The sequence below is a fragment of the Cupriavidus alkaliphilus genome, assembly GCF_014191175.1.
Lineage (GTDB): Bacteria > Pseudomonadota > Gammaproteobacteria > Burkholderiales > Burkholderiaceae > Cupriavidus > Cupriavidus alkaliphilus.
Map to the genome: position 1 here is coordinate 1 of NZ_JACHWE010000006.1, position 111983 is coordinate 111983.

Annotated in this window: 104 protein-coding genes and 1 pseudogene (1 of these 105 running past the window's edge); 48 read left to right on the forward strand and 57 right to left on the reverse strand. The window is 68.6% G+C overall.

Going from position 1 to position 111983, the window contains the following annotated elements:
• From FHX60_RS27785 to FHX60_RS20155, 4 genes and pseudogenes are all read right to left on the reverse strand, one after another.
• Positions 1-125: pseudogene (locus FHX60_RS27785) on the reverse strand (allantoinase); the annotation flags it as partial.
• A 38-nt stretch (positions 126-163) separates the two neighbouring features.
• Positions 164-898 carry an aspartate/glutamate racemase family protein gene (locus FHX60_RS20145; protein ID WP_018005616.1) on the reverse strand — a complete coding sequence of 245 codons (735 nt, stop codon included), beginning with the start codon at positions 896-898 and terminating at the stop codon, positions 164-166.
• A gap of 57 nt (positions 899-955) precedes the next feature.
• Positions 956-2479, reverse strand: coding sequence for an NCS1 family nucleobase:cation symporter-1 (locus FHX60_RS20150; protein ID WP_112775731.1), 1524 nt, complete (start codon positions 2477-2479; stop codon positions 956-958).
• Between the two features lie 412 nt (positions 2480-2891).
• On the reverse strand, positions 2892-5054 hold the full coding sequence (locus FHX60_RS20155) for a TonB-dependent siderophore receptor (protein WP_183284389.1): 2163 nt from the start codon (positions 5052-5054) through the stop codon (positions 2892-2894).
• A gap of 380 nt (positions 5055-5434) precedes the next feature.
• On the opposite strand from FHX60_RS20155, the gene FHX60_RS20160 reads away from it, so the two are divergent.
• Complete coding sequence (locus FHX60_RS20160) at positions 5435-5989, forward strand: cupin domain-containing protein (RefSeq protein WP_183284390.1); 555 nt, start codon at positions 5435-5437, stop codon at positions 5987-5989.
• Positions 5990-6114: 125 nt separating this feature from the next.
• Positions 6115-7035, forward strand: coding sequence for a dioxygenase family protein (locus tag FHX60_RS20165; RefSeq protein ID WP_112775734.1), 921 nt, complete (start codon positions 6115-6117; stop codon positions 7033-7035).
• A 66-nt stretch (positions 7036-7101) separates the two neighbouring features.
• Here FHX60_RS20165 and FHX60_RS20170 read toward each other — a convergent pair whose 3' ends face one another.
• From FHX60_RS20170 to FHX60_RS20195, 6 genes are all read right to left on the reverse strand, one after another.
• A complete protein-coding gene (locus FHX60_RS20170; protein WP_183284391.1) occupies positions 7102-8283 on the reverse strand; it encodes an alpha/beta hydrolase in 1182 nt (393 codons plus the stop codon).
• A gap of 176 nt (positions 8284-8459) precedes the next feature.
• Positions 8460-9032, reverse strand: coding sequence for a VOC family protein (locus FHX60_RS20175; protein WP_183284392.1), 573 nt, complete (start codon positions 9030-9032; stop codon positions 8460-8462).
• A gap of 15 nt (positions 9033-9047) precedes the next feature.
• Positions 9048-9554, reverse strand: coding sequence for a ribonuclease E activity regulator RraA (rraA, locus tag FHX60_RS20180; protein ID WP_260164258.1), 507 nt, complete (start codon positions 9552-9554; stop codon positions 9048-9050).
• 62 nt (positions 9555-9616) lie between these two features.
• Complete coding sequence (locus tag FHX60_RS20185; protein WP_183284393.1) at positions 9617-10600, reverse strand: Bug family tripartite tricarboxylate transporter substrate binding protein; 984 nt, start codon at positions 10598-10600, stop codon at positions 9617-9619.
• Between the two features lie 172 nt (positions 10601-10772).
• A complete protein-coding gene (locus tag FHX60_RS20190) occupies positions 10773-11807 on the reverse strand; it encodes a porin (protein WP_183284394.1) in 1035 nt (344 codons plus the stop codon).
• Between the two features lie 97 nt (positions 11808-11904).
• The gene (locus FHX60_RS20195; RefSeq protein WP_183284395.1) at positions 11905-12843 is read right to left on the reverse strand and encodes a fumarylacetoacetate hydrolase family protein; all 939 of its coding nucleotides are present in this window, start codon (positions 12841-12843) and stop codon (positions 11905-11907) included.
• Between the two features lie 291 nt (positions 12844-13134).
• On the opposite strand from FHX60_RS20195, the gene FHX60_RS27790 reads away from it, so the two are divergent.
• From FHX60_RS27790 to FHX60_RS20220, 5 genes are all read left to right on the forward strand, one after another.
• Positions 13135-13680: a cupin domain-containing protein gene (locus FHX60_RS27790; protein WP_260164260.1), complete on the forward strand. Its 546-nt coding sequence runs from the start codon at positions 13135-13137 to the stop codon at positions 13678-13680.
• 108 nt (positions 13681-13788) lie between these two features.
• Entirely contained in the window at positions 13789-15054 is a 1266-nt protein-coding gene (locus tag FHX60_RS20205; RefSeq protein WP_311730085.1) for an acetamidase/formamidase family protein, read from the forward strand.
• A gap of 82 nt (positions 15055-15136) precedes the next feature.
• A complete protein-coding gene (locus FHX60_RS20210) occupies positions 15137-16411 on the forward strand; it encodes an MFS transporter (RefSeq protein WP_183284396.1) in 1275 nt (424 codons plus the stop codon).
• A 39-nt stretch (positions 16412-16450) separates the two neighbouring features.
• Positions 16451-16912 carry a GlcG/HbpS family heme-binding protein gene (locus FHX60_RS20215; RefSeq protein ID WP_183284397.1) on the forward strand — a complete coding sequence of 154 codons (462 nt, stop codon included), beginning with the start codon at positions 16451-16453 and terminating at the stop codon, positions 16910-16912.
• A 50-nt stretch (positions 16913-16962) separates the two neighbouring features.
• Complete coding sequence (locus FHX60_RS20220; RefSeq protein WP_183284398.1) at positions 16963-17583, forward strand: glutathione S-transferase family protein; 621 nt, start codon at positions 16963-16965, stop codon at positions 17581-17583.
• 87 nt (positions 17584-17670) lie between these two features.
• Here FHX60_RS20220 and FHX60_RS20225 read toward each other — a convergent pair whose 3' ends face one another.
• The 5 genes from FHX60_RS20225 to FHX60_RS20245 all read right to left on the reverse strand — a co-directional run bounded on the left by FHX60_RS20225 (position 17671) and on the right by FHX60_RS20245 (position 22631).
• Positions 17671-18522, reverse strand: coding sequence for an AraC family transcriptional regulator (locus FHX60_RS20225; RefSeq protein WP_183284399.1), 852 nt, complete (start codon positions 18520-18522; stop codon positions 17671-17673).
• A gap of 184 nt (positions 18523-18706) precedes the next feature.
• Positions 18707-19198, reverse strand: a complete 492-nt coding sequence (locus tag FHX60_RS20230; protein WP_183284400.1) for an Lrp/AsnC family transcriptional regulator — start codon at positions 19196-19198, stop codon at positions 18707-18709.
• A gap of 7 nt (positions 19199-19205) precedes the next feature.
• Complete coding sequence (locus tag FHX60_RS20235; RefSeq protein ID WP_183284401.1) at positions 19206-20432, reverse strand: CaiB/BaiF CoA transferase family protein; 1227 nt, start codon at positions 20430-20432, stop codon at positions 19206-19208.
• Positions 20429-21232: a citryl-CoA lyase gene (locus tag FHX60_RS20240; RefSeq protein WP_183284402.1), complete on the reverse strand. Its 804-nt coding sequence runs from the start codon at positions 21230-21232 to the stop codon at positions 20429-20431. Before FHX60_RS20240 ends, FHX60_RS20235 begins: the two co-directional genes overlap by 4 nt.
• A 49-nt stretch (positions 21233-21281) precedes the next feature.
• On the reverse strand, positions 21282-22631 hold the full coding sequence (locus tag FHX60_RS20245; protein WP_183284403.1) for an MFS transporter: 1350 nt from the start codon (positions 22629-22631) through the stop codon (positions 21282-21284).
• 319 nt (positions 22632-22950) lie between these two features.
• Between FHX60_RS20245 and FHX60_RS20250 the strand changes: the two genes are divergently transcribed.
• Positions 22951-23622, forward strand: coding sequence for a GntR family transcriptional regulator (locus FHX60_RS20250; RefSeq protein ID WP_183284404.1), 672 nt, complete (start codon positions 22951-22953; stop codon positions 23620-23622).
• Between the two features lie 218 nt (positions 23623-23840).
• Positions 23841-26537 (forward strand): alpha-ketoglutarate dehydrogenase, encoded by a 2697-nt coding sequence (mdeB, locus tag FHX60_RS20255; protein ID WP_183284405.1) that lies wholly within the window; start codon positions 23841-23843, stop codon positions 26535-26537.
• A gap of 41 nt (positions 26538-26578) precedes the next feature.
• Here the strand turns inward: mdeB and FHX60_RS20260 are convergent, their stop codons facing one another.
• Positions 26579-27256, reverse strand: coding sequence for a hydrolase (locus tag FHX60_RS20260; protein WP_062803856.1), 678 nt, complete (start codon positions 27254-27256; stop codon positions 26579-26581).
• Between the two features lie 478 nt (positions 27257-27734).
• Here FHX60_RS20260 and FHX60_RS20265 point away from each other — a divergent pair, with 478 nt between their 5' ends.
• On the forward strand, positions 27735-28703 hold the full coding sequence (locus tag FHX60_RS20265; protein WP_183284406.1) for a tripartite tricarboxylate transporter substrate-binding protein: 969 nt from the start codon (positions 27735-27737) through the stop codon (positions 28701-28703).
• 25 nt (positions 28704-28728) lie between these two features.
• Here FHX60_RS20265 and FHX60_RS20270 read toward each other — a convergent pair whose 3' ends face one another.
• Complete coding sequence (locus tag FHX60_RS20270; RefSeq protein WP_183284407.1) at positions 28729-30129, reverse strand: alginate export family protein; 1401 nt, start codon at positions 30127-30129, stop codon at positions 28729-28731.
• A 337-nt stretch (positions 30130-30466) separates the two neighbouring features.
• Here FHX60_RS20270 and FHX60_RS20275 point away from each other — a divergent pair, with 337 nt between their 5' ends.
• Both FHX60_RS20275 and FHX60_RS20280 read left to right on the forward strand, forming a co-directional pair.
• Positions 30467-31294, forward strand: coding sequence for an AraC family transcriptional regulator (locus FHX60_RS20275; protein WP_183284408.1), 828 nt, complete (start codon positions 30467-30469; stop codon positions 31292-31294).
• Between the two features lie 78 nt (positions 31295-31372).
• A complete protein-coding gene (locus FHX60_RS20280) occupies positions 31373-31798 on the forward strand; it encodes a cupin domain-containing protein (protein ID WP_183284409.1) in 426 nt (141 codons plus the stop codon).
• Between the two features lie 598 nt (positions 31799-32396).
• Here the strand turns inward: FHX60_RS20280 and FHX60_RS20285 are convergent.
• A complete protein-coding gene (locus tag FHX60_RS20285) occupies positions 32397-34073 on the reverse strand; it encodes an amidohydrolase (RefSeq protein ID WP_112775739.1) in 1677 nt (558 codons plus the stop codon).
• A gap of 68 nt (positions 34074-34141) precedes the next feature.
• The gene (locus FHX60_RS20290; protein ID WP_112775740.1) at positions 34142-35674 is read right to left on the reverse strand and encodes an amino acid permease; all 1533 of its coding nucleotides are present in this window, start codon (positions 35672-35674) and stop codon (positions 34142-34144) included.
• A gap of 444 nt (positions 35675-36118) precedes the next feature.
• Here FHX60_RS20290 and FHX60_RS20295 point away from each other — a divergent pair, with 444 nt between their 5' ends.
• Entirely contained in the window at positions 36119-37795 is a 1677-nt protein-coding gene (locus FHX60_RS20295; protein WP_183284410.1) for a phospholipase D family protein, read from the forward strand.
• 89 nt (positions 37796-37884) lie between these two features.
• Positions 37885-38970: a Zn-dependent alcohol dehydrogenase gene (locus tag FHX60_RS20300; RefSeq protein WP_183284411.1), complete on the forward strand. Its 1086-nt coding sequence runs from the start codon at positions 37885-37887 to the stop codon at positions 38968-38970.
• A gap of 52 nt (positions 38971-39022) precedes the next feature.
• On the opposite strand, the gene FHX60_RS20305 is transcribed toward FHX60_RS20300, so the two are convergent.
• From FHX60_RS20305 to FHX60_RS20315, 3 genes are read right to left on the reverse strand one after another with little or no spacing between them, the layout of a single operon-like run.
• The gene (locus FHX60_RS20305) at positions 39023-39529 is read right to left on the reverse strand and encodes a DUF6630 family protein (protein WP_112775743.1); all 507 of its coding nucleotides are present in this window, start codon (positions 39527-39529) and stop codon (positions 39023-39025) included.
• A 26-nt stretch (positions 39530-39555) separates the two neighbouring features.
• Positions 39556-40245 carry an ArsR/SmtB family transcription factor gene (locus tag FHX60_RS20310; protein WP_112775744.1) on the reverse strand — a complete coding sequence of 230 codons (690 nt, stop codon included), beginning with the start codon at positions 40243-40245 and terminating at the stop codon, positions 39556-39558.
• Between the two features lie 42 nt (positions 40246-40287).
• Positions 40288-41445, reverse strand: a complete 1158-nt coding sequence (locus tag FHX60_RS20315; RefSeq protein ID WP_183284412.1) for a glycosyltransferase family 9 protein — start codon at positions 41443-41445, stop codon at positions 40288-40290.
• 379 nt (positions 41446-41824) lie between these two features.
• Here FHX60_RS20315 and FHX60_RS20320 point away from each other — a divergent pair, with 379 nt between their 5' ends.
• The 4 genes from FHX60_RS20320 (at position 41825) to FHX60_RS20335 (ending at position 45097) form a co-directional block, all read left to right on the forward strand.
• Positions 41825-42499: an alpha/beta hydrolase gene (locus FHX60_RS20320; RefSeq protein ID WP_183284413.1), complete on the forward strand. Its 675-nt coding sequence runs from the start codon at positions 41825-41827 to the stop codon at positions 42497-42499.
• Between the two features lie 52 nt (positions 42500-42551).
• Positions 42552-44174, forward strand: a complete 1623-nt coding sequence (locus FHX60_RS20325; protein WP_183284414.1) for an ATP-binding protein — start codon at positions 42552-42554, stop codon at positions 44172-44174.
• Positions 44175-44247: 73 nt separating this feature from the next.
• Positions 44248-44841, forward strand: coding sequence for a sigma-70 family RNA polymerase sigma factor (locus tag FHX60_RS20330; RefSeq protein ID WP_183284415.1), 594 nt, complete (start codon positions 44248-44250; stop codon positions 44839-44841).
• Between the two features lie 40 nt (positions 44842-44881).
• Positions 44882-45097, forward strand: a complete 216-nt coding sequence (locus tag FHX60_RS20335) for a zf-HC2 domain-containing protein (RefSeq protein ID WP_112775749.1) — start codon at positions 44882-44884, stop codon at positions 45095-45097.
• A gap of 64 nt (positions 45098-45161) precedes the next feature.
• Here the strand turns inward: FHX60_RS20335 and FHX60_RS20340 are convergent, their stop codons facing one another.
• Positions 45162-45506 (reverse strand): hypothetical protein, encoded by a 345-nt coding sequence (locus FHX60_RS20340; RefSeq protein WP_183284416.1) that lies wholly within the window; start codon positions 45504-45506, stop codon positions 45162-45164.
• A 118-nt stretch (positions 45507-45624) separates the two neighbouring features.
• Positions 45625-45786, reverse strand: a complete 162-nt coding sequence (locus FHX60_RS20345; RefSeq protein ID WP_183284417.1) for a hypothetical protein — start codon at positions 45784-45786, stop codon at positions 45625-45627.
• Between FHX60_RS20345 and czcI the strand changes: the two genes are divergently transcribed.
• From czcI to FHX60_RS20365, 4 genes are all read left to right on the forward strand, one after another.
• The gene (gene czcI / locus FHX60_RS20350) at positions 45785-46159 is read left to right on the forward strand and encodes a cation efflux protein, CzcI family (protein WP_112775751.1); all 375 of its coding nucleotides are present in this window, start codon (positions 45785-45787) and stop codon (positions 46157-46159) included. The genes FHX60_RS20345 and czcI overlap by 2 nt on opposite strands.
• Positions 46160-46274: 115 nt before the next feature.
• A complete protein-coding gene (locus FHX60_RS20355; RefSeq protein ID WP_112775752.1) occupies positions 46275-47558 on the forward strand; it encodes a TolC family protein in 1284 nt (427 codons plus the stop codon).
• Between the two features lie 15 nt (positions 47559-47573).
• On the forward strand, positions 47574-48845 hold the full coding sequence (locus FHX60_RS20360) for an efflux RND transporter periplasmic adaptor subunit (protein ID WP_112775753.1): 1272 nt from the start codon (positions 47574-47576) through the stop codon (positions 48843-48845).
• A gap of 13 nt (positions 48846-48858) precedes the next feature.
• The gene (locus FHX60_RS20365) at positions 48859-52023 is read left to right on the forward strand and encodes a CusA/CzcA family heavy metal efflux RND transporter (protein ID WP_183284418.1); all 3165 of its coding nucleotides are present in this window, start codon (positions 48859-48861) and stop codon (positions 52021-52023) included.
• A 29-nt stretch (positions 52024-52052) separates the two neighbouring features.
• On the opposite strand, the gene FHX60_RS20370 is transcribed toward FHX60_RS20365, so the two are convergent.
• Positions 52053-52484 carry a hypothetical protein gene (locus FHX60_RS20370; protein WP_183284419.1) on the reverse strand — a complete coding sequence of 144 codons (432 nt, stop codon included), beginning with the start codon at positions 52482-52484 and terminating at the stop codon, positions 52053-52055.
• Between the two features lie 241 nt (positions 52485-52725).
• Between FHX60_RS20370 and FHX60_RS20375 the strand changes: the two genes are divergently transcribed.
• Genes FHX60_RS20375 through FHX60_RS20385 form a run of 3 tightly spaced genes read left to right on the forward strand, consistent with a single transcriptional unit; the run spans position 52726 to position 55028 of the window.
• Positions 52726-53889, forward strand: a complete 1164-nt coding sequence (locus FHX60_RS20375; protein ID WP_183284420.1) for a cytochrome P450 family protein — start codon at positions 52726-52728, stop codon at positions 53887-53889.
• A 16-nt stretch (positions 53890-53905) separates the two neighbouring features.
• Entirely contained in the window at positions 53906-54262 is a 357-nt protein-coding gene (locus FHX60_RS20380) for an antibiotic biosynthesis monooxygenase family protein (RefSeq protein ID WP_092314573.1), read from the forward strand.
• Positions 54263-54272: 10 nt separating this feature from the next.
• Positions 54273-55028: a sulfite exporter TauE/SafE family protein gene (locus FHX60_RS20385; protein ID WP_183284421.1), complete on the forward strand. Its 756-nt coding sequence runs from the start codon at positions 54273-54275 to the stop codon at positions 55026-55028.
• Positions 55029-55104: 76 nt separating this feature from the next.
• Here the strand turns inward: FHX60_RS20385 and FHX60_RS20390 are convergent, their stop codons facing one another.
• Entirely contained in the window at positions 55105-55854 is a 750-nt protein-coding gene (locus FHX60_RS20390; protein WP_183284422.1) for a carbonic anhydrase, read from the reverse strand.
• A 287-nt stretch (positions 55855-56141) separates the two neighbouring features.
• Between FHX60_RS20390 and FHX60_RS20395 the strand changes: the two genes are divergently transcribed.
• A complete protein-coding gene (locus tag FHX60_RS20395; RefSeq protein ID WP_183284423.1) occupies positions 56142-58655 on the forward strand; it encodes an esterase-like activity of phytase family protein in 2514 nt (837 codons plus the stop codon).
• 54 nt (positions 58656-58709) lie between these two features.
• Here the strand turns inward: FHX60_RS20395 and FHX60_RS20400 are convergent, their stop codons facing one another.
• Positions 58710-58910 (reverse strand): DUF3606 domain-containing protein, encoded by a 201-nt coding sequence (locus FHX60_RS20400; RefSeq protein ID WP_183284424.1) that lies wholly within the window; start codon positions 58908-58910, stop codon positions 58710-58712.
• Positions 58911-59042: 132 nt separating this feature from the next.
• Between FHX60_RS20400 and FHX60_RS20405 the strand changes: the two genes are divergently transcribed.
• The 3 genes from FHX60_RS20405 to FHX60_RS20415 all read left to right on the forward strand — a co-directional run bounded on the left by FHX60_RS20405 (position 59043) and on the right by FHX60_RS20415 (position 60837).
• A complete protein-coding gene (locus FHX60_RS20405) occupies positions 59043-60140 on the forward strand; it encodes an extracellular catalytic domain type 1 short-chain-length polyhydroxyalkanoate depolymerase (RefSeq protein WP_092314563.1) in 1098 nt (365 codons plus the stop codon).
• Between the two features lie 68 nt (positions 60141-60208).
• Positions 60209-60454, forward strand: coding sequence for a type II toxin-antitoxin system Phd/YefM family antitoxin (locus tag FHX60_RS20410; protein WP_183284425.1), 246 nt, complete (start codon positions 60209-60211; stop codon positions 60452-60454).
• On the forward strand, positions 60451-60837 hold the full coding sequence (locus FHX60_RS20415) for a type II toxin-antitoxin system VapC family toxin (RefSeq protein WP_183284426.1): 387 nt from the start codon (positions 60451-60453) through the stop codon (positions 60835-60837). The genes FHX60_RS20410 and FHX60_RS20415 overlap by 4 nt, the downstream gene beginning before the upstream one ends.
• A 6-nt stretch (positions 60838-60843) precedes the next feature.
• Here FHX60_RS20415 and FHX60_RS20420 read toward each other — a convergent pair whose 3' ends face one another.
• Both FHX60_RS20420 and FHX60_RS20425 read right to left on the reverse strand, forming a co-directional pair.
• Positions 60844-61152, reverse strand: coding sequence for a 2Fe-2S iron-sulfur cluster-binding protein (locus FHX60_RS20420; protein WP_183284427.1), 309 nt, complete (start codon positions 61150-61152; stop codon positions 60844-60846).
• On the reverse strand, positions 61145-61762 hold the full coding sequence (locus FHX60_RS20425; protein ID WP_183284428.1) for an IMPACT family protein: 618 nt from the start codon (positions 61760-61762) through the stop codon (positions 61145-61147). The genes FHX60_RS20420 and FHX60_RS20425 overlap by 8 nt, the downstream gene beginning before the upstream one ends.
• A gap of 268 nt (positions 61763-62030) precedes the next feature.
• Here FHX60_RS20425 and FHX60_RS20430 point away from each other — a divergent pair, with 268 nt between their 5' ends.
• The 3 genes from FHX60_RS20430 to FHX60_RS20440 all read left to right on the forward strand — a co-directional run bounded on the left by FHX60_RS20430 (position 62031) and on the right by FHX60_RS20440 (position 66509).
• Entirely contained in the window at positions 62031-64025 is a 1995-nt protein-coding gene (locus FHX60_RS20430; protein ID WP_183284429.1) for a PhoX family protein, read from the forward strand.
• 279 nt (positions 64026-64304) lie between these two features.
• On the forward strand, positions 64305-65765 hold the full coding sequence (locus FHX60_RS20435) for an alpha/beta hydrolase family protein (protein ID WP_092314556.1): 1461 nt from the start codon (positions 64305-64307) through the stop codon (positions 65763-65765).
• Positions 65766-65891: 126 nt separating this feature from the next.
• A complete protein-coding gene (locus tag FHX60_RS20440) occupies positions 65892-66509 on the forward strand; it encodes a DUF938 domain-containing protein (RefSeq protein ID WP_112775766.1) in 618 nt (205 codons plus the stop codon).
• A 34-nt stretch (positions 66510-66543) separates the two neighbouring features.
• On the opposite strand, the gene FHX60_RS20445 is transcribed toward FHX60_RS20440, so the two are convergent.
• Positions 66544-67308: a sulfite exporter TauE/SafE family protein gene (locus FHX60_RS20445; RefSeq protein ID WP_183284430.1), complete on the reverse strand. Its 765-nt coding sequence runs from the start codon at positions 67306-67308 to the stop codon at positions 66544-66546.
• Between the two features lie 187 nt (positions 67309-67495).
• Between FHX60_RS20445 and cysK the strand changes: the two genes are divergently transcribed.
• Positions 67496-68413: a cysteine synthase A gene (gene cysK, locus FHX60_RS20450; protein ID WP_183284431.1), complete on the forward strand. Its 918-nt coding sequence runs from the start codon at positions 67496-67498 to the stop codon at positions 68411-68413.
• A 116-nt stretch (positions 68414-68529) separates the two neighbouring features.
• On the opposite strand, the gene FHX60_RS20455 is transcribed toward cysK, so the two are convergent.
• The 9 genes from FHX60_RS20455 to fliF form a co-directional block, all read right to left on the reverse strand.
• Positions 68530-69018, reverse strand: coding sequence for a GFA family protein (locus tag FHX60_RS20455; protein WP_183284432.1), 489 nt, complete (start codon positions 69016-69018; stop codon positions 68530-68532).
• Positions 69019-69102: 84 nt separating this feature from the next.
• Positions 69103-69765: a DNA oxidative demethylase AlkB gene (gene alkB / locus FHX60_RS20460; RefSeq protein ID WP_183284433.1), complete on the reverse strand. Its 663-nt coding sequence runs from the start codon at positions 69763-69765 to the stop codon at positions 69103-69105.
• A gap of 32 nt (positions 69766-69797) precedes the next feature.
• Complete coding sequence (locus tag FHX60_RS20465) at positions 69798-70214, reverse strand: type II toxin-antitoxin system HicB family antitoxin (RefSeq protein ID WP_092314545.1); 417 nt, start codon at positions 70212-70214, stop codon at positions 69798-69800.
• Between the two features lie 420 nt (positions 70215-70634).
• Positions 70635-72074, reverse strand: a complete 1440-nt coding sequence (locus FHX60_RS20475) for a flagellar hook-length control protein FliK (protein WP_183284434.1) — start codon at positions 72072-72074, stop codon at positions 70635-70637.
• 50 nt (positions 72075-72124) lie between these two features.
• Complete coding sequence (gene fliJ / locus FHX60_RS20480; protein ID WP_112775771.1) at positions 72125-72583, reverse strand: flagellar export protein FliJ; 459 nt, start codon at positions 72581-72583, stop codon at positions 72125-72127.
• Positions 72549-74045 (reverse strand): flagellar protein export ATPase FliI, encoded by a 1497-nt coding sequence (fliI, locus tag FHX60_RS20485; protein WP_092314537.1) that lies wholly within the window; start codon positions 74043-74045, stop codon positions 72549-72551. The genes fliJ and fliI overlap by 35 nt, the downstream gene beginning before the upstream one ends.
• A complete protein-coding gene (gene fliH / locus FHX60_RS20490) occupies positions 74038-74850 on the reverse strand; it encodes a flagellar assembly protein FliH (protein WP_112775772.1) in 813 nt (270 codons plus the stop codon). Before fliH ends, fliI begins: the two co-directional genes overlap by 8 nt.
• Complete coding sequence (gene fliG, locus FHX60_RS20495; protein ID WP_018005565.1) at positions 74837-75847, reverse strand: flagellar motor switch protein FliG; 1011 nt, start codon at positions 75845-75847, stop codon at positions 74837-74839. The genes fliH and fliG overlap by 14 nt, the downstream gene beginning before the upstream one ends.
• On the reverse strand, positions 75834-77546 hold the full coding sequence (fliF, locus tag FHX60_RS20500) for a flagellar basal-body MS-ring/collar protein FliF (RefSeq protein WP_183284435.1): 1713 nt from the start codon (positions 77544-77546) through the stop codon (positions 75834-75836). Before fliF ends, fliG begins: the two co-directional genes overlap by 14 nt.
• A 413-nt stretch (positions 77547-77959) precedes the next feature.
• Between fliF and fliE the strand changes: the two genes are divergently transcribed.
• Positions 77960-78283 (forward strand): flagellar hook-basal body complex protein FliE, encoded by a 324-nt coding sequence (fliE, locus tag FHX60_RS20505; RefSeq protein ID WP_092314531.1) that lies wholly within the window; start codon positions 77960-77962, stop codon positions 78281-78283.
• A gap of 75 nt (positions 78284-78358) precedes the next feature.
• Here the strand turns inward: fliE and FHX60_RS20510 are convergent, their stop codons facing one another.
• From FHX60_RS20510 to FHX60_RS20550, 9 genes are all read right to left on the reverse strand, one after another.
• Complete coding sequence (locus FHX60_RS20510; protein ID WP_116602117.1) at positions 78359-78652, reverse strand: EscU/YscU/HrcU family type III secretion system export apparatus switch protein; 294 nt, start codon at positions 78650-78652, stop codon at positions 78359-78361.
• Positions 78649-79968 (reverse strand): flagellar hook-length control protein FliK, encoded by a 1320-nt coding sequence (gene fliK, locus FHX60_RS20515; protein WP_183284436.1) that lies wholly within the window; start codon positions 79966-79968, stop codon positions 78649-78651. Before fliK ends, FHX60_RS20510 begins: the two co-directional genes overlap by 4 nt.
• 73 nt (positions 79969-80041) lie before the next feature.
• Positions 80042-80407, reverse strand: a complete 366-nt coding sequence (locus tag FHX60_RS20520) for a flagellar protein FliT (RefSeq protein ID WP_112775776.1) — start codon at positions 80405-80407, stop codon at positions 80042-80044.
• Between the two features lies 1 nt (position 80408).
• On the reverse strand, positions 80409-80834 hold the full coding sequence (gene fliS, locus FHX60_RS20525; RefSeq protein WP_183284437.1) for a flagellar export chaperone FliS: 426 nt from the start codon (positions 80832-80834) through the stop codon (positions 80409-80411).
• 34 nt (positions 80835-80868) lie between these two features.
• Positions 80869-82275: a flagellar filament capping protein FliD gene (fliD, locus tag FHX60_RS20530; protein ID WP_183284438.1), complete on the reverse strand. Its 1407-nt coding sequence runs from the start codon at positions 82273-82275 to the stop codon at positions 80869-80871.
• Positions 82276-82308: 33 nt separating this feature from the next.
• Positions 82309-82686 carry a flagellar protein FlaG gene (locus FHX60_RS20535; protein WP_183284439.1) on the reverse strand — a complete coding sequence of 126 codons (378 nt, stop codon included), beginning with the start codon at positions 82684-82686 and terminating at the stop codon, positions 82309-82311.
• Between the two features lie 137 nt (positions 82687-82823).
• Positions 82824-84131: a FliC/FljB family flagellin gene (locus FHX60_RS20540; RefSeq protein WP_183284440.1), complete on the reverse strand. Its 1308-nt coding sequence runs from the start codon at positions 84129-84131 to the stop codon at positions 82824-82826.
• 225 nt (positions 84132-84356) lie between these two features.
• On the reverse strand, positions 84357-84683 hold the full coding sequence (locus FHX60_RS20545; protein ID WP_112775780.1) for an RNA chaperone Hfq: 327 nt from the start codon (positions 84681-84683) through the stop codon (positions 84357-84359).
• 855 nt (positions 84684-85538) lie between these two features.
• A complete protein-coding gene (locus FHX60_RS20550; RefSeq protein WP_183284441.1) occupies positions 85539-86495 on the reverse strand; it encodes an oxygenase MpaB family protein in 957 nt (318 codons plus the stop codon).
• Positions 86496-86740: 245 nt separating this feature from the next.
• Between FHX60_RS20550 and FHX60_RS20555 the strand changes: the two genes are divergently transcribed.
• Positions 86741-87001, forward strand: a complete 261-nt coding sequence (locus FHX60_RS20555; protein WP_181487021.1) for a hypothetical protein — start codon at positions 86741-86743, stop codon at positions 86999-87001.
• A 281-nt stretch (positions 87002-87282) separates the two neighbouring features.
• A complete protein-coding gene (locus FHX60_RS20560) occupies positions 87283-87720 on the forward strand; it encodes a BON domain-containing protein (protein ID WP_183284442.1) in 438 nt (145 codons plus the stop codon).
• A gap of 297 nt (positions 87721-88017) precedes the next feature.
• On the opposite strand, the gene ku is transcribed toward FHX60_RS20560, so the two are convergent.
• The 4 genes from ku to ligD all read right to left on the reverse strand — a co-directional run bounded on the left by ku (position 88018) and on the right by ligD (position 94982).
• Complete coding sequence (gene ku, locus FHX60_RS20565) at positions 88018-89064, reverse strand: non-homologous end joining protein Ku (protein WP_183284443.1); 1047 nt, start codon at positions 89062-89064, stop codon at positions 88018-88020.
• Positions 89065-89280: 216 nt separating this feature from the next.
• Positions 89281-91335, reverse strand: a complete 2055-nt coding sequence (locus FHX60_RS20570) for a hybrid sensor histidine kinase/response regulator (protein WP_183284444.1) — start codon at positions 91333-91335, stop codon at positions 89281-89283.
• A 298-nt stretch (positions 91336-91633) separates the two neighbouring features.
• Entirely contained in the window at positions 91634-92035 is a 402-nt protein-coding gene (locus FHX60_RS20575; RefSeq protein WP_092314505.1) for a hypothetical protein, read from the reverse strand.
• A gap of 148 nt (positions 92036-92183) precedes the next feature.
• On the reverse strand, positions 92184-94982 hold the full coding sequence (gene ligD / locus FHX60_RS20580; RefSeq protein ID WP_183284445.1) for a DNA ligase D: 2799 nt from the start codon (positions 94980-94982) through the stop codon (positions 92184-92186).
• Positions 94983-95268: 286 nt separating this feature from the next.
• Between ligD and FHX60_RS20585 the strand changes: the two genes are divergently transcribed.
• Entirely contained in the window at positions 95269-96273 is a 1005-nt protein-coding gene (locus FHX60_RS20585) for an SDR family oxidoreductase (protein WP_092314501.1), read from the forward strand.
• Between the two features lie 250 nt (positions 96274-96523).
• Positions 96524-98542 carry a hybrid sensor histidine kinase/response regulator gene (locus FHX60_RS20590; protein ID WP_183284446.1) on the forward strand — a complete coding sequence of 673 codons (2019 nt, stop codon included), beginning with the start codon at positions 96524-96526 and terminating at the stop codon, positions 98540-98542.
• Here FHX60_RS20590 and FHX60_RS20595 read toward each other — a convergent pair.
• Positions 98527-99585 (reverse strand): sigma-54 interaction domain-containing protein, encoded by a 1059-nt coding sequence (locus FHX60_RS20595; protein ID WP_092314497.1) that lies wholly within the window; start codon positions 99583-99585, stop codon positions 98527-98529. The two genes, FHX60_RS20590 and FHX60_RS20595, sit on opposite strands and share 16 nt — an antisense overlap.
• Before the next feature lie 385 nt (positions 99586-99970).
• Here FHX60_RS20595 and FHX60_RS20600 point away from each other — a divergent pair, with 385 nt between their 5' ends.
• The 5 genes from FHX60_RS20600 to FHX60_RS20620 all read left to right on the forward strand — a co-directional run bounded on the left by FHX60_RS20600 (position 99971) and on the right by FHX60_RS20620 (position 104651).
• Positions 99971-101371, forward strand: a complete 1401-nt coding sequence (locus tag FHX60_RS20600; RefSeq protein ID WP_092314495.1) for a sigma-54-dependent transcriptional regulator — start codon at positions 99971-99973, stop codon at positions 101369-101371.
• 159 nt (positions 101372-101530) lie between these two features.
• Entirely contained in the window at positions 101531-102445 is a 915-nt protein-coding gene (locus FHX60_RS20605; RefSeq protein WP_183284447.1) for a sensor histidine kinase, read from the forward strand.
• Between the two features lie 219 nt (positions 102446-102664).
• A complete protein-coding gene (locus FHX60_RS20610; RefSeq protein ID WP_183284448.1) occupies positions 102665-103432 on the forward strand; it encodes a hypothetical protein in 768 nt (255 codons plus the stop codon).
• 107 nt (positions 103433-103539) lie between these two features.
• On the forward strand, positions 103540-104130 hold the full coding sequence (locus FHX60_RS20615; RefSeq protein WP_092314489.1) for a DUF6861 domain-containing protein: 591 nt from the start codon (positions 103540-103542) through the stop codon (positions 104128-104130).
• Between the two features lie 59 nt (positions 104131-104189).
• Positions 104190-104651: a PRC-barrel domain-containing protein gene (locus FHX60_RS20620; RefSeq protein ID WP_112775788.1), complete on the forward strand. Its 462-nt coding sequence runs from the start codon at positions 104190-104192 to the stop codon at positions 104649-104651.
• An 83-nt stretch (positions 104652-104734) separates the two neighbouring features.
• Here FHX60_RS20620 and FHX60_RS20625 read toward each other — a convergent pair whose 3' ends face one another.
• Positions 104735-105061: a BON domain-containing protein gene (locus FHX60_RS20625; RefSeq protein ID WP_112775789.1), complete on the reverse strand. Its 327-nt coding sequence runs from the start codon at positions 105059-105061 to the stop codon at positions 104735-104737.
• 23 nt (positions 105062-105084) lie between these two features.
• Positions 105085-105552, reverse strand: a complete 468-nt coding sequence (locus FHX60_RS20630; RefSeq protein WP_092314485.1) for a CBS domain-containing protein — start codon at positions 105550-105552, stop codon at positions 105085-105087.
• Between the two features lie 352 nt (positions 105553-105904).
• Here FHX60_RS20630 and FHX60_RS20635 point away from each other — a divergent pair, with 352 nt between their 5' ends.
• The 4 genes from FHX60_RS20635 (at position 105905) to FHX60_RS20650 (ending at position 109690) form a co-directional block, all read left to right on the forward strand.
• Positions 105905-106474 (forward strand): low affinity iron permease family protein, encoded by a 570-nt coding sequence (locus FHX60_RS20635; protein ID WP_183284449.1) that lies wholly within the window; start codon positions 105905-105907, stop codon positions 106472-106474.
• A 62-nt stretch (positions 106475-106536) separates the two neighbouring features.
• Positions 106537-107742, forward strand: coding sequence for a DUF3182 family protein (locus tag FHX60_RS20640; RefSeq protein ID WP_311730141.1), 1206 nt, complete (start codon positions 106537-106539; stop codon positions 107740-107742).
• Complete coding sequence (locus tag FHX60_RS20645; RefSeq protein WP_112775792.1) at positions 107729-108595, forward strand: alpha/beta hydrolase family protein; 867 nt, start codon at positions 107729-107731, stop codon at positions 108593-108595. Before FHX60_RS20640 ends, FHX60_RS20645 begins: the two co-directional genes overlap by 14 nt.
• Before the next feature lie 12 nt (positions 108596-108607).
• The gene (locus FHX60_RS20650) at positions 108608-109690 is read left to right on the forward strand and encodes a DNA topoisomerase IB (protein ID WP_183284450.1); all 1083 of its coding nucleotides are present in this window, start codon (positions 108608-108610) and stop codon (positions 109688-109690) included.
• Between the two features lie 18 nt (positions 109691-109708).
• Here the strand turns inward: FHX60_RS20650 and FHX60_RS20655 are convergent, their stop codons facing one another.
• Entirely contained in the window at positions 109709-110383 is a 675-nt protein-coding gene (locus tag FHX60_RS20655; RefSeq protein WP_183284451.1) for a ParB-like protein, read from the reverse strand.
• Between the two features lie 3 nt (positions 110384-110386).
• Complete coding sequence (locus tag FHX60_RS20660; RefSeq protein WP_183284452.1) at positions 110387-111604, reverse strand: BON domain-containing protein; 1218 nt, start codon at positions 111602-111604, stop codon at positions 110387-110389.
• Between the two features lie 347 nt (positions 111605-111951).
• Here FHX60_RS20660 and FHX60_RS20665 point away from each other — a divergent pair, with 347 nt between their 5' ends.
• Positions 111952-111983: the start of an SDR family oxidoreductase gene (locus FHX60_RS20665; RefSeq protein ID WP_183284453.1), read on the forward strand. Its footprint extends 826 nt past the window's final position; only the first 32 of its 858 coding nucleotides appear in the window; the start codon lies at positions 111952-111954; its stop codon lies beyond the right edge, outside the window.

Below are 111983 nucleotides of genomic sequence, written 5' to 3' on the forward strand. Positions count from 1 at the left end.
TTCTCGCCGCCTTCTTCGTAGTTGAGCACGAACTGCAGCGCCACGCGCGCGCCGCCCGGCCAGCGGGCGTGCGGCGGACGGGCGCCGTAACCGATCAGATCGCGGGGATAGCGGGACTGGAGCATGGTGGTGGAAGCGGACAAAGTGCGGGAAGACATAGGATTCAGTTCAGGGCATAGGGGGCCAGCATGCCGGCATAGGCCTTGGGCAGCGGCCGTGCCCAGTCGCCGCGCTTGCTGGTGCCCAGGCGCACCGAGACCAGCGCCTCGGCCAGCTTGACCGCGCACGACACGCCGTCGATCACCGGCGCGCCGATGGCGTCGGCGATCTCGTCGCACAGGTCGGTCATGCCGGCGCAGCCCAGCACGATGCATTCGCTGCGGTCTTCGGCCAGGGCCACCCGGCAGGCCTCGGTGATGATGCGGCGCGCATCGGACCCGGGGCGCTCCAGCTCCAGCACCGGCAGGTCGCAGGCGCGCACGTTGTTGCAGAAGCGCTTCATGCCGTAGCGCTCGGCCAGGTGCCAGGCGATATTGCAGGTGCGCGCCAGCGTGGTGACCACGCTGAAGCTGCTGCCGACCACGCTGGCCATGTGCATGGCGGCCTCGGCGATGCCGATCACCGGCCCGCGCGCTACTTCGCGCGCGGCGTACAGGCCCGGGTCGCCGAAGCAGGCGATGACGTAGCCGTCCACGCCTTCCTGTTCGCCGGCCAGGATCTCGTCGAGGATGCCCGGCACCGACAGGGCTTCGTCATAGTGGCTTTCGATCGAAGCCGGGCCCATGCGCGGGCTGACCGCGCTGATGCGCGTGCCGGGCGCCGCCACGGCGGCGGCGCACTGCCCGATCTTGTCGGTCATGCTCTGGGTGGTATTGGGGTTGATGATCTTCAGCTTCATGGACACGGCTCGGTTCGGTGCGGTCGTAATCGTGGGTCGGTTCAAGGATGGGCGGCGTCACGCCTGGGTGGCGGCGCGGCTGCCCAGGTGCCCGGGCATCATGCGGGGCGCCAGCTGCCGGTACAGCACCAGCGCAATGCCCATGCCGATGAACCAGCTGTAGTTGGCGGCCGCCTGCCAGGCCGGCACCACCACGCACAGGATCGGGATGATGGCCGCGGGAATCATGGTGGCCACCGCCGCCGGGTTGAAGCCGTTGCGGTACCAGTAGCGGCCGCGCGGGTTCAGCGTGTACAGGTCATCCACCTCGACATGCTGGCGCCGCACCAGGTAGTAGTCGGCAATCAGGATGCCGAACAGCGGGCCGATGAAGGCGCCCAGCACGTCCAGCGTGTAGTGGATCACCTGCGGGTTGTTGTACAGGTTCCAGGGCGTGATGAAGATCGAAGCCACCGCGGCGATCATGCCGCCGGTGCGCCAGCTGATGTGCTTGGGCGACACGTTGGAGAAGTCGAACGCCGGCGAGACGAAGTTGGCGACGATATTGATGCCGATGGTTGCGGTCATGAAGGTGAACGCGCCCAGCAGCATGGCGAAGGTGCTGTCGATATGGCTGACGGTCTCCACCGGGTCGGTGATCAGCTTGCCGAACACTGGCAGCGTGGCCGAGGTGGTGATCACGGTCAGCAGCGAGAAGCCCAGGAAGTTGACCGGCAGCCCCCAGAAGTTGCCGCGCTTCACCGACTTGAAATCCTTGGCATAGCGCGAGAAGTCGCCGAAGTTGAGCATCGGGCCGGAGAAGTACGACACCACCAGCGCGATCGCGCTCAGCATCACCGGCACCGCTTCCCAGCCGGTGTACTTGACGAAGCTCAGCGTGAAGTTGACGTTCTCCCAGCCGGCCTTGTTCACCAGCCAGACCGCCAGCGCGATCATTACCACGTACACCGCCGGGCCGGCCCAGTCGATGAACTTGCGGATGGTCTCCATGCCGGTCCAGAACACCAGTGCCTGCAGCACCCACAACACCATGAACGACGCCCAGCCCAGCGTCGACAGCCCGGCGAAGCCATGCAGCTTGACGTCGGCATACGGCGCCAGCGCCGGGAAGAAGTGCAGCGCCAGCACCAGGAAGGCACTCGACGCCAGGTAGGTCTGGATCCCGTACCACGCCACCGCGATCAGCCCGCGGATGATGGCCGGGATATTGGCGCCGAGCACGCCGAACGAGGCCCGGCAGATCACCGGGTAAGGCGTGCCGGTCACCTGGCTGGGCTTGGCCACCAGGTTGCAGAAATACTGCACGATCACGATGCCCACCAGCAGCGACACCAGCACCTGCCAGCTGGTCAGGCCCAGCGCGAACAGGCTGCCGGCGGTGATATAGCCGCCGACGCTGTGCACGTCGGACATCCAGAACGCGAAGATGTTGTAGGTGCCCCAGGTCTGCTTGCGCAACGGGGCCAGGTCCTCATTGGTGAGGCGTTCGTCATAGCTGGGCTTGATCAGGGCATTGCCGTGTGCGGCATGCCCGCCCTGCGCCTGCGCTGCGTCGGCGGGTGTGGCGGTGGTTTGCATCATCTGAGTCTCCTGGCAGATGTGTGTCTTGACGATAGGCGACGCGCGGCCCTTCGGGGCTCTTTGCGGTGCGCCAGGGGTGGGTGTTTATGTGTCTACTAAATTGTCTACAAAATCGATTGAGTGTGTAGACGATGTTGTAGATCACAGATTCGTGATTGTCAACATTCGTTTTCCCTGAAGGCGGAAGCGGGCCGCCGTGGGGCAAAAGTCACGCCGCGCCGAACGGAATAATTCTGCGAATGCGGTCCGGTTGTCCCTCTCCCGCAAGCGGGAGAGGGGCCGAGGGTGAGGGCCCGCGCATCCACGAAGTCAACCGCATCAATCGCGCACCTGCGTCATTCCCCGCGAAATCGGCGACGAAAAAAAAAACCCGCTCCGGAGAGCGGGTGCTGGTGCAGGCGGGCGATGGCCTTCAATACGCGATCTTCGCCGTCAGGCTGATGCTGCGCGGGTCCGCCGGCTGGATGTAGTTCTCGTACTGGAAGCCCCAGTAGCGCTTGTTGGTCACGTTGTTCAGCGCCGCGCGCAGCGTCAGGTCCTTGCCGGCGACGCGGGTGCTGTAGCTGGCGCCGAGGTTGAACACCGTGTAGCCGCCGGCGTCCAGCGTATTGCCCGCATTGAGCTTGGTGCTGCCGGTGTATTTGCCATCGACCCCGAGGCGCAGGCCCGGCACGAACGGCACGCGGTAGCTGACGCGGCCGGCCATGATGAAGCCGGGCGCACCCGCCACGCGGTTGCCGCTGTTGGCCACGCCCTTGTCGTAATACGAATCGAGATACATCGCGCTGGCGCCGAACTCCCACTGCGAACCCAGGCGGTACACGCCCGCCAGTTCCAGGCCCTGGTAGATCGAGGTGCCCTCCTGCTGGCGCGTCGGCACGCCGCCGCTGATGCTGTCGTACTCGGCCCCGCGCTCGATGCGGAAGGCGGCCGCGGTCGCGCTCCACGCGGCCTGGTCGGCCTTGACGCCGATTTCATACTGCTTGCTGCGGATCGGGCTGAGCAGCTGGCGCGCGTTGGTGTAGCCGTCCGGCACGATCGAGCCGGGCTCCAGCGCCTCGACATAGCTGGCATAGACCGTGGCGGCGGGCACCGGCTTGAACATCAGCGCCAGCGTCGGCGTGACCACGCCGTTCTTGCTGTAGCTGGAGGTGACCGGCACATAGCCGTTCTGTTCGAAGTTGGTCACGCGCAGGCCGGCCAGCACTGACCAGCGCTCGCTCAGCTGCACGGTATCGCTGGCGAACACGGACTTCTGCGTGATGTCGCTGTTGCGCACCTTGTTGAAGGCGGTCGAGCTGTAATACGTGTTGGTATTGGGCGCGAAGATGTTGCCGGTGCCGATGACCGCGCCGAAGCCGTTGTTGTCATAGCGGTCGATCTGCTTCTGCCACGACAGGCCCGCCACCAGCTGGTGCCCGAACGGGCCGGTGCGGAACTTGCCTTCCAGCATCGCCTGCCATTGCCCCACCTGCTGGTTCTGCGCGGTGTCGTAGCGCTGGTCGATGTAATCGCCGGCCTGGTTCAGCAGGTTGTAGGTGCTTTCATTGCGGCTGCGGTTGACCTTGGTGAAGCTGTAGCTGGTGCTGACCGCCCAGTCCGGATTGATCTGGTAGCGCAGGCCGGTGCTGTACAGCTGCAGGTTGGTGTTCAGGTGCTGGTCGGCGCCGGCGAAGTTGCGGATGCGCCCGGACACGGCGCCCGGCAGCGCCGTATCGCCATAGCTCCACAGGCTGAACGAGGGCATCTGGCCGGTGGCGCGACGGTCCTGGTAGATCGAATCGAAGGTCCAGGTCAGGTCCTTGGTCAGGCGCGCGTCCAGGCCCAGCGACACGCTGTCGCGCCGGATGTTGCGCGCGTTGTAGGGGGTGCCTTCTTCATGCGTCGCGTTCAGGCGGTAACCGAACATATTGCCGGGGCCGGCGCGGCCGCCCAGGTCGATGTGCTCGCTCCACACATTGGCGGCGCGGTAGCCCAGCTCGAACGACGCTGTGAAGGTGTCGGTCGGCTTCTTGGTGACGTAGTTGACGATGCCGCCCGGCGTGGCGAAGCCGTACATGAAGCCCGGCAGGCCCTTGAGCAGCTCCACCTGCTCCATGTGCTCGTACGGCAGCGTGATGCCGTAGGCCACGAACGGCAGGCCGTTGATCTTGAAGCCGTTCTGCCAGTCGATCTGCAGGCCGCGCACGCTCAGGTAGCTGGACCAGCTGTTGTAGCCGTTGCCGTTGTCGCTGACCGACGCATCCATGGTGAACACGTCGCCGAGCTTGGCCACCTGGCGCTCGGCCAGGTCTTCGCCGGTGACGATGGTGGTCGAGTAGGGCGTGTCCAGCTGCGTGCGCGAACCCAGCGCGCCGGTGCTGGCCTTTTTCTCAAGCTGCAGGCCGGAATCGTCCACCGCCGACGCGCTCACGGTCACCGCCGGCAGCGACGCCGCATCGGCCGGCGCCGCCGCTTGCTGCGCCAGCGCGGCCGTTGCCGGAAAGCCGGCGAGCACGGCAAGTTGCGCCAGCACGGCGAGATGGCGGGGTTGGGGTGCGCGCGCACGTGCGGCGCGGGGGACTTGGCGGCTCATGATGGAACAGCAGAAGACAGGCAGGCCTGTAGGTGAATGTCAATACAAATGCGAATAATTCGCATTTCGGAAAAGACCGAATGATGCCTATCCCGTGGCTGCGGCGTCAAGGCGCAAGGTTGGGCTTTGTGGTGAAAGCAACGGCGGATTGGGGATGGCGCCAGGCGCCGCACCGCCCGGTTGCTGCGCGCGTACCGCACGTCTGGCAACCGGCTCCCGGTCCGGCACACGCAGTCTGCCGGCGCAAAACCCGATACCGGATAGTTATGGCGCCCGGCAAAAAATGATGTTGGACGTGCCTGTTGGCGGTTCATAAAGTTGCACGAACAGAGGCGAACGCCCTCTCGTTTTTCCCAACTTCATGACACCGAGGAAGCAATATGGATCCGACCCCGCAGGAAATGGAAGCTACCCGCATCGCGCGCTGGGGCAAGGTCAAGCCTTACGGCGAGACCTTCATCGAAAGCCGCCTGCCCGGGATGAAGAAGAACATCTACAAGATCATGAATCGCGGCGTGCTCGAGAACAAAGGCGTCGAGCCCGCAATCCCCGGCAACCACCGCTTCGGCGTGACCTTCATCGAAATCCCGGTCGGACAAGGCGCCAGCCTGCATGCGCACAAGACCGAGGAAGTGTTCTGCCCGCTGAATGGCCAGATGGAAGTCATCTGGGGCGAGAAGGGACAGTACTCGCTGATGCTGAACCAGTGGGATGTGATCTCCTGCCCGATCGGCGTGATGCGCGGCTTCCGCAACCCCAACGACCACGCGCTGGTAGTCTACTCTGTGGTGGGCGGCACTGACGAGGAATGCGGCCGCATCGCCTGGCACCCGGACGTGGTCAAGGCGGCCGAGTCCACCGGCCTGGTCTACGGCGACGACGGCTATATCAAGGAAAGCGGGGCGGACACGGCGCAGCCGCGCACAGAAGGCTGACGACATTCGCGGCGACCCGGACGCGTGGTCAACGCGCAGGCGCCTGCGGCATCGGGCGGGGCGTCATTTCGACGCCCCGCTGCGCGCCAGATTCCATCCCCACTTCCACAAGAGCTGACCACACTATGACTTCTGCTTCCGTAGCCCGCGCCAGCGCCGCTTCCGCGGCGGCCCCGCAATCGATTCCCGCCACCCCCGAGGCGCTGCTGGAAGCCGTGCTCAAGGCCAACGCCGGCACCGCCGACGCGCGTACCCGCACCGTTCTCGATGCCCTGATCCGGCATGCGCATGCGTTCGCGTCCGAGGTGCAGCTGACCTATGAGGAACTCCACGCCGGCCTGGATTTCATGGTCCGCATCGGCCAGGCCACCGGGCCGAAGAAGCATGAGGGCATCCTGCTGGCCGATATCCTCGGGCTGGCCACGCTGGTGCTGCTGATGGACGCCAAGGCAGTGCTGGCCGCCGGCGGCACCGAGCCCGCGTTGATCGGCCCGTTCTGGCGCGCCAACCAGCCGGTCCGCCCCAACGGCGCGCACATCGCCACCCCTGACACCACCGGCGACCCGCTGTTCGTGCAGGGGCGCGTCGTGTCGATCGACGGCACACCCATCGCCGGCGCGCGCATCGAAACCTGGCAGGCCGCGCCGAGCGGCCTGTACGAGAACCAGGACGAACACCAGGAAGACATGAACCTGCGCGCGGTGTTCGAGACCGACGCCGACGGGCGCTTCTGGTTCGACAGCGTGCGGCCGTCGGGCTATGGCGTGCCGATCGACGGCCCCTGCGGCGAACTGCTGAAGCTGCAGAACCGCGACCACATGCGTCCGGCGCACCTGCACTTCATCGCCATCGCACCGGGCCACAAGGTGCTGACCACGCAGATCTTCGACGCGCTCGATCCCTATGCCTTCAGCGACGCGGCGTTCGGCGCGGTCGGGTCGCTGCTGCGCGATTTCGAACCCGACGGCAAGGGCGGCTTCCGCCTCGATGTGGAACTGAAACTGGAGCCGGGCGAGACGCGCCTGCCCAAGCCGCCGCTGCCGTGATCGCCACTGGCTTGCGCGGATAAAGCAGACGGCGGTCTTGTGCCGCCGTCTTGGCGTCTTGCCAGCTTATGCCGCAACCTTGCGCTCGGCCCAGCGGGCGACGATCTCCAGGCACTGCTGCATTTGCCGGGGCTGTCCGAGGTAGTAGTGCGTGGCGCCTTCGATGCGCACGAATTCCTTGTCGGCAGTCGCCAGCGCCTCGAACACCTGGGGATTATGCGTGGCGGGCACCGCGTCGTCGGCGCCGTTCTCGATCTGCAGCACCGGCGTATGCCGTATGCGTGCCGCATTCACCGGGCCCTTGATGTTGGAATGGTCATACGACCATTGCGAGAGCCAGCTGCGCAGGGTCGAATAGCGTGCCAGGCCGACCGGTCCCGAGTTGACCACGCGCGGATCGCCCAGATAGCACCAGTCCGCCCTCCGCCCGTTCGGGTCGATGGTGGTATCGCGCCAGCGCACATCGCACATGGTGCGATGCACGACGAAGCCCCGTTCCAGTTCCGTGCCGCCGCCCCTGAGCCGGGCCAGCATGTCGATGGCCCAGTCGCTGATGCGGCGGTTGCGTGCCCGTTGCGCCTGGCGGAAGCGGGTGACGAATTCCGCGGGGTACGGCGGCTGATAGGGACAGCGGGGGTCGTAGATATCCAGCTCCAGGTTGCGGCGGTCGGGATCGAGCTCGTCGGTCACGGACGGGTCCAGCCACTCGGTCAGGGTCTCGGGCCGGCTCAGGTGCGCGGCCACGAATATCAGGGCGTCCGCCGGTATCAGGCGCGCCTGCGTCAGGTCGTACGGATCGCCGGCCGGCGTATGCGTGATGGTCGCGCACTCCGCCTGGGCCTGGTAGAACAGCGACAGCGCGCCCCCGCCCGACCAGCCCACCAGCACCACCTTCTCGTAGCCGAGCACCTCGCGCGCATGGCGGATGTAGGCGCCGAGGTCGAATGCCACTTTCTCCATGATCAGGGCGGTATCGTTTTTGGCGTACCGGCTGGCGGCGCACAGCACGTGCATGCCCGCCTCTGCCAGCGCGACCGGCATCGGCATCAGTTGCAGCGTGGACGACGGATGCATGAAGAGGTAGACCACGCTGGAGGGCGCGCCACGCGGTACCAGCCGCTGCCCCTCCAGGAAGGTGTAGCCCTGGCTGCCGGCAAAGCCGTAGGTCTCGGCCATGCCGGCCGGCTCCTGGAACTGGATAATGACCGGCACCCGGTCGAACTCGTGCTTGCGTGAAAGGTCAGGCATTGCGCATCCCTTGGGTAAGGTCCTGGATGGGTAAAGGGGCACAACCGCGTGCGGATGTGCCCGCAAAGGTGTGAGCGTCGGCAGGGCGCGGCCGGAAACAGGCGCCCATCGTGAATGGGCGCCACCGGCCGGCCGGGGCTGTGCCGTTGATCTGGGGTTGTTAGCCGCGGTGTGCGTCAGCCGGGTTCTGGCCCGGGGCGCTGCTGCCGCGCCCTGGCTTTCTCCGCCACCCATTCCGCGCATTGGCGATGGGCGCTCTCGCGCGCCGCGCGGGCGTGCTCGGGGTCGCCGGTCGGCGTGGTCAGCTCGAGGCGAATGCCGTTGGGATCGAAGAAGTAGATCGATTCCAGGAAATGATGGTCGGTCACGCCCAGCACGTCGACGCCGGCGGCTTTCAGGCGATGGCAGGCCTGCAGCAGGTCTTCGCGCGACGCCACGCGCAGCGCCAGGTGATTGACCCAGGGCGGGGTGTTCGGCGAAGGCGCGGCGGCCTGGTCATCCCCCAGGTCGAAAAAGGCGATGCAGGAACCGTCCTGCATTTCGAAGAACAAGTGCACATACGGGCAGCGTTCGCCGGTGCTGGGCACCACGTCGGCGCGGACCATGTGGACCAGCGGCAGACCCAGCAGGTCTTCATAGAAGTGACGGGTCTCTTCGGCATCGCGGCAGCGCCACGCGAAGTGGTGCAGCCCGTGTACCGGCACGCCGATGCTGGGCGACGGGCGGTCAGGTTCATGTGGCACGGACATTCGGTGTCTCCACGCTCAGTAGTCTTGCGGCGCGGCCGCGCCGATGGGCTCCGGGCTGATCAGCACGGCATCCGCGTCGCAATACACCCACTCGCCCGGGCGGAACGTCACGTTGCCGAAGCGCAGCGGGATATTGTCTTCGGCGCCGGGCTGCTCGGCGGCATTGCGCAGCGCCGTGGTCCCCAGCGCCTTGACGCCGATATCGATGCCATTGACCGCCTTGCTGTCGCGGATGACGCCATGGATCACCAGGCCGGCCCAGCCGTTGCTTGCCGCCAGGGTTGCCAGCCGGTCGCCGAAGACGCCGATGCGCAGGGAGCCGCCCACGTCGACCACCAGCACACGGCCGGCACCGGGCGTGGATAGCTGGCGCAGCACGGGACGGTGGTCCTCCTGCACGCGCAGGGTCGCGCACGGACCGGAGAATTGCTCGCGCAGGCCGAAGCTGCGGAACTGCAGCTGGCAGACCGAAGTGGTGTCGGGGTGCGCATCGGAAAGGTCGCTGGTAGAAAACATGATCATCAGGATGGGGTTGGAAGCGCGCTGGCTGCGATGCGGCAACGGTGTTGCCGGACTGCCCGCGCCTAGTTGAGCGTGATACCGGCTTTCTTTACCACTTCACCGTACCTGGCATAGTCGCGGCGGATCTGCTGGCCGAATTCGTCCGGCGTGTTGCCGACCGCAGTGATGCCGAGGTCGAGCATCTTGCTGCGTGTATCCGGCTGGTCCAGCACCTTGCGGATTTCCCGCTGCAGGCTGGCCACCACGGCGGCCGGCGTGCCCGCGGGCGCGAGGATGCCCACCCAGGAATCGACGCTGAAGTCCTTCACGCCCGACTCCATCAAGGTCGGCACGTCAGGCAGCGCGGCGACGCGGTGGCTGCCGGTCACGGCAATGGCGCGAACCTGGCCGTTCTTCACATACTGCGACACGCTGGCGACCGCCGTGCACAGCACCGGCAGCGAGCCGCCGAGCAAGTCGGTCAGCGCTTGCGAGCCGCCCTTGTAGGCGATGTGCTGCAGCGGGATCCCTGCCTGGTCGCGCAACAGTTCCCCGGCCAGATGACAGGTGGTGCCGGTGCCGGAACTGCCGAACGACAGGCCGCCGCCTTTGCCGGCGCGCGCGTACGCCACCAGCTCGCTGAAGGTCTTCGCTGGTACCGACGGGCTGGACACGAAGATCAGGGTGGCATCGCCGACTTTGGTCACGGGCGCGAAGTCCGTCAGCACGTTGAAGCGCGGCCGGGTGATGTGCGTGCCGGTGACGAGCGCGCCGTCAAAGCCCAGCAGCAGCGTGTAGCCGTCGGCACCGGAGCGGGCCACGATCTCGGCGCCGATGTTGCCGGAGGCTCCGGGACGGTTGTCGACGATCACGTTCTGGCCCAGGGACTGCCCCAGCTTGTTGGCCAGCAGCCGCGCGGTGGCGTCGGTGACGCCCCCGGGCACGAACGGCACCACCAGGCGGATGGGGCGGGCCGGGTAATCTTGTGCGGCGGCCACGCCAGGCACGGCAGCGAGAATCGTTGCAGTGATCCCCAGCAGCGCAAGGACGATCTTCGGATAGCGCATGCGGTCTCCTGTCGAATTATCGTTCTGATGGTGGCGATACCACGTTGCGATCCATTCTAAGGACCGCCGCGCGGCAGGATGTGCCGTTTCCACCAGCGATGCGCCGGACAAACCGCGGCTTGTTTCGCCTTGCCCGGTCCTGGCCGGCACGATCTGCTGCGCGGCTGCCGGCTCAGAACTTGTGGCGAAGGCCCACGCCAAAGGTGTTGCCGGTGCCGGCGGTCGTCAGCTTGTCGTAGAGATAGTTGGCATAGACGTCGGTGCGCTTGGACAGGTCGTAGCTATAGCCGATCGCTGCCGTGGTGCGGTTGAAGTCATCCAGGGTGCGGCGGTCGTTCCGGGTCCACGCGTAGCTGGCATTGAGCCGGCCGGGTCCGAGCGGCGCCGAGACCCCGGCCTGGTAGGTATAGGTGCGTACTTCGGAGCGCCCGTTCTTCGTCATGTTGAACGTGCCGAACAGCTTCAGCACCTTGAAGTCGTACGAGGCACCGGTGAACAGCACCTTCTGGCTCGGCTCCAGCGCCGTGATGGCGGCGCCGGTCTTGGTGTGGTTGCCGCCCACGGCCAGGTCCAGCGGGCCGTTCTGGTAGCGGATCATGGCGCCCATGTTGTTGGTGCCATTGTTGGTGGCCGCCTCGCCCAGCCCATATATGAGCTGGAAGCTCAGCCCGCCAAAGTTGGGAGATAGGTAGCGCACCGCGTTGCTCCAGCCGGTATCGCCACGGATCAGCCGCCCGAACGTGGGAATCCAGTTCTGCACGTTCAGCGGCGAGAAGCGCGTCGAGCCGGCAAAGGGGTTGAACTGTCCGGTCAGATAGAGCATGGGCGTGGAATTCCGGCCGATGCGCAGCTCGCCGAACTTGTTCGAAGACAGGCCGACATAGGCGTTGCGGGCAAACATCGCGTCGACCGGGCTGCGGCCCATCTCGCCGGTGTCGGGGCGGAAGAAGCTCTCGATGGCAAACACGGTGCTGAGGCCGCCGCCCAGGTCTTCTTCGCCGCCCATGCCCCAGAACGGCGTGGTCTCGCCACCGTTGTCGAGCTGCCAGGAACTGCGTGGCGCGCCGCTCGGCTTGATGCTGCCGACATAGGTGTCGATCAGGCCGTAGAGCCGCACCCCGTCGGCATGGGCCGTGGCCGAGGCGGCCAGCCCCGCGAGCAAGGCAAGGGTCAGGCTGTGCTTCAGGCAATGACGTGCTTCCAACATCTTCTCCTCCAATCTCTCTTGTTATGAACTCGAAAAGGGGACACGACAGGCGCACCGGCCCACGGCGCCGCTGGCGGCAGGCGCAAGGATGTCTCGTCTACCTTGCTGTTCCCGGATGGGTGTCGTCACGAACGACCGGATTGCGCAGGGTCCCGAGACCGTCGATTTCCACCTCCACCTCGTCGCCGGGGCGCATGTGAACCAGCCCCGGCACCTTGAACAGGCCGTACTGGCGCGACAGGTCCAGGCCTGCGACGTCATCCGGTTGAGGCTTCAGAGCGCCCGGCGTGCCCATCGCGATCAGGTCGCCGGGCCGCAGGTTGTAGCCCTGGCTCAGGTAACTGACCACCTTGGCCACGTCGCACAGCATGTCGTCCAGCGGCGCGCGCTGGCGCACCACGCCGTTGATGCGGGTCAGCACCGTATGCGTGGCGGGATCGCCGAATTCGTCGCGGGTCATCAGCCATGGCCCGTAGGATCCCGAGGCTTCGAAGTTCTTCCCCAGGCCGAACTGGCGGTTGTGCACTTGGTACTCGCGCACGGAGCCTTCGTTGAGGCAGGTGTATCCCGCCACATGCTCCATCGCGTGCTGCTCCGGGATGTAGCGCCCGGGCTTGCCGATGATGACCCCCAGCTCCCCTTCGTAATCGAACGCGCGCGCCACTGCTTCGGGCGGGGCCACGAGCGGCTCGCCCGCCCCGACGTAGGAGGCCGGCATCCGCATGAAGAGATGCGGATAGTCGCCGTTGGTCTGCAGCCCGGTCTCGGCGAGGTGGCTCTTGAAGTTCAGCGCCAGCGCCCACATGGCATTGGGGCGGTCCAGGAATGGCTTGAGCCTGACCGAGGCCAGGGCGAGATTGCCCGTCACACCCTCCACGGCTCTGCGCAGCCGCGCGAGTCCGTCCTCGAGTTCCAGCAGCGCGACCATGCTGGAAGGCAGATCCGGTGCGATCTCCGCGACCGCGACGAAATGCGTGGGGCTGGTGACGACGCCAAGCGCGGTCGCGTTGCCGTTGGCATAAGCAATGATCTTCATGTTCAGAACGGGTGCATGGGGGACGAAGAAAGGCGGGACAGGTGGACTGGCCGATGTCGCTTGCCCGGTGCTGCCCACCGCCTGTGAGGACGCAGCGTAATCGCGCACCGGTGGATCCTCGTGACCGGAGAGCCCGCAGGCTTAACCCACAGTCCGAATATCTCGTCGCCACGGGTCAGGCATGGCGGAGCCCGCCCTAGACTGCGCAGCGTTGCGTACGGGCTGCCGATGCCGGGATGGGTCGCCGCCAGTCCGGCGTGTCAACAGTGAAGACTCCCGGGAGGCGATCCAATGAAAAAGATCAGGCGCGTGGTGACAGGTCTGCAGCATGGCAAGGCGGTGATCGCCTCTGACGTAGCGGTGCGAGAACGCGCGCCAGCCCTGGCGGGCGGCGTGACCACGGTGCCGCTGTGGGGCGCGGCGTCAGCGCCCGCGGTCCCGAACGCAGGCGATTCGACTGCCGCGCCGAAGTTCTCGCCGCCGCCGGGCGGCTATCACTTCTCGGTCTTCAGCGTGCCGCCGCTGGGGGAAGTGCTGCGTGCCCAGCCTCCGGCCGACCTCGGGCGGGCCAGGGAAGAGATGGAGCGGGACATTCCGGGGCTGCTGGAACTGATGGATCCGGAAGTGCCCGGCATGCATGCGACCACGTCGATCGACTTTGTCGTGGTGCTCAGTGGCGCGATCACGCTCGAGCTCGACGGTGGCGTCGCGACCGCCTTGCAGGCGGGCGATACGGTAGTCCAGAACGGGGTGCGCCATCGCTGGCTGAACCACGGGGCGGAACGCGCCTGGCTCGCCGCCGTGGTGCTCGGCGCAAGCCGCGCGGCGCCGCGCTGAAAATCAGACGATCTGATAAGCGAGCCGACGCGCCGAGCAAGGGCTGCCGCACCACCGCAGGTATCGTCGGACCGATCGCCACGTGCGACAGAAGCGCCGGGACCGGCAGTGTTCGACCGGACAAAACTTGGGGGGAAGCAAATGACCACAAAGACAACCAACCTCGGCCAGGCGAATGCCTGCGATGACGCCGACGCATCGAACCTTGACGCTATCCGCCGGCTTGTAGCCGAGGTCGGCACCGGGCTCGGCCGGCGTGGCATGCTGAAGCTGGCGGGCATCGGCGGCGCGTCGATGATCCTCGGCTCGCGGGCGCAGGCCGCCTCCGGTGGCGACGGCGAGCGCAGCCAGGTCCGCGTGTTCGACCCGAACCAGCACGGCAAGGTGCACACGTTGCGCTCGACGCCGCAGACGGTGCGCGTCGGCGAGCTGGATCCGGCCGCGCCCCCGGTGCTGGAGATCGAATCGGGTGATGTCGTGCATTACCCCGACACGTGGGTGCATTGGGGCAATGAAGCCAGGTACGGCATGTCCTTTGCCGAGCGCAACGTGGTGCGCAAGCGCTATCCGCAGGGCCCGCAATCGCTGGTCGGGCCGGTGAGCATCAAGGGTGCCATGCCAGGAGACGTGATCGAGTGCAGGATGCTGCGTCTGCGGCCGATCGACTGGGGCTGGAATTCGACCGTAAAGGGCATGGGCGCGCTACCCGGGGATTTCCAGGAACCGTACCTGCATTACTTCCGCTTCGACGCCGAGCGCCGCTTTGCCGAGTTCGCCGGCGGCGTGCGCATCCCGCTGGCGCCGGTGCAGGGCGCGCTTGCCGCGCAGCCGGCCGGCGACAAGCCGACCAGTGCGCTGCTGCTTGGCGCGAACGGGGGCAATCTGTCGCTGCCGGCGCTGGTCGAAGGCACTTCGCTGTTTGTGGCGGTGCAGGTGCCCGGCGCCAGGATGTGGACCGGCGACTCGAACGCCGCGCAGGGCGACGGCGCGGTCAACCAGACCGGCATCGAAACCGCGATGGAAGACCTGCGCATTCAGTACGTGCTGCACAAGCGCATTGCGCTGAGCGCGCCGGTGGCTGAAACGCCGACGCACTGGATCGTGCTCGGCTCGGGATCCAGCCTCGAAGAGGCACTCACGGCCGCACTGAGGCAGATGATCGGCTGGATCAGCGGCGCGACGGCGCTGTCCTGGCACGACGTGTATGCGCTTTGCAGTATCGAGGGCAGCTTCCGGGTGACGCAGTACGCGAACCAGACCAACAGCAACTACCGCTTCCAGTCCCCGAAAGTCATGCAGGCCATGTTGCCCAAGCGCATCTTCAGCCCGGAGCGCCAGGCGCAGATATCGCGCTCGCTGCGCACCGAGGCGTAGGTCTCCCCGGCGTGCCCGGTAGGCACGCCTTCCTGCATTCTTCGATCCCGCATTCCTTAATCCCGCCTCGCGGGCTGCTGACATGGTCTCTCTTCAACAAGATATCGGGGCAACGCAGACGGATGCCCCGCCCTCGGCGCCAGACGGCGCGCAGCGCCTGCCCTGGCGCGTCTACGTGCTGTGCGGGCTGGTGGCCTTCCTGGATGGCTTCGACACCCAGTCCGTCGGTCCCGCCGCCGATGCCATGGCGGCGTCGATCGGCATCGGTATCCAGGACTTCGGGTTTCTATTCAGCGCCTCGCAGGTCGGCTTCCTGATCGGCGCCGTGACCTTCAGCGCGCTGGGTGACCGCTTTGGCCGAAAACGCTTGCTGGTGGCGGGAACATTGCTGATCGCGCTCAGTTCGCTAGGCACCGCGCTGGCCGGCTCGTACGGCCAGCTGCTGGCGATCCGCATCCTGGCCGGCATCGGCCTGGGCGGCGTCGCCCCGAACTTCATCAGCCTGGCCTCCGAATTCACGCCGCCTGCGCTGCGCGCCCGGGTCGTCACCCTGCTGTGGGCGGCGGTTCCGATCGGCGGCATGGTGGGCTCGTTTGCGAGTGCCTTCACCCTGCCGCGGTTCGGCTGGCAGGCCATCTTCCTGCTTGGCGGCGGCGCACCGCTTCTGCTGGTGCCGCTGCTGGCGTACCTGCTGCCGGAATCCCGCGAGGTGCAACGCCACCCCCATGGCAAGGCCGGCCGCGCGCCAGGCGTTGCGCCGCTTCGGACATTGTTCGGCGAAGGCCGCGGCATGGCCACGGCGTGGTTGTGGCTGGCCTGCTGGATGACCTGGACGGTGCTGGTCGTGGTGGGCGTCTGGACGCCGTCATTGCTGCGGCAGGCCGGCTGGACCATTGCCATGGCGGCATCGATGCTGGGCCTGCTTAACGCCGGCGGCGTCGCGGGAACGGTGCTGATCAGCGCCGCGCTCCGCTATGTCTCTCCGCAACGGGCGCTGATACTGGCGCTGATGGCGGCGGCCATCTCGATCGTGTGCCTGGGCGCCTTTGCGCAGCACTTCGCCGTGGTTGCGATCGCGGCCTGCCTCGCCGGCTTGTTCTCGTCGGCAGCGGGCGGGTCCCTGCTGGCACTCGCGGCAAGCCTCTATCCGGAACGCGTCCGCGCCACCGGTGTGGGCTGGTCCCTCGGCGCTGCGCGCATCGGCGCCGTGCTGGGTCCGGTCAGTGTCGGATGGCTGGTGGGCTGGCAGTGGTCTACGGCCAGCATCTATGCCGCGATTGCATTGCCAGGCTTCCTGGCAGCGGCTTCGGTATTTCTGTTGAGCCGCACGGCCACCTTCCGCGCCGCCATCCGATAGGCGCGGGACGCATTCCTATCTCTGAAAAGCGAAACTCCAATGACTACTACGGAAACTTCGAAGACCAATTGCCTCACGCTGATCGGCTACCAGCAAGCCAGCCAGGTATTGGAAGCCGCCATGCGGCTGGCGCAGGCCCATGGCACCGCGCTCAGCTTTGTCGTGGTCGACAGCGCGGGGCATCTGGTCGCGGCCGCGCGCATGGACGGCGCCCCCTTTGTCACGATCGAAGTGGCGCGCGGAAAAGCGTTTGCCTGCGTGGCCACCGGCGGGCAATCGGGGCGGGCACTGCGCCAGCGCTATGTCGACCATCCCATGGTCTGGGGCAATATCGCGTCATTGGGATACGGCGCGCCGCTGCTGCCTGCCATCGGCTCGCTGCCGATCTGGATCGACGGGGCGCTGGTCGGGGCCGTGGCAGCCAGCGGCGGCCAGGCCGAGGTCGAGGAGGATACCCTGACCAGGGCGATCGCGTCGATCGGCGGCGCCGTGACGCCGTGACGGGTGCCGGCGCCCGCGCCTGTCTCAATCCCTGTTCGAAAGGATCATCGATGCTCACCGTCTGGGGCCACCGTGGCTCGCCCAATGTGCAGAAGGTCCTGTGGGCCTGCGAGGAGCTGGGCCTCCCCTACGTGCTGAAGGAGACCGGCGGCGCTGCCGGGGGAACCGACACGCCCGACTACCTGGCCAGGAATCCGAACGGCCGCGTTCCCACCATCGAAGACGGCGACCACGCGCTGTGGGAATCCCACGCCATTCTTCGCTACCTGGCTGCAAACGACCCGGCGCGCCGGCTGACGTCGGACGACCTGCGCAGTCGCGCCGTCATCGACCAATGGCTGGACTGGCAGTGCGCGCATCTGGCGCCGGCCATCCGCGCGCTTGCGGTCCTTGTCGTCAAGCCCCGCAGCACGATGCCGACGGCGCAGGAGATCGAAGCTGCGCGGTCAGAAATCCTGCCGCTGCTGAGGCTGGCGGAGCGCGAGCTCGGCACGCGCGACTATGTCGCGGGCCCCCGCTTCACCATCGCGGATATCCCCGTGGCGATCAGCTACAACCTCTGGAAGATCATGGAGCCGGCGTGCGCGGAGTTTCCGGCGCTCGACGCCTGGTATGCCCGGATCGGGCAGCGCAGCGCCTTCAAGCCGATGAGCGGACAGCGACGCGTCTAGCGGTTGCCAGGCCCCAGCACAAGCCTGCGCCGCCTGCAATTTGGCGTTGCGTCCTGTCCGGGGCCGCCGCGGGCCCGGGAGACTTCACTACCCATCAAGCTGAGCCAACGGCGTCGCGCGCCGGCGGAATTCGCTTGGCGACAGCGCCATGTGCCGGGTGAAGAAGCGCGTGAAGTTGCTATGCGTGCCGAAGCCGAGTTCATCGGCCAGGTCGGTCAGCGGGCGGTCCGTGCTGGCCAGCCAGCGCGTGGCAATGCCCAGGCGCAGGCTATCGATATAGTGCCGGGGCGAGACCCCGACGCAGCGGCTGAACTGCGTGAAGAAATGCGAGCGCGAAATGCCTGCCGACCGGGTGATGTCGCCGACCTTGGGGTTCTCGGTGGCATGTTCGTGGATATAGGCGATCGCCTTCCTGATGCGGCGATCCGTCGGGCGCGTGTTCCGGAGCGCCACGCTATCCCCGTCCAGCTTTGCATAGTGCCTCACCACCGTGGCCACCATGGCTTTCAGGCGTGCTTCGCAGATTTCCGGCGAATCCAGGGACCGCGTCGACATGGCGGCGACCAGCAGGTTCACCTTTTCGCGAAGCTCGTCGACCCGCGCAACCCTGGGATCGGGAAACAGGTGATCCAGGTGCAGCGCCGTCTCCGCGAACTCATCCGCCAGCCAGGATGGGTTCAGGAACAGCGACAGGATCGTCGTCGGGCCGTTGTCGCCGGGATGCTTGGCGTGCACCACCCACGGATTGAGCAATATCACCGAGTCATCGTCGACCCTGAGCGAAACGGCGCCTGACTGCAGGCTCGTATCCGCGCCGCTGAGCTTGATGATCACATTGAATTCACGATGGGCGTGCTCGACGATCGCCTGCTCGGTCGTATTGATCGTCGCCCGCCCGAAGTCGCCCTGCAGGATCTGCGCCGGAAACCGCTCCGCCATCTTCTACTCCTGTTCGTTCATGCCATCCGGCGCGCCCGCTGATTTCGTCCACGCCGCGGATGGCCGCGTGCATCGGCAAGCGATGCCGACGTGAATGTACCGAGCCAGCCTGGCGAACAACAATTGGGGTTGCTGCGGAGTGCGCCGATGGTTCGTCCGCGGTGCCGGAAACGGCTAACCGCGGTTATCGTCCCTGTTTCTTGTGCACGGGCTCCGGCAGCGGCAATGCGGTCTGGTACTTCACCTGCTTGAGCGCGAAGCTCGAACGGATGCTGGCGACGCCGGCCAGCCGCGTCAGCTTGTCGACGATGAAATGTTCGAGCGCCTGCACTTCCGGTACCAGCACGCGGATCAGGTAATCGGAATCGCCGCTCATCAGGTAGCACTCCATCACCTGGGGCAACGCCAGCACGGCGCGCTCGAACGATTCCAGGCCGGCGCGGGTCTGCTTTTCCAGGCTGACCTGGATGAAGACGTTCACGTTCAGGCCAAGCTTGCGCGGGTCCAGCAGCGTGACATGCTTGCTGATCAGTCCGGACTGCTTCATCACGCGCACGCGCGCCAGGCACGGCGACGGCGAGAGATTGACGCGCGCGGCCAGCTCCACGTTGGTCAGGCTGGCATCGCGCTGAAGCTCGGCCAGTATCCTCAGGTCGGTCTTGTCGAGTTCGATCATGGGCAAATCATCTTTGACTGCAAGGGCCGCCACCCGGCGTGCCGGCCGCCGGCTGCCGCTGGTGGTCGACGACGATGCCCGCGGCGATGAGCTGCTCGATGCGTGCCGCGTCAAAGCCGGCTTCGCGCAGCAGTTCGACCGAATGCTCGCCGAATGCCGGCGGCACGCGGAAGCCGCTGGCGTTGTCGCCATCGTAGCGGATGGCGCGATTGGCCGCGCGCACGGGCCCGTAGTCGGGGTGCTCCATCTGGTAGAAGACGCCGAGGTGGCGCACCTGGGCATCGCCGTCGAGCTCGTCGAGCCGCAGTTCCGGCGCCGCCGGCACGTCGTGCTGCTGCAGGCGCGCCATCCACGTATCGCGGTCAGCGGTGGCAAAGACCGCGCCGAGTTCGGCCGCGATGGCGTCATAGCCCTGCACGCGGCTCATGCGGTCCGGATAGGCCTGTGCCAGGTCAGGGCGCTCGATCGCGCCGAGCAGGCTTTGCCAGAATTTCTCCGGCGAAGACAAGTGGATGCCGATGCGGCGCCCGCACCGGCAGGTGACCAGGTATGACTGGGATTTCGAGGCACGGCTGAAGAATTCCGGCGCGTTGCCATAGGCCGACAACTGCCCGAGCGGCTCGGTGGCCAGCGCGATCATCGCTTCCAGCATCGACACCTCCACTTTCCTGCCGCGGCCGGTGGTGGCGCGCTCCACCAGCGCACCCAGGATGCCGATGCAGGCGTAGATGCCGGAGATGGTATCGGACACCGGCGGTCCAGGCACGCGCGCGTCGGTGCCGCGATGGAACATCGACATCCAGCCGGACAGGGCCTGGCCGACATTGTCGAAGGCGGGGCGGTGCGCGTAGGGACCGTCGGCGCCGAAGCCGGTGATCGAGCAATGCACCAGCCGCGGATTGAGCTGGTGCAGGTGGGCGGCGTCCAGCCCCAGCCTGGCCTCGCTGCCGGGGCGCATGTTCAGCAGCAGCACGTCGGCATCGCCCAGCAGGTCCTGCAGCACCTTGCGCCCGTCGGGCGTGGCGAAGTTGAGCGCCAGCGAGCGCTTGTTGCGGTTATGGGACTGGAAATGTCCCGCGTACATGCCGCCGTCGAAGGTCCGGAACGGATCGACCACCTTGGGCGATTCGATCTTGATCACCTCCGCGCCCAACTCTCCCAGCAGCTGCGCGGCCAATGGCGCGGTGATGAAGCGGCCAATCTCGATGACGCGGATGTTCTGCAGGATCTTCATTGCGGCTCCTTCGGTACCAGGTGCGACGACGATTCGTGCTCGGTGCGCACCCACAGCGTATTGGCGATGGGATGTTCGATTTCCTCGGCGAGATGGCCGAGCAGGCCGACGGCGCGGCTCACCACCGCCAGGCCGCGGCACAGCTTCCAGGACAAGCCAAGTTCGGAGGCGATGGCGCCGATGGCTCCAGTCGCGTTGACGGGCAGGCGGCCCGGCTTGCCGAAGGCGCGCTCGGCCTCTTGCGAGATCGCCTGCATCAGTGCGACGTATGGCCCGGCCAGGCCGTTTTCCTGCGCGATGGCGAACAGCCTGACGGCGCGCGGGTCGACCGGCTTGTGCACGGGATGGCCGATGCCTGGTACCGGCAGGCGTTGCTCGCGGTGCTCGCGCACGATGCGCGCGGCCGCGTCGGCGGCCTCCGCGGGGTCGTATGGCATGCTCGTGCCCAGTGGTCGCACTGCCTGCAACACGCGCGCGGCCCCCTCGGCGGTGCCGGCAAAGGTCGTGCCCATGCCGCACAGTCCTGCCGCAATCGCGGCCTGCATCGACTCCGGTGCGCCCAGGTAGGTCAGCCGCGCCACCATGGCCGAGGGCGTCATGCCGTGTTCCACCAGCACCGCGAGCACGGCGTTGAAGACCGTCGATTCCGCCGCGCTGGGCATTCGGCCGGTGATTTCGAGGAAGGCAAAATCGCCCAGCGCGAGCTTGCCCAGCACGTCCTGGCACAGGTCCATTCCGCGCACGGTGATGCGATCGGCCGTGCTCCAGCCCATCTCCGATCGCAGCGATGGTTTATCCATGGTCTCTCCTTGTCTTGGCCCGCGTTGGTCGGGGTGCAGGCATTGGCGCTCAGGGGCGCGGCGCGTCGGCCGACACGATGGCCCGCGGCAGCAGCAGGATCAGCACGCCACACAGCAGCAGGCAGGCGCCCAGCACGTAGGTGCCGCTGTGGACGCTGCCGGTGATGTTCTTGGCGACATTGGAAATCATGGCCCCGGTGATGCCGGCCAGGCTACCCACGGAGTTGATCATGGCCAGTCCCGCCGCGGCCGCGGCGCCGGTCAGGGCACGGCCAGAGAAGATCCAGAAGAGCGGCGCCACGCCCAGGATGCCGGCCGCGGCCACGGAGATCAGCAGCAGCGACAGTTCAAGGTGGCTGGCAAAGGCGGCGCTCAGGATCAGGCAGATGCCGGCGCAGCCTGCCGGAATCGCGGCATGCAGGCGTCGCTCGCCGGTGTGATGCGCGTGCATGGCATTGGCCACGATGAATGCGCCCGCCGCCACGTACGGCAGCGCGGACAGCAGGCCGACGTGGTAGACGTTCTGGATGCCGCTTGCCTGGATGATCGACGGCAGCCAGAACGAGAGGCCGTAGAAGCCGGTGTTCATCGCCAGCAGAATCGCGCACAGCAGCCAGATCACCGGGCTTTTCAGCGCCGCGCCGAAGTTGTGCGGCTTATGCGCGTTCTCGGTGGCGAGGTTGCGCTTGACCAGCGCCTTTTCTTCGGCGCTCAGCCAGTGCGCCTGGTCCACCGAATCGGTCAGCCGGGCGAGCACCACGATGCCCAGGATGACCGCGGGCAGGCCTTCGATCAGCAGCATCCATTGCCAGCCGCGATGGCCCAGGGTGTCCTGCATGTTCTGCAGGATCCAGCCCGATACCGGACCGCCGATGCACAGGCTCAGCGGCAGCGCGAACATAAAGCCGGCCAGCACGCGGTTCTGCTTGTGCGAGGGGAACCACTGGTTGAGGTACAGCACCACGCCGGGGAAGAAGCCCGCCTCGCATACGCCCAGCAGGAAGCGCAGGATGTAGAACACGTTCGCCGGGGTGGTGTGGAACAGCGTGGCCAGTGGCCCGATATACATCATCGAGATCGAAACGATGCCCCAGCTGATCATGATCCGCGAGATCCAGCGGCGCGCGCCGACGCGGTGCAGGATCAGGTTGCTCGGCATTTCGAACAGCACATAGCCCCAGAACAGCATGCTGGCCGCCAGCGCGTAGACGTTGTCGGTCAGGTCCAGGTCGCCGAGCATCTGCAGCTTGGCGAAACCGATGTTGACGCGGTCGAGGTAAGACACCACGTAGCAGACAAAGAACAGGGGCACGGTCCGCCAGAACACCTTGTCATAGGCGGTCTTCTCGAGATCGGGCAACACGGCCTCGATCGGGCTTTGCTGGATGCTTGCGGCCATCAATGTCTCCGTATTGATTTCGTGACGGACGGATGTTCCGTCCGGTCGCACCACCTGGCAGGTGGCGCCGTGTCGATGCCGCCGATTTGGTCGACGTGATTGTAGGACAATAATTGACGTTTCATGCCGCTCTGTCGGCTAGGATTCTGGTATCCAGATGCCGAAAAGCGGCGAAAAATAGGCTTTTTGAGTAGCGCTAGCCCGCACATCCGGCATTCAACCCAGCGTCTCTCGCTATCGATGAACATACGATGTTGTAGGACAATAGTGTTCGTCAGCGTGGGATACAATCAGGGTTATCGCCAGCCGAGCTCCTGACATGACGAATCCATCCGAACCGCAGCGCAGCACGCTCGACTATGTTGTCGATACCCTCAGGCAGGCCATCCTCAGCGGACGCCTGGTTCCCGGCCAGCGCCTGGTCGAGGCTGACCTGACGCGCGAGCTCGGCGTCAGCCGCGGCCCGGTGCGGGAGTCGTTCCGCCGCCTGTCGGCCGAGGGCCTGGTCGAGAGCATCCCGAACCAGACCACCATGGTCAGGCGTTACACCCGCCTCGAGATGAAAGAGCTGTTCGAAATACGTGCCGAGCTCGAGGCGCTGGCGGCGCGGCGTACCGCCAGCCGCATGGACGAGGCCTGTGTGCGCGAGCGCTTCCTGAACGCGACCCGGCCGATCTGGGAAGACCACCATGCCATGAGCCCGGCGGCCTACTTCGAAGAGAACCGTCGTTTCCATCAGGCCATTGCCGACGAGTGCGACAATGCGCAGCTCACGGATTTCATCGGGCGCCTGCAATTGCCGATGATCATGTTCCAGTTTGGCAACGCCATCCACGGCGAAGCCTTGCAGGAATCCGTCAATGAGCACCGCCTGATCGCCCAGGCGATCGTCAGCGGCGATGCCGACAAGTCGGCACACCTGATCCGCGAACACCTCAGGCGCGCCAGCGACTTCATCGACCGGATGCCGGCAGACTCGTTCAGGCGGTAAGGCCGCTGCCGGTTGCGGCATGGTTCGCGCACACCGGCACCCTTCGATCCAACCCGCGGCACGCGCTGCCAGCAATGCGCGCATTGCGCAGCATCGTTGCGGGCCAATGGCGCCTGTCGCAGCGTGATATGCCGCAAACCGCGGGCGCCGCGCGGAAAGTCAGCACCTCGTGCCGCAGGCCCCTCCATAGAATAAAAAAAAGCCTATGGAGACTTCCCATGACAAACCTTGCCTCCCCCCATTCCAGGCTGCTTGCGCTGGCCGCGCGCGAGCGTGACGACGACCCGCAGGAAACGCAGGAGTGGCTGGAGGCACTGAAAGCGGTGGTGGAGCAATGCGGGCACGAACGCGCGCGCTACCTGCTGGGCCGGCTGCTCGATGCCGCGCCAGCGCTCGGCGTGCCGACCGTTGCGCAGAGCAACACGCCCTACGTGAATACCATCCCGCTCGAGCGGCAGCTGCCCTATCCCGGCGATGCCGCGATGGAAGAGCGCATCACGGCGATCGTGCGCTGGAATGCGCTGGCCATGGTGGTGCGCGCCAACAAGGCCTATGGCGAACTGGGCGGGCACATTTCCAGCTACGCCTCGGCCGCGGATATCTTCGAGCTGGGGTTCAATCACTTCTTCCGCGGCGCTGACGCCGGCAACGGCGGCGACCTGGTCTATTTCCAGCCGCACTCGGCCCCCGGGGTCTACGCGCGGGCCTTTCTCGAAGGCCGCCTTTCCGAGGCGCAGCTGGACAATTTCCGTCGCGAGTCCGATGGGCAGGGACTGTGCTCGTATCCGCATCCGTGGCTGATGCCTGACTTCTGGCAGTTCCCGACCGGTTCGATGGGGCTGGGGCCGATCCAGGCGGTGTACCAGGCGCGCTTTATGCGCTACCTGGAGCATCGCGGGCTGCAGGCCACCGCGGGCCGCCATGTCTGGGGCGTGTTCGGCGACGGCGAAATGGACGAGCCTGAATCGATCGCCGCGATCCCGCTGGCCGCGCGCGAGCAGCTCGACAACCTCACCTTCGTCATCAACTGCAACCTCCAGCGCCTGGACGGGCCGGTGCGCGGCAACGGCCAGATCGTGCAGGAGCTGGAGGCGCTGTTCCGCGGCGCTGGCTGGAATGTGATCAAGGTGCTGTGGGGCAGCGCCTGGGATCCGATTTTCGCGCGCGACCACAGCGGTGCGCTGCTGCGCGCCTTCGCAGCCACCATGGACGGGCAGTTCCAGACCTACAAGGCCAAGGACGGCCACTATGGGCGCAGCCATTTCTTCGGCCAGAACGAGGAGCTGAAGGCGCTGGTGGCCCACATGACGCCGGAGGAAGTGGCCGCGCTCAACCGCGGCGGCCATGACCTGCGCAAGCTGCATGCCGCCTTTGCCGCGGCGCGCGATCACAAGGGCCGGCCCACCGTGATCCTGGCCAAGACGGTCAAGGGCTATGGCATGGGTGATGCCGGCCAGGCGCAGAACACCACGCACCAGCAGAAGAAGCTCGACCTCGACGCACTCAAGGCGTTCCGCGGCCGCTTCGGCCTGGACCTCTCCGATGCCGACCTCGAAGCGATGCGCTTCTACCGCCCGGCCGAAGACAGCGCGGAGCTCCGGTATCTGCGGGAGCGCCGCGCGGCCCTCGGCGGCTACCTGCCGGCGCGGCGCTGCCGCGCGGATGCGGTGCCGGTTCCGCCGCTGGCGCAGTACGGCCAGTTCGCCGTCGACGCCGCGCAGAAGGAGATGTCGACCACCATGGCCATGGTGCGCATGCTGACCGCGCTGCTCAAGGACAAGACGCTCGGCCCGCGCGTGGTGCCCATCGTTGCCGACGAGGCGCGCACGTTTGGCATGGCCAGCCTGTTCCGCCAGGTCGGCATCTACTCGTCGCAAGGGCAACTGTACGAGCCCGAGGACGCCGGCTCGATGCTGTACTACCGCGAAGACGTCAGCGGCCAGATCCTGGAAGAGGGCATCACGGAAGCCGGCGCGATGTCGTCGTGGATTGCCGCGGGCACCGCGTACAGCACCCACGGCACCGCCATGCTGCCGCTCTACATCTATTACTCGATGTTCGGCTTCCAGCGCGTCGGCGATCTGGTGTGGGCGGCTGGCGACCAGCGTGCGCGCGGCTTCCTGGTGGGCGCCACGGCGGGGCGCACCACGCTGTCTGGCGAAGGCCTGCAGCACCAGGACGGCACCAGCCACGTCATCGCCGCGACCATTCCCAACTGCCGTGCATATGATCCCGCCTACGCTTACGAGCTGGCCGCGATCGTCGATGCGGGCATGCGCGCGATGATGGAGCGGCAGGAAGACGTCTTCTACTACCTCACCGTGATGAACGAGAACTACGCGCAGCCGTCGATGCCGGCCGGCGTAGAGGGCGACATCGTGCGCGGCATGTACCGGCTTAAGCAATCCGCAGGAGGCGGGCGTGGCAAGGTGCGCTTGCTGGGCAGCGGCGCGATCCTGCGCGAGGTCGAAGCGGCGGCGCGGATGCTGGCCGAGGACTGGCAGGTCGACAGCGAAGTCTTTAGCGTGACCAGCTTTGCGGAACTGGAGCGCGAGGCGCGCGAGGTGGCGCGGCAGCGCCTGCACCGGCCAGAAGCCGACGTGGCGCCCAGCCATGTCGAACGGCTGCTGGCCGGCAACGCGCCGGTGGTGGCTGCCACCGACTACGTGCGCGCCTATCCGCAGCTGATCGCCCCCTATGTGCGCGCTCCGTACACCGTGCTCGGCACCGATGGCTACGGCCGCAGCGACAACCGGCCGTCGCTGCGCCGCTTCTTCGAGGTGGACCGCGCCTATGTGTGCGTGGCGGCGTTGCGGGCGCTCGCGGCACAGGGTACGGTGCCCGCCGCGCTGGTTGCGCAGGCACTGGCGCGCTACGGCATCGACGCCGGCAAGCCGGCGCCGTCGATGCAGTGAGCGGATGGCGCGGCCGACCTGCCGCGCCGTCCCTGCTGCATTCAGCGTGCCGAATCCAGGACTTCGCCGTCCTTCTGCACCGCCTGTGCCTTCATGTAGCTTTCGATCAGCAACTGGTAGGCCGGGAAGATCTTGGTGTAGATCTCGGCCCATTGCTGGGCATCATCCCGATGCCACGTGCGCTGCAGCTCCGAGGCGACGGCCGCCGTATCCATCGGCACCACGCCGGCCTGGACCACGCGCGCCAGCGTGATTTCCTGCGCCATCTTTGAATAGGTGCCGGAGGCATCGACCACGGCAAAAACCCGGTAGCCGTCAGCAACCGCGCTGATCGAGGGGAAAGCCATGCACACGCTGGTGATGGTGCCGGCGATGATCAGGCTCTTCTTGCCCGTGGCTTCCACCGCGGCGACGAAGTCGGGGTTGTCCCACGCGTTGATCTCTCCCTTGCGGGCCACATACTTGGCGTGCGGCGCATTCTCGTGGATTTCCGGGATCAGCGGACCGTTCGGGCCTTGCGGCACCGACGCCGTGGTGATGACCGGGAGCTTGGACAGCGTGGCCATCTTGGCCAGCGCGGCGGCGCGCAGGCGCAGCTCCGGCATGGGCATGTCGCCCACGGTCTGGAACAGGCCGCTCTGGTGGTCGATCAGCAGCATGGCCGTATCGTCGGGATCGATGGCCGGACGCTTGCCGTTGAAGTTGGCGGGGCTGCTCATGGTGGATCTCCTTTGGACGAAGGATGCGTGGACATCGGATAAAGGGATGACTACCGCTGGCGGGACCCGGCACTGGGCGCATGGCGTGTTCGCGCGGGTGAGATGAATCTAGGAGGTTGGCGAGCAATCCGCAACCTTTTCGGCTGTGCTGCAGGCGAGGGCGTACCGCCCGGTATGGCGATGAAGGCCATACCAAATGCTGATGGCGGCCGGAACAAAATGTGATTGGATCGGGTGAACGGCCCCACATAAGGTAGTGGGTTCAGAACGCTGCGTTTCCGGCGAATCCCTGCGGCCGGTGCAGCGGATGTCAACGGAAAAGCGCAGTCGGAATTCGAGCACTAGGGTCGCTCTCCCGGCTCGCTGCCCCGGCTCTGTAGGGAGACGATGAATGTCCCAACCCGCAACGCAATCGAGCGGTCCCCACGCGTTGGACTCACAGCCTTCGCCGGCACGCCGCCGCTTGCTGCGTGCGGCAATGCTGGCCGGGTTCGGCAGCGTGCTGTCCATTTGCCAGGGAGCCGCATCCGCGCAGGCGGTGCAGCGCTGGACACCAGGTGGCACGGTCAAGTTGATCGTGCCGTTCGCCGCGGGCGGCACTGCCGACCTGGTCGCGCGGCTGCTCGCGGAGGGCCTGGCCGGACGGCTTGGCCAGCCCGTGATCGTCGAGAATCGTTCCGGCGCCGGCGGCAATATCGGCACCGCCAGCGTTGCGCGGGCGGCGCCCGACGGCCGCACGCTGCTGCTGGCCTCCACGGCCTTCCTGACCAATCCTGCGTTGCACCCCGACAAGCCGCCATACGATCCGGTGCGGCAGTTCGCTGCGATCAGTGAACTGGTGAGTGCGCCGGACGTGATCCTGGTACGGTCCGACAGCCCTTTCTCAAGCCTCGGCGACCTGATTGCCAGGGCGAAGGCGAGTGCCGGTGCGGCCAGCTATGCAACGCCCGGGAATGGCAACAGCGTGCACCTGGGCGCCGAACTGCTCTGGCAAAAGGCCGGCGCGACCTTGTTGCACGTGCCCTACAACGGCGCCGCGCCGGCCATCCAGGCCGTGCTGGGCGGGCAGGTCGACTGTGCCCTGAGTGCACTGCCCCCGGCCTTGCCCTTGCTGGCCGGGGGCAAGCTGCGCGCGCTTGCCGTGGGCGGTACCTCGCGCTGGCACGCGCTGCCCGGCGTGCCGACGATAGCGGAATCCGGGTTTGCCGGGTATCGATCCGAAACCATGCAAGCCCTGTACGCGCCAGCGGGCACGCCCGCGGCCGCGATCGATCGCCTGCACCGCGACGTGGCAAGCATGCTCGCCGAAGCGCCGATCCGGCGGCGACTGGTGGAAATGGGCTTCGCCGTCGTGGCAGGTTCACCTGACGCACTGGCCAGGCGAGTGGCGGAAGAAGTCCCGCGCTGGATCAAAGTGGCGGCAGCAGCGGGGATCCGCGCCGACTGAGTGCGGTACGCAGGCGGGACTGGGCTCAGAAGGTATAGGCCGCCGACAGATAAGTGAAGTTCGTATTGCGCCCGCCCGCCGTGCGCAGCACCGGCGCCACCTCGACATGCACCAGCCCGGCATTGACGGTGACATGGCGGTCGACCTGCCAGAACACGTCGAAGGCCAGTTGACTGCCGGTATAGCGGCCAGGGCGGCCAGCCGTGCCGGCGATGGGAACGGCGCTCGCGGTATAGACCGCGTCGCCGGTGGTCTGGCGCCAGATAAAGTCCCACGACACGGTCAACCGTAACGCCGCCGTGGGCTTGAGCGTCAGCGACGGCTGCAGGTCCAGCACATTGGAGGTGCCAAGCAGTCCGGCCTGGTTGAAGTAGGCCAGCTTGGGAAAGAGCCCGCCGTAGGTGCCGAGCTTGCCGTCTGTGGCGCTCCTGTCGCCGCTGCCGGCGGTGGCCTTGACACCGGCGCGCGCGTTCCATCCGCCCACTGAGAAGGCGTAGCCCGTATCCGTCGAGAAGCCCCAGGCGCGCAGGTCTTGCCGGCCGAAGCTGCCGAACTGCACCAGCGCCTCCCAGTCCCAGTCCCACCGGCCGCGGCTGCCGAAGATGCGCCCGCCCACGGAATGGCGGCGCTCCACGCCGGCGCCAATGCTGTACAGTGCGCGGCTGTTCTCGAAGCCCAGGTAGTAGACGTCAATGCCGGAGGCCGGCACGAAGCTGTGCGGCCTTGTCGTGTACACGCCCCAGAAACCCTGCGCGTGATTGGGGTGGTCGTCGAAGTTGCCTGCCTTGAGCAGTACGGGCCGGGTGGCGAAGGCGTCGATGCGAACGTCGCTGGCCTGGCCGCCGAGGCGTACGCCGTCGAAGGCGCGGCGCACGTTCGGGGCGTCGCGCACGGAGACCAGGCGCTGGGCGCCGAACGCCATTTCCTGCCGGCCCACGCGCAGGACGGGGTCTGCTGCCGCAGTGTCCGACACCGGCAGGCGCGCATCAAAAAACGCTTGCTGCAGGTCCAGCCGGTCTTCATACGGAGGGACGGCCACATCCTTGCCAGCGGCGAGCTGATTGCCGAATTGGACAAAGGCGCGCAGGCGCTCGCCCGCATGCAGGTCAGCGTGCACCAGGATGCGATGCAGCAGGTAGCCATCGGCCTCGCGGCCCGGCGTGCCGAAGTTCGGCGCGGAATAGTGCTCGAAGCGTTCGCGGATCTCGCCTCCAAGGGTCAGGTAGGTGTGCGGCGCGCCAAGCGGGATGTACTTGATCGGATCCCAGAAGTCCCTGCGCGTGGAAGCCGTGGTGGCATGTTGCAGAAAGCGATAGTCCTCCTCATAGCGCAGGGACTTGTAGGCAGGCACATCAGCCGGGGCCTGCGCCAGCGCGGCACCGGAGACGGCGATCAGGGTGAGGGCAAGCGCGTGGTAGTCTGCCAAGATGGTTCTGCCGGGTTCTGTGTCGCCGCGGTGGCGGGGGGCGAGGCAAGGGCGTACGAAAGAAGCCGCACCGGCATATCATCACGGCGCACTCCTCCTCGATCCAGACGGTAGCGCGCCGTGGACTCTCCAAGCCAACATAGCAGCTTGCGCTGACAGCGCAAGTTGTCCGCCGTGCCGTGGTGTTGCCTGTCGTGCGCAACCCGCGGATTGCGAGACCAGCGCGGCGCGTGAGGTGCGTTGGATGTCCCGTGCGACGATTCTTGCTGCATGGGCAGCGTGCAGCACGGACTTCCGTTTCGTAACGCGAGGCTTCAGGTTATCCGGGTCACACTTCATGAACCGACCATCACTCCTTCCAAGCCGCGACTGGATGCGGCACGCCAGGCCGATGGACGGCGTCGACCGTATCGAAGCGTGGTTTCACGGCAAGGCGTACGCGATGCACCGCCACGACACCTACGCGATCGGCCGCACGCTTGCTGGCGTGCAGCGTTTCAGTTATCGGCGCAGCCAGCGAGACAGCCTGCCTGGCAACACCATCGTGCTGCATCCCGACGAGCCGCACGATGGTCAGGCAGGCACCGAAGAAGGCTTCCGCTACCGGATGATCTATGTCGAGCCGGTGCTGTTCCAGAACGTGCTGGGCGGGCGAGCGCTGCCGTTCCTCGAAGGCGGCGTCACGACCGACCCACGCCTCGCGGCGGCCACCGAGGCGCTGCTGCAGCATGTCGGCTGCACGCTCGAGCCGCTCGAGCAGAGCGATGCACTGGCCGACCTCGCGCATGCGCTGGCCGCCGTCGCCGGCACACCCGCGCGGCGCTCCCGGGGCGACTATCTGGCCGCGTACCGTGCACGCGAGTATCTGCATGCCAACTGTACGCGCGTGGTCACGCTCGACGAGCTCGAGGTGGCGACGGGGCGCGACCGCTGGAGCCTGTCGCACGACTTCCGCACCTTCTACGGCACCAGCCCGTATCGCTATCTGACCATGCGCCGCCTCGACGCGGTGCGCCACCTGCTGCTCGCGGGCAGGTCGCTGGCGGACGCGGCCGCGGCAGCGGGTTTTGCCGACCAGAGCCACATGACACGGCACTTCGCCAAGACCTTCGGGCTGACGCCGGGGCGCTGGCTGCAAGTGGCGGGAAACATCCGGGGCGGCTGAGAATCTCCCACGATCGTTCAATACGACCGCAAGGCGCATGCGTATCCTCAACCCGTCAACTTGTGAACGGAGAGAACGATGTCCCAATCCGCTAGCCATTCCCGCGCACCGGCCGGCCGCGGCCAGTGCCAGAGCATTGACCTGGTCGGCAAGATCGCGCAGATCGACGGGCACTGGCAACCGCGCGTCGTCGCGGAAATGAACGACTACCAGTTCAAGGTGGTGAAGGTGGATGGCGAGTTCGAGTGGCACCGGCATGCCGACACCGACGAAACCTTCATCGTGCTGGAAGGCGAGTTGCGCATCGATTTCCGGCAGGGGCCTGCGGGCGACGGCTCGATCGTGCTCGGGGCGGGGCAGATGGCGGTGGTGCCGAAGGGCGTCGAGCACAAGCCCCGTGCTGACGCGGAAGTGAAGCTGCTGCTGATCGAGCCGCGCGGCGTGGTGAACACGGGCGACGGTCCGGCGGGCGAGCGTACCGTTGAAAACGACCAGTGGATTTGAGGTGCGACCCGAAGAAAAAGCCTTCCTTGGGATGCCTCGTTGAATCTTTGTCGAGGGGTGTTGGTTGGGCCTTGGGTTCTGCGGGTGGATTGTTTGTCGTGCTTGGCGGGCGTGGCTGTTTCGCCGGCGCAGCCGGCGAGTCATTTTTTGGCCGAGCGCCAAAAAAGTAACCAAAAAGCGCGTCGCCTGAGCGGCTGCTAAGGCGGCGTTGGTGGTCCCGGCGGTGGTGACTTGCGGTCAGGCGGCTGGTGGTTCGACCCTGCTGACGCTACCTGGATGTGCCTGGCGTTCGGGGTCGGATGGACGAACCCGACTTTAGGTCGGTGGCCGCCTGCTAAGCGCGTTATTGGTGGGACGCCTACGGCTGCGCTGCGCGCGCTCCCAATCTCAGGTCAGCTGCCCTGGCACGGAGTGCCTCGCTGCGCTCGCACGCGCTGTTGCTGGCGAGGCCAAAGGACTTTTTCCTCCCGCCTGTTTTCTCCCCTCTCCCGCTTGCGGGAGAGGGGCGGGGGCGAGGGCCGGCGCTGCGACGAAGTCAACCGCATCAATTCGTGCGCACCTGCATCACCCCCGAACTCGGCGGCCAGCTACCGCTTGCTTACCGCTTGCCGTCTTTCACGTAAACACGTTCTCCGGCCACCCACGTCTCCAGCACCTGCGTCTTCCAGATATCGGCAGGCTTGACCTTGAACAGGTCCTGGTCGACCAGGATAAAGTCCGCCCACTTGCCCGGCTCGAGCGAGCCCAGCGTCTTCTCCTGGTGCTCGGCGTAGGCCGCGTCCAGCGTGAAGGCGCGGAAGGCCTGCGGCAGGGTCATGGCTTCTTGCGCATGCCAGCCCTTGATCGGGCGGCCTTCATGGTCGGTGCGGGTGACCGCCGCGTGCAGGCCGTAGAACGGGTTGGCCGATTCCACCGGGAAGTCCGAACCGCCCGCGATCACGGTGCCCTGGCGCAGCAGCGTCTGCCAGGCGTAGGCGCCCTTGATGCGGTCCTTGCCGACGCGGTCTTCTGCCATGTTCATGTCGCTGGTCGCGTGCGTGGGCTGCATCGACGCGATCAGGTCCAGGGACTTGAAGCGCGGGATGTCCGGCAGCGCGATCACCTGTGCGTGCTCGACGCGGTTGCGCAGCTCGCGCCCGCCCACATCCTTGTACGCCGCTTCCATGGCGTCCAGCACCTGGTGGTTGGTGGCGTCGCCGATGGCGTGGATGTTGACCTGGTAGCCGGCCTTGATCGCGGTCTTGACCGCGGTCTGCATGGCGGCATCGCTCATGAACAGCAGGCCGCTGTGCACGTGGTCGTCCGAGTACGGTGCCATCAGCGCCGCACCGCGGCTGCCGAGCGCGCCGTCGCCGTACAGCTTGACCGCGCGCAGGTAGTAGCGGTCATTGCCGTAGCCCGACAGCGGCCCCTTGGCCGACAGCGCCTTGAAGTCGTCGCCGGTGTCACGGATCATGCCGTAGATGCGGGTGGTCAGCTTGCCCTGGTCGGCGAACTCGCGGTAGATGCGGTCTTCGGCGACGGTCACGCCTGCGTCGCCCGCGGCGGTCAGGCCGAGCGCGTTCATGTGCGCCAGCGCTGCGGCCAGCGCGGCGCGGCGGTCGTCGTCGCTGTACGGCGGGATCACGTTGTTGACCAGCGCCATGGCCTTGTCGACCAGCACGCCGGTGGGGTTGCCGCTGGCATCGCGCTCGATGCGCCCGCCGGCCGGGTCCCTGGTGTCGCGCGTGATGCCGGCGGCCTGCAGCGCCTTGGTGTTCAGCCACGCGGCGTGGCCGTCGACGCGCACCAGCCGCACCGGGCGGTCCGACACCGCGGCGTCGAGCTCCGCCGCGGTCGGGAAGCGGCCCAGCTTCCAGTTCACCTGGTTCCAGCCATAGCCCAGCAGCCATTTGCGCTGCGGGTTCTTGTCGCCATAGGCGCGGATCATGCCCTGCGCCTCGGCCAGCGTGCGCGTGCCCGACAGCGAGATCTCGGTGGTCTTGAAGCCCAGGCGGAACACGTGGCCGTGGGCATCGATCAGGCCCGGCAGCAGGGTCTTGCCCTGGCCGTCGATGCGCTGCGCGCCCGGATACTGCGCGCGCAGGGCGGCGGCGTCGCCGGTGGCCAGCACCTTGCCCTGGTCGAATACCAGCCCGGTGAAGCGGGTGACCTTATCCTGCTGCAGGGTATAGCCCTGCACCGATTCCACCAGGGTGGGCGCGGCGTGCGCGGGCAGGCCCAGGGCCATGCCGGCGCCAAGCGCCAGCAGGCTGATGCGGATTGCTTTCTTCAAAGCGATGCTCCTTGTTGTTGTGCTTTTTTGCTTGTTACTGCGGATTGCCAGGCGCCCGGGAACGGCGCCTATTCACCGGCCACCGGCACGGCGGTGCGCGTTACGGCGGCATCGCGGGCCGGCAGCGCGGGGAATTCCATCTCGGCATAGGGCACGAAGCGCGTCTTGCGCGCGATGCGGTAGCCCAGCCAGATCAGCAGGAAGATCGGAATGCCGATGTAGGTGGCGGCCACGCTGACCCAGTCGATCTTGCCGCTGGTAAAGGCCTGGTAGTTCTGGCCCAGCGTCACTACCAGGCACAGCCCGAAGGCAAAGATCGGCCCGTAGGGAAAGAACGGCGAGCGATAGGGCAGGCGGTCCAGGTCGTGCCCCTGGGCGACAAAGCCCTTGCGGAAGCGGTAATGGCTGACGGCGATGCCGAGCCAGGCAATGAAGCCGGTCATGCCTGACAGGTTCAGCAGCCACAGGTACACCGACTTGCTTTCGAACAGCGAGGTCAGGAAGCACAGCGCGCCGACCGCGGTGGTGGCCAGCAGCGCCACCAGCGGCACGCCGTTGCGCGTCAGCCGGGCAAACACGCGCGGCGCGCGGCCCTCGGTGGCCAGGTTGTACAGCATGCGGGTCGACGCATACATGCCGGAGTTGCCCGCCGACAGCACCGCTGTCAGGATCACCGCGTTCATCACGCCGGCGGCAAAGGCCAGGCCCGCATGGCGGAACACCAGCGTAAACGGGCTCACGCCCACGGTCTGCACATCGCTCTTGAGCAGGCTGGGGTCGGTGTAGGGAATCAGGATGCCGATGATCAGGATCGCCAGCACGTAGAACAGCAGGATGCGCCAGAACACCTGGCGCACCGCGCGCGGGATGTTCTTCGCCGGATCGGCCGATTCGCCGGCGGCGACGCCGATCAGCTCGGTGCCCTGGAACGAGAAGCCGGCAATCATGGCCACGCCGATCAGCGCGGGCAGCCCGCCGACGAAGGGTGCGTCGCCGGTGGTCAGGTTGGCCAGGCCGTGGCTGGCCGCCATGTCGCCGCGCAGGATGCCGAAGATCATCAGCGTGCCGATGCCGATAAAGGCGACCACGGTCACCACCTTGACCAGCGCGCACCAGTATTCCGCCTCGCCGAAGCCGCGCACCGAGATCGCATTGAGCGCAAACATCAGGCCGAGAAACAGCGCGCTCCACAGCACGCCGGGCGTGTCGGGGAACCAGTACTGCATCACCAGCTGCGCCGCGGCCAGTTCCACCGCGATCGTCACCGCCCAGTTGTACCAGTAGTTCCAACCCAGCGCGAAGCCGAAGCCCTCGTCGACATAGCGCGCGCCATAGGTGGCGAACGAGCCCGACACCGGCATGTAGGCCGCCAGTTCGCCCAGGCTGGTCATCAGGAAATAGACCATCGCGCCGATCAAAATATAGGCGGCCAGCGCGCCGCCGGGCCCGGCTTGCGCGATGGTGGCCCCGGAGGCCACGAACAGCCCCGTGCCGATGGAGCCGCCGATGGCGATCATGGTGAGATGGCGCGCGCGCAGGGTGCGGCGCAAGGCGGGCGCGGATGCGCCGGCGGAGGGAGTCTGGGAAGGTTGGGTCGACATCGGGATCCGGTCTGGGCGCGCGCCATGCGGTGCAAGGCAAACGGCCGCGAAGGCGCGCAACTATGCCGGCATCCCCGGGCGGCCGCAAGCTGCGCCAGGGCGCCGGCCGCACGGGCGGCGACACCTGCCGCAGGGCCTCCTCCCGGTGCTACCGGCCGGTATATTGGGCGGCATCATAAGAGAAATCGCTGTGCAGGGAAAGTCGCTGCCCGCGCGCGTGGGCCCCGGTGCCGGTGCGAAGTGCCGCACTCGCCGCCAGACCCTGGCGCGCCGGCCGGGGCCTTTTGCGGTGTAGGACAAACTCCCGGCGCGGACAGGAATGGCACCGCTGCCGATGCCGGCGCGCGCGGTATATCTTGCGAAGTAGCAGGCGCTGCACGCCGGCCGGTGTGAGGAACCGGCCCATCCCCGTTCCTTCATTTACTGGTGCAGGGAGACTGACGGATGTTCCAGACGCACAGCGATGTTCCGTTCGACGCCCGCAGGCCAATGACCACGGGGTGTGCCGGCGCAGGCTGGTGCCGGCGCGCCGTCCGGCTGGCCGCCATCGCGCTGGCCGGCCTGGTCGGCACCGCGCTGCTGGGCGGCTGCGCCAGCCTGCCGGCGCAGGCGGAGCGCACGCCATCGACCGCGCCGGCCAATACCAGCGACACGCCGCTGGGCAAGGTGCTGGCGCCGCGCCTGGCCAAGCGCCCGGGCGAGTCGCTGTTCTACCCGCTGCAGTCCGGGCCCGACGCGCTGGCAGCGCGGCTGGCGATGGCGCGCGCGGCGCAGCGCAGCCTGGACCTGCAGACCTATATCTTCGAGCCCACCGGCACCGGCGCGGCCGTGCTGGGCGACATCCTGGACGCGGCCGACCGTGGCGTGCGCGTGCGCATGCTGCTCGACGACCTGCATACCGGCGGCCTCGACAAGGTCCTGTCGGCGATCGATTCGCATCCCAATATCGAAGTGCGCCTGTTCAACCCGTTCGCCAACCGCAGCGTGCGTTGGCTGGAACTGCTCGTGGGCTTTAAGCGCCTGGACCGGCGCATGCACAACAAGTCGATGACGGTGGACAACCAGATCACGCTGCTGGGCGGGCGCAATGTCGGCGACGCGTATTTTTCGGCGCGCACCGACATGGACTTCAGCGACCTCGACGTGCTGGTGGCCGGGCCGGCGGTGCCGCAGGTGTCCGCGGTGTTCGACGAATACTGGAACGACGCGTCTTCCTATCCCGTGGTGGCGCTGATCCCCGCCGGCAAGGAGGCGCCGGTGGAAATGCGCAGCCTGCGCAAGCGGCTGGAGGCGCGCGGCGACCAGGCCGTGGCCAGCCCCTACGTGCAAGAGTTGCTGGACTCGGGCCTGGCCCGGGGCATTGAAAGCGGCCACATGCCCGGCTACTACGGCAAGGCCGTGGTGGTCTCCGATAAGGCGGCCAAGATCACCCACCAGACCCATGACGACCCGGGCCACGCCACCGCCCGGCTGGAGAAGATGATCAGCAGCGCGCAGAAAGAGGTGCTGCTGATCTCGCCCTACTTCGTGCCCGACGACGACGGCGAAGCCTGGCTGATCGCGCTGGCGCGGCGCGGCATCCGCGTGCGCATCCTGACCAACTCATTCGCAGCCACCGACGTCAGCCCGGTGCACGCGGGCTACGCGCCGCACCGCCAGGCGCTGGTGGCAGCCGGCGTGGAGCTGTACGAGCTCAAGCCGAGCGCCTATGCCGAGCTGGCCAACCGCGGCAAGGCCGCGCGCGGCTCGCGCTCGCGCGCCTGGCTGTCGTCCAGCCGCGCCAGCCTGCACGCCAAGAACTACATCGTCGACCGGCGCCTGGTCTTTATCGGCTCGCTCAACATGGACCCGCGCTCGGCCAAGCTGAATACCGAGATGGGCGTGGTGCTCGACAGCCCGACGCTGGCCGAGCGCATGACCCGGTCCACCGAGGACGGCCTGCTCGACATGGCCTACCGCGTCGGGCTGCAGACCGATGGCGACGGCAGCAATCCGCGCCTGACCTGGACCACGCGCGAGAAAGGCCAGCTGGTGGTCTACGACCGCGAGCCTGGCATGGGCCCGCTGCAGCATCTGGGGATCGGCGTGCTGCGCGTGCTCCCGATCAAGCAAGAGCTTTAAAGCGGGGCCGGCGGGCAGCCCGCGGCTTTCCTGAACCTCTGTTTGGGGGTATTTTTCCCGGCACCCTAGCTCCCCTCCGGAGGAAACCCATGAAAGCTGCAGTGCTGCATCAACCCAGGACGCCGCTGGTGATCGAAGAGGTGGCCATCGGCAAGCCCGGACCGCGCGAAGTGCTGGTGCGCACCGCCGCCGTCGGCGTGTGCCATTCAGACCTGCACTTCGTGGATGGCGCCTACCCGCATCCCGTCCCCACCATTCCGGGCCACGAAGCGGCGGGCGTGGTCGAGCAGGTCGGCGCGGAAGTCCGCACGGTCAAGCCGGGAGACCACGTCATCACCTGCCTGTCGGCCTACTGCGGCCATTGCGAGCATTGCCTGACCGGCCACCTGTCGCTGTGCACCGAGCCCGATACCCGCCGCCGCGAAGACGAGGAGCCGCGGTTGCGGGCAACCCATGGCAACGCCATGCACCAGTTCCTGAACCTGTCGGCCTTCGCCGAGCAGATGCTGATCCACGAGCACGCGCTGGTGGCGATCCGGCGCGACATGCCGCTGGACCGCGCCGCGCTGATCGGCTGCGCGGTCACCACCGGCATGGGCGCCGTGATCCATACCGCCAGGGTGCAACCGGGCGAGACCGTCGCCGTGATCGGCTGCGGCGGCATCGGGCTTGCCACGGTCAACAGCGCCGCCATTGCCGGCGCGGGCCGCATCGTCGCCATCGACCGCGTGCCCGGCAAGCTGGAACTGGCCCGCAAGTTCGGCGCAACCGACGTGATCGACGCCAGCGAGGGCAATGTGCTGGACGCGGTGCGCACGCTTACCGGCGGTGGCGTGCACCATGCCTTCGAGGCCATCGGCCTGAAGGAGACCACCGAGCAGGCCTTTGCCATGCTGCGCCGCGGCGGCACCGCCACGGTCATCGGCATGATCGCGCCGGGCGTCAAGATCGAGCTGAAGGGCAGCGATTTCCTGGGCGAGAAGCGCATCCAGGGCTCGCTGATGGGCTCCAACCGCTTCCCGGTGGACATGCCGCGCATGGTGGACTTTTACATGGCCGGCCGCCTGCACCTGGACGAGCTGATCGCGCAGCGGCTGCCGCTGGACCGCATCAACGACGCTTTCGACGAACTGCGCCGCGGCGAACTGGCGCGCTCGGTGATCTTGTTCGACTAGGCGCGCAGCCGGGCCGAGCCGGTGCGGGGCCGGTAACCCCGCCGGCCGGCGATCAATAAGGCTGGTCCGCGGGCCGCACCTCGAAGCGCAGGATCTCGGCCAGGTCCAGCATCTCTTCGTCATCCTCGCTGCGCGTGATCCAGCCGGCGTAGGCGTCGCCGCCGGTATCCCAGTTCCATAGCGTATAGCCGGCCACGCGCAGCTGGTTGTGCGCCAGCTCCATCAGTTCCGGCACGCTGGTGCTCTCGAGGAAATCCTCGTCCTCGGGATCGTCGGTGCCCCAGTCGAGCTCCAGGTCCATGCGCTCGCACAACTGGGTCAGGCAGCCGATAAAGGATTGCGCGTCCTTCCAGTCGACAAAGAACCCGGACTGCCAGTCGATGACCTCGCGGATCACCCACAGCAGTTCCGGCCCGTCGGTGTCGTCGTCCTCGGCCTCGAGCAGCGCATCCTCGAACATCGCGAGTTGCGCCGAGGTCTGGGCGCTGTCGTCAAGATTGATCAGGGCGAAGAAACGCGCGATCGCGTCCTGCGTGTCGTCGTCCAGCGGTGTGGCCATCTTCTTTCTCCAGTTGCCGCGGCACGCTAGGCCGCGATGCGGATGATCTCGCGTTGGCCCGCCGGTGTCACGCGCAGCGCGCGCGAGGTGCGCGTCGGCTCGACCCAGCCGCGCGCCAGCAGGCCGCCCAGCAGCGCCGCGCCCAGCGCGCCGCCCAGGTGCGGCTTGCGCTCGCTCCAGTCCGGACAGGTGCAGGCAAACTGCCGCCGCTTGCGGCGCGCCGCGTCCACATCCACGCCCAGCCGCGCCAGCGCCTGCGCGCCGTCGCCGCTGAGCTCCACGCGCTGGCCGTCCTGCATCAGCCAGCGCGACTGCGTCATGCGTTCGAACAGGCCCACGGCCAGTTCCCCCGCCAGGTGGTCATAGCAGGTGCGCGCCTGGCGCAGCGCCGGCGGTGCCGTGCGCGACACCGGCACCGCGCGCAGCCGCGGCGGCTGGCTCGCCAGCGACGCCGACGCCAGCGCCTCGATCGCCACGCCGATCTCCGGTGCCGCCAGCCGGTAATAACGGTTGCGCCCGCGCGTCTCCGCCACCAGCAGGCCGCCTTCGGACAAGCGCGCCAGGTGCCCGCTGGTGGAAGACGCCGACAGGCCGGCGATCAGCGCCAGCTCGCCAGCCGGGCGGGCGCTGCCATCCATCAGCGCCCACAGCATGGCGGCGCGGCCAGGATCGGCGAGCAGGCTGGCGAGGTGGCTGATGCCGGGGGTGTAATCCATGGTTTGGCTCCGCGTGAAAGGTGCAAGGCGGAGTATAGGAAATCAGGCGGGGCTCAGTCCGGCAGGCACGCGGACAGTTCGACCTGCGTCCGGCAACCGCGGCCGATCCTGTACCTCGGCGCCCCGGATCGCGTGGACGACCGCTTGCCGTACGTCTTCCACCGCAATAAGGCTCATCGGGCTTGGCTGCAGCGCCGTCGTCATCGCTGCGGCATCTGCCGGCAACCGGATCACCTTGTGCAACGCCGGGTCCTGGTAGGGACCGGTCTTCGTCGGACAGGCGGTGGCAAACAGGCTGACCGTTCTGACTTTGAGCGCGATCGCCAGATGCAGCGGACCGGTGTCGCCGCTGACAAGGACCGCCATGCCTTGAATGGCGCCGAGCAGTTCTGACAAGCTGGTTCGACCGACGTAGTTGATAACGCGTTGTCTTTCCGGCTCCGTCAGGGCAGCCAGCAAGTGGTTTGCCAACAAGCTTTCCTTATCGGAGCCGATTAGCGCAATCTGGGTTTCATGGCTTTCAGCCAGCAGACTCCTGGCAAGCTGGACAAAATGCCCGACCGGCCAGCAGCGGACCGGCTGCGACGCGCCCAGCTGGAATCCGATGATGGTTTTCCGCGGTGAACTGGCGCTGGCAGGATGAACAGGCACGAACATCTCGGCGTTGGTCGTGTTGCAGCCTAGCTGCCCCACCAGGTTCAGCTTGCTCTGGATCAGGTGACCCGCATCGCATGTCCGTGTCGCCCCGGCCAGCCACCGCTCCAGACCCGGCTGCTCGTCGTCATAGATATTCTTGAAGACATAAGTGCAGCCGGCCAGGGTCGCAGCGACGACATCATAGGGCGCTTTCGAATGCAGGATCATCGCCAGTTCCGGTCGGCGCCGGCGGAGGCTGCGGATGGTCGCGACAAGACTCTTGGCCTTGTGATCCCAATAAATCACGTCGTCGACGAAGTGGCAGCCACTCACCAGGTCCCGGTTCCTGGGATTCGCGACCAGCGTGATGCGGGCGTTGGGATACTTCTCTCGCAGGGCACGGATGGCAGGCGTGTTGAACATGAAATCGCCCAGGGCCGTGGTCGAAAATACGACGATACGGCTGAATGACTGGCTTGGGCCAGAGGCACGGGGTCTCGGGCAAAGCGCCCGGTAGAGGCCAATGCAGAGATTTGCCAGCCATACCTTCCACTGCTTCGACATATTTGCTGCTCACTACCGATAATACGGGCCGCTTGAATCGAAGTTACGCGGCACGCCGTGAATTAGATGGCTGTCTGGGGTTTGCCAGGCGGGAAGCTCGCAAAAATCGGAATAACACTCCGACAAGCCTGTCGCCTGCTTGCGGGCGATGCGGACTATCTTCGCTATTCGGTGCCCGGTTGGCCTTCAGAAAAGTCTAAAAGTTTACCGAAAATATCGGCAAATCCCGACCCGGCCTTTCGGGGGTTCATTTCGCTGCGTTGCAGCCGTCCACACCCGTGGCAGTCCAGGCTGACATGGCCCTCCCGCAGCGTCACTCGGAGTGGCGCAAACGTCTTTCCGTATGTAATATACAAAATATCAATGCAATGGAGCCGTCATGATCGACCCGTCGCTGCTCGGCCGGCTGTCTTTTACGACAGGCCCTCCCACCGGTGCACCGCTGCCGCCGGGGCACCATGCCATTGAAATGCGGGAAGGTCGCGATGCCGTGCTGTTCGTCCCGCACGGCCTGGCAGCCCATGAGCCGGCGCCGCTGATGGTCATGTTCCACGGCGCCGGCGGCTTCCCCGAAAAAGTCCTGCCGCATCTCGAAGCGCACGCGCAGCGGCACAAATTCCTGGTGCTGGCCCCGCATTCGCTCTATCCCACCTGGGACATCGTCATCGGCGGCAATGGTCCGGACCTGCAGCGGCTGCACCAGGCGCTGACCGCGGTGACCAGCCGCCACCGGATCGATCCGCGGCGGCTGGCCTTTGCCGGATTCTCGGATGGCGCCAGCTATGCGCTGTCGCTGGGTATTACCAATGGCGATATCGCCAGCCATGTGATCGCGTTCTCCGGCGGCTTCATGTCGGTGTTCATGCAGACCGGCATTCCCAAGGTATTTGTCGCGCATGGACTGGCCGATGAGCAATTGCCGATTGCCAGCGGCCGCGCGCATGCGGCCAGGCTGCGCGCCGCGGGCTATGACGTGGAATACGTCGAGTTCGACGGGCCGCATGTCATCCATGCGCACGTGGTCGAGCGCGCGATCGATTTCTTCCTGCAGTGAAACCCTGGCCGCTGGCCGGGCGCGGCCACGCCATTGAACGGGAGTGCGGTACATGGATTTCGAGATTCCGGAGGCGCTGATCCATCCCCTGCTGGCGATGATCGAAACCGGTTCGCCGCTGGCCCGGCAGCTGCAGCAGCATGGCGTGTGCCACGGCAATATGCTGGTGTCGAGCAAGCTGTTCGACGCGCATGCGCTCAGTTCGCTCTATACGCTCAGCAAGACGCAGAACGAGCGCGCGCTGATGTTCCAGATGCTGGCGCTGGACAACATCTACAACGCGCCGCAGGCACGCGTGATTCCGGGACTGGACCAGCTGGTGGCGGGGCTGGCCGCCTACCTGTCGCGCGATGCCATCGATGGCTGGCTGTACCAGCGCAACCGCGACGGCGTGCTGCTGCCCTGGCTGGTACGCCGCATGCGCCACGTATTGCCCGAGCAGGGCATGCCGTACGTGGTGGTGGACCTGCTCGCCAACACGATGCAGTCGGCCAACTCCGCGCTGACCGACCACCACCTGCGCCGCTCCGGCATGACCACGTCGATGGTGATCACGCGCGACGATATTGCCAACCGCACCATCCCTGAGTTGCTGGCCGAGTTCGGCTTCTACAAGGAGTGCGCGGAATTCCGCCAGGAATACGAGCAGCACGCGCAGCGCTTCGCGCGCTGCCAGCGCGGCTTCGGCGCGCAGTTCGTGGCGACGCGCGCGGCGTTCTCGGTCGATGCCAAGGGCGCGGCGGAGCTGATCCCGATTGCCGATGTCGCAGGCGCGCGCTGCGTGAACGACGAAGAGCGTCTGGAGCGCCGTTTCGAGATGACCTGCGACCCGTCGTTCTGGCGCGAGGCGGGCATCATGGACGGCTTCGAGCGGGTGCCGCTGCATGGCTACGTGCACCTGTTCCACCTGGAATGGCACCGCAATATCTGGGTCCACGTGCAGCACCTGGCCGAGTATCGCTACCAGCCCGCGCTGCGCGACAAGCTGGTGCTGCCCGCGCACCACCGCGACCTGATCGACATCCTGACCTCGCACATGGACATGCTGGCGCCGGACTTCGTACCGGGCAAGTCGGGCGGCACCACCATCCTGTGCCAGGGCGCGCCAGGCCTGGGCAAGACGCTGACCGCCGAGATCTATGCCGAGGTGGTCGGCAAGCCGCTGTACCGCGTGCACTCGGGGCAGCTGGGCACCACCGCGGCGTCGGTGGGGGCGACGCTGATGACCATCCTGCGCCGCGCCATGCGCTGGAATGCGATCCTGCTGCTGGACGAGGCCGACGTCTATATCCGCCGCCGCGACAACGACCTCGAGCACAACGCCATCGTCGCCGAGTTCCTGCGCACGCTGGAGTACTTCAGCGGCCTGCTGTTCATGACCACCAACCGCATCGGCGACGTCGACGATGCCATTTTGTCGCGCTGCATCGCCACCATCCACTACACCACGCCGTGCCGCGAGGATGCCGTGCGGCTGTGGCAGCTGCAGGCTGCGCAGTTCGGCGCCGGACTGGACGATGCGCTGATCGATGCGCTGATTAACGCCTACCCCACCGCGAGCGGGCGCGACATCAAGGAGCTGCTGAAGCTGGCGACGCGCTACGGCAAGGCCAAGGGGATCCCGCTGTCGATGGACGTGTTCCGCCTGTGCGGGCAGTTCCGCGGGATCGGCTGACCACCGCGGCATACCGGCGAAGGGTAGGCGGGTATGATGGCGCATCCGTCCAGGCAACCGCCCCTGATCCCCGATGAGCCTCGACCCCGCCGAACTGCAGGCGCTACGCCCCTACCTGTTGCGCTTCGCGCGCCTGCAGCTGCGCGACGAGGCGGTGGCCGAGGATGCCGTCTCGGAAACCCTGCTGGCGGCGCTCGAGCATCCGGAGCGCTTTGCCGGCGAGTCCGCGCTGCGCACCTATCTGGTCGGCATCCTGAAGCACAAGATCATCGACGCGCTGCGCAGCGGCAGGCGCGAGGTCAGGCTGGCGCTGGCCACCGACGGCGATGGCCAGCCGCAGTCCGAAGATGACGCCTTCGACGCCCTGTTCACGCGCAACGGCCACTACCAGGATCCGCCCTCCGACTGGGGCGACCCGGAGCGCGCGTTCGAGCGCCGCGAGTTCTTCGAGATCCTGCAGCTATGTGTAGACCGCCTGCCGGCGCGCACCGGCCGCATCTTCATGATGCGCGAATGGCTGGAGCTGGACACCGAGGAAATCTGTCAGCATTTGCAGATCAGCGCGACCAATGCCTGGGCGATGCTGTACCGGGCCCGCATGCGCCTGCGCGAATGCCTGGAGCTGCACTGGTTCGGCCAGCGCGGCCGTCCCGGCAAGGCGGGCTGAGCCCGCCGACGCCCACGCCAGCGAACCGTTACGGACAAAGATGCCGGAAACCCCACCCTCCCGCCCGCCGCGCCGGCTGCTACCGGATTGCGAAGAGGTCCACCACCTGACCATGAAGAGCCTGGACCTGCCGCTGTCCTGGGCGGAGCGGCTGCGCGTGCGCTCGCACCTGGCGATCTGCGATGCCTGCACCCGCTTCAGCGCGCAGATGCGCACGCTGCGCGAAGCCATGCACCGGCTGGGGCGCGACGAATGACAAAAGGCCAGCGCTTGCGCTGGCCTGCTTGCTGGTTTTCACGCTGGCGTGAGGCGTTGGCCGCTCAGGCGCGGGCGCCTTCGCCGTAGGGATCGAACTTCCCGGCGCGGCTGCCTTCGGTAAAGGCGTCGAAGCTGCGGCCCGGGGTGGCCGACACGCCGCTGCGGTCCAGGCCGGCCACGGTGCGGGCACCGTCGGTGAAGGGGTCGGCCTTGCCGGCGCGGGCGCCGTCGGTGAAGGCGTCGTGGCTGCGGAATTCATAACCATACTTGTCGCCCGCCACGGTGCTGCGGAAGCTGTAGCCGTACTTGTCGCCGGGCAGCGCGTCGGCGGCCGTGGCGGCTTGCGCGGCGCCCAGCGCGGCCAGGGACAGGAACAGGGCGGAAACGATGCGAGCGGTCTTGGTCATGGTGGTTTCTCCGTTAGCTTGTTGAATTTGTCAGAAGGCGTTGCGTTGTGTGCGTGCCGTTCATGTACGGAACTATAGGAGTCCATGAGCAGGGAAAGCGGGCGCTTTGCCGGATGAGTTATTCAAAAATATTGAATTCTTGCGCGCAGCCCTGCGTGCCGAGGCCATGACGCAAATGTAATGACCCCGTTGCCCGAATGCCGGCCGCGCCTCGGTTAAACTTGCGGCTCGCTGTCGGCGCCCCGGTTGTCATGCCTGCAGCGCCGCTCTCACGATTCATGCAACGGCTCCTCCTCATCCTCCTTGCGCTCGTCCTGCCGCTCCAGTTCGCCTGGGCGGGAGCCGCCGCGTATTGCGGGCACGAGGTCGCGGCGTCGGCCAAGGCCCATTTCGGCCACCACGAGCACCGGCACCAGGCCGGCAGCGGCAAGCCGGAGCAGCAAGCCGATCCTGCGCAGGACCAGGCCAAGCTGAACCTGGCGGACCCCGACTGCGGCGTCTGCCATATCGCCTCGCTGCCCTTCGCGCCGGCCGATGCGCAGGACGTGCCTGCGCTGCGCCGGGTGGAGCTGGCGCCGCCGGTGCCGCAACCCAGCTTCTCCTCGCACAGCGCGCGGGCGCCCGACCGCCCGCAGTGGCCGCGTCTCGCTTAGCCGGCGAGACGAGCTTCCCCGCTATCCCGATCCCTTGCGATCGCCTCCTGGCGTCATGAGCGCATGACGCCGGGCGTCTCGCCGAATTTCCCCGGTTTTCTTCTGGTGCAATTCGATGCGAAGACTTTTGCTGCCGCTCGGGCTGGCGGCCGTGCTATCCAGCCCTTTCCCCGGCGTCGCGCAGACGCCGCCCGCCACCGTGGCGCTGCCACCGGCTGCCGCGCCGGCCGGCGCACCACAGCCGGCCGGGACACCGACCCAGACCCTGACCCTCGATGCCGCGCTGGCGCTCGCGGAAGCCGGCAGCTTCACGCTGTCCGCCGCCGGCAAGGAGCTTGACGCCACCGCAGGCGACCTGATCCAGTCGCGCGTGCTGCCCAATCCGGAGCTGGCGGTGTCGATGGAAGACACGCGCAAGGCCTCGCGCTCGACCACCGGCCAGGTCAACCTGCCGATCGAGCTGGGCGGCAAGCGCGCTGCGCGCATCGGCCTGGCCGAGCGCGGGCGCGAGCTGGCGCAGGCCGAGCTGGGCAGCACCCGCGCCGAGCTGCGCGCCGCGGTGATCGCGCGCTTCTTCGGCGTACTGGTGGCACAGGAGCGCGTCCGGCTGGCCGAGGGCTCGGTCGGCATCGCCAGCCAGGCCGCCGATGCCGCGGGCCGGCGCGTGGCCGCCGGCAAGGTCGCACCGCTGGAAGCCACGCGCGCCAGGGTGGAGCAGGCCAACGCCGAGCTGGAGCTGGCCGAGGCCACCGGCGCGCTGCAGTCCGCGCGGCAGTCGCTGGCGGCGCTGTGGGGCGACAGCGTGCCACGCTTTGCGCAGGCGCAGGGCGATCTCGATGCGTTGCCGTCGCGGCCCGCGCCGGCCGCGTTGCAGGCGGCGCTGGAAGACTCGCCGCTGCTGGCGGCCAGCCGCCTGGCGGCGGAGCGCAGCCGTGCCGAAGTGGCGGTGCAGCGCAGCCGCCAGTATCCCGACGTGACCGTCAGCCTGGGCGCCAAGCGCGACAACGAGGCCAACCGCAACATGGCGGTGCTGGGCGTGGCGATTCCGCTGCCGTTGTTCGACCGCAACCAGGGCAACCTGTACGCGGCGCTGCGCCGTGCCGACGGCGCGCAGGATGCGCATGCCGCCACGCGCGTGCGCTTGCAGGGCGAACTGCAGCAGGCGTCGACGCAGCTGTCGGTGTCGCGCGCCGCGGCGCAGACGCTGCAGGCCTCGGTGCTGCCCGCGGCCGAGCAGGCCTACGCCGCCGCGTCGCGCGGGTTCGAGGCCGGCAAGTTCAATTTCCTCGACGTGCTGGACGCCCAGCGCACGCTGTTCCAGGCGCGCATCCGCTACCTGGACGTGCTGGCCCGCACCTATGACGCGGCGGCCAGCATCGACCGCATCCTCGGACACTGATACGGAAGCTCCAACATGGCAATGAGCAAGCAACAACGGGCCGCCGTGGTGGCCATCCTGGTCGCGGGGCTGCTGGGCGGCGCAGCGATCCTGTTCACCGGCAAGGGTGGCAGCGCCACCGGCGAGGACGCGCACGGGCATGCCGAACATGGCGACGAGCACGGGCACGAGCACGGCAAGGGGGACAAGGCGGGGGCGCATGCCGACGCGAGCGCGCCGGCGGCGCAACCGCAAGCCGAAGGCAAGCCGCACGTGATTGCGCTGACGCCCGCGCAGATCGAACAGGCGGGCATCGGCATGGCCACCGCCGCTGCCGCGGCGCTGCGCAGCAGCGTCGATTTCCCCGGCGAGATCCGCTTCAACGACGACCGCACCGCGCACGTGGTGCCGCGCGTCGCGGGCGTGGCGCAGGCGGTGCCGGCCAACCTGGGCCAGGCGGTGCGCAAGGGCGAGGTGCTGGCGCTGATTGCCAGCACCACGGTGGCGGAGCAGCGCAGCGAACTGCTGGCCGCGCAGAAGCGCGAGGCACTGGCGCGGGCCACCTATGCGCGCGAGAAGACGCTGTGGCAGGAGAAGATCTCCGCCGAGCAGGACTACCAGCAGGCGCGCACCGCGCTGGAAGAGGCGCAGATCGCGGTGCAGAACGCGCGCCAGAAGCTCACCGCGATCGGCGCCGCCGAGGGCGGCGGGGCCGGTGGCGGCGCACTGAACCAGTTCGCGCTGCGCGCGCCGTTCGACGGCATCGTGGTCGAGAAGCACCTGTCGCTGGGCGAAGCGGTCAAGGAAGACGCCAGCGTCTTCACGGTCTCGGACCTGAGTTCGGTATGGGCCGAGTTCGTGGTGTCCGCGCGCGACCTGGACCGCGTGCGCGTGGGCGAGGCGGTCACGGTGCGCTCCAGCGCCTCCGCCACGCAGGCCGAAGGCAAGGTGTCCTACGTCGGCGCCTTGCTGGGCGAGCAGACCCGCACCGCCAAGGCGCGCGTGACGCTGGCCAACCCGGGTACGGCATGGCGCCCGGGGCTGTTCGTCACGGTCAGCGTGCTGGGGGCGCCGGTGCAGGTGCCGGTGACGATAGCGGCCGACGCGCTACAGCAGGTCGATGGCCAGAGCGTGGTGTTCGTCGCGGTGCCGGACGGGTTTGCGGTGCAGCCGGTCAAGACCGGGCGTACCGACGGCAAGCTGGTGGAGGTGACCCAGGGCCTGCAGGCCGGCGCGCGCTACGCCGCGGCCAACAGCTTTATCCTCAAGTCCGAGCTGGGCAAAGCCAGCGCCGGGCATGAGCACTGAGCGGGAGGCGCGCATGTTCGAACGCCTGATCCGCTTTGCCATTGCGCAACGCTGGCTGGTGCTGCTGGCGGTGCTGGGCATGGCCGCGCTGGGCCTGTACAGCTACACCCGGCTGCCGATCGACGCGGTGCCCGACATCACCAACGTGCAGGTGCAGATCAACACCGCCGCGCCGGGCTATTCGCCGCTGGAGACCGAGCAGCGCATCACGTACCCCGTCGAGACCGTGATGGCGGGGCTGCCGGGGCTGGAGCAGACCCGCTCGCTGTCGCGCTACGGGCTGTCGCAAGTGACGGTGATCTTCCGCGACGGCACCGACATCCACTTTGCGCGCCAGCTGGTCAACCAGCGCATCCAGGAAGCGCGCGACCAGTTGCCGCCAGGCATCACGCCCGCGATGGGACCGATCTCGACCGGGCTGGGCGAGATCTACCTGTGGACCGTCGAAGCCGACCCCGGCGCGCGCAAGCCCGATGGCACCGCTTACACGCTGTCCGACCTGCGCGAGATCCAGGACTGGGTGATACGGCCGCAGCTGCGCAACGTGCCGGGTGTGACCGAGGTCAACGCCATCGGCGGCCATGCACGCGCCTACGTGGTGGCGCCCGACCTGGAACGCATGGCCTCGTACGGGCTGGCGCTGGCCGATGTGGTGGGCGCGCTGGAGAAGAACAACGACAACGTCGGCGCGGGCTATATCGAGCGCCGCGGCGAGCAGTACCTGGTGCGCGTGCCGGGCCAGGTGCGCTCGCTCGATGAAATCGGCGACGTGATCGTCGGCAGTGCGCAGGGCCAGCCGATCCGCGTGCGCGACGTGGCCACGGTGCAGACCGGCGGCGAGCTGCGCACCGGCGCGGCCACCGAGAATGGCCGCGAGGTGGTGCTGGGCACGGTGTTCATGCTGATCGGCGAGAACAGCCGCGCGGTGTCGCAGGCGGTCGACCGCAAGATGGCCGAGATCAACCGCACGCTGCCGGCGGGGGTGAAGGCCGTCACCGTGTACGACCGCACCTCGCTGGTTGACAAGGCCATCGCCACGGTCAAGAAGAACCTGCTGGAGGGGGCGGTGCTGGTGATCGCCATCCTGTTCCTGTTCCTGGGCAACCTGCGCGCGGCGCTGATCACCGCGCTGGTGATCCCGCTGTCGATGCTGTTCACGTTCACGGGCATGGTGCACTACCGCATCAGCGCCAACCTGATGAGCCTGGGCGCGCTGGACTTCGGCATCATCGTCGACGGCGCGGTGGTGATCGTCGAGAACTGCGTGCGCCGGCTGGCGCATGCGCAGGCCAGCCAGGGACGCGCGCTGACGCGCGACGAGCGCCTGCAGGAAGTCTTTGCCGCCGCGCGCGAGGCGCGCCGGCCGCTGCTGTACGGCCAGCTGATCATCATGGTGGTGTACCTGCCGATCTTCGCGCTCACTGGCGTCGAGGGCAAGATGTTCCATCCGATGGCCTTTACCGTGGTGCTGGCGCTGCTGGGGGCGATGGTGCTGTCGGTGACCTTCGTGCCCGCGGCGGTGGCGCTGTTTATCGGCAACCGCGTGGCCGAGCGCGAGAACCGGCTGATGGCGTGGGCGCGCCGCCGCTACGCGGTGCTGCTGGAGCGCGTGCTGGCTTCGACGCCGGTGGTGCTGGCCGGTGCCGGCGTGGCCGTGGTGTTGTGCCTGGCGATTGCCACGCGCCTGGGCAGCGAATTCGTGCCCAGCCTCAACGAAGGCGACCTCGCGGTGCAGGCGCTGCGCATCCCCGGCACCAGCCTGACGCAATCGGTGGCGATGCAGCAGCAGGTGGAAACCGCGCTGAAGGCCAGGTTCCCGGAGATCGAGCGCATCTTTGCCCGCACCGGCACCGCGGAGATTGCCTCGGACCCGATGCCGCCGAATATCTCCGACGGCTACATCATGCTCAAGCCCGAGTCGCAATGGCCCGAGCCGCGCCGCACGCGCGACGCGCTGATCGCCGCGATCCGCGCGGAAGTGGGCAAGCTGCCGGGCAACAACTATGAGTTCTCGCAACCGATCCAGCTGCGCTTCAACGAGCTGATCTCGGGGGTGCGCTCGGACGTGGCGGTCAAGGTGTTCGGCGACGACAACGCCGTGCTGGAGCAGACCGCCAACCGCATTGCCGCGGTGCTGCAGGGCATTCCCGGCGCGGCCGAGGTCAAGGTCGAGCAGACCACCGGGCTGCCGATGCTGACGGTGCAGATCGACCGCAACCAGGCCGCGCGCTACGGCCTGAACCTGAGCGAGATCCAGGACGCGGTGTCGATCGGCATCGGCGGCAAGGTGTCCGGGACGTTCTTCAGCGGCGACCGGCGCTTCGATATCGTGGTGCGCCTGCCCGAGGCCGTGCGTGCCGACATCGACGCGCTGCGGCGCCTGCCGGTGGCGCTTCCCAAAGACGCCGGCGCACGCACCAGCTATATCCCGCTGAGCGAAGTCGCCAGCGTGGAGATGGCGCCGGGCCCCAACCAGGTCTCGCGCGAGAACGGCAAGCGCCGCATCGTGGTCAGCGCCAATGTGCGCGGGCGCGATATCGGCAGCTTCGTGCCCGAGGCCGAGGCCGCCATCCGCGCGCGCGTGGCGATCCCCGCCGGCTACTGGACCAGCTGGGGCGGCACCTTCGAGCAATTGCAGTCCGCCACCGCGCGGCTGCGCGTGGTGGTGCCGCTGGCGCTGGGGCTGGTGTTCGTGCTGCTGTTCGCCATGTTCGGCAACGTCAAGGATGGGCTGCTGGTCTTCACCGGCATTCCGTTCGCGCTGACCGGCGGCATCCTGGCGCTGTGGCTGCGCGGCATTCCTTTGTCGATCTCGGCGGCGGTGGGCTTTATCGCGCTGTGCGGCGTCGCGGTGCTCAACGGGCTGGTGATGCTCTCGTTTATCCGCTCGCTGCGCGAGGCCGGCCATGGCCTGGACCATGCCATCCGCGAGGGCGCGCTGACGCGCCTGCGCCCGGTGCTGATGACGGCGCTGGTGGCCTCGCTCGGCTTCGTGCCAATGGCGCTGGCCACCGGCACCGGTGCCGAGGTGCAGCGGCCGCTGGCGACGGTGGTGATCGGCGGCATCCTGTCGTCGACGGCGCTGACGCTGCTGGTGCTGCCGGTGCTGTACCGGCTGGCGCATCGCAACGACGCGCCGCTGGCGGCGGCGGTGCGCGGCGAAGGCCAGGTGGTGTGAATGGCGGCGGGACCAGCGCTGCCGGCGGCCTAGTGTGGCCCAGCCGGTGGCGCATCCGCTGGCCCACCCGGCGGCGCACCGGGCAGCGCGCCGGGTGTCAGCATGCTCCATCCCGAGACCCCGCTCGAGGTGGTCCGGCTCTGGCTCCTGAGGACACTGTTCTGGTCGAATTCGAACAGCACCGTCGAAGACCGGATCGCGCCGCCGGCAAACAGCGGTCCGATGAACGGAATGAAGCTTTCCGGATGGGGCTGGGACGTGGCAAACGAATAGACCAGGATGGTGGACCCGTCGCGCAGCGTCGCGTGCGACGATGGGGGGCCCAGCTGCGCGGTGACTTCGTCGAGGGTGGAGAAGCCGGGCAGGAAGTTCGACAGGTGCTCGGGCTTCACGTCGACGCCTGTCGACACGCATGCCGACAACAGGATGCCAGCCACAACCAATGCGTGAACCCGCTTCATGTCGCCACCGCCGTACTTGGTCCGGCGTGGTCTGACAACGTGGGGGAGGCCATGGTGCCAGCGTCGCCGCCCGTGGGCGCGGCACGCCGTGCCTGAAGCATACAACCATTTGCCGGCACGCATTCGACAGTTCACGCCGCCATGAATCTTTGACCGGCCGGCGCGCGGCATGATGCGCATGTGCGCCGGACATCGCGGCGCGCAGATCGCCGCTGCCGCGGCACCTACCGTTCGCGCCACCATGAACCAGACTCGCATTGCAGCGCTGGCAGAGACCGCCGGGATCGACCCGCTCAGCGCTGTCACCCATCCCGATCCGTACCCGTATTACCGGGAACTGGCCGCCAGCCGGCCGTTCTTCCGCGATGCCCGGCTGGGCTTGTGGGTTGCGGCCGGCCCGCGTGAAGTCGCGGCCGTGCTGGCACACGCCGACTGCCGCGTGCGGCCGCCCGCGCAGCCGGTGCCACCCGCGCTGGCCGGCACCGCTGCCGGTGACCTGTTCGGCCGGCTGGTCCGGATGAACGATGGCGCCGCGCATGCGCCGCTGAAGGCGCTGCTGATGCCGATGCTGGCGGCGGTGGATCCGGTCCAGGCCGCGCAGCAGGCCGCCGCGATGGCGCAGGTGCTGGATGCCGGCGACGGCGCGCGCACTGCCATGCCGGCCGCGTCGGTCAACCGCTGGCTCTTTGCCTTGCCGGTCGTCGCGTTGGCATCCGTGCTCGGCCTGCCGGTGGCGCGCGATCGCGACACCGTGGTCGAGGTCGCGCAACAGGTTGCCGCGTTTGCCGCCGCCCAGTCGCCGCTGGCGGACACGGACTCCGTGCGCGCCGGCGCCGAGGCTGCGCGGTGGCTGGGCACGTGGCTGGCCTCGTCGCTCGCCTGCGGCGTAGCGGCTGATGGCCCGCTGCCGGCGCTGCAACATGCGGCACTGGCCGCCGGCATCGAGGCGCAGGCGGTCGCCGCCAATATCATCGGCTTGCTGGTCCAGGCCTGCGAAGCGACAGCGGGGCTCGCGGGCAATACTCTGCTGTGGCTGGGCCGCGATCCATCCGCCGGCGGTATGCCGTTGCAAGGCGTGGTGGCGCGTGTCGCGCAGGACGACCCGCCGGTGCAGAATACGCGCCGATTTCTTGCCGCGGATGCCGAGCTTTGCGGCCATGCCGTCAAGGCCGGCGATACGGTGCTGGTGCTGCTGGCCGCGGCCTCCTGCAGCGGCCTTGCCGACGATGCGCGGGCGTGGACCTTCGGCCATGGCCGTCATGCCTGCCCCGGCGACCGGCTGGCGCAGGCGCTGGCCGCCGCCACGGTGGCGGCGCTGCGTGCGCGCGGCGCCGAGCCGGCTGCGCTGGCGCGCGCCTTCCGCTATCGTCCGTCGCTGAACGCGCGCATTGCGCATTTCCTTTGATCTCACGGAGACAACCATGATCGCCGTCATCTTCGAAGTCGAGCCCGCGCCGGGCCGGCAGGACACCTACCTCGACATCGCCGCGCACCTGCGTCCGCAACTCGAGGCCATCGATGGCTTTATCTCGGTGGAGCGATTCCAGAGCCTGACCAACCCCGGCAAGCTGCTGTCGCTGTCGTTCTTCCGCGACGAGGCCGCGGTGATCGCGTGGCGCAATACGCTGGCGCATCGCCAGGCGCAGGCGGCCGGGCGCGGCGGCGTGTTTGCCGGCTACCGGCTGCGCGTGGCGCAGGTGCTGCGCGACTACGGGCTCGATGCGCGCGATGAGGCGCCGGCGGACAGCCGCGCGGTGCACGACCGCGCCGCGGACTGAAGGCGCGGCGATGACGATGGAATCGATCGGCGCGCAGGCCGTGTTTATCGGCCTGACCTTCCTGCTGGCGGGTTTCGTCAAGGGCGTGGTCGGGCTGGGCTTGCCCACGGTCGCGGTGGGCATGCTGGGGCTGGTGATGCCGCCCGCGCAGGCCGCGGCGCTGCTGGTGGCGCCGTCGATGGTGACCAACGTGGTGCAGCTGTTCAGCGGCCCGCGCTTCGGCCTGCTGGTGCGGCGGCTGTGGCCGATGCTGGCGGCGATCTGCGCCGGCACCTGGCTGTGCGCGGCACTGGTGCCCGCCGGCATGATGACGCACGCGACTTCCGCGCTGGGCGTGGCGCTGGTGCTGTACGCGGTAGTGGGGCTGGCGGCGGTAAAGCTGACGGTGCCCGCCGGCGCGGAACGCTGGCTCGGGCCGCTGGTCGGGCTGGTCACCGGCGGCATCACCGCGGTCACGGGCGTGTTCGTGATTCCGGCCGTGCCCTACCTGCAGGGACTGGGGCTGGACAAGGAAAGCCTGGTGCAGGCGCTGGGCCTGTCGTTCACGGTGTCGACCATCGCGCTGGCGGTCAGCCTGGCGCTGGGCGGGGCGCTGCTGCATCTGCCGGTGCTGGGCGCGTCGGCACTGGCGCTGGTGCCTGCGCTGGGCGGGATGTTCCTGGGCCAGTGGCTGCGCCACCGGATCAGTGCGGAGCGCTTTCGGAAGTTGTTTTTTTGCGGGCTGCTGGTGCTGGGTGGGGAACTGGCGCTGCGTGCAGTGTCGTGAAGATGTACGCCCTCTCCCGCAAGCGGGAGAGGGCGTACACAAGCGAGGTTGAAAGTTTCTCTGCCGTGCAAATATCTCAGCGGCTCGCCTGCACCGTCCGGCCATTCAGCGGCTGCACCGGCCGCGCATTCATCGGGTACAGCCGGCGGAATGCCGCCAGCTGCGCCGGCGAGACTTCCACGGGGGTCTTTAGCACCTGCCAGCGCACGTCCTCACTGCATGGCGGCGTCGTCAGCGAACCGGTGAAAGACCAATAGGCCTGCTGCGCCGGCAGCAGGGCGGCCACGTCCAGCGGCGCGGCGAGTTCGCGCGACGCTCCGGCGCTGGCCGGCAGGCTGGCAAAGACGGGCTTGAGCGCGGCGTTCTCGCGGCCCGACTTGAACAGCACGGCCACCACCGCCAGCTTGCCTTCGGCATTCTGGTGCACCAGGTGCGCCACCAGCGGATAGGTCTTGCCGTTGACCTTCTCTTCGCTGGGCGTATGGAAGTGGAACTGCAACAGCTTGTAGGGCACGCCGTCCAGTTCGATCTGTCCCGCCGCCGGCAGGTTGACCTGCACGGTGTGGCCGTTGTTGACCACGGTGCCGGTCGCCGCGGCGTAGCCGAAGCCGATCGGCTTCAGGTCGGCGGGGCGCGCCTTGCCGGTGCGGATGTCGATGGGCGACTGGTGCTTGCCCAGCGCGCAGGTCTGGTAGGCTTGGTCCAGCTTGGCCCAGTGGCTGGTGCCGGTGGGGCCGGTGTAGCTCCAGTGCGGTTCGTTGCCGGCCCACGCGGCCGGTGCGAGCAAGGCGGCGCAGAGGGTGAAAAGCGGCAGCTTGGTGTTCATGTGTCGATGCGTCCTCGTGTTGGTAAACCCCTTGTTTTCCGACGTGGTGTTATCGATCTGTCCCAGTCTTGAGTGCCGGGTCCGGGCCCGGGCCGGAAATCATGCAGCAAAACTGCCGGCCGGCGAATAAGGCATTGCTGAATTCCGGTCTGCACTGCGCTTAACGCGAGTAAGGGCTGCATGCCGGTGCGCGATTGATGCGTGTTGCTCATGCTGTCACGCAAGCGACATCAAGCCGACATATCGGCCTACCACCATGGCGCATTGCCCAACTCCAGGAACCTGCAATGCGCCTGAGCGTCTTCCCTTCGCGCCGGACCCGCGCGGCACTGGCCAGCGCCGCGGTGGCGGCATCGCTGCTGGCGGCATGCGGCGGCGACGATAACGACAGCGACAACGGCACGCCCGCGGTCACCGCGCCCACGCTGGTGGGCCGCGCCGTGCTGCCCGCCGCCACTTTTGCCAGCGGGCCGCAGTCGGGGCGCTACGTTACCGGCGATCTCAACGGGCAGACCGCGCCGTTCGCTTCACAGCCGGTGCAGGGCTTCTCGGCGGTGCTGCGCAACCCGGACGGCAGCTTCATGGTGATGGCCGACAACGGCTACGGTTCGCTGGAGAACTCGGCTGACTTCAACCTGCGCGTCTACACGGTGGCGCCCACGTTCAAGACCGCGGCCGGGGGCGCGGGCAGCGTGGCGGTGCGCAGCTTTATCGAGCTGAAGGATCCGAACCGGCATGTCAAGTTCGCGATCGCGAACCAGTTCACCACCGAGCGCGTGCTGACCGGCGCCGACTTCGATATCGAGAGCATGCAGCGCGCCAGCGACGGCACGCTGTGGTTCGGCGATGAGTTCGGCCCGTTCCTGCTGCATACCGATGCCAACGGCGTGCTGCTGGAAGCGCCGATCCCGCTGCCGGATTTCGAGAATGCCGGCAAGGAGATCCGCTCGCCGCAGAACCCGTTCAACGAAGAGGCCACGCCGGTGCGCATCATGAACGCGGTGCGCGCCCATGCCTTCGCGCACGGCGGCACCCGCGCGCCGGTGTTCGCGCCGTATTACGTGCAGCTCAAGTACGACGTCAACGGTGTCAAGTCGAGCCCCGACGCGCACTACGCGCGCGGCAGCAACCCGCAGCCGGGGCTGGTGCCGGCGGTGTCCGACACGCTCGACGTGGCCTCGGTCAAGGCCGCCGGCTACAGCGTGGTGACCTGGACCGTCAACGACAGCGCGAAGATGACCGAGCTGCTGAAGGCCGGCGTCAACGGCATCATCTCGGACCGTCCCGACCTGCTCTACGCAGCCGTCGCCGCCTACGATGCCAATGGCGACGGCAAGGCCGGCGACTACCTGACCGCCGACGGCCTGATCGATGCCGCCAGGTTCGACGCCCAGGGCCACCGCGGCGCGCGCGACCTGCGCCCGGAGAACACCCTGCCGGCGATGGAGGCCGCGCTGGACAACCTGATGACCACGCTGGAGACCGATGTCGGCATTACCGCCGATGGCGTCGCGGTGCTCAAGCACGATCCCTATATCGAGTCGGTCAAGTGCCGCCGCGCCGATGGCGCGCCCTACGGCACCGCCGACGAAGTGCTGATCAAGAACCTGACCGCGGCGCAGATCCAGTCCACCTACATCTGCGACAAACTGTTCCGCGGCCCGAGCCAGCGCAACGATGCCGCGCTGTCGCCGGTGTCGGCGGCGGTGGCGGCCGGCAAGGGCTACGCCAGCCCGTACGTGGTGCCGCGCGCGCAGGACGTGTTCGACCTGGTCAGCGCCTATGTCGCGTACTACAGCACCGGCGCCGGCCAGGGCCATCCGCAGGCGGCGCAGCGCGTGAAGAACGCGCAGGCGGTGCGCTTCAACCTCGAGACCAAGCTCAACCCGCGCAGCGACAAGGACGGCAAGGGCAACGTCTACAAGGATCGCACCGTCGGCGCCGAGCAGATGGCCGACACGCTGGCGGGCGTGATCAGTGCCGCCGGCATGGCCCAGCGCGCCGATATCCAGAGCTTCGATTTCCGCACGCTGCTGCGGGTGCAGGAGAAGTTCCCGGCGATCCGCACGGTGTACCTGTTCGGCGACTTCCCGATCTATGGCGACGCGGCCAACAGCGACGACGGCACCAACATGCAGGACGAGGCCGGCGCCAACACGCCGTGGATGGCGGGCCTGTACTGGCCGTACCGCGCCACCGTGATGTCGAACCCGCTGCGCGCGAAGCGCTCGGGCGGCTTCGAGGGCATGGCGATCAGCCCGGACGGCAAGAAGCTCTATCCGCTGCTGGAACTGCCGCTGGCCGGCCACGACGGCAAGACGCTGCTGATCTCGGAGTTCGACATCGCCACGCGCCGGTACACCGGAGTGCAATACAAGTACCGGCTCGACGACAAGGGCACCAATATTGGCGATTTCATCCTGTTCAACGCCAGCGAGGGCATTATCATCGAGCGCGACGGCTCGCAGGGCGACCTGAACGGCTTCAAGAAGCTGTTCCAGGTGACGCTGGGCAAGCCGGGCGACTACGTCGCCAAGTCCGAACTGGCCAACCTGATGGCGCTGCGCGACCCGTCCGGCATCAGCGCCGGCGGCGCCCCGGGCGACGTGGCGCTGGGCGATCCGTTCGGCATGCCGTTCAATACCATCGAAGACGTGCTGGTGCTGGATGCGACCACGCTGCTGGTGATCGACGACAACAACTTCCCGTTCAGCGTGGGGCGGCATGTCGGCAGCAAGATGCCGGATGACAGCGAGTTCATCCAGATCCGGCTGCCCAAGGCGCTCGACCTTGGCGGCTAGGACGCCAGGCTGCGCAAGACGCTGCGCGCTGGCATCCCCGCCAGGGTGGGGATGTCAGCGGGAGCGGGCGCCCGCGTGCTGCCGTTCCAGCTGCGCGCGCACCGCCGAGATATGATCGCCGGCCTGGTCGATGGCGTTTTCCAGGTCGCTGGTGCTGCAGCCGAGCTCCTTGCACCAGTACTGCACTTCGAGCGGATCCATCAGGTTGACGCGGCCCGGATCCAGGGGCCTGAACTCGCTGGTCACATCACTCATGCTTGCCTCCGGTTCGTGTCTGGGAACGACACGGTCCTTGCATTGTAGGCAGACATCAGGCGCGCGTTGCATGCAAGTCGCGCCGGCCGCAGCGCATATCATGTGGCGGTGATCCCTTGCACAGGAAGCCGCATGCCCCGCTCACCCGGCGCGAAACTCTGGTCCACGCTGAACAAGACCGCGTCCCGTCATGCGCGCCAGATGCAGCGTGCCGTCAACAAGAACCTCACCAAGCCGATGACCGAGGCCATCGTGCGCAACGCGGTGAAGCAATCCGCTGCAGTCACGGCGGCCACGCAGCGCGCCTTGTCCGGCGTGGTATCGCCGGTGGCGGCGCCGCAGAGCCGTGGCAGCGGGCGCTGGGAAGAAGGCGCGTGGGGCGCGCCGCTGGCGCCGCGCCGCTACCGTGTGTTCGTGCCGGCCGGCGCCACCGCGTCGCGGCGCGCGCCGATGCTGGTGCTGCTGCACGGCTGCGGCCAGGACGCCGCGAGCTTTGCCGCGGTCACGCGCGCTGCCGCGGTGGCGCGCGAATCCGGCTGGGTGGTGTTGCTGCCCGAGCAGAGTTCGCAGGCCAATGCGCAGCGTTGCTGGAACTGGTTCCGGCCCGCCGCACAGGGCGCCATCGAAGCCGGGCTGCTGATGACGCTGATCGACCAGGCCTGCCGCCGCCATCCGGTGGCGGCGGACCGCATCAGCGTATTCGGCCTGTCCGCCGGCGGTGCGATGGCGCTGACGCTGGGGCTGCGCTATCCGTCGCGCTTCGCCGCGGTGGGCTCGCACTCCGGTGCGGTGCCCTGGAGTGCCGGCAACGCCGCGCAGGCCACGCGCGCCATGCGCGGACAGCGCGGGCCCGACGCCAAGACCATGCAGGCGCTGCGCTTCGGCCTGGCGGGACGCCGCCCGCCGCCGTTGCTGCTGCTGCATGGCGATGCCGACCACGTGGTCGACTTCAGCAACGCCACCGCCGCCGCCGGCATGTGGATGCACCTGCAGCCCGAAGGCACCCCGCCGCTGGCCGGCGTGCCGTCCCGGCGCATCCAGCGCGGCATGCGCCACGCCATCGATGTATTCGACTGGTACGAGGGCAGGTCGCCCTACCTGCGGCTGGTGCGCGTGGAAGGCCTGGGCCACGCGTGGAGCGGCGGCGCGGGCGGGCATGCGTTCTCGGATCCGGCGGGGCCGGATGGGTTGAAGCTGGCGTTGGGGTTTTTTCTGGCGGTTGGAGGTTAAAGAAGCGACGATTGCTGCAGGTCGACGGATGGACTAGACTAACCAAACTTAGTTTAGTGAGGCGCGTCATGCAGACCATCAATATCCATGAGGCCAAAACCCATCTTTCGCGGCTGGTCGATCAGGCTGCCAATGGCGAGCCTTTTGTGATTGCCAAGGCTGGCAAGCCGCTGGTCAAGGTCGTGGCGCTGGATGTGCCGGCGCAAGGCCAAATCAAGCGGCTGGGATTCATGGCTGGCCAGGGGCAGGTGCCCGATGATTTCGATCGCATGGGCGAACGGGAAATTGAAGCCATGTTCGGCGGCGAGTCATGAAACTCCTGCTCGATACCCACCTTTTGCTGTGGATGGCATTGACGCCAGCACGTCTCCCGCCAGACGCGCTGGCGCTGGTGAGCAGTGATGACGCGGTGCTTTTTTTCAGCCCGGCCAGTCTGTGGGAGGTGGTGATCAAGCAGGGGCTGGGGCGCGCGGACTTCCAGGTCAACGCCCGGGTCCTTCGCAGAGGCTTGCTGGATAACGGCTACAGTGAACTGCCCGTCCGCAGCGAGCATGCGGTAGCGATCGATTGCCTTCCCCCGATTCACAAGGATCCGTTTGACCGGCTTCTTGTTGCCCAGGCGACCGTGGAAGGCCTGACGCTGCTGACCTCGGACCAGCTGGTTGCACAATACCCAGGGCCCATCCGCCTGGTCTGATCGCAGCTACTCCAGACTGGCAGGCTCAAACACCACATCACTCGCCGCGCAAGCCACGCACGGCAAGATCCATCCCTCGTCCTTCTCGTCCGGACTCAGTCCTGGCCATTCCACCCGGTAGCGGACGGCGCCGGCATGCAGCCGGCTGGCGCAGGCGCGGCAGGTGCCATTGCGGCAGGAGTTGGGCAGCGCGACGCCTTCGAGCAGCGCCGCTTCCAGCAGGCTCAGCGAAGCCGGCGCCGGGAAGCGGACCGGGCCCGGCAGCACCTGTGCGGTGAATTCGGCGCTTTCCTCCGGGGCGGCGGGATCAGCCATGGGCGTCATCCTCGGCCTGGGGAAACTGCGCGCGCCCATGGGTGGCGTCGCGCAACGCGTCGCGTGCGGCGTCGCGCTGGGTTGCGGGCATGCGCAGCACCAGCGTGGCGAGCGTGCCGTAGGCGGTCTCGGCGAGCCTGCAGCCGGGGGGCGCTTCGTAGTCCAGCCAGCGGCGCACGCGCGGCTCGTCGGCATAGTCGACAGCGACGGACAGCGTGCCATAGGCGATGCGCTCGACCCGTTCGGCGGCTTTCAGGGCCGCGGCGATGGCATCGGTGTAAGCGCGCACCAACCCCCCGGCCCCCAGCTTGACGCCACCGTAGTAGCGCACCACCGCCGCCAGCACGCCGTCGAGGTCGTGGTGGCGCAGCACTTCCAGGATCGGCCGGCCGGCGGTGCCGGAGGGCTCGCCGTCGTCGGACATGCCCGAGGCGCCGCCGGCCAGCAGCGCCCAGCACACGTGGGTGGCAGTGGGGTGTTCGGCGCGCAGCGCCTGCAGCGCGGCCATGGCGGCGTCGCGGTCGGCGACCGGCAGCGCCAGCGCCAGGAAGCGGCTCTTGCGGATCTCGATCTCGGCGTGGACGGGCGTGGCTAGCGTGTAGGTGGGCAAGGGCAGGCAGCGCGGAACGGGTACGGGGATCCGCGCCGGCCGGGCCGCGGAATCAAGGCGGCAGTGTACCGCAGTGGGCCCGGCTGGCCCGAAGGCCGCAACGCTTTGTGTTGCATCGTCAACTTCGTGTCACAAACGGCGCCTACGATCCGCCCCGGACGTGCGCGATGACGCCCGCCGCCGCCTGTGCAACAGGTGCCTGGTCCCGCCCCCGGGACTGGCGCAAACATGCAGTGAACCATCCCTTTCCTTTCCCCGGATCGAAAACATGCTTGAACAACCCAATGCTGGCCGTCGCAAGGCCCTGAAGCTATTGGCCGGCGCGCCCATGTTGCCGCTCGGCTTCGCCTCCACCGGCCTGCTGGCAGGCTGCGGCGGCGGCGATGACGCCGCCGTTGCGCCGGCTCCGGCGCCCGCGCCCGGCCCGGCCGCCACCTTCACCGCCGCCGAGTTCGTGCCGATGAGCGCGCCGACGCTGGCCACGCCCGAGGCCATGGCAACCACCACGGTCGGCTCCAGCCTCAAGGTCTCCTTCAGCGACGGCAGCAGCCAGACCTACAAGCTGGCCTACCAGCCCTTCTTCGTCACCGGCGACACGCTGCCCGACGGCAAGGGCGGCACCGTCGTGGCGGGCGGCTATTACGACATCAACAACCAGCCGATCATCGATACCTCGGTTGCCGGCAAGGAACGCCAGTTCTTTTCCGACGCACCGGACGGCAGCTCGCTGCTGACGCTGGCCAACCCGACCGTGCCGGGCGTCAAGGGCAACACCGTGTTCGCGGTGGTGCAGTTCGAATACACCACGCGCAACCAGGGCAATACCAGCATGTATGGGCTGCTGCCGTCGCCGATCGCGGTGCTGACGCTGGACCAGGACCCGGCCACCGGCAAGCTGACCCCGGTCAAGTACCACAACGTCGATACCTCCGCCGTCAACGGCCTGTGGATCACCTGCGGCGCCAGCCTGTCGCCGTGGAACACGCACCTGTCGAGCGAGGAGTACGAGACCGACCTGATGGACGCCAACGCGGTCACGCAGCTGCAGGGCTACAGCCGCAACCTGTACGGCGATCCGGCCCGCGCCAATGCCTACAACTACGGCCACCTGCCGGAAGTCACGGTGAACCCGGACGGCACCGGCACCATCAAGAAGCACTACTGCCTGGGCCGCATCTCGCACGAGCTGGTGCAGGTCATGCCGGACGAGCGCACCGTGCTGATGGGCGACGATGCCACCAACGGCGGCCTGTTCCTGTTTATCGCCGACCAGGCGCGCGACCTGTCCGCCGGCACGCTGTACGTGGCCAAGTGGCACCAGACCTCGGGCACGGGCCCGGGCAGCGCGACGCTGTCGTGGATCCGCCTGGGCAGGGCCACCAGCGCCGAGATCCGCGCGCTGGTCGACGGCGGCATCCGGCTGGCCGACATCATGGACGTCAAGACCGCCGACCCGGCCGATGCCAGCTACACCCGCATCCTCTACAACGGCAAGCCCAACTGGGTGAAGCTGGTGCCCGGCATGGAAATGGCCGCGGCGTTCCTGGAAACCCACCGCTATGCCGCGCTGGTCGGCGGCAGCCTGGGCTTTACCAAGATGGAAGGCACCACCGTCAACATCAAGGACAAGAAGGCCTATTCGGCGATGTCGCGCATCGAGTCGAGCATGCTGGCGGGCAACGCCGCCAATGCCGGCGACATCCAGGTGGAAGGCCCGTACTCCGGCGCGGTCTATGAGCTCAACCTGAAGGGCGGCCAGGCCGACAAGACCGGCACGGCGATGGCGAGCGAATGGGTGCCGGTCGACATGGCCGCGGTGCCGGCGCTGGTCAGCGAAGACCTGGGCGGCGGCAAGATGAAGCAGCAGGATGCGCTGGGCAACTTTGCCAACCCCGACAAGGTGGCCACGCCGGACAACCTGAAGTTCTCGGAAAAGCTGCGCACGCTCTTCGTCGGCGAGGACAGCAACACCCACGTCAACAACTTCCTGTGGGCGTACAACGTTGACACCAAGGTGCTCAGCCGCGTGCTGTCGTGCCCGGCCGGCGCCGAGTCCACCGGCCTGCATGCGGTGGACGAGATCAACGGCTGGACCTACGTGATGAGCAACTTCCAGCATGTCGGCGACTGGGAGTCCCCGCTGCACGACAAGGTGAAGGCGCAGCTCGATCCGCTGGTGCGCGCCAACTACAAGGACCGTTTCGGCGCGGCGGTCGGCTACCTGACCGGCGATCCCACCGGCGTCAGGCTGGCCAAGGCCTGACGCGCGGCGACGCGCGGTAATGCAGACGGCGGGCTTCGGCCCGCCGTCTGCATTGGGGCGTGGCTGTCTGTGATCGCCTGCGGATCCGCTAGCACGCACCAACGGTTCAGGCGAGCCGGGGCTAACCCGCATCCGTTGCAACGGCCCCAGCGCGTCGAGGATGGCCTCCATGCGGCTTGCGCCACCGTGTCCTACAGTGGTGGGGGCGCCCGCCACGGCACTTCGCCGGCGCGCCATCCGCCCAGGACAACAAGATCCGCATAACAAAGGAGACCAGGCATGAAACGAGCTGTCGGGAAAGCCGCGATGCTGTGCCTCGCCGCCACGCTGCTGTACGGCTGCGGCGGCGATGACGACGAACCGGCGCAGACCCCGCCGCCGCAGGCCGAAGAAAAGCGCCCGCAGGACGACCGCACCTTCACCATGGACGCCGCCACGCTGCCGTTCGCGGCGCTGGCCGGCGCGCCCGAGGCCGACCGTTGGTGGGGCGTGCAGGATGGCGCCGGCTACCGCATCGAGGTGCCGAAGAACTGGAACGGCCGGCTGGTGATGTATGCCCACGGCTATGCCGGCACCGGTGCGGCACTGTCGGTCACCCTGCCCAGCATCCGCCGGCACCTGCTGGCGAACGGCTACGCCTGGGCCGCGTCCAGCTATGCCAGGAACTACTATGACGTGCGCGCCGGCCTGGAAGACACCAATGCCCTGGCGCTGGCCTTCACCCGCATTGCCGCGCAGAACGGGCGCACGCTGGCGGCGCCGGCGCGGCTGTACATCGTCGGCCATTCCATGGGCGGCCATGTCTCGGCCGCGGCGGTCGATGAAGAGAACATCCAGGCCGCCAACCACAAGGTGCGCTACCACGGCGCGGTGCCGATGTGCGGCGTGCTCGGCGATACCGAGCTGTTCAACTACTTCGGCGCCTACCAGACCGCCGCGCAGCAGCTCGCCGGCTTTCCGGTGACGGCGTGGCCGGCAGCCAACTGGGCGCAGATCGCGCCGGCGGTGCGCGCGGCGCTGTTCACCACCTACCCCGGCCAGACCACGGCACAGGGCGATACCCTCAAGGCGATCGTGCGCAACCTGACCGGCGGGCAGCGGCCGCTGTTCGACTGGGGCTTCGGCGGCCCGGGCGCGCAGGGGCTGCAGGACGCGGTGTGGAGCACCTTTGGCCAGGATGGCTCGGTCAACGGCATCCTGACGCAGAACGTGGTCAACACTACCGGCATCACCTTCCAGTTCGACAACGACCCGGCGCAGTCGGTGGCGGAGCAGTCGTTCAACGCGGGCATCTTCCGCGTTACCGGCAGCGCCGAGGCCAACCGCGCGCGCAGCGACGGCCTGCGCTGGATCCCCAGGACCAATGCGCGCATCGGCGTGCCGGTGGTGACGCTGCATACGCTGGGCGACATGTACGTGCCGTTCAGCATGGAGCAGATCTACAAGCGCCGCGCCGATGCCAACGGCACCGCGCAATGGCTGGTGCAGCGCGCCATCCGCGGCGTCAGCCATTGCGACTTCACCGTGGCCGAACAGGCCAGGGCCTTCGACGACATGGTCAACTGGGAACAGAACGGCGTGAAGCCGGCCGGCGACGAGGTACTGGACGCTGCCACCGTGGCCAGCCCGGCCTACGGCTGCAAGTTCACCGACAACACGCTGGCGAGCGGCGACGAAAGCCCGACCACGGCGGCGCTGCGGCCGTCGGTGGCGCAGGCGTTCCCGTGCGCGCCGGGCTGATCGGCGCGTTCTGGACTAGTCGGGCCAGTTGGGCCAGTTGGGCTGGTTGGGCTGATCGGCGCGCGGTCGGCGCGCCGATTCTGCTACGCTAGGCCCGTTCCCTTTGTTTGCGCCTGCACATCCATCATGACCGGCTCGACCCACGACCCCGACGCGCGCCGCATGGCGCCCGCCACCGACCGCAACCGCGAGCCCATCCTCGCCGTACTGCGCCAGGTACTGCCCGCCAGCGGCACGGTGCTGGAAATCGCCAGCGGCACCGGCCAGCACGCGGTGCACTTTGCCGCGGCGCTGCCGGGGCTGACCTGGCAGCCGAGCGATCCGGACCCCGCCGCGCGCGCGTCGATCGCAGCCTGGACCGCGCACGCGGGCCTGGCCAACGTGCGTGCGCCGCTGGCGCTGGATGTCTGCCACCAGCCGTGGGGTATCGACGCCGCCGATGCGGTGGTCTGCATCAACATGATCCATATCGCCCCGTGGGCCGCGGCCGAGGCGCTGTTCGCGGGCGCCGGCAAGCTGCTGGGGCCTGGTGGCGTGCTGTTCCTGTACGGCCCTTACCGTCGCGGCGGCGCGCACACCGCGCCCAGCAACGCCGCCTTCGACGCGCAGCTGCGCGCCGCCGACGCTGACTGGGGCGTGCGCGACATGGAGGCCGTGATCGCACTGGGCGCGGCGCAGGGCCTGCGCTGCGACGAGCCGGTGCCGATGCCGGCCAACAACTTCTGTTTGGTGCTGCGCAAGTAGGGCGCCGCGCGCGCGCTTGGCAGGATCCGCCGATTCAGCCGCGCACCAGCATCACCACCGCGGTGGCGATCAGGCACACCGCAAACAATGCGCGCAGGCGGCGCTCGGGCATCCGGTGCGCCAGCGCCACGCCCCACGAGATGGTCAGCATGCCGCCCAGCGACAGCGGAATGCCGCTGGCCCAGTCGACCTGGCCGGCGTGGGCATAGGTGGCCAGCGCCACCACCGCGCCGGGCGTCACCAGCGCCAGCGCCAGGCCCTGCGCGGTGGCCTGGCGCAGCCCGAACAGGCCGACCAGCGCCGGCGCGGCGACCACGCCGCCGCCCACGCTGAAGAAGCCCGAGAACAAGCCGCCGACCACGCCTACCAGCGGGATCCAGCGCGCCGACACACGCGCCTGCGGCGCCGTCACCGCGCGTCCCGGCAGCAGCCGCCACAGGAAGTACAGCGCCATGCCGATCATGAACAGCGCGAAACTCCGCCGCAGCAGCTGCGCATCCATCGCGGTGGCCGCGCGCGCCGACAGCCAGGTCGCCAGCACCGCGGACAAGCCCAGCACCACCGCCGTGCGCAGCGCAATGTCGGCACGCTTGCGGTATTGCCAGAAGCCGATCAGCACGTTGGGCGCGATCATCACCAGCGCGGTGCCTTGCGCCAGCTGCTGGTCCATGCCGAACAGCAGCCCCAGCGCCGGAATCGCGATCAGCCCGCCACCGATGCCGAACAGCCCGCCCACCGCGCCGAGCAAACCACCAAGTCCGAAGATCAGCAGGGAGGACAGCAGCAGGTGGTCAGGCATCGGTGCAAGGGGGGCAATGCAGGGATTTGAGGCCGGATTCCGGAGAAAGCGGGGGCAAGGCGCGGCGGCCTCAATCATACGCGAGCGGCCCGGCGGGGCGCTTTGCACTAGAATCGGCGAGGTCATTCGATCCCCGCGCTGCGCGGCCTGCCGGCTTGCCGCATCGCACCCCGCCACGGAGAACACGATGAAGGTACAGAACATCCTGCAGACGATCGGCAATACCCCGCATATCCGCATCAACAGGCTGTTCGGCAACGGCCACGAGGTCTGGATCAAGTCCGAACGCAGCAACCCGGGCGCCTCGATCAAGGACCGCATCGCGCTGGCGATGGTGGAAGACGCCGAACGCCGCGGCGTGCTCAAGCCCGGCGGCACCATCATCGAGCCGACCTCGGGCAACACCGGCATCGGCCTGGCCATGGTGGCCGCGGTCAAGGGCTACAAGCTGGTGCTGGTGATGCCGGACAGCATGTCGGTGGAGCGCCGCCGCCTGATGCTGGCCTATGGCGCCACCTTCGACCTGACCCCGCGCGAGAAGGGCATGAAGGGCGCGATCGCGCGCGCCGAAGAACTGGTCGCCGCCACCCCCGGCGCGTGGATGCCGCAGCAGTTCGAGAATCCGGCCAACGCCGACGTGCATGCGCGCACCACCGCACAGGAAATCCTGAACGATTTCCCCGAGGGGCTCGAAGCGCTGATCACCGGCGTCGGCACCGGCGGCCACCTGACCGGTTGCGCAAGGGTGCTGAAGGAAAAATGGCCGCGGCTGAAGGTGTTCGGGGTCGAGCCGGTGGCCTCGCCGGTGATCTCCGGCGGCGCGCCGGCACCGCACCCGATCCAGGGCATCGGCGCGGGCTTTATCCCGAAGAACCTCGACACCGCGTTGCTCGATGGCGTGATCCAGGTCGACGCCGAGCCCGCGCGCGAGATGGCGCGCCGCTGCGCGCGCGACGAAGGCATCCTGGTCGGGATTTCGTCGGGCGCCACCCTGGCGGCGATCGCGCAGAAGCTGCCTGAGCTGCCCGCCAATGCGCGCGTGCTGGGCTTCAACTACGACACCGGCGAGCGTTACCTGACGGTGGAGGGGTTCCTGCCCGCCTGAGCGGCGTCAGCGTTCTGAGCGCCCGGCCGGGCGCTCAGAACGCTTCGTTGATCTGGAAGCAGACGCCGCGCGTGCGCCGGGCCGAGGCCGGAACGTTCATATCGCGCGCGCTTGGTTCAGCGCGACAGCAGGCGGTGCCGCTTGTGCCAGTCGGCCAGCGATTCCTCCGGCCACGTGTCGCAGTGGACATGGCCCTTGCCGCGCGGCACGTCGACCCACGGCGCGACGGAATCCAGCGAGGCTTCCACCACCTCGGGCGGGCGCGGCAGCGGCGTGTCGATGGCCGAGGCATGGGGATACAGCATCTCTGGCCAGCGCGGGTCCCACAGCCACAACGCGCTGCCGCACTTCACGCAGAAATGCCGCTGCGCCGGCGAGCGCCGCGCGCGCTTGCCGGGTTCGCGCAGCACGGCATGGTAGACGCCCAGGTGTTTGCGCCCGCGTACGCGCAGCGTGGCGGCATCGCCGCCGATGTTGATGGCATAGCCGCCACCGCCCGCCGTCTTGCGGCAGATCGAGCAATGGCAATGCATGTAAGGGCAGGGCGAATCGGACTCGAGCGAGAAGTGGACCGCGCCGCAATGGCAGGAGCCGTCGAGATGCATGGGAAGGACCTTTGCACGGTGGCGTTCGGGACAGTCCATAGACTGTAGAAAACAGCCGGCAAAGTGCCAAGCCCGGGCAGGCGCCTACCGCGCCTTGCGGAACGTCAGGTTGATGCGCAGCGGCCCCAGCAGCGGATGATCGCCATCGGCCAGCGGCGCCACGCCGTGGAACGCCAGCCGCGACGGCCCGCCCCACACCACCACGTCACCGTGCGCCAGCCGTACGCGCTGCGGCTTGTCGGCACGGCGCATGCCGCCGAACAGGAACACCGCCGGCAGCCCCAGCGAGACCGAGACGATCGGCGCGGTGAAATCGCGCTCGTCGCGGTCCTGGTGCAGCGACAGGCGGGTGCCCGGCACATAGCGGTTGATCAGGCAGGCATCCGGCGCGAAGCCGGCAAAGCCCGCCTGCGCCGCCGCGCTGGCGGCCAGCTCGCGGAAACTCGCGGGCATGTCGGGCCACGCTTGTCCGCTCAGCGGATCGGCCGCGTCATAGCGATAGCCGCGCGCGTCGGAGACCCAGCCGCAGGCGCCGCAGTTGGTCATTGCCACCGACATCTTCAGGCCGCCGGGGGTGACCATGTGCCGCCAGGGGGCCCGTGCGACGATGGCCTGCACGTCGGCGAGCAGGACTTCGGCATCCGCCCGCGCTACGCCACGCAGGACGACGGCGCCGTCCGCGAGGGGTTCGATGGCGGGGGTGGCGGCGCTGTCTTCGGGCAGGTCGTCGAACAGGTCGAACGTCATGGTGGGGAGGGTGCCGCCATGGCCTGGTGTGCTCAGGCGACCTTCAGTTCCAGGCGCTTTCCCAGCGCCCGGAACGCGGCCTCGATCGTGTCGATCTTGGTCGCATGATCGAGGTTGACGATGCGCTGGACTTCTTGCTTGCGGGTATGCAGCCGGCGTGCCAGCTCGGCCTGCGTCACACCCTGCGCGATCATCTCGTTGAGCAGCAGCACCTTTGCCGACATGCTTGCCGGCAGTTCGACCAGATGTTGGCCGCGCACGGCCTTCGACGGCAGCGGCACCGGGCGGCCGTCTTCGAAATAGAACTCCATGGCCGTGGCCAGCGCATCAGCGGCCATCTCCTGGGCGTGCTCGATAGTATCGCCGCTGGTCAGGGCTTCCGGGATATCGGGAAACGAGACCGCAAAGCCGTCGCCGTCGGGGACGATGTTGGCGGGAAAACGCAGCATATTTGAACTCCTTTTGGCGACGAGGGCAGGATACGTCCAGACTTGCAGCTCACCCCAAGCCAAGTTGCTTGAGGATCGCCTTGCGCAGTCCCTCACCGATCTCATGGCTGGGATGACGGGGCAAGGTCGATTGCCTGCCGTTGAGATACACCCCTGACATGCTTCGCGCCTTCAATGAAGGTCGCGCCTTGTCCTGCGAGCCATCGCCGAAGTTCACTCTGCTTCACCCAAACTCTCCTGCCGCTCAGTGGTGAATAGGGTAAGCAAAAATGTTTACGTATTCTAGCAGTAAAACGGCCAATCTTGTTGCATCAAGGTGTCCGGCTTCCGTGCGCGGTCCTATGCGGACATGACAAGGCCGCCCTTGAGGCGGCCTTGATCTCTTGTCCGGGCGCGGTCGAGTCCGCGCGGCGGAGTCCTTCAAGCAAACGTATCAATCTCCCCCCGCCCCAGCACACGCGCCGGCCGTGCCGCTGCACTGGCCGTTGGCACCGGTTCTGCCGCCGCCACCGCCGCGCCGCCAAAGCCGGCTTGTCCGCGCCCTTGCCCCGGCGCCTGCTGTTGCTGCCCATTGCCGTTGCCGGCCTGGCTGGCAAAGCCATCGGCGCCGACCGAGGTGTGGCCCAGCTGGATGCCGTTTTCCGACAGCGCGGTGCGCAGGTGCGGCAGCGCGGCTTCGACCGCGGCGCGCACGGCCTGGTGGGGCGAGACGAATTGCGCCTGGGCCTGGTCGTTGACCACGTTGAGCACCACCTTCAGCGGCCCCAGGTCAGGCGGGTTCAGCTGCAGTTCGGCGCTTTGCTGGCCTTGCGTGCCCAGGCGGATCATCTGCTGGCCGAGTGCCTGTGGCCACTGGCTGTCGTACAGCGGCGGGGCAACCACGGGCCGGCTGGCTGCAGCGGCGGCAGCGGCCGGAGTGGGTTGTCCGGCCAGCGTGGCGGCCACCGCAGGGGTGCTGTCGGGAGTGGCCGCGGCGGTCTCGCCGGCGCGCACGGCAGCTTGCGCGGCAGCGAACTGGCCGGCGGCGGGCCGGGCATCGGGCGCGGCGGGATTGGCGGCGAGCGGATCGGCGCGATGCTGGCCGAGACCGCTGTCAGGGCGATGCCCCGATCCGCCCGCGGAGGCGCCGGTATCCTGGCCTGGCAGGTCCGCCTGGCGGACTGCCAGCACGTCGCCCGCAACCGCCGGCGTGGCGCCGGCTTTTGCATCGGTGCCGGCGCTGCCGCCGGGCTGCATCGCCGCGCGCTGCGAGGCGATGGTGGCCAGCGTGTCGGCGACCGACGGCTGCGCCGGTCGCGCTTCGGCGGTGGCCGCCTGCAACGGGTCGGCCAATGCGGTGCCGTCGGCAGGGCCTGGCGTGGTGCCGGTTGCGGCCTGGGTTTGCGCGGTGGCGTTCGGCACGGTGTTGCTGAGCGCCGCCTGCAAGGCCGCGGCACTGCCGGTCTCGGCCATGCCGGCGACAGCGGCGCCGGCCGCGCCGGCTGGCATGGTCGTGGGGTTCGTTGGCGCTGCCGCGGGAAGCATCAGCGCCAATGCGGCCGCCGCGGCGGCGGCATCCGTCGGCGTCGCGGCGGTGTCGTCTTCGTTGTCCTGATCCTTCTCGCCGGCAGCGACCTTCTTGCCGGTGGCGGCGGTGTGTTGCGGCTTGCCGGCGTCGGCCTGTGCAGCAGCCGGCCGCGCCGCCGGCTTGTCGCGCGTGGCCGGCGCCTTGGCGGCGGGCCCCGGAGCGGCGGCCTTGTGGCTGTCGCGGGCCTGCGAGAGCGCGTCGCGGAAGCCGTTGGTGGCGGCGTCGGCGCTCGCGCGCCGGGCGCCTTCCACCGCGTTGGCGGCGCTGCTGACAATCTGGCTGATATCGATCATGGGGATTCGTTACGGTATGGCCCGGCGGGTTGTCACCGCCCAGGCATCGTTCAGGCTTCGCTCAGGCGGCTGGCCGCGGTGCGGGCCAGGCGGGCGGCGTATTCGTCGTTGGCGCGCTGCTCGCGGCGCGCGGCCACCTGCTCTTGCTTCGCTTCCGCGCGCGCGATCAGCGTGTCGAACGAGTTCAGGCGGCGCTTCTGGTGCTGCCAGCGGTTGCGGCCCGCCAGCAGGTCGGCCTCGGCCTTGGCCACGGCCGCGCCCTGCTGGCGGATGGCCTGGTCCAGCGAATCGAGGAAGCGCGAAAAGTCCTGCCAGCGGCTGGAGGTGATGCCCTGCGCCGCCACCACCTGCATGCGCTCGCGGTATTCCTGGCGGTATTGCGTGAGCTGGTTGAGCTGCAGCTCCGCCTGCGTGCGCAAGCCCTGCAGCCGGCCGAGCTCGCGCGCGGCGGCATCGGTGTCGGTCTGGGCCAGGTCAGCCAGCGTGTTGAGCGGTGAATGCTTGAGCATGTTCACTCCTGTCGAAGAGGCTGTGCAGCGCGGCGATGGCGTCGGCGTAGCCGGCGCGTTCGTGGATGTCCTGCTGCAGGAAGGCTTCCATGCGCGGATGCAGCTGGATCGCCAGGTCCAGTTCCGGGTCGTTGCCGGGCACGTAGGCGCCCACGCTGATCAGGTCGCGGTTGCGCTGGTAGCGCGACATCAGCTGCTTGAAGCGGCGCACCGAGCCGAACTGCTCGTGCGGGATCAGCGCGGTCATGGCGCGGCTGATCGAGGCCTCGACGTCGATGGCCGGATAGTGGCCGGCTTCGGCCAGGCTGCGCGACAGCACGATATGGCCGTCCAGGATGGCGCGCGCGGAATCGGCGATCGGGTCCTGCTGGTCGTCGCCCTCGGTCAGCACGGTGTAGAACGCGGTGATCGAGCCGCCGCCCTCGGGGCCGTTGCCGGTGCGCTCGACCAGCGTCGGCAGCTTGGCGAAGACCGACGGCGGATAGCCCTTGGTGGCGGGCGGCTCGCCGATTGCCAGCGCGATCTCGCGCTGGGCCATGGCGTAGCGCGTCAGCGAGTCCATGATCAGGAGCACGTGCTGGCCCTGGTCGCGGAAATACTCGGCCAGCCGCGTCGCATAGGCGGCGCCCTGCATGCGCAGCAGCGGCGAGCAGTCCGCCGGCGCGGCCACCACCACCGAGCGGCGGCGGCCCTCCGGCCCCAGGATGTTCTCGATGAATTCCTTTACCTCGCGGCCGCGTTCGCCGATCAGGCCGACCACGATCACGTCGGCGCTGGTGTAGCGCGCCATCATGCCCAGCAGCACGCTCTTGCCGACGCCCGAGCCCGCGAACAGGCCCATGCGCTGGCCGCGGCCGACGGTCAGCATGCCGTTGATGGCGCGCACGCCGGTGTCGAGCACGGTTTCGATCGGCGCGCGCATCAGCGGGTTGATCTGCTCGCCGGCCAGCGGCACTTCCATCGCCGCGGCAAGCGGGCCGAGCCCGTCCAGCGGGCGGCCCGCCGCATCCAGCACGCGGCCCAGCAGGCCCGGGCCGACCGGCAGGCGCTTGGAGCCCGGCTCGCGCGGCGCGGTGGCGCCGGCCGGTTGCGGCGACGGCTCCAGCGGATAGACGCGCGCGCCGGGCAGCAGCCCGACCACGTCGGACTGCGGCATCAGGTAGAGGCGGTCGGCGCCAAAGCCGACCACTTCGGCTTCGGCGGTGCGCGGGGCGTTGCTGTCGGTGGTGAACTGTCCGGCGGGCAGCTCGATCAGGCAATCGCTGCCCACCGGCAGGCGCAGGCCCACGGCTTCCAGCACCAGCCCCGCCGCGCGCGTCAGGCGGCCGCAGCTGCGCTTGCTGTCGAGCCCGGCGATGCCGGCCGCGGCGCCGTTCAGCGCATCGATCCAGCGCTGCGCGTGGTCGTGCGCCGCGTCGGGCGCGGGCGCGGCGGCGCGGGTGTCCTGCGCGGTGTCAGGCATGCGGCGGCTCCCACGGGTCGTCGCGGCCCAGCGCCCGCACCACGCGGGTCCAGCGGGTGGGCAGCGTGGCGTCGCGCTCGCCGCTGGCGGCGCTGGCGATGCAGCCGCCGCGCGCCACCGACGGATCGGCGCGCACGGTCCAGCCGGCGGCGGCGAGTTCCCCATGCAGGTGGGTCTCGACCAGCGCCACGTCGTCGGGGTGCAGCAGCAGGCTGGGCGATCCGGACAGCGCGGGTTCGCTGGTCAGCAGCTCGCGCACCGCCGGCAGCAAGGCCGCGGGGTCTTGCGCCAGCGTCGAGCGCACCAGTTGTCGCGCCACGTCCAGCGCCAGCGACACCAGCGCGCGCGCGACCTGGTCATCGACGCTGCCGAGCGCGCCGCGCAGGTTGCCGGCCAGCGCCTGCAGCTGCGCGGCCTCGTTGCGGGCGGCTTCCAGGCCGCGCGCATAGCCTTCGCGATGGCCGTCGCCGTAGCCCTGGGTCTGGCCCTGGGTGTAGCCCTGGGCGTAGCCTTCCTTGCGCGCGCCTTCGCGCATCGCGTCGAGTGCGGCGAAGTCGATCGGCGGCGGCGCGGGTTCGGCCGGCACGGCGGCCAGCGTCTCGAGCGGTTCGGCATGCCGGGAATCGAGCGAGCCCATCTGCCAGCGCTGCCAGCCGGCAGCCCCACCGCGCGCGCGGCGCGGCGGCTCGAACGGCGCGAAGCCGCCGGCGCCGGCGGCGTTGTTGCCGCCCAGCGACGAAAACGGGTCGGCGCCCAGGCCGCGGCGCCCGGCCCCGCGCTCGGGGTCAGCCTCAGACATAGGCATCGTCGCCTCCGCCGATCTGCACTTCGCCCGCATCCGCCAGGCGTCTTACCACCTGCAGGATGGCCTTCTGCTCGGCCTCGACCTGCGACACGCGCACCGGGCCCAGCGCCTCCAGGTCCTCGCGCAGCATCTCGCCGGCGCGGGTGGACATGTTGCGGATGAACTTGTCGCGCAGCTCCTGCGGCGCGCCCTTGAGCGCGACGATAAGCGATTCGGTGGCGATTTCCTTGAGCACGCGCTGGATGCCGCGGTCGTCGACCTCGAGCAGGTTCTCGAACAGGAACATCTCGTCGATGATCTTCTGCGCGAGGTCTCCGTCGTGCAGGCGCACGCCGTCGATGACCGCTTCCTCGTGCGCGGTGCTCATCAGGTTGATGATCTCGGCTGCGGTGCGCACGCCGCCCATGCGGCTGCGCTTCAGGCTCTGGCCCGCCAGCAGCTTGGTCAGCACGTCGGTCAGTTCCTGCAGCGCGCCAGGCTGCACGCCGCCGAAGGTGGCGATGCGCAGGATCACGTCGTTGCGCAGGCGGTCGGTGAACAGCCCCAGCACCTCGGACGACTTCTGCCGGTCCAGGTGGATCAGGATGGTGGCGATGATCTGCGGATGCTCGTCGCGGATCAGCTCGGCGATGGCGGTGGCATCCATCCAGTTCAGCGAGTCGATGCCGCCGCCCGGATCGCGCGATTCCAGGATGTCCTCGATCACCGACTGCGCGCGCTCCTCGCCCAGCGCCTTGTTCAGCACGCTGCGGATAAACGCGCTGGAGTCGACGTTCAGCGCCAGGTACTGCTCGGTCTCGGCGCGGAACTCGCCCAGCACCTCGGCCATTTCCTCGCGGGTGACCGAGCTGAGCGTGGCCATGGCCGAACCCAGCTCCTGCACTTCGCGCTGCGACAGGTGCTTGAACACCTCGGCCGCGGCATCCTCGCCGATCGCCATCATCAGCACCGCGCTCTTCTGCAGGCCGGATTCAGAGATGCCCTTAGCGGTTGTCATTGCTAATCCAGTTCTTGATCACGCTGGCGACCAGGCGGGGGTCGCGCTGGGCGGCGTCGCGCACCAGCGCGAGGTCGCTTTCGTACTTCGCGGCAAGCCGCAGGACTTCCGGATTGGCCGGCTCTTCCGGCGGCAGCAGCACTGCCTCGGTCTCGTCCCTGGGCTCCGGCGCCGGCAACGGCGGCGCGGTGTAGCGGCGCAGGATCGGGCGCGCCACCTTGAACCACGCGAACAGCGCCAGCAGTGCCAGCAGCAGGTAGCCGGCCAGGCTCTTGCCCAGTGCAATCATGTCGGGCTGCTTCCACAGCGGCAGTTCGGGCTCGGCCTTCTCGCGCTCGGCGGTGAAAGGGCTGTTGACCACGTTGATGGAGTCGCCGCGGTCGGCCGAGAACCCCATCGCTTCCTTGGTCAGGTTCTGGATCTGCGCCAGCAGCGCCGGCGGCAGCGGCTCGGCCACGAGCTTGCCCTTGGCATCGGCCTGCTGGCGGTAATTGACCACCACCGCCACCGACAGCCGGCGCACGCCGCCCGGGGCCTGCTGCACGTGGCGCACCGAGCGGTCCAGTTCATAGTTGACGGTGGAGTCGCGGCGATTGCTGCTCGGACCGCTGGACGCGGTGGCGGTGGCGCCCTGCGCGGCCTGGCCAGGCTGGCCGGGTTGCCCCGCTGCCGGTGCGCCGGCCTGGCCCGGCGCCTGGCCCGCGCGCGGCGTCTGCGGCGTGGTCACGGGCGCGGCAGCGGCGGCTGGCGGCTGGTTCGACAGCGCGCCGGGCACGCCGCCCGGCGGGGTTGCGCCCTGCTGGGTCGATTCGCTGGTCTGCTGGCTGCGGATCGCCGAGCGGGTCGGGTCCTGGTTGGGCTTGTAGCTCTCGTCGGTATGCTCGACGATGGAGAAGTCCACGTCGGCGGTGACCTGCGCGCGCACGTTGTCCTTGCCGACGATCGGCGTCAGGATCGCCTCGATGCGCTTCAGGTAGTTCTGCTCCAGCGCCTGGACATACTTGAGCTGGGTGGCGTCGAGCATGCGCTCGTTGCCGGTGTTCGACAGCAGGTTGCCGTGCTGGTCGACGATCGAGATCGACTTGGGCGTCAGCTCCGGCACGCTCGACGACACCAGGTGGCTGATCGCCGCGACCTGGCCTTCATCGATGGCGCGGCCCGGGTACAGCTGCAGCACGATCGAGGCGGTCGGCTTCTGGCGCTCGCGCACGAACAGCGTCGGCTTGGGAATCGCCAGGTGCACGCGCGCGGACTGTACCGCGGCGATCGACTCGATCGAGCGCGCCAGTTCGCCCTCCAGCCCGCGCTGGTAGTTGACCTGCTCGGCAAACTGGCTGATGCCGAACTTCTGGTTGTCCATCAGTTCCATGCCGGCGGTGCCGCTCTTGGGCAGGCCCTGCGAGGCCAGCCGCAGGCGCGTCTCGTGCACCTTCTCGGCCGGCACCATCACGGCGCCGCCGCCTTCGGCGAACTTGTACGGCACGTTCATCTGCTGCAGCGACTGCAGCACCGCGCCGCCGTCGCGCTCGGACAGGTTGCTGTACAGCACTTTGTAGTCCGGGCCGCGCGACCACAGCACGCCCACCGCGATCGCGGCGGCCAGGGCCGCTCCGCCCAGCATCAGCGGCAGCTTCGGGTTGGCCTTCAGGCGCTCCAGCACTTCGGCCGGACGCCCGGGCAGTGCCACTGCCGCGGTCATGCGCGTGCTCCGGATCCGGCGCCGCGACGCTCGCGACGGCACGGGCGATGCTGACCGCCTTGGTCGTCGGCACGGCTCACGGCACGGCTCACATTACGCTGCAGAGAAAACACGCGTACTCCCGAATGGATGGTTGTCTGGTGATTGCCGGCACCCGCACGGGACCACGGCCCGCGCTCTTCCGGCACGGTGGCAATGATCGGCCAGACTTGAGCGAGACAATCCGGTGAATAGACCGGGTTTTCCGGCCGATTTCGGTCCATCGGGCGAGGGAGGCGGCGGGTACGCTGCGAGGGCTGAAACTGGCTGCGGATCCGCCCGGCGCGGGCCTGTGGCAGGCCGGGAACCGGCCAACCGGCGCCAACGGCGCGCCCTACGACCAACCGGGCCGGACATCCGGCCGATCACGACCCATGACCACTATCTCTTCCATCGAGGGCATGCTGCAGCAACTGCGCGGGATGTCCCAGGTTGCCTCCGGCAACCCAGCCGGGCAGGCCGCGGCGCCGGTCGGCGGCGGCTTCGCCGGCGAGCTGCAGCGCTCGCTCGGCCGCATCAACGCTGCGCAGGAGCGCGCCTACGGCCAGGCCGAGGCGTTCGAGCTGGGCAAGCCCGGCGTGGCGCTCAACGACGTGATGATCGACCTGCAGAAGGCCAATGTGTCGTTCCAGACCGGGGTGCAGGTGCGCAACCGGCTGGTGGCGGCTTATCAGGAGATGATGAATATGCCGGTGTAAGGCGAATGCCTTGGCTGGAACAGACAGCCCCCGGGGCGCGCAAGCGGCCGGGGGCTTTTTCCGTCGGGCCGGCGCTCAGGCCGGACCCGGCGCGTCGGGATCCAGTCCGGATTCCAAGCGATAGATCCATGCCAGCAGTTCGGCCACCGCCACATAGAGCTGCGGCGGCACGTGGCTGTCGAGGTCGACCTGCATCAGCAGGTTCACCAGCGTCGGCGAGTCGTGGACGTAGACGTTGGCCTCGCGCGCGCGGGCGATGATGGCTTCGGCGACCACGCCATAGCCCTTGGCGACCACGCGCGGCGCCTTGTCGCTGTGCTGGTACGACAGCGCGATTGCTGCCCCGCGTTCGTGTGCTGCGTCGCTCATTGCGTTCCGCCTTGCGCCAGGCTGTCCTGCGTCTGCACGCTCAGGCGCTGCACGGCAATGCCATGCGCCTCGAGCTGGCTGCGCAGCTGCGGCCGCGCCGCGATGAAGCGCGCCGCCACGTCGGTTTCGGGCGTGGCTACGCGGGCGTCGAGACCGCCAGGGCCGAGGGTGAGTACCGCTTCGACCACGCCCAGGTTGGGCAACTGCAGCCGCAGGCGGCTCGACCACGGCCGCGCGGCTTCGCCGTGGGCGGCGGCGTCGGCCTCCGCGCGCAGCAGTTCCCATTCCATCGGCACGCCGGGCCAGGCTTCGCCGGCAAAGCGAAACTGCTGCGTGGCGAGCAACTCCAGCTGCTGGCGGACCACGCCTTCGGTGGCGGGATGGATGGCCGGGCCGGCGGCCGGCGCTTGCCGGCCGGCATCCGCCGGAGCGGATGGCGTACCGCCATCCGATGCGCGCGCCGGTTGGCTGGCCAGGCTGTCGAGCGCGGCCAGGCGCGCGCCAGCTTCGGCTGTCGATTGGTAGGCCTGCGTCGCCAGCGATGCCGCCGAAGGGCGCTGCGCGGCCGGTTCGGCGGCGGCACCGCGGCTGTAGGCCGCCGTGGTAGCGGTGCCTTGCCGCAGCGCCTGCTCGGCCGCCGCATGGCTGTGGGCCACGCGCGGATTGCCGGCCGAGGCCAGCGCTTCGGCCAGCACCTGCGAGGCCGGCAACAGCGGCGGCATGGACGGCCGCGCCGGTTCCGCCCCTGCGCCGCTGCCGGCATAGGCCAGCTGCAGCGACGGCGGCGCGGCAGCGGCGCGCTGGCTGGCACCGGCCGGGACCACGGGCCGGCCCGGCACCGGAACCTGCGCCTGCGGCTCCTGCCGCAGGCTCGCCAGCCCGCGCGCGCCGGCCACCCACTGCGCCAGGTGCGATTCATAGAACAGGCCGCTCTGGCCGACCGCATTGGCCAGCGCCGCGGCGGTGGCCTGCGCCGACGTTGCCGTGGGCGCCGCCGGCAGCAACGAGGCATTGCTGCGCACCGGCTGGGCTTCGGCACCGTCCATCACGGCCAGGATGGCCCGCGCCGCCGCACTCAGCGATTCCTGCGTCGACGCGCCCGGCAGCAATGCGCCCTGGCCTGCCATGGCATTGGGGCCGCTTGCCAGCGCGCTGTGGCGGATGGCCTGGCCGGTGGCGTTCTGGACGTTCGACTCGGTCGCCTCGGCCACCGGCTGCAGCGCCGCGACCTGGTCGACGGCGATGGCGGTGCGCAGGGCCTGCGGGTCGGGGGCCTGACCGGGGGCCAGGCCTGGCGGCAGGTGGATGCCGGTCATACGGGTTGCATGGATCAGGGACGGCGGCGGGTGCGGCCAGCCGGTGGGAGATGGGAGCGGCCTTCAGGCCGCCTCAGGTGGTGGCGCCGGTCGTGGCGCCCGCCGTCGCGCCATAGGCGGCGCTCAGCTCGAACTGCCGGCGCGAGCTGGTCAGCATGTCGCCGAGCCGCTTGAGCTGCGGCAGCGCCAGGTCGCGGATGCGGGCGTCGTAGGTCAGGATGCGGTCCAGCAGCTGGTAGCGCCGCATGCGCTCGGCATCGGAGAAGGGGGCGTCGTGGTCGAGCTGGCGCAGGCGCTCCACCTGGGCCAGGTAGGCTTGCTGCAGGGTGGTGACCGTGTCCCAGTCGGCGCCCTGCGCCGCCTCGTGCATGCGCGCGGACAGGGCGAGGATTTCCTCGTAGCAGGCCACGATCGGCGAAAACACTGGAGGGAAGGCCATGTCAGTTGTCCTGTAAGGCGGGTTGCCGCTCGGCCCCGGCGGCCGCGTCATCGATCTGCGCCCACGCCGAGGCCAGGCTTTCCAGCAGCGCGTCGACCTCGGTCAGCAGCGCTGCGTCGCTGCGCAGGTTGGCCAGCATCAGCCGGCGCACCATGTATTCGTACAGCGCTTCGAGGTTGGCCGAGATCTCGCCGCCGGCGTCGTGGTCGAGCACGGCGCGCAGGCCGTTGTCGATGATGTCGATGGCCTTGGAGATGGCATTGCCGCGCTCGGCGACGTTGCCGCCTTCCAGGTGGAACCTGGCCCGCGCGATCGCGGCGCGGGCGCCGTCGTACAGCATGGCGATCAGCCTGTGCGGGCTGGCGCTCATGGCACCGGTCTGGACGCCGACCTGGGCGTAGGCGTTGGCGGATGCGCGGGCGAACATGGCTGGGTTCCTCGTGGCGGTGGGATGCGGCTGGTTACTTCTTGGTGCTGTTGTTGAGCGCGTTGAACTGCTGCGTCAGGTAGCTGCTGGTGCGGTTCATCTGCGCCACCACCAGGTCCAGCTGCGTGAACTGGGCCTTGTAGCGGTCGATGGTGGCGGTGACGCGGTCCTGGACGCGGTCATAGTCGTCCTCCAGGTCCTCCAGCGTCTTGGTGATGCCGTCCTGCGCCACCTTCAGCGCGCCGTCGGTCTTGCTAAGGCCTTCGATATAGGTGGTGGCGCGCTTGCCGATGCCGCCGTCGCCGGTGGTGCTGGAGAACAGCGACGTGACGCGCCCCAGGTTGTCGTTCATCGCCTTGGTCAGCTTGGCGTCGTCCAGCTTCATGGTGCCGTCCTTGTCGAACGTGATGCCGACGTCGATCAGCGTGATCGTGCCACCGTTGCCGTCGTCCATGGCACCGCCCAGCATCGAGCGCAGGCTGGACTGGATCGAGCGCAGCGTGCCGTCGCCGGTCAGCGCCGCCGACGTGCCGGCCTTGACATCGAATGCCGTCAGGGATTTCGCGGAGCTCTGAATATTGTTGTAGGCCGTGACAAAGGCCTGGACCGCGGCCTTGATGGCGTCGTTGTCGCGGGTCACCGTCAGCGATGTGGTGCCCGGCTTGACAAGGTTCATGGTCACACCCTGCGCTGCGTCGACCACTGAATTGCTCTGGCTGACTACGTCGATGCCGTTGATCTTCAGCGTCGCGTTGGCCGGCGGCACCTTCTGTTCCATCTTGTTCGCTGCGGGCGCCGCCGCCGGATCGAATGCAACCACGTTGTTCAGCGCAGCGTCGGCAGACGAAACGCGCATGGTGGCTTGGGTTCCGGTCTTGTCCGACGTCAGCACCAGGCGATAGGGGGTGGCGCTGCCGTCATTGACGATGCTGGCGGTCACGCCGATGCCCGCCTTGTTGATGGCATCCCGCATGCCTTCGAGGGACGAGTCCGCGGGGATGGTGACTTTCTTGGTGCTGGTGGCCGCGCCACCGGTGGCGAGCGCTTCGCCAAAGTCGAACACGAGCTCGCCGCCGCCAATCACGGCCTTCTGGTCAGCAACGTTGCTGCTCACCAGCGATTGCGCCGTGGCAAGCGTGTTGACCGTGATGCTGTAGCTGCCCGGTACGGCATTGGCCGCGGTGCTGACAGTCATCACGTCCGTCGTGCCGACACTGGCCTTGACGGCGCCGAAGGTAGCCGCATCAGACAGCTTCTTCGCCGCGCCCTGATAGGCATCCAGCACGCTCTGGACCTGGCTGTATGCCGACAACTTGGTCTGGTAGCTCTTGGCCTGCGCGTTGATGGCGTCAAGCGGTGCCTGCTCCGCCTTCTGCAGTTGCTCCAGCAGGGTGCTCAGGTCCAGGTTTGAACCGATGCCGATGGAAGAGATCGTTGCCATATTATTGTCTCGTCTTCAACTGATGATCAGGGCTCAAGCGGCCTGGTTGATGAATAACCCCTGCAGCTTGTCGATGGCGCGGGCGATGCGCAGTACCTCTTCGGTGGGCATCTGCCGGATCAGGTCGCCGGTTTCCTTGTCGATCACCTTGGTGATGACGCGGTGCGTGGCTTCATCGATCTCGAAACGCAGGCCGATGGTGGTGGTTTTGAGCGCGTCGACCAACTCGCCGAGGGCGGCGCTGGTTTCCGATCCATGGACCGCTTCGGTGTGGTCGCTGGCCAAGACCCGGTCCTGTCGCTGCGCAGCCCCGGTGGCCATAGTAGTTGCGCCGCCAGAAGGCATCGCGCCGGCCAAGCCTTCTGCCGGCATCCGCACGGCAAAGGGGTTCACTGTCGGGGGAGGCGCCATCGAATACTCCGTCCGGTTTGGCTAGGTTCAGTTCCAGGAGAAACACTTTGCAGGCAGTCGGGCTGCCTGCGAAATGCTCCTCGGGCAAAAAGGCCGGGCCTCGCGGCCCAGCCTTTCTGCGCGTTTCGCCGACGCGATTAACGCAGCAGCGACAGCACGCCTTGGGTGGTCTGGTTGGCTTGCGCCAGGACCGAGGTACCAGCCTGTTGCAGGATGTTCGCGCGGGTCATGTTCGACACTTCCGTTGCGTAGTCAGCGTCCTGGATGCGCGAGCGCGACGAGGACAGGTTGGTCACGGTGGTGCCCAGGTTCGAGATGACGGAGTCAAAGCGGTTCTGGACTGCACCCAGCGAGCTGCGCAGATCGTCGACTTGCTTCAGTGCGGCATCGATCTTCTTCAGCGCGTTGCCGGTCGGGACGCCGCTGAACTCGGGCGTGGGCGTGGCGCCGCTCAGGGAGATCGTGCCGACGGCGATGTTGAGGGTGCCGGCTGCACCGCCGTCAGCCAGGGTGCCGGCAGCGATGAAGCTCTTGCCCTGCACGGTGACGTAGCCGGTGGCTACGCCTGCGGCATTGTTGGCAACGCGCACCACCTGGTCTTGCAGCGTGACGGGGCCGGCGATGCCATTGGCGGTGTCGTCGAATGCGACATCAGCTTCGTTGAGCTTCACGGCGCCGGTGGTGCGGTCAACCGAAGCGGCGAAGTAGTCGTCGCCTGCCTTCACGACGAACTGGCCGGAGTTAGCGCCGCCAGCCGTCTTGACTTCGTGCAGCTCGAGGTCCGCTGCTGCGAACGTCTTGCCGGTTGCGGCGTTGATCTTGGTGATGTCGCCGGCAGCAAAGCTGACGTTGTACGAACCGGTGCCAGCGGCAGCGTTGATCGTGGTGATCTTCGGACCAACGTCCAGCGAGTTCTTGGCCACCGAGAAACCGCTCAGGCCCAGCGTGGTCTTATCGATCTGCTTCAGGTCGATGGAGATGGTCTCACCGTCGTTCGCGCCAACTTGAACCGACAGCTTGGTGCTGCCAGCCAGCACCTTCACGCCGTTGAAGTCGGTTTGCTGCGAGGTGCGATCGATTTCGGCCAGGCGCTGGTTGATTTCGTCCTGGATCGACTTCAGGTCGGACGTCGAGTTCGAACCCGTCGAGGCTTGCACGGCCAGTTCACGGATACGCTGCAGGTTGTTGTTGACTTCGGTCAGCGCGCCTTCGGTGGTCTGCGCCAGCGAGATGCCGTCGTTGGCGTTGCGCTGGGCTTGGGTCAGGCCGCGGATGTTGGCGGTGAAGCGGTTCGCAATCGCCTGGCCGGCGGCGTCGTCCTTGGCGCTGTTGATGCGCAGGCCCGACGACAGGCGCTGGATCGCCGTGTTCAGCGACGATTGCGAAGCATTCAGGTTGTTCTGAGTCATCAGAGACAACGAATTGGTGTTAATGACTTGCGCCATGGTACGACTCCTATTTGCAAAGTTTTGGGCATTCCGGCTAGTGCCGTAACGTTGGCGGCCTGCTTTGCAGGGCGTAGAGTGCCTCCGTTGCTTGGGTTATCGACCGGGCAAGGCAAAGGTTTAGAGTGATCTCCGCGATAGTTTCGCGGGGTGGCGGCGGGGCGGGGGACGCGCCGTACGGCGACGGGCGGTGAGGTCTGGACGGGTGCCGGTCCGGTCGCCGGCCTAGCGGCGCTTGCGGGTGCGCGGGATAAAAAGCGGCACGAAATCGGGCGCGGCCACCGTTTCCGGCGCGACCCCGATCACCTCCGGCGCATCGGCCGGCGTGACCAGGCAGATGGCGCGCTTGTAGACCACGGTAGGCTGGATGTCGTCGGGCCCGCGGCCGAGCAGCAGCACGAAATCGTCGGCGGCCAGCACCAGCCCGTGCAGCCGGGCGCCGTTGGACAGGTGCACGATCACCGGGGACTGGGTAATGCGGTACGCGGCGAATTGCTGGGACTGCAGTTGCCGTCGGCTGGCTTGCCTGGGCCGGATTTCCTTCTTCTTCACAACGACTCCGGAAGAGCCCGCAAGGGTTCTGGCGGCTGATAACGGTCCGTTGGCCGGCGGCTTGGGGTGCGGCACGGCCTGGGCGGCGGGGGAAACATCCGCTCTCGGTAACGGCGACCGGACTGGCCGCCTGGATTGCGTCGAGACCCGGCCCTGCGTGCGGGTACCGCGATGTCGTGCAATGGCCGGCGGTTGGCGCTGCCAGAAGAGAAGGGGAATACTTCAGGGGTGAGAGTAACAAAGTTTTACAAGCGTTGACGGACGGCAGGCAGCTCGTGATCTAGAGGCAATGCTCTATTAATTTGATTGCTTCGTACTCTAAATTCATGTAGGAAGTTGCGCCCCGACGGTGCGTGGGAACACGCGCCCCTGGCCGGGAAGGCCAGGCGGACATTGGGCTGGCGGGAATTTGCCAGCCTTTGCAAGAAGTGTCCTGAAAATGATTTCAGGGGCAAAAATGCCAGAAAAGCGCAAAGGTGCGCGTTTCGCGCTAGGGGAATCCCCTGATAGAAGCGGGATTTACACCTCATGTAAGCGCGTTTATATTCGTAACAAGAGCTGTTTGGCTCGAGCAGTCCTGGAAAGCCTACGAGCACCCCGCGCGTGGGCTTCTTTTTTGCCCGCGTCGTTTGGATCGCGCTCTGCGGCGCAGTGGCCGGGCGGTCGAATAACCTGACCGGCCGTTCGGAATGCCGAGCCACATTTAACGCCACTTCACCGACGCCCGATTCCCTGAAATGGGGGGAAATCTGGTGCTATTTCCGCTTTGCTCGCCGGAAGCGTTCGCTGATCGGCCCTGATCGGCCTAATCGGCTGCAGCGCACGCCGTTCGCGCGGCTGTCCGGCCTGAATCCCTCAACCCGTCTGAGCGTCCGTGCCGCGCGCTACGCGCCGCCGGGCCCGAGCCGCCAGGCCGGCGCCAAGCGCCCAGCGCAGTGCCGGCGCCAGCACGTGCATGCCGGCCAGCGCCGCGGAGCGGCGGATCGAAGATCCGTCCAGGTCGAGCTGGCGGCGCGCCCATGGCGGCAGCAGCGCGATGCCCGCGTCGGCCATGATGCTGACCGCCGGCTGCAGCAAGGGATTGGCCACCGGCATCTTCCTGACCAGCCGCACCACTTCGCGGGTGCGCTCGCTGGCCAGCAGCGCGGGCCGCATGGATTCGAGATAGGCGTCAACTTCGGCGCGCGAGCGCGGCACCTCGGCCGCGCCGAGCAACTCCGCGATGCGGGCCACCTCGGCGTAATAGCGGTCCTGCTCGGCGGCGCCGAGGGGGCCCACATAGCGCAGGTAGCCCGCCAGGAAGCTAGATACCTCGGCCACGTGCACCCAGGTCAGCAGCGCGGGGTCCGATGCCGCGTAGGGTCGTCCGTCAGGCGCCACGCCGGACACGCCGGTATGGATGCGCCGCACGCGTTCGATCAGCGCCATCGCGTCGGCGCGGCTGCCATAGGTGGTGCCCGCGATGAACTGCGCGGTGCGGCCCAGGCGCCCCTGCATGTCGGTGCGGAAACTGGAGTGGTCCCATACTCCCGCCAATGCCAGCGGATGCAGGGTCTGCAGCAGCAGTGCGCTGACGCCGCCGGCCAGCATCGCCGGGAAATCCGCATGCACACGCCAGCAGACCGCTTCCGGGCCGAACAGGCCAGGGTCGCCGGGCGGATTGTCATAGTCCAGGCGCAGGCCGGAGTTGCTGCGGGTCAGCGCGCGCACGTGCGCACCGGCCTGCTCCCGCAGTCTTGCGGAGAGCTGATGCAGCGGGCCGCGGCGCTGCGGCGTGGCGCTGCCCGGGGCGGGGTCAGTGACGCTGGACAAGGCGGGAACTGCCTGGAACGAAAAGGATGGGGTCAGGGCCAGCATACACGGGATGCGACCTGCGCGCGCAACGCGCCGCGGCACCCCACCCGTAAAAAGGGCCGGAGCCCCGTTCAGGGTTCCGGCCTGCCAATCTCCGGCGTATGCCCCTGCGTCAGCACCGCATGTTGCTCACGCACATACCCGGATAGCTGCCTTGTTGTCGCGGCTGGGTGTTACTGCTGGCGTTGTCCGCCTTGTCCGCCTTGTCCACCCTGCTGACCACCCTGGCCGCCTTGCTGGCCGCTGCGCTGGCCGCTTTGCTGGCCAGGCTGCGAGCTGCCGCGGTCTTGCTGCTGCTGTTGGTCCTGCATGCGGTCCTTGTCACCCATTTGCCCGCCGCCTTGTTGTCCCGGTTGCTGCTGGCTGCCGCGTTGGCCAGTTTGCGATTGTTCCTGCTGCTTCTGGCCCGATTGCGATTGGCCCGACTGCGATTGACCCGGCTGTTGCTGCTGTCCCATTGCTAGCTCCTTGACGCGGCGAACTGCCGCAGACCTTGCTTCGCAATCGCCATGCCAAGCACGACAGCGCCGCCACGCCGCCTGGGCCGGCGCGATGCGCGCAAAGCGCCACGCGCGCGCCGCGGCGCTTTTACAACGCGTGGCCCGTTTTACACAGCGGCCGGCTCGGTGCGGCGGCCTTGGCAAGGGCGGCCAGGGCGGGTATGGAGCTTGCTGAAAAATGCCTTACCCGTGGCGCTGGCTGCCAGCCCGGCAGCGGTGCCCGCCGGGCCATCAAGGAGGACGCCATGCAATTTTCCCTAACCACCGCGCGCGCTCTGCGCAGGGCCTGGCTGGCGGCGGCACTGGCAGCGGCCGCCGGTAGCGCGCTGGCACTCGACAAGAGCGGACTGATATTCGCTGCGACGGACAATGCGCCGGTGGCGCCGGTCAACTCGGCGCCGGGCATGCCCGGCCGGCCCGACCCGGACACCAGCGCGGTGACCGGGGTCGGCGAGGCCAGGCAAAGCATCGAGGACAGCGCCATCACCACGAAGATCAAGACCCGGCTGCTCGGCACCAAGGACCTCAAGTCCACCGGCATTCACGTGAAGACGCAGCAGGGCGCGGTGGAAGTCAGCGGCACGGTGCCGACCGAGCAGCAGCGCGACATCGCGCTGAAGACGATTCGCAGCGTCGAGGGCGTGAAGTCGGTGACGGACAATCTGAAGGTGTCCGCGCGATGAGGGGGAGCGGTAATGCCGTTCAGATGAGTGACTGTCGTCCCAGCGAAAGCGGGGATCCAGTGACTTTCAACGACGCTGGGTTCCCGCTTTCGCGGGAATGACGGTAGGAATTGAACCTGATCTGAACGGTGTTAGGACGTGAGGGGAGAGTTCTCACGGCGGTGAGGGCAGACGCTGACATCTTTGACGGGTTTCACTTCGTTGAGCCGCCCGCCCTCACCCCCGCCCTCTCCCGCAGGCGGGAGAGGGAGTACCCAGGCGGGATTTTTTCTTGCTGCAGTGTCGCCACGCACCGCGTCAGGCCGCGCGCTTCTTGCCCGTCGTGCCGGCGCTCTTGCGCGCGGCGGGGGCATGCGACTCGCGCCTGGCGGGCGCGCGTTTGGTGCCGGAAGTCTTTGCGCCGGTGCTGCCGGCGCGCTTGGCCGGTGTCGCGCTGGCGCGCTTTGCGGCCGGCTGCTTGCGCGCCGCGGCGTGCCGCGCAGGGGCCTTGCGGGGGGCGGGTTCTGCTTCGGCTTCGCTCTCGTCCTCTTGCTTGTCCTTGCCGCGCTTGCCCAGGCTCTGGCGCAGCAGCGCCACCATGTCGATGACCTTGGCGCCCTGGCGCGGCGCTTCTTCCTCTTCCGCGGGCGGGGTCAGCTGGTGGGTCTTGCCGGATTCGATCTTTTCCTCGATGCGCGCCATCAGGTCGTCGCGGTAGGTGTCGCGATATTGCTCCGGGGCCCAGTCTTCGGTCATGTCGTCGACCAGCTTGGTGGCCATCTCGAGCTCGCGCGCGTGCGCGCCGGTAGGCTTGCCGCTGGCCGCCTTGGGCAGGCGCAGCTCGGCGATCGGCAGCACCTCGTCGGCGAAGCGCATGGTGTTCAGCACCAGCGCATCGTCGTGTACCAGCATCGCCGCCAGGTGCTGGCGCGCGCGCAGCACCACCAGCGCCAGCGCGGCCTTGCCGGTGCGGCGCATGGTTTCGTGCAGCAGCGCATAGCCGCGTTCGCCGCGCTTGTCGGGCTCGAGGTAGTACGGAGTGTCGAAGTAGTACGGCGGAATGCTCTCGGCATCGACAAAGCTCACGATGTCCACGGTCTGCGTGGCCTCGACATTGGCCCGGCGGAAATCCTCCTCGTTGAGCAGCACGTACTCGTCCTTGGCGTACTGGTAGCCCTTGACGATATGCTCCTTGTCGACCGGCTTGCCGGTGCTCTTGTTGATGCGCTGGTAGCCCACCGGGGCCATGTCGCGCACGTCTAGCAGGTCCAGGTCAAGCGACTGGCTGCGCGACGCGGGGCGCAGGACGACGGGGATGTTGACGAGGCCGAAGGCAATGGCGCCTTTCCAGATGATGCGAGACACTTGATCGCTCCTTTGCCACGCGCGCCGGCGCGTTGTGGCGGCGGTGGCGGCATGTCGCCCGGAGGCGGGTCTTCCACGGGTTGGGGCGGGCCCGGCGGCGGCTCCGGCGGCGGGACTTCGGGCTCGCGGGGAGGGATGTCGGGATCGGGCGTGGTATGCACGGATAGCTCCTTGTTGAATGCTTGGGTGAAGGCTTCGGCCGGCGCAGGCAGGGCGCTAGGCCTGCTGCTGGTCCAGCTCATCCAACAGCCGCGTCAGCGCGTCCAGGTCGGCCGGCTTGACCAGGTGCTGGTCGAATCCCGCGGCCAGTGCGCGGCGGCGGTCCTCGGGCTGGCCGAATCCGGTCAGCGCGACCAGTCTGGCGCCGCGCAGTTCGGGCAACGCGCGCAGCCGGCGCACGGTTTCAAAACCGTCCATGGCCGGCATGCCGAGATCCAGCAGCACCAGGTCCGGGCGCGCATCGATGGCGCGCGCCAGCGCGCTGGGGCCGTCGGGCGCGGTCACCACGGTATGTCCCATGGCCTGCAGCGCCATCGTCATGGCCTCGAGCGCGTCGACGTTGTCGTCCACCACCAGGATGCGGCGCGGCACGCTGCGCCGCGGCCCGGCCTTGCCTGAACCGGGATGCCAGTTCTGCCACGGCTCGACCGGCAACGTCACGGTGAAGGTGCTGCCCTGGCCGGGGCCGGCGCTGAAGGCGCGGATGGTGCCGCCGTGCAGCTGCACCAGCTTCTGCACCAGCGTCAGGCCGATGCCCGGCCCGTCATGCGGGAAGGCACTGCTCCGGGCTTGCGCGCCGACGTCGCTCTCCCCAGTGCGGGCAGCCGGGGCGGCCGGGTCCGACGGGGCAAGCGGATCGAACAGTTGCCGCTGCAGGGCTTCCGACAGGCCGGTGCCGTTGTCGCGCACGCGCACCGTGACCTGTCCGCCCGAGACGGCATCCGGAATGGTTTCCGGCGCGCTGTCGTCGAAGCCGGCTTCGACCGAAATCACGCCGCCGGCGGGGGTGTAGGCGGCCGCGTTCTGCAGCAGGTTGCTGAAGATCTGCGTCAGGCGCACCAGGTCGCCGCGCACCGGCAGCGGCTGCTCGGGCAGCGACAGCCGCAGCGTGTGGCGGTAGCCATCGAGCACAGGGCGCACCGCTTCCACGGCGGTATTGAGCGCGGTGCGCAGCTCCACCAGGTCTTGCCGCAGCGTGATGCGGCCCTGGTTGAAGCGCGAGATATCGAGCAACTCGTCGACCAGGCGGGTCAGGTGGTGGACTTGCCGGCCGATGATATCGCGCGCGCGGAACATGTCCTCGCGCGTGGGCGCGAGCTGCTGCAGCAGGTCCGCGGCGCTGCGCAGCGGCGCCAGCGGGTTGCGCAGTTCATGCGCCAGCATCGCCAGGAACTGGTCCTTGCGCCGTTCCTCGTCGTGCAGCGCGCGCCCGGCGCGGTTCTGCAGCGTCACGTCCTGGCAGATCCCCGCAATGCGCAGCGGCGGACTGCCCGCGGCAGCCTGCGCGCGGTCGGTGCCCTCGGCGCTGCCATGGCTGCGCACGGGAAAGGCACGCGCGCGCACTTCACGCGGCTCGCCGCTGGGCAAGGTCAGCCCGAACTCGATGTCCATGCTGCCGTCGCGCAGCATATTCTGCACGGCGGCTTCCACGCGCGCGCGGTCGGCCGGGGTCACGCGCTCCAGGCACAGGCGCGGGTCCTCCATCAGTTGCTCGGCGGAGTGTCCGCACACCGTCGCCAGCGACGAACTGGCAAACAGCAGCCGCCGGGTCGCCGGATCCAGGATCCACACCACGTCGGCCAGCGATTCGGCGAGCTGCCGGAACATGTCCTCATGCTCGTGGAGGGCCCGCGACGTGCGGTGGTAGGCGTCCTCGGCACCGCGCAGGCGCAGCAGCGCCTGGATGCTGGACAGCAGCTCCTCGGGTTCGGCGGGTTCCACCAGGTAGCCATCGGCGCCGCAATTCAACGCCTCCACCCGCTGTCGCGACTGGGCCAGCCCGGGCGAGGTCAGCAGCACCAGCGTGCGCGCCGTCTGCGGGTCCTCCTTCAGCAGCCGGCACACTTCCAGGCCGCTGATATCGGGCAGCTTTGCCGACAGCAGCACCAGTGACGGCGCGTGCTGGCGCACCAGCGACAACGCCGAGTGGCCGGTGACGGCCTCGATCACGGAAAAGCCGCCGCGATGGAGTATGCGGCTCTTGACGTAGCGCGGTCCTTCGCGATCCTCGACATTCAGGATCAACGGGGTGCGGTTGGCTTGCGGCTTCATGACTGCACCTTGCGGGGGACGCGGGCGCTCACCCGCACTGACGGGCAGTGCCGGGTCGCCGCGCCGTGTAAAAGCGCGCTGGTCCGCGCCAGCCGCGTGTAAGACTTACCACGGTGGCCTGCACTGCCTTTGAAAATCCTGCAATCCCCCATCCCCCAGATCATCGCCGTCCCCCTTGTTGATCCGCATGGCCGCGGTGTTTTACGCGGGCCGTCCCGCTTCGCAGTGGCAAGACGCGTGCCGGCTGGGCAACGTCGCGGACAGCGGGCAGGGCACGCCGGACCGGCGGCGTGCGAGGCTAGCGGCGCGCCGCCTCGCCGCTGTGGGCCTCGGCGCTGGGCGAGGTGCCGCCTTGCGGGCCGGCGGAGCGCGGCGCTTCGGCGGCCTTCTGCGGGATCTTGCCCGGCTCGGTCCAGCCCTTGTAGTCGGTGCCCTTGCCAAAGCGCGCGGCGATGCGGTCCTGCACCACGGCCAGCGCGTCGGCTTGCTGCTTGGCGGTTTCGGCTTCTTTGGCCTTTTTGGCTTCGGCGGCCTGCTGCTGCTCAGGCGTGGGCGGGGGCAGCTTGGCTTGCACCGGTGCTGCTGCGCAGGAAAGCATGGCGCAGGACACCAGCAGGCGGCGCAGGCCGCGGCGGTTGTGCGGGGCCGCCCCGGTGGTGCCGGCGGCGCGCAGGTTCGCGACAATCTTGAGTGGGGGCATGGTCTGTCTCCGTAGGGTGTTGCCGCCCCGGCGTGCGTGCTGCGCGGTTCGCTACGTGGATAGCGCCGGGACGCGCTCGCCACCAAGGGGCAAGAAATGTGCCGCCGGCCATGGCCACGACAGCCCGCCGGGGCAGGGGCCAGCCGGACTATCCGGCCCGCGCCAGCCGTGCCGCGGCGCGCGTGATGGCCTGCCGGGTACCAGCGTAGTCGGCCCACGGGTCAGCCGCCTCCAGCGCGTCCAGCCGGGCTTCGACGTTGGCGACGGTCCACTGCGCGGCGCTGGTCAATGTGTCCAGTTCTTCCCACGCCACCGGAATCGATACGCCCAGCCCGGGCCGCGCGCGCGCCGAGAACGCCGCCACCGTGGTGGCGCCCATGCCGTTGCGCAGGTAATCGATGAAAATCTTGCCGACCCGGTTGCGCGCGCCGCTCTTGGCGACAAAGCGCTGCGGCAGTGTCGCGGCCACATGCAGTACCACGTCACGCGCGAAATCCTTCAGCTCGTCCCAGCCCGCGCGCGGCGTCACCGGCACCACCACGTGCAGGCCCTTGCCGCCGCTGGTCTTGAGGAAGCTGGCCAGCCCCAGTTCGTCCAGCAGCGCCTTCACCAGCGCGGCCGCTTCCTGCACCTGGGTCCACGGCACGCCCTCGCCGGGGTCGAGGTCGAAGATGATGCGGTTAGGCCGGTCGATGCTGCGCTTGCTCGCGTTCCAGGTATGGAACTCGACCACGTTGAGCTGCGCGGCCGCGACCAGCGCCTCGGCCGAGGCGATTTCAAGCAATGCGGGGTGTCCCGGCCACAGGCCGGGGTCCAGCACGTTGAGCCCGTCCACGCGCAGCGTGTCGCTGTGGCGCTGGAAGAACTGCTCGCCGCCCACGCCCGATGGCGCGCGCACCATCGCGATCGGGCGCCCGCGCAAATGCGGCAGCATCAGCGGCGCGGCGCGTTCGTAGTAGCGCACCAGTTCGCCCTTGGTCAGGCCCGACTCGGCATCGATCACGCGCTCGGCGTTGCTGATCGAGACCTTGCCGCCCACCGCGGTCTGGCGCTTTGCCGCGCCCGCCTTTGAGCCGGGCGCCGGCCTGCTTGCTGGCTTGTCCCGCGTCGTGGCTGCCGCCTTGCCTTTGCCGGCGGGCGCCGCCGGCTGCTCCACCGAGACCGCGGCGGCGGGCTTGTCGGTGCGCAGGCCATGGAACACAGCATGGCGCACCCGGCCTTCGCGGGTCCAGCTGCCGAACGAAACCTCGGCCACCAGCCTGGGCTTGACCCAATGCCCGCGCACGCCGGCCGGCACCGTGTGGAAGGGCGACGCATCGGCACGCAGCGCATCGAGTTGCGCGCGCAGCTCGTCGAGCGTGCGGGTGTCGAAGCCGGTGCCGACATTGCCCGCATAGCGCAGGCGCCCGCCGCTGTCGTGCACGCCCAGCAGCAGCGAGCCGATGCCATTGCGGCTGCCCTTGGGATCGGTGAAGCCCGCCACCACGAACTCCTGGCGCAAGGTGCATTTGAGCTTGATCCAGGTATTGCTGCGCGCGCTGACGTAGCCGGAGTCGACGCGCTTGCCGATCACGCCTTCCAGCTTCATGCGGCACGCCGCGTCCAGCATGTCGCCCGCGCTGGCTTCAAAGTCTTCGCTGAACTGCAGGCGCGGCGAGGCGTTGTGCTCGAAGATCCGGCGCAGCAGCGCGCGGCGCTCGACCAGCGGCACCTTGCGCAGGTCATGGCCGGCGAAGTAGGGCAGGTCGAAGGCAAAGTACTGGATCGCCTCGACGCGCGCGGTATCGAACGCATTCTGCAAGGCCTGGAAGTCAGTCTCGCCATGCTTGCCGAGCACCACGATCTCGCCGTCGAGCCAGCCGTCGGGCAGGCCCAGCGCCCCGACATCGCACGCCAGTGCGCGCAGCTTGCTGGTCCAGTCATGGCCCTGGCGCGTGAACAGCCGCACGTCCTTGCCGTCGACGCGCGCCAGCAGCCGGTAGCCGTCGAACTTGATTTCGTAGCGCCAGGCCGCGGCGTCGGGCGGCGGTTTTTCGACCAGCGTCGCCAGTTGCGGCGCCAGCGCCAGCGGCAAGGCCGCGCGCGTTGCGCCGGGCGGCGGCTTCAGCGCGCGAATGGCATCGTGCGTGGCCGGTGTAGCCGCTTCGGCCGCGGCGGCGGCCTTGGCGGCGCCGGCGCGTTTGGCCGCGGGCTTGCGCTGCGTGCCGCCCAGCACGCTGTCGGGCAGGGCCTCGACCACGTCGAACTCCGACGCCGGCACCGCGGCGTCGTCGCGTTCCTTGATCAGCAGCCACGCGTCCTGCTCCTTCTGCCGGCTGCCGTGCATGCGCACCAGGGTCCAGTGCCCGTGCAGCTTTTCGCCGCGCAACTCGAACTTGAGCTTGCCGCTGCGGTAGCCTGCCTCGGGGTCGCCCACCGGGACCCAGGTGCCGCGGTCCCAGACGATCACCGTGCCGGCTCCATAGTGCCCGGCGGGAATCACGCCCTCGAAGCCGGCGTAGTCCATCGGATGGTCTTCCACATGGACCGCCATGCGCTTGTCGGCGGGGTCCAGGCTCGGCCCCTTGGGCACGGCCCAGCTCTTCAGCGTGCCGCCCAGCTCCAGCCGGAAATCGTAGTGCAGCCGCCGTGCCGCATGCTTCTGGATCACGAACGACAACGCCGCGGCGCGCTTGCGCGGCGCGGCGCGGGCGGCGGCGCCGCTGGGCTCGGGCGTGGCGCCGAAGTCGCGCATGCGGCGGTATTTTTCGAGCGCCCCGGGCGTGCCCGTGGCCGGTGTCGAGCCGCGCGCCGCCGGGCGGGCGCTTGCGGCGCGCTGGGTTGCCGGCTTCGCGGGCTTTGCCGCGGGCGTCTTGGCGGGCTTGCTGCCCGTCCTGGCGGCAGGCTTCGCCGCGCGCTTGCCAGCGGCGCGCGGCGCGCGCGAGTCCTGCGAAGTGGTCTTGGCCATGGCGGTCGCCGGTTGCGTGGATGCATCCAGCTTAGGCAGCACCTGGCCGCGCTGAAATCGGCGCCCGTCCTACATACCGCATCGTCCGCACCAGCCGCAACGGCACGGCAGGCCAGACGCGATGTGCCCCCGGCGCCATGTGGTTCTTACCAGGCGTTGTAAATCTGCCGTGGACGTCATGCCCCGCCGCCGCGGTCAGGGCGGGTTCGCGACGGGAACGCTCCTTGCGACTTGCCACCGATACGCCCGGCGCCGGGCCGGGCCTCCCCACTGGAGGAAGCGGCAGATGAAACCCACCTTAAAGAAAATCAGCTCGCAGGTCATTGTGCTGACCGGCGCCAGCAGCGGCGTTGGGCTGGTCACCGCGCGCAAGGCGGCGCAGCAGGGCGCACGCCTTGTGCTGGTGGCGCGCAGCGAGGGGTCGCTGCACCAGTTGGCGGAAGAGTTGCGCGAGCAGGGCACAGAAGTGATCACCGTGGTCGCTGACGTCGGCCGGCACGATGAGATCGGCAAGGTGGCGCATGCCGCGATCGAGCGCTTCGGCGGCTTCGACACCTGGATCAACAACGCCGGCGTGACCATCTTCGGGCGCCATTGCGACGTGCCGCTGGAAGACCAGCGGCGGCTGTTCGATACCAACTACTGGGGCACCGTCCACGGCTCGCTGGCGGCCGCGGCGCACCTGCGAGAGCATGGTGGCGCCATCATCAACATGGGCAGCGAGGCCGCCGACGGCCCGATGCCGCTGCAGAGCGCCTACTCGGCCTCGCAGCATGCGATCAAGGGCTTCACCGATTCGCTGCGGCTGGAGCTGGAGCAGGAGCAGGCGCCGGTGAGCGTGACGCTGATCAAGCCCGCCGGCCTGGAAACGCCGCTGGCGATGCACGCCAAGAACTTTCTCGACGTCGAGCCGCGCCTGCCGCCGCCGCTGTATGACCCGGCCCTGGCCGCCGACGCGATCCTGTTCGCGGCGGAAAACCCGCGCCGCGAACTGTTCGTCGGCGCCGCGGCAAAGGCCTTCTCGGCCGCCGCGTACCATGCGCCGCACACCTTCGACCGCTTCATGCGCCGCTTCATGGGCCGCGCCCAGCAGACCCGCCATCCGGCCGGCCCGCTCGAGGATAACGCGCTCTACGGCAGCGGCAGCGGCCTGCAGGAGCGCACCGGCGCCCACGCCGCGCTGCATTCCTGCCCGTACACCACCACCGCGCGCTACCCCATGCTGACCACCGCGCTGGTGGTCGGGGCCTCGGCCGCGGTTGCGGCGATGGTCCAGCTGCGCCGCCGCTAGCGCCCACCCGCGCCCGCGCCGCGCGCTGCCCGAGACGGCATGCGTGCGGCCGGCCGCCAAACGCCTTCCTCCAGAACGCTTGCTGCGCGCACTGCGCCACCATATCGGGTGGCGCATGGGCCGCGAGCGCCTATCATTGACTGGGATGCCCGCACTCGCGGGCATTTGGCCCTGTGCGGCGGCCCGGGCCGCTGGCGGCGTGCCGCGCCGGCCAGGTCGCCCTTCGATCCAACCTCTATCCAAGGTCCTCATGTCCGGGCTGCACGCGGCAAGCGAAGTTCGCTCGACCTCCCTGGAAGCCTGCGACGGCGTGCCGCCGCAGGGCGATGCTGCGCAGGTGCAACGGTATCGGCGCCTGCTCGACGCGGTACAGGACTGCGCGGTGTTCGAGCTCGACGCGCGCGGCGTGATCGTGGCGTGGCCCGAGCCGGCGCGCCGGCTGTTCGGCTACAGTGCCGCGGAGATCGCGGGCAGCCATCTGTCGCGGCTGCACCGTCCCGAGGATGTTGCCGCCGGCCTGCCGCAGCAATGGCTCGATGCGGCCGCGCAGGCCGGCGAGGCGCGCGACGAAGGCTGGCGCGTGCGCCGCGACGGCAGCCTGCTGCGCGCCAGCTGCGAGCTGCGGCGCATCGACGCGGCCGGCCTGCCCGCCGCTGTGCCGGGCGCTGCGGGCACCTCAGCCGACAGCGCATCGGGTGCAGGCTTTATCGTGTCGTGCCGCGATACCACGGTGCAGCAGGCCGCCGCCGACCATGCGCACCTGGCCGCCGACAAGCTGCGCCTGTTGGCCGACAACCTGCCCTGCACCGCGGTCTGCGAACTCTCGCTCGACGGCACCATCCGCAGCTGGAACGCCGGCGCGCGTGCGCTTGCCGGCCACACCGCCGAAGAGGCGGCGGGCCAGCCGCTGGCTTGGCTTTATACCCGCCAGGATGCTGCCGCGGGCCGCCCCCAGGCCGCGCTGGAGGCGGCGCGGGCCTGCGGCCATTGGGCCGGCGAAGAACGCCTGGCGCGCAAGGACGGCTCGGTGGTACGCTGCGCCACGCGCATGGTGCTGGTGCGCGACGCGGCCGGGTGCCCCGAAGGCTTGCTGTGGACCGCGCGCGACCTCAGCGATGCGCTGCGGCTGGAAATGCTCGATGCCGGCAACCGCCGCCTGCAATCCTTCCTCGCCATCCTTGCCCATGAGCTGCGCAACCCGCTGGCGCCGGTGCGCAATGCCGTCGAAGTGATCGTGCTGACTCCCGACACCGGCCCGCGCGTGCGCCGCTGCGCCGAGATCATCGACCGCCAGCTGCACCAGGTGGAGCGGCTGGTCAACGACCTGCTCGACGTGGGCCGCGTGACCGCCGGCAAGCTCAAGATGGAGCTGACGCCGACGTCCTACAACGACGTGGTCACCACCAGCCTGGAAGCGATCCGTCCCACGCTGGAAGCGTCTGGCCAGCAACTGGTGGTGGCGCTGCCGGAGGTCTCGCCCTTTGTGCGGGCCGATGCCGCGCGGCTCGGGCAGGTGCTGCTGAACCTGCTCAGCAATGCGGCCAAGTACACGCCGCGCGGGGGGACCGTCAGCGTGCATGTCAGCGTGGAGGCGGAGCGCGTGATCACCGCGGTGTCGGATACCGGCCGCGGGCTGGAACCCGCGGCGATGGACCGGATCTTCAACCTGTTCACGCAGGAGAGCGATGCCGGCAGCCGCAGCGGGCTGGGCATCGGCCTGGCGCTGGCCAAGGCCATCCTCGAAGCGCATGGCGGCGCGATCCAGGCCGACAGCGCGGGCGCGGGCAAGGGCAGCACCTTCACCGTGATCCTGCCGCGCGCCAGCGCGCGTCCGGCCTTGCCCGCCACGCTGGCGCCGGGCAAGGCGCCGCGCCGGCGCGTGCTGGTGGTGGATGACAATGCCGACTCGGCCGACAGCATGGCCGAACTGCTGACCCTGCTTGGCCACGAGGCCCAGGCAGTGCACAGCGGCCAGCAGGCTGTCGGCGTGGCTGTGGCGTTCCGGCCCGACTGCGTGCTGCTGGACCTGCAGATGCCTGACATGTCGGGCTATGAAGTCCTGGAGGCGCTGCGAAAGGACCTGCGCGGCCGCACGGTGCGGTTCCTTGCGCTGTCGGGGCGGGGCACCGCCGAGGACCAGCACCGCAGCCGGCAGGCCGGCTTCGATGCGCACCTGACCAAGCCGCTGTCGATCGAGACCCTGTCGCGTGCCCTGGCCGAGCCGGTGCCGGCACGACCCGCGGGCCCGCCGCCTCACAAGGAGCGGTAGGCGTCGAGGCGGTTGTAGAGCGTCTTGAGGCTGATGCCGAGGGCGCGCGCGGCCTGGCGCTTGTCGCCGTCGAAGCGCGCCAGCGTCGCCATGATGATCTCGCGCTGGGTGTCGGCGAGCGTGGTGCCGACGCGCACGTTGACCACGCCGTCGACGGTGGTCGGCCGCGGCGCCTGCGTGGCGAGGTTGGGATTGCCGATTTCCACCACCTTGTCGGCGAGGATAAAGGCGCGGTAGACCGCGTTCTTCAGCTCGCGCACATTGCCGGGCCAGTCGTAGCGCACCAGGCGGTCCAGCGAACCCGCCGAGAAGCTCTTGTCGGTGCGCTCCATGGCGTTGTACTCGGCCAGGAAGTGGCGTGCCAGCGGCACGATATCGTCGGGCCGCTCGCGCAGCGGCGGGATATGCAAGGGGAACACCGCCAGCCGGTACAGCAGGTCCTCGCGCAGCTGGCCGCCGCGCACGGCTTCCACCGGGTCGCGGTTGGTGGCCGCGAGGATGCGCACGTCGGTGGCGATCAGCGTGTCGCCGCCGACGCGGTGGAAGGTGCGGCCCTCCAGCACCCGCAGCAGCTTGATCTGCATCTCCAGCGGCATCTCGGTGACTTCGTCGAGAAACAGCGTGCCGCCCTGGGCCTGCTCGAAGTAGCCCGCCTTCTGCTCGATGGCGCCGGTAAAGCCCCCCTTTTCATGGCCGAACAGTTCGGATTCGATCAGCGTGGGCTGGATCGCGCCGCAGTTGACGGCAATGAAGGGGCCGTTGCGGCGGGCGCTGCGTTCATGCACCGCGCGCGCCACGACTTCCTTGCCCGAGCCGCTTTCCCCGACGGCCAGCATGGTGACATCCGTGGGCGCCACGCGCTCGATCTGCGCCAGCAGGCGCTGCATCGCGGGCGCGGTGCTTTCCCACAGCAGCGACACCTGCGACGGCACGGCGCGGCGCGGCGCCGGCTCGCTGGCGGGCGCGGTGCCGGCAGCGTGGCTGGCGGCGTGGCTGGAAGAGGCGGCGTTGCTGCGCCGCGAAGTGCTGGCGGTCACTGGCACGGGGTCGCTGGCCCGAAATCGGCCGATCGAGGGTTGCAGGTGGCGGGTTGCCGGGAGAAGTTCCTATGCTAGCCTTTGGCGTGGGGGCTTGCCATAGCGGCGCGCGCCTGCGCGGCAACTTCCGACAGCTGTGTCAGACGGACACCGGCAACGACCGTGCCTGCCCGGGCTTAGACTGGCATTACGCAGTGTGGAACCGCCCCCGCGGACCAGAATCCGCAATCAGGGCCGTGCCCTCCTGTGCCTGCCATGGCTGCCGTACGCGCCACGCATGAGGCGCGCCGGCGGATTTCCGCTGACCCAGATGCCGGTCGGCGTTGCGGTTGCGGAAGGCGGCGCCCGGGGGTTTGCCTTGAGTTCCCATTAGGTCTCACTGACGGATCGTATGCCCCACATCCTGATTGTCGATGACGACGAAAACGCATGCGCCGCCCTGGCCGAGATCGTAGCCATGGAAGGCTTCACCTCCGCCACCGCCGGCACGCTGCGTGAAGCGCGGCTGCAGATCGGCTGGCGCATGCCGGAGGCCATCGTTGCCGACCTGCGCCTGCCCGACGGCAACGGCATGGAGCTGTTCGAGGAGGTCGGCGCCTCCGGCGTCGAGGTGATCCTGACCACCGGCTACGCCAGCGTGGAAAGCGCGGTGGAAGCGCTGCGCGCCGGCGCCACCGATTACCTGGTCAAGCCCATCAACGTCGCGCGCCTGCAGACCGTGCTCAAGCGCCTTGCCACCACCGGCGAGCTGCGCGCCGAGATCCATTCGCTGCGTGGCGAATTGCGCCGCTACGGCCGCTTCGGGCGCCTGATGGGCAGCTCCGAGGTGATGCAGGCGGTGTACGACCAGCTTGCACGCGTGGCGCCCACCGAGGCCACCGTGCTGCTGATCGGCGAAAGCGGCACCGGCAAGGAACTGGCCGCGCAGACCGTGCACGAGCTGTCGGCGCGCCGGCGCCAGCCGTTCCTGGCGGTCAACTGCGGCGCGATCTCGCCCACCCTGATCGAAAGCGAAATGTTCGGCCACGAGCGCGGCAGCTTTACCGGCGCCGACCGCCAGCACAAGGGCTATTTCGAGCGCGCCGACGGCGGCACGCTGTTCCTGGACGAGATCACCGAGATGCCCGCCGAGCTGCAGGTCAAGCTGCTGCGGGTGCTCGAGACCGGCACCTTCATGCGGGTGGGCACCAACCGCGAATGCCATGCCGACGTGCGCGTGCTGGCCGCCACCAACCGCAACCCCGAGGAAGCGGTCGCCGACGGCAAGCTGCGCGCCGACCTGTTCCACCGGCTCAACGTATTTCCGGTGGAGTTGCCGCCGCTGCGCGCGCGCGGCGACGACGTGATCCAGATCGCCAACATGATGCTGGACCAGCTCAATGCCGAGCAGGGCCTGCAGCGCCGCTTCGCGCCCAATGTGCTCGACAGCCTGCGCCTGCATGCATGGCCCGGCAACGTGCGCGAGCTGCGCAACTTCGTGCAGCGCGCCTTCATCATGGCCGACGACGACCTCATCACCGAAGCCCAGGTGCCGCTGCAGGTCGCGGCCACGCAGGCGCCGGGCGCGGCAGTGGTGTCGGTGCCGGTGGGCATGTCGCTGGCCGACGCCGACCGCCAGTTGATCTTCGCCACGCTCGAGCAGTGCGCGGGGGTCAAGAAGCACGCGGCGGAGATCCTCGGCATCAGCCTGAAGACTTTGTACAACCGGCTGGAAGATTATGCCGCCCGTGGCGAATTGCCAGAGTGGCTGCGGGCCTCGCGCAACGACTCGGGCCCATCCGCAACCGGATGACGGCGTGCACCAGTGCTTGGGACTACGGGGATGGCGGGCATGCGCGGCGTGCGCGTTGCCGGCCGGGGCGCGCGCAGCACGTTTCTTGCTTCCGAGCAGGGCAACGTCCCCGGCCGATCCGGCCTGCCATGTCCACTGCCCCCTGCGGCCGACTAGCACATGACGCAGTTATTTCCGCCGTCCGGCTTGCCGGGCACCCCTGAGCCAGATTCCGCGCGGTCGCCTGCTCCGCAGGCGTCGAACGCGCAGCTGGCCGGCAGCGGCAGCGCCCAGCCGGTGCGCAGCGTGCAGGAGGTCAGCACGCTGATCGAGCAGTCCGCGCATGACCTGCGCTCGTCGCTGAACGCCATCCAGAGCTGGGCCTATGTGCTTGACCGCGCCTTCGATACCACCCCGGCGCCGGCGCAGCGCGCGCTCGACGGCATCCGCTCGGGCATGCAGCAGCAGCTGGCGCTGATCGAGGAAATGGAAGAGGGGGTGCGGCTGCTTGCCGACGAGGCCCCGCCCCGCTGGCAGCAGCTGGACCTGCGCACGCTGGCGCTGCAGGCGATCGCCGACCGGCGCCATGCGGCCGAGGCGCGCGGCGTGCTGCTGTCGCCGCTGAGCGCGGACGGCTCCGCGATATGGTCGGAGGCTGCCACCCCATCGACCGCGCCGGGCGCCGCTGCGGACACGGCGGACGCCGCCACCTACCGCATCGACGGGGATGCCATGCGGCTGGCGCCGTTGCTGCGGCACCTGCTGGTGCACTGCATCTGGCGCGCACCGACGGGCGGCGCGGTCAGCGTGCACCTGTTCAGCGAGCCCGACTACGTCAAGCTGCGCATTACCGAAAGCCCGCCGCTGGATTCGCAGCGCAGCGCCAGCCGGCTGACGGCGCTGACCGACTTCTTCGGCCGCCGTCCGCCGCAGGGCGGCGAGACGCCGTCCCGGCAAAGCAGCGCACTGCTGCTGACGCGGCGCATGGTGGAAATGCACGGCGCCGTGCTGAGCGCGGAGAGCGATGGCTGCGACAGCGACAAGGTCAGCGTTTGCATCGCGGTCCGTTTCCCGCGCCATATGCGGCGGACATGACGGCGGACCTGCTGCCGGGGTCGATGTAGTTTTTACCAGGCTGGCGCCAACGCTACGCGTACCACTTGCCCGCGGCGCCATCGCGCGGCGGCCGCGCGCCCGCAGTAGCACAGCGTTCACACCCGCGCTGCAGCGCCTGCCTGCATGCAGGGCTGCTGACAAGCTTCTGGCCCGCCCCTTGCATGGATCAATCAACCCTAAACCAAGGAGGGAACAACCATGCCCAACGCCAGCCGCAAGTCCGCCCAGGCCGAGCAGGTTGCACAGAAGCCGTCCCGGGCGAAGTCCGCGACCGCTACGCGGTCCGCGCAGTCCACCAGGGCCACGCCATCGGCGCGTGCCGGCACCGCGCCGGCCACCCGCAGCAGCGGCCCGTCCGCGGGCAAGGGCGCAGCCGGCAAGCCGGCCGCGGGCACCCGGCCACGCGCCAAGGAAACCAAGACCTACCAGGCCGCCGTCGACGATTCGCTGGAGATGACCTTCCCGGCCAGCGATCCGATCTCGCCCAGCGCTGCCATGCACGCCGAGAGGAAGATGCAGACCGCGCGCGACGACGTCGACTGGAAGCTGAGAGAGGGCAGCCAGGAGCAGCCGGTAGGCGCGAAGCCGGCCGGCCAGCGCAAGGGCGCAGCCGCGGAGCCGGGGCGCTCGGCCAAGCCTGCAGCGAAGATGGGCGCGAGGGAGACGGGCGCGAAGGCGGGCGCCAGGCCAGCCGCCAAGCCGGCCGCGAAAACCGCTGGGAAGACAGCGACCAGTACCGCGGCGACCAGGACCGCTGGCAAGTCCATGGGCAGCGCCGCGACGGCCAAGCCTGCTGCCAAGTCCGCTACCAAGTCCGCTACCAAGCCCGCTGCGAAGCCCGCTGCCAAGCCCGCTGCGAAGCGCACAGCCAGGCCCGCCGCAAAGACCGGCGCAGCGGCCGGGGGTAAGGCCGGGGCCAGGACGGCGTCCAGGTCCGCCAAGCCGGGCAAGTCGGCCAAGCGCTGAGGAGCGTGCCCGCCCCCTTTAGTCCACCTTGAGTCCAAGCGCCGCGGCGTGGCTGCCACCAGCCCCGCCGCGGTTCCGAACACATCGATGAACGAAAAGGAGCCACCATGTCCGCCATCATCGCTGGCCGCTTCGACAGCTTCTCCACCGCCGAAACCGCGGCGAGCCGCTTGCGCGCGCAGGGGTTTGCCGACCAGGACCTGAACCTGTTCTACGTGAACCCGCCCGGGCAGCATGCCGCCTATGCCATCGGCGGCGACCACGCCGCCGACGCCGGCGCGCGCAAGTCTGGCGTGGGTGCCATCAGCGGGGTGCTGATCGGCGCTGCCGTCGGCGCCGCGGTGGGCGCGGCGCTGGTGGCCGCGCTGGGGGCAACGCCTCCGCTGTCGATCCTGGTGCTGGTGTTCGCGGTCGGTCTCGGTGCCTACCTGGGCTCGCTTGCGGGCGCGCTGGCGCTGGCACGTCATGCCGGGCGCAATCCGCGCACCGGCCAGCCCGCGGTGCGCAATGCCGGAGTCGTGCTGGCGGCGCACCTGACCAGCACCGACACCGCCACGGCGGACACGGTCGCCAGCGTGTTGCGCCAGGGCGGCGCCAAGGATGTCGAGCGCGCCGACGGCCAGTGGGTCGATGGCCGCTGGGCCGACTTCGATCCGCTGGTGCCGCCGGTGCCGGCCGACACGCGCGAACGCCGCTAGCGTGCCACGCTTCGCATTTCGCTCCAATCCGCTACCCCAGCAGCCAAAAGGAGGCATCCATGAATCCAGTCCAACCTGAAACGCCCGGCGCCGAACATCCGCACGGCGCCTCGATCGTAGGCGGCATCGACCGCAATTCCCCGGGGCCCGGCCCGTTCGTGATGGCGGCCGACACGCTCGAGGGCAACAAGGTGGTTGATCCGGCCGGCGACGACATCGGCACCATCGACCACATCATGATCGACGTGCTCGGCGGCCGCGTCGCCTATGCCGTGCTGGCAATGGGCGGCTTCCTTGGCATCGGCGAAAAGCTGTTCGCGCTGCCGTGGTCCGCGCTGACGCTGGACACGCGGCGCAAGTGCTTCGTGCTCGGCGTCGAGAGGGACCGGCTCAAGGCCGCGCCGGGGTTCGACAAGGACCACTGGCCGACCATGGCCGACTCGCAGTGGGCCACCAGCATCCACCAGTACTACGGCATCTCGCCGTACTGGGAAGCTGACCGCTATGACCCGTGGGGCTGAGCGCGGCTGGTCCGGCCATCAGCACGTCGCATACGCGAAGGCGCCGGAGATAACCTCCGGCGCCTTGTCGTTCAGCGTGCCGTTCAGACCTTGTGGTTCACCTGCCCGGCGGGCTTGTCGGCCGGGTCGGCGTGCCTGCCGCTGCCGGCGGGCTGGCCCTGCGGCTCGGGGGCAGGCGGCTGCCGCGTCGACAGCGCGTTATGCACACCCAGCACGCCGGGACTGACCGCGGCGGCCTTTTCCACGCGCTGCGCGGTGTCGACGTCTTCCACGCAGCCGCGCACGGTCACGCGCCGGTCGCTCACCTCGAGCGTCACGCCGTCGGGAAAGCGGCCATCGAAGGCCGCGGCAATTTCGGCGCGTACGGCCACGCGCAGGGCTTCGTCATCGGCGGAAGAGGTTGCGCTCATCGCGGCTCCTGGTCGATGCGGCTTCAGCGCGCGGGCGCCGAAGGCGTGGAGATCGATGCCAGCGTCTCGCCGGACTCGCGCGTATCGCCACCCTTGCTGGCGAAGTCGCCCAGCGACACGATGCCCACCAGGGTGTGGTCGTGGTCGAGCACCGGCAGGCGCCTCACCTGCGCGGCTTCCATCTTGTGCTGCGCGTCCTCGAGCGATTCGTCTTCGAGGCACCATTCCACTTGCGGCGACATGGCATCGGCCACGCGCGTGGCCTGCGGCGCGTGTCCGCCAGCGGTGGCGCGCACGGTGATGTCGCGGTCGGTCAGCATGCCGACCAGGCGCCGGCCGTCGCATACCGGCAGCGAGCCGACGTGCAGGTCCGCCATCAGCTGCGCGGCATGCTGGATGGTTTCATCGGGGGTGATATAGGCCGGCTGGCGCGTCATGATGTCGACGACGCGCCGCGGCGCGCGGGGTTGCGTGGCAGGGGACTGGAACATGGCTGACTCCGTTTGCTGTGGGACCGATATCGCGTGCGCATCGGGCCCTGGTCATCAGGGCGGCGACTGGCCACCGGCGCACCGGGAGTCGCCGCTTCGTCATGGAATGCGGCGCAAGAAGCGTTCCCGTGGCCCGCGCGCGCGTGGCGCGCAGGAATGCGGCCACGCCGCCGGCAAGATTTATCTCCCGATGTAGAAACGAAACGGGCAGGACGCGGCAAGTGCTGCGCCCGTTGTAGGACTGCGCCCGCTGCACATTGGCCATGCGCTCCATACAATGAAATCAGCATGCCGCCCAGGCCAGCACCATTCTCGGCGGCCAATCCGGCGATTTATCCGTGGGAGTGCAACGATGCGCAAATCCAGCCCAATCCTGCCCGGCGTTGGCCATCGCTCCGGCGCCGGCAAACGTGCCACCGTGCTGCACCTGTTCGACCGCTTTGCCGGCGGCGCCACGCGCCATGCCGGGTCGCCGACCGCTTTCGTGCTGGCCGTCGGCGTGGTGGTGGCGTGGGCCCTCACCGGCCCGATGTTCGGGTACTCCGAGACCTGGCAGCTGGTCATCAACACCGGCACCACCATCGTCACCTTCCTGATGGTGTTCCTGATCCAGCAGAGCCAGAACAAGGATGCCGTCGCGGTCCACCTGAAGCTCAACGAGCTGCTGGCCTCCCACCGCGAGGCCAGCAACATGCTGGTGTCGATCGAGGATCTCGATGAAGAAGAGCTGCGTCAGCTGGTCACCTTCTACCGCCAGCTGGCCGAACTGGCCGACCAGGAGGACGGCATCAAGACCAGCCATTCGCTCGACGAGGCGCGCGAAAACCACGCCGCCAAGCGCCATGCGCGGGCTACGCGCGGGCATCAGCCCGAAGCGCCCGCAGGCGGCCCGTCCGCGACGCCCGCCTCGGCAGCGTCGTAGCTTGCCGGCCAGCGGCCCCCCTTGCGCAGGATCCTGGCGACAACCCGAAACAGGAGCAGGCCGTGACCGCATCCAGCAACGCAAGCAAGCGAAAACCGGTGCTACCGGCTGCAGGGCCGGCAGCCGCGCGGCAGGGCAGCCGCCCGGTGATGGCCTACGGCTGCGAGACCCTGGACGAGGCCGACAGCCACCATGGCATGACCCTTGCCAATATTGCCCGCAAGGTGGCCTGGATCGCCGGCCTGCCGTTCGCCGGCGGTTACGCCGCGCCCGCAGGGGGACGGCTTGCGCCGTACCTGGTGCCGGCGCAGACCCTGGTCGGCCGCGAACTGGCGGCGAGCCTGGGCGTGCAGGGCGAGGACGATCTCTTCGGCGGCGTGGTGCCGTATGGGTTCGTCGCCACCAAGGCGATCACGCACGGCCTGGTCGAGCCCGGTGCCGCGGCGCCGCGGGGCTGGTCCGAGGCCTTCGTGCGGCGCGTGGTGGGCGCGACGCTGCCGGGCTTTACCGCGTTCAGCCTCGGCGATGCGCGCACTGCGGCGCTGCGGCTGCTGACGCTGGGGCCGGTGCGGCTCAAGGATACGGGCGGTGTCGGCGGGCTGGGCCAGCGCGTGGTCGACGGCGAAGCCGCGCTGGAAGAAGCGCTGGCCGCGCTTGCTCCGGAGGAAGTCGAGCGCGACGGCCTGGTGGTGGAGCGCGACCTGCGCGCGCCGCAGACCTACAGCGTCGGCAAGGTCGTGCTGGCGGGACTGGAAGCGAGCTATTGCGGCACGCAAGGGCTGACCGAGAACAACCGGGGCCAGAAGGTCTACGGCGGCTCGACGCTGACCGTGGTGCGTGGCGGCTTTGACGCGCTGCTGCAGCATCCGTTCGACGCCCGCATCCTTGCCGCGGTGCGCGCGGCGATGGTGTACCACGAGGCCGCGCTGGCCTGCTATGGCGAGGGCGGCGGCATGGTGCTGTCGCGCTGCAACTACGACGTCGCCTTCGGCGCGCCGGCCGGCAGCGCCGATGGCGGACAGATGTTCTGCGGCGTGCTGGAACAGTCCTGGCGCGTGGGCGGCGCGACCGGTGCCGAACTGGTGGCGCTGACGGCGCTGCGCGACGATCCGGACCGCACGCGCGTGGTCGCGTCCACGCGCGAAGTCTACGGCAACGATGTGCGCGTGCCGGAAGACGCCGAGATCTACTACCAGGGCGAAGACCGCCATGTCGGTCCCCTGACCAAGTACGCACGACTGGAGCCTGAATCCGATGGCAACGCATGAAGAACTGCTGCAGATCGAAAGCGAAGGCGGCACCATCGCCGGTACCCTGATCAGCCCGGAAACCAAATTGCCGGGGGTGTTGTTCGTGCATGGCTGGGGCGGCAGCCAGCAGCAATACCTGGCGCGCGCGCGCAAGGTGACGGGGCTGGGCTGCGTCTGCCTGACCTTCGACCTGACCGGCCATGCCGGCACGCGCGCGCAGTACGAGACCGTCAGCCGCACGCGCAACCTTGCCGACGTGGTGGCGGCCTACGATGTGCTGGTGCGCCAGCCCGAGGTCGACCGCAACGCGATCGCGGTGGTGGGCAGCAGCTATGGCGGATACCTGGCCGCGCTGCTCAGCGGGCTGCGCCAGGTGCGCTGGCTGGCGTTCAGGGCCCCGGCGCTGTACATGGATACAGGCTGGGACCTGCCCAAGCGCCAGCTGCACCGCGAGCAGGACCTGGTGACCTACCGGCGCAGCATGGTGCCGCCCGCCAGCAATCGCGCGCTGCGCGCGTGCACGGCGTTTACCGGCGACGTGCTGGTGATCGAATCCGAGCACGACCAGATCGTGCCCCATGCCGTCGTGATGAGCTATGTCGACTCCTGCATCCATGCCAACTCGCTGACCTACCGCGTGATCAAGGGCGCCGACCATGGCCTGAGCGACGAGGAATTCCAGCGCACCTACAGCAGCATGCTGGTCAACTGGCTGCGCGAAATGGTCACCGTGGCCCGCGCCGGCCCGGTCACCGCCGAACGCGCGGGGGCGCCCGCGCCGAAGCCTGCGCCAAAGCCCGCGCCGCCGGCGCCCGACGCCGGGCTCGAAACCCCGCAGCCCGAGTCCGCCGGCGCGCCGGGCGCCGGCTGAACCCGCACGCCCATGGACAGCACGCTGCCCGGCACCGAAGCCCCCGCCGCGCTCGACACGGTGCTGCGCGACGCGGGGCTGCGCTATGTCGACGACGGCAGCCCGGGCATCACGCGCCGGCGCCATGGCAGCGGCTTCAGCTATACCGGCCCGGACGGCAAGCGCGTGACCGATGCCGCCACGCTGGCGCGCATCTCGACGCTGGCCATCCCCCCCGCCTACGAGTCGGTGTGGATCTGCCCCGACCCGCGCGGGCACCTGCAGGCCACCGGGCGCGATGCGCGCGGGCGCAAGCAGTACGTCTACCACCCGCAATGGGCCACGCTCCGCGATACCGACAAATATGCGCGGCTGGCGGCGTTCGGGGCCGCGCTGCCGCGCCTGCGCGCGCGCGTGGCGCGCGACCTGCGCCGCAACGGCATGCCGCGCGAGAAGGTGGTGGGCGCGGTGGTGCTGCTGCTCGACGCCACGCTGGTGCGCGTCGGCTCGCCGCGCTACGCGCGCCAGAACCGCACCTACGGCCTGACCACGCTGCGGCGCCGCCATGTGACCGTGCGCGGCAGCCGGCTGCGCTTCCAGTTCACCGGCAAGAGCGGCATCACGCACGACGTCTCGGTCAACGACCCGCGCCTCGCGCGCATCGTGCGCAACTGCGCCGACCTGCCGGGCCAGTGCCTGTTCAAGTACCGCGACAGCGATGGCGAGATCCGCGAGATCGGCTCGGCCGATGTCAATGCCTACCTGCAGGAAGTGACCGGCGGCGACTTTACCGCCAAGGACTTCCGCACCTGGGCCGGCAGCGTGCATGCGCTGGCGATCCTGCGCAAGCTGCCGGAAGCGTCCAGCGAGACCGCGCGCCGCAAGGCCGTGACCGATGCCATCCGCAAAGTCGCGAACCAGTTGCGCAACACCGTCGCGGTGTGCCGCAAATGCTATGTGCACCCCGACGTCATCGATGCCTACCTGGCCGGCGTGCTGCAGGCGGGCGGCCGCGCGCCGCCCATGACGCGGCTGCGCGCGGACGAGGCGCGGCTGCTGCAATTGCTGGCGGGGCAGTCCCCGCCAGCGAATGGCAAGAAAGGCAATGGCGGATGATCGTGCCCGGCGCGTCGCTCAGCAGCCGAGCGCGCCGATATAGCCGGGCAGGTCCTTGGCCTCGCGCGAGTGCGCCAGCCTGAACGCGCTCGCCACCGCGAAGGCAAAGTGATGCGGCGTGTCGAACGGCCCGGGCACGTGGCGCCGGAAAAAGTCCGCCCAGCGGAAATCCGGGTAGGCGGTCTTGACCTTGCGATAGCCGCCCGCCAGCTGCACAAAGGCCTCCAGGCTACGGTACGGGTCGTCGCGCATATCGTGGATGGCCTCGGGCAGTTCGGTCAGCGGCCGCCGGCGGCCATGCTCGTCGTAGGGGTGCACCAAGTGATTGGCGACCATGTGGCGCCAGAACGCGGGCACGTCCAGGTCGCTCAGGTCGGCGCGGACGATGCCGGGCACATGCGTGAGCCCCAGGTCATGCCAGGCACGCACCCAATGGTGATGGTCGACCACATAGAGCACCTGCTCCGGCCCGATCACCAGGTGCACGCGGTGCCGGTCCAGGAACGCCGCGCGCGCTTCAGGCGCCACGCGCCGGGTGGTGTGCACCTTCTGCGCCACGTGGTAGCCGCCCACCGTGATCTGCGTGGGATGCAGCGCGTCCAGCGGCACCAGCAGCTTGCTGTCAGGCGCCAGCTTGCGCGGCGCCCGCCGCGGGGCGGGCGCCGTGCGCGCGGGGGCCTGGCCGGAGCGCAAGGCTCAGCTCTTGTTGAGCGTGCGATCCGGCGAAGTGCCGCCGGCCGACGCCGTGTCGCTGCTGCCGCTGGAGGTGTCGCCGCCCACCTCGGAGCCCGCCGCCCACGAACTGCCTTGCTGGCGCTGCACGCGCAGGCGGTTGTCGACCTCGGTGACGCCGAACACCGCGTCGGCGATCTCCTCGACCACGTATTTCTCGCGGCGCTCGTTGACGGTGCCGTCCAGCGTCACGACACCATTCGCTACCTCGACGCTGACCTCGCCGACGTCGATGTACGGGTTCATCGCCAGGCGTTCGCACACATCCTCGCGCACGCGCTCGTCAGAGCGGCGATAACCCTTGGGGCCGGTGGCGCGGCGGCCGGCATGCTGCCCGCCCTGCGCACCGGAGGCGCTGGCCTGGCCGGCGAAGGGGGTGCGGCGCCGGTAGCCCGGATCGTCAGGGTAGACGCGCTGTCCGCCGCTGAACGACTGGCCGCCACGGCCCGCATCGCCGAAGTAGCCGCCGCCATAGCTGGGCTGCCCGCCGCGCTGGGCGCGGTCGCGCTCGCTGCCTTCCTGCCAATGCATGGCGCGGCCGCCTTCACTGCGGCCCTGCTCGGTGCCCCAGCCGCCCTGGCTGCGCCGGCTGCGTTCGTCGCGTTCCTCGCGCTCGCTGCGTTCCCCGCGCCCGCTCGCTTCGCTGCGGCGCCCGCGCGGACCGAAGCGGTCTTCGTCGCGATAGCCATAGCCCGATTCGCGTTCCCCGCTGCGATAGCCGCTGTCCTGCTGCGATGGCCGGTAGCCGCCATAGGCGCTGCTGTACGGATGGCCGCTGCCCCCGACATCGGCGGCGCCGTAGCCGCTCTCGCCCCAGCTGCCGCGGCGCTGGCCGGCGGGCGTGTCCTGCTGATACCACGGGCCCCCGTGGCGCGAGGATTCGCGCTCGCTGCCCATGCCGCGGCCCTGGCTGCGGCTTTCGCTGCGCTGTTCGGGGCGACGCTCGTCGCGATCTTCGTCGCGGCGGTTTTCTTCCCAGCGCTGGCGGCTTTCATAGCCATGGCCGCCATACTCGCCCCGGCGCTGGCTGCTCTCGCCGCGCCAGTCCTCGCCCCATTCCTGCCCCCAGTCCTCCGAGCCGCGGCCCTCGCTCTCATCGCGCATCCTTTGCTCGGGGCCGCGGTCGCGGCGTTGCGCTTCTGGCCGGCCGCGGCTGCCGCGGTCATTGCGGAAGTTGAACATATCTGCCTCCTGGCGGTGAGGCTCCGCGCGCTGGCACTGCCCGCAGGCATGTGCGGCAGGCGCCGGAAGCCGTTGACGTTTCGGATATGGAGAAAGCCGCAAAATCCGTGCCCCGGTGCGTAGACGAAGCGGCGCAGTGCCGCATACGCGCGCGCTGTAAGGATTGCCGTGCGATGTAAGGGTTACGGGCAGCACCGCCGGGCCGATGCCCCCGCGCGTGGCAGCATGCGGGCCCGCGCCTTGCGCTTTGCGGCATGGAACTTGCGCGCCACCCTGGCATCTTGCATGGCCGCGGCGCGCCGTCACGCCGGCGTCGCACGGCGCGGCCACCACGACAGGAGACTGCCATGTCCACACCCAAGAGCGTCCCGCCCCAGCA

Excerpts from the sequence above, each read along its gene's own strand:
- FHX60_RS20465 (WP_092314545.1), bottom strand. The coding sequence starts at position 70,214 with ATGCTGCGTTTTCCCGCCAACATCGTCCCCGACGGCGACGGCTTTGCG.
- FHX60_RS20440 (WP_112775766.1), top strand. The coding sequence starts at position 65,892 with ATGACCGGCTCGACCCACGACCCCGACGCGCGCCGCATGGCGCCCGCC.
- FHX60_RS20145 (WP_018005616.1), bottom strand. The coding sequence starts at position 898 with ATGAAGCTGAAGATCATCAACCCCAATACCACCCAGAGCATGACCGAC.
- FHX60_RS20415 (WP_183284426.1), top strand. The coding sequence starts at position 60,451 with ATGAAACTCCTGCTCGATACCCACCTTTTGCTGTGGATGGCATTGACG.
- FHX60_RS20570 (WP_183284444.1), bottom strand. The coding sequence starts at position 91,335 with ATGAAGCCGCAAGCCAACCGCACCCCGTTGATCCTGAATGTCGAGGAT.
- FHX60_RS20410 (WP_183284425.1), top strand. The coding sequence starts at position 60,209 with ATGCAGACCATCAATATCCATGAGGCCAAAACCCATCTTTCGCGGCTG.
- FHX60_RS20225 (WP_183284399.1), bottom strand. The coding sequence starts at position 18,522 with ATGGCGGAGCGGTTTCCGGCGCAGATCCTGCAGGGCGACTTCGGGCGG.
- FHX60_RS20615 (WP_092314489.1), top strand. The coding sequence starts at position 103,540 with ATGTCCGCCATCATCGCTGGCCGCTTCGACAGCTTCTCCACCGCCGAA.
- FHX60_RS20650 (WP_183284450.1), top strand. The coding sequence starts at position 108,608 with ATGGACAGCACGCTGCCCGGCACCGAAGCCCCCGCCGCGCTCGACACG.
- FHX60_RS20305 (WP_112775743.1), bottom strand. The coding sequence starts at position 39,529 with ATGGCCACACCGCTGGACGACGACACGCAGGACGCGATCGCGCGTTTC.
- FHX60_RS20585 (WP_092314501.1), top strand. The coding sequence starts at position 95,269 with ATGAAACCCACCTTAAAGAAAATCAGCTCGCAGGTCATTGTGCTGACC.
- FHX60_RS20575 (WP_092314505.1), bottom strand. The coding sequence starts at position 92,035 with ATGCCCCCACTCAAGATTGTCGCGAACCTGCGCGCCGCCGGCACCACC.
- mdeB (WP_183284405.1), top strand. The coding sequence starts at position 23,841 with ATGACAAACCTTGCCTCCCCCCATTCCAGGCTGCTTGCGCTGGCCGCG.
- FHX60_RS20395 (WP_183284423.1), top strand. The coding sequence starts at position 56,142 with ATGCGCCTGAGCGTCTTCCCTTCGCGCCGGACCCGCGCGGCACTGGCC.
- FHX60_RS20290 (WP_112775740.1), bottom strand. The coding sequence starts at position 35,674 with ATGTCGACCCAACCTTCCCAGACTCCCTCCGCCGGCGCATCCGCGCCC.
- FHX60_RS20275 (WP_183284408.1), top strand. The coding sequence starts at position 30,467 with ATGAACCGACCATCACTCCTTCCAAGCCGCGACTGGATGCGGCACGCC.
- FHX60_RS20375 (WP_183284420.1), top strand. The coding sequence starts at position 52,726 with ATGAACCAGACTCGCATTGCAGCGCTGGCAGAGACCGCCGGGATCGAC.
- FHX60_RS20560 (WP_183284442.1), top strand. The coding sequence starts at position 87,283 with ATGCAATTTTCCCTAACCACCGCGCGCGCTCTGCGCAGGGCCTGGCTG.
- FHX60_RS20520 (WP_112775776.1), bottom strand. The coding sequence starts at position 80,407 with ATGGCCTTCCCTCCAGTGTTTTCGCCGATCGTGGCCTGCTACGAGGAA.
- FHX60_RS20175 (WP_183284392.1), bottom strand. The coding sequence starts at position 9,032 with ATGTCCGTGCCACATGAACCTGACCGCCCGTCGCCCAGCATCGGCGTG.
- FHX60_RS20475 (WP_183284434.1), bottom strand. The coding sequence starts at position 72,074 with ATGATCGATATCAGCCAGATTGTCAGCAGCGCCGCCAACGCGGTGGAA.
- FHX60_RS20170 (WP_183284391.1), bottom strand. The coding sequence starts at position 8,283 with ATGCCTGACCTTTCACGCAAGCACGAGTTCGACCGGGTGCCGGTCATT.
- FHX60_RS20195 (WP_183284395.1), bottom strand. The coding sequence starts at position 12,843 with ATGAAGATCATTGCTTATGCCAACGGCAACGCGACCGCGCTTGGCGTC.
- FHX60_RS20245 (WP_183284403.1), bottom strand. The coding sequence starts at position 22,631 with ATGGCCGCAAGCATCCAGCAAAGCCCGATCGAGGCCGTGTTGCCCGAT.
- FHX60_RS20365 (WP_183284418.1), top strand. The coding sequence starts at position 48,859 with ATGTTCGAACGCCTGATCCGCTTTGCCATTGCGCAACGCTGGCTGGTG.
- FHX60_RS20360 (WP_112775753.1), top strand. The coding sequence starts at position 47,574 with ATGGCAATGAGCAAGCAACAACGGGCCGCCGTGGTGGCCATCCTGGTC.
- FHX60_RS20230 (WP_183284400.1), bottom strand. The coding sequence starts at position 19,198 with ATGATCGAACTCGACAAGACCGACCTGAGGATACTGGCCGAGCTTCAG.
- rraA (WP_260164258.1), bottom strand. The coding sequence starts at position 9,554 with ATGATCATGTTTTCTACCAGCGACCTTTCCGATGCGCACCCCGACACC.
- FHX60_RS20165 (WP_112775734.1), top strand. The coding sequence starts at position 6,115 with ATGACTTCTGCTTCCGTAGCCCGCGCCAGCGCCGCTTCCGCGGCGGCC.
- FHX60_RS20380 (WP_092314573.1), top strand. The coding sequence starts at position 53,906 with ATGATCGCCGTCATCTTCGAAGTCGAGCCCGCGCCGGGCCGGCAGGAC.
- FHX60_RS20590 (WP_183284446.1), top strand. The coding sequence starts at position 96,524 with ATGTCCGGGCTGCACGCGGCAAGCGAAGTTCGCTCGACCTCCCTGGAA.
- fliS (WP_183284437.1), bottom strand. The coding sequence starts at position 80,834 with ATGTTCGCCCGCGCATCCGCCAACGCCTACGCCCAGGTCGGCGTCCAG.
- FHX60_RS27790 (WP_260164260.1), top strand. The coding sequence starts at position 13,135 with ATGAAAAAGATCAGGCGCGTGGTGACAGGTCTGCAGCATGGCAAGGCG.
- FHX60_RS20635 (WP_183284449.1), top strand. The coding sequence starts at position 105,905 with ATGCGCAAATCCAGCCCAATCCTGCCCGGCGTTGGCCATCGCTCCGGC.
- alkB (WP_183284433.1), bottom strand. The coding sequence starts at position 69,765 with ATGACGTTCGACCTGTTCGACGACCTGCCCGAAGACAGCGCCGCCACC.
- FHX60_RS20435 (WP_092314556.1), top strand. The coding sequence starts at position 64,305 with ATGAAACGAGCTGTCGGGAAAGCCGCGATGCTGTGCCTCGCCGCCACG.
- fliI (WP_092314537.1), bottom strand. The coding sequence starts at position 74,045 with ATGCCTGACACCGCGCAGGACACCCGCGCCGCCGCGCCCGCGCCCGAC.
- FHX60_RS20660 (WP_183284452.1), bottom strand. The coding sequence starts at position 111,604 with ATGTTCAACTTCCGCAATGACCGCGGCAGCCGCGGCCGGCCAGAAGCG.
- FHX60_RS20210 (WP_183284396.1), top strand. The coding sequence starts at position 15,137 with ATGGTCTCTCTTCAACAAGATATCGGGGCAACGCAGACGGATGCCCCG.
- FHX60_RS20345 (WP_183284417.1), bottom strand. The coding sequence starts at position 45,786 with ATGAATCGTGAGAGCGGCGCTGCAGGCATGACAACCGGGGCGCCGACA.
- FHX60_RS20340 (WP_183284416.1), bottom strand. The coding sequence starts at position 45,506 with ATGACCAAGACCGCTCGCATCGTTTCCGCCCTGTTCCTGTCCCTGGCC.
- FHX60_RS20445 (WP_183284430.1), bottom strand. The coding sequence starts at position 67,308 with ATGCCTGACCACCTGCTGCTGTCCTCCCTGCTGATCTTCGGACTTGGT.
- FHX60_RS20155 (WP_183284389.1), bottom strand. The coding sequence starts at position 5,054 with ATGAGCCGCCAAGTCCCCCGCGCCGCACGTGCGCGCGCACCCCAACCC.
- FHX60_RS20300 (WP_183284411.1), top strand. The coding sequence starts at position 37,885 with ATGAAAGCTGCAGTGCTGCATCAACCCAGGACGCCGCTGGTGATCGAA.
- FHX60_RS20260 (WP_062803856.1), bottom strand. The coding sequence starts at position 27,256 with ATGAGCAGCCCCGCCAACTTCAACGGCAAGCGTCCGGCCATCGATCCC.
- FHX60_RS20610 (WP_183284448.1), top strand. The coding sequence starts at position 102,665 with ATGCCCAACGCCAGCCGCAAGTCCGCCCAGGCCGAGCAGGTTGCACAG.
- FHX60_RS20185 (WP_183284393.1), bottom strand. The coding sequence starts at position 10,600 with ATGCGCTATCCGAAGATCGTCCTTGCGCTGCTGGGGATCACTGCAACG.
- FHX60_RS20150 (WP_112775731.1), bottom strand. The coding sequence starts at position 2,479 with ATGATGCAAACCACCGCCACACCCGCCGACGCAGCGCAGGCGCAGGGC.
- FHX60_RS20265 (WP_183284406.1), top strand. The coding sequence starts at position 27,735 with ATGCTGGCCGGGTTCGGCAGCGTGCTGTCCATTTGCCAGGGAGCCGCA.
- FHX60_RS20190 (WP_183284394.1), bottom strand. The coding sequence starts at position 11,807 with ATGTTGGAAGCACGTCATTGCCTGAAGCACAGCCTGACCCTTGCCTTG.
- FHX60_RS20600 (WP_092314495.1), top strand. The coding sequence starts at position 99,971 with ATGCCCCACATCCTGATTGTCGATGACGACGAAAACGCATGCGCCGCC.
- FHX60_RS20625 (WP_112775789.1), bottom strand. The coding sequence starts at position 105,061 with ATGAGCGCAACCTCTTCCGCCGATGACGAAGCCCTGCGCGTGGCCGTA.
- FHX60_RS20390 (WP_183284422.1), bottom strand. The coding sequence starts at position 55,854 with ATGAACACCAAGCTGCCGCTTTTCACCCTCTGCGCCGCCTTGCTCGCA.
- czcI (WP_112775751.1), top strand. The coding sequence starts at position 45,785 with ATGCAACGGCTCCTCCTCATCCTCCTTGCGCTCGTCCTGCCGCTCCAG.
- ligD (WP_183284445.1), bottom strand. The coding sequence starts at position 94,982 with ATGGCCAAGACCACTTCGCAGGACTCGCGCGCGCCGCGCGCCGCTGGC.
- FHX60_RS20535 (WP_183284439.1), bottom strand. The coding sequence starts at position 82,686 with ATGGCGCCTCCCCCGACAGTGAACCCCTTTGCCGTGCGGATGCCGGCA.
- FHX60_RS20220 (WP_183284398.1), top strand. The coding sequence starts at position 16,963 with ATGCTCACCGTCTGGGGCCACCGTGGCTCGCCCAATGTGCAGAAGGTC.
- fliG (WP_018005565.1), bottom strand. The coding sequence starts at position 75,847 with ATGACAACCGCTAAGGGCATCTCTGAATCCGGCCTGCAGAAGAGCGCG.
- FHX60_RS20280 (WP_183284409.1), top strand. The coding sequence starts at position 31,373 with ATGTCCCAATCCGCTAGCCATTCCCGCGCACCGGCCGGCCGCGGCCAG.
- FHX60_RS20605 (WP_183284447.1), top strand. The coding sequence starts at position 101,531 with ATGACGCAGTTATTTCCGCCGTCCGGCTTGCCGGGCACCCCTGAGCCA.
- fliJ (WP_112775771.1), bottom strand. The coding sequence starts at position 72,583 with ATGCTCAAGCATTCACCGCTCAACACGCTGGCTGACCTGGCCCAGACC.
- fliE (WP_092314531.1), top strand. The coding sequence starts at position 77,960 with ATGACCACTATCTCTTCCATCGAGGGCATGCTGCAGCAACTGCGCGGG.
- FHX60_RS20215 (WP_183284397.1), top strand. The coding sequence starts at position 16,451 with ATGACTACTACGGAAACTTCGAAGACCAATTGCCTCACGCTGATCGGC.
- FHX60_RS20630 (WP_092314485.1), bottom strand. The coding sequence starts at position 105,552 with ATGTTCCAGTCCCCTGCCACGCAACCCCGCGCGCCGCGGCGCGTCGTC.
- cysK (WP_183284431.1), top strand. The coding sequence starts at position 67,496 with ATGAAGGTACAGAACATCCTGCAGACGATCGGCAATACCCCGCATATC.
- fliH (WP_112775772.1), bottom strand. The coding sequence starts at position 74,850 with ATGCCTATGTCTGAGGCTGACCCCGAGCGCGGGGCCGGGCGCCGCGGC.
- fliK (WP_183284436.1), bottom strand. The coding sequence starts at position 79,968 with ATGACCGGCATCCACCTGCCGCCAGGCCTGGCCCCCGGTCAGGCCCCC.
- FHX60_RS20295 (WP_183284410.1), top strand. The coding sequence starts at position 36,119 with ATGTTCCAGACGCACAGCGATGTTCCGTTCGACGCCCGCAGGCCAATG.
- FHX60_RS20385 (WP_183284421.1), top strand. The coding sequence starts at position 54,273 with ATGACGATGGAATCGATCGGCGCGCAGGCCGTGTTTATCGGCCTGACC.
- FHX60_RS20540 (WP_183284440.1), bottom strand. The coding sequence starts at position 84,131 with ATGGCGCAAGTCATTAACACCAATTCGTTGTCTCTGATGACTCAGAAC.
- FHX60_RS20235 (WP_183284401.1), bottom strand. The coding sequence starts at position 20,432 with ATGAAGATCCTGCAGAACATCCGCGTCATCGAGATTGGCCGCTTCATC.
- FHX60_RS20400 (WP_183284424.1), bottom strand. The coding sequence starts at position 58,910 with ATGAGTGATGTGACCAGCGAGTTCAGGCCCCTGGATCCGGGCCGCGTC.
- FHX60_RS20370 (WP_183284419.1), bottom strand. The coding sequence starts at position 52,484 with ATGAAGCGGGTTCACGCATTGGTTGTGGCTGGCATCCTGTTGTCGGCA.
- FHX60_RS20330 (WP_183284415.1), top strand. The coding sequence starts at position 44,248 with ATGAGCCTCGACCCCGCCGAACTGCAGGCGCTACGCCCCTACCTGTTG.
- FHX60_RS20325 (WP_183284414.1), top strand. The coding sequence starts at position 42,552 with ATGGATTTCGAGATTCCGGAGGCGCTGATCCATCCCCTGCTGGCGATG.
- FHX60_RS20455 (WP_183284432.1), bottom strand. The coding sequence starts at position 69,018 with ATGCATCTCGACGGCTCCTGCCATTGCGGCGCGGTCCACTTCTCGCTC.
- FHX60_RS20420 (WP_183284427.1), bottom strand. The coding sequence starts at position 61,152 with ATGGCTGATCCCGCCGCCCCGGAGGAAAGCGCCGAATTCACCGCACAG.
- FHX60_RS20335 (WP_112775749.1), top strand. The coding sequence starts at position 44,882 with ATGCCGGAAACCCCACCCTCCCGCCCGCCGCGCCGGCTGCTACCGGAT.
- FHX60_RS20645 (WP_112775792.1), top strand. The coding sequence starts at position 107,729 with ATGGCAACGCATGAAGAACTGCTGCAGATCGAAAGCGAAGGCGGCACC.
- FHX60_RS20620 (WP_112775788.1), top strand. The coding sequence starts at position 104,190 with ATGAATCCAGTCCAACCTGAAACGCCCGGCGCCGAACATCCGCACGGC.
- FHX60_RS20250 (WP_183284404.1), top strand. The coding sequence starts at position 22,951 with ATGACGAATCCATCCGAACCGCAGCGCAGCACGCTCGACTATGTTGTC.
- FHX60_RS20320 (WP_183284413.1), top strand. The coding sequence starts at position 41,825 with ATGATCGACCCGTCGCTGCTCGGCCGGCTGTCTTTTACGACAGGCCCT.
- FHX60_RS20405 (WP_092314563.1), top strand. The coding sequence starts at position 59,043 with ATGCCCCGCTCACCCGGCGCGAAACTCTGGTCCACGCTGAACAAGACC.
- FHX60_RS20310 (WP_112775744.1), bottom strand. The coding sequence starts at position 40,245 with ATGGATTACACCCCCGGCATCAGCCACCTCGCCAGCCTGCTCGCCGAT.
- fliF (WP_183284435.1), bottom strand. The coding sequence starts at position 77,546 with ATGACCGCGGCAGTGGCACTGCCCGGGCGTCCGGCCGAAGTGCTGGAG.
- FHX60_RS20240 (WP_183284402.1), bottom strand. The coding sequence starts at position 21,232 with ATGGATAAACCATCGCTGCGATCGGAGATGGGCTGGAGCACGGCCGAT.
- FHX60_RS20315 (WP_183284412.1), bottom strand. The coding sequence starts at position 41,445 with ATGTCGAAGCAGTGGAAGGTATGGCTGGCAAATCTCTGCATTGGCCTC.
- FHX60_RS20355 (WP_112775752.1), top strand. The coding sequence starts at position 46,275 with ATGCGAAGACTTTTGCTGCCGCTCGGGCTGGCGGCCGTGCTATCCAGC.
- FHX60_RS20430 (WP_183284429.1), top strand. The coding sequence starts at position 62,031 with ATGCTTGAACAACCCAATGCTGGCCGTCGCAAGGCCCTGAAGCTATTG.
- fliD (WP_183284438.1), bottom strand. The coding sequence starts at position 82,275 with ATGGCAACGATCTCTTCCATCGGCATCGGTTCAAACCTGGACCTGAGC.
- FHX60_RS20160 (WP_183284390.1), top strand. The coding sequence starts at position 5,435 with ATGGATCCGACCCCGCAGGAAATGGAAGCTACCCGCATCGCGCGCTGG.
- FHX60_RS20510 (WP_116602117.1), bottom strand. The coding sequence starts at position 78,652 with ATGAGCGACGCAGCACACGAACGCGGGGCAGCAATCGCGCTGTCGTAC.